Genomic DNA, 115,343 nt, shown 5'->3' with positions numbered 1-115,343 from the left:
GATCCTCGCCCGCGTGCTCCGCGACTCGAACGCGGACATGGCCGCGATGGAGACCCTGATCCGGGCGAGCGGGCTGGACTGGACGATCCTGCGCCCGCCCAGGCTCACCGACGGCGCGGGCTCGGGCCGGTACCGCTCCCGGCGTGACGGCAACGTGCGGTGGGGCTTTAGCATCGCGCGCGCCGACCTCGCCCACGCGGTGCTCGACGCCCTGGAGGACCGGACCGCCGTCGGGCAGACGATCTCCGTCGCCGGCGGGGGAAGCCGTGCGACGGGCCCGGTGGAGTAGCACCCGGCTGGACGCGCGACGACGGGGGCGCGCAGGCTGTCGAGGACGCCACCGCGTCGACGGCCTGACAGGGAGTCGCCGACAAGTCGGGGAGACTGGGTCTCAGCAACGTCCTGCCTAGACGAGGAGTCAACCGTGCCCCAGGGAACAGTCCGCTGGTTCGACGTCGACAAGGGGTTCGGCTTCCTCGACCTCGGGGAAGGGAACGACGACCTGTTCGTGCATGCGTCCGAGATCGTCGGCTTCGACGGGATCCGGGTGCTCCGCGAGGGGCAGGAGGTCGAGTTCGAGGTCGGTGAGGGCGACCGCGGCCCCCAGGCGCGCCGGGTCCGGGTGACGGGCGACCACGCCGCCGACGCACCCGTGGGCGTGCTCGGGACCGTCGCCTGGTACGAGCCGACCAAGGGGTACGGCTTCGTCAAGCCCGACGGCGGCCGACCCCAGATCTTCGTGCACAGCTCGGCCATCGTGGGCGGCGGCGTGATCTCCGACGGCCAGCGGGTGGCGTTCCTCGTCGTCGACGGGGAGAAGGGGCCGCAGGCCGACCACCTGCTGCCGCTCGGCCCCGAGGCCGCCCAGCCGGCGGCCGACGGAGCCGACGGCACCGTGTCCTGGTACGACACGGGCAAGGGCTTCGGGTTCGTCAGGCCCGACAACGGCGGTGAGGACGTCTTCGTGCACGTCCGCGAGCTGGCCCGGGGGCTGACCGAGCTGTACGAGGGCGACCGCGTGACCTACCGGCTCTCCGCCGGCGAGAAGGGCCCGCAGGGCAGCGACGTCAGGCTCGTCGGTGGCTCGGAGCCGGCGCCCCCCGTCCGCGGTCGCTCGGGACGCCCGACGGCTTCCGGGGCAGACGTGAGCGGCGGGGAGGGCGAGGTCGCGCGCTACGACGCGGAGCGCGGCTTCGGCTTCATCACCCCGGACGCGGGCGGCGACGACCTGTTCGTGCACGTGTCGGTCGTGCGGGGCGCCGAGACGCTCCAGGAGGGTGACCGGGTCCGGTTCAAGGTCCGGCAGAGCGACCGGGGACCGCAGGCCGACGGCGTCGAGCGGATCTGAGCGGGACGGGTCACCCCGGACGTCGAGCAAGCCCCGAGTGACGCGACGAGCAAACGTCACGTCACTCAGGGCTTGCTGGGCGGCCTGGTGACCTGTCCCGCTCAGGAGACCACCGTCACCGACCCATGATCGCGTCGATGATGCCCTGCTGCGTCACGGTCGCGGAGCTCCGGTCGAACAGCCCGAACCCGTACTGGCCGTTGTAGCCGTTGTCCCAGTAGGCGGTGGCTGCGCCGTACTTCTTCGCGGTCGCGACGAGGGTGCGCGCGTAGTCGGCGCGGTACCTGTTGTTCGACGAGTCGAAGGTGGACTTGTCGATCGAGCCGTACTCGCCGATGAACACCGGGTACCCGTTGACGACGAACTTGTCGTACATCTTCTTCAGCTGGGAGTCCATGAAGTCCTGCTGACCCCACACCGACTTCTTCGACGCATTGGTCGCGTTGGGGCCCCACTGCGTGATGGTGCCGTCCTCGGTCCCGGTGAAGTCCCACGGGTCGTAGTAGTGCGCGGAGATCATGAGGCGCTTCTCGCTGCTGGGGATGGCCGACGACCGGTACTGGTCGCTCGGCACGACGAACCCGTAGCTGCCGGTGGTGTAGTCGATGTTGGTGTTCCAGCCCGGCACGAGCAGCCAGCGGGAGGTGTTGTTCCCGCCGGTCTGGCGCACGGTGTCGACGAAGACCTGGTTGTACGCGTTGATGTTGGAGTAGCACGGCTGGGTGGGGGCGCCGTACTGGCCGTCGAAGTTCTCGTTCATCGACTCGAGGATCAGGCGTCCGCCGTAGCCCTGGAAGGTCGACGCCACCTGCTGCCAGACCTTCTGGTACTTGGCCTTGATCGTGTCCTGCCCGGACGCGTCGCAGATGAGCCAGGAGCCGCCGACGCTCTTGTAGCCGTCGCCGTGCATGTTGATGATGACGTGCAGCCCGCGGTCGTAGGCCAGGTCCACCACCTGCTTGATCCGACTGAGCCAGGCGGCGTCCACGGTGTAGCTCGGGCCGGAGCCGATCTTGCTGAGGTAGGACACCGGGATCCGGATCGTCGTGAAGCCGGACGCCTTGACCCGGTCGATGAGGGCGCCGGTGATGACCGGGTTGCCCCACGCCGTCTCGCTGGGCACGCCGTTGACGTTGGCCTCCAGCTGGTTGCCGAGGTTCCAGCCCTTGCCCAGGTCGGCGACGAGCTGGGCGGCGCTGCCCGTGATCGGTCCGGTGGTCGGCGTGGGAGTCGGCGTCGGCGTGGTCGTCGGCCGCGGGGTCTGGGTCGGTGTGGTCGTCGGCGACGTCGTGGGGGAGCTGGTCGGGGTGACCGGGCTACCGGTGCACGCGACACCGTTGAGCGTGAACGCGCTCGGCGCAGGGTTGCTCCCCGCCCACGCACCGTTGAAGCCGAACGACGCGGTGCCGTTGGTGGCGATGTTCCCGTTCCACCCGGCGTTGCGGACCGACACGGCGGCCCCGGACTGCGTGACGGAGCCGTTCCAGAGCTGGCCGACGGTCTGGCCGGCGCCGAAGGAGAAGCGCAGGTCCCATCCGGTGATCGGGTCGCCCAGGTTGGTGACCTTGACGTCGGCGCCGAAGCCGCTCGGCCACTGGTTGGTCACGGTGTAGTCGACGCGGCAGCCGGCAGCGGCGTTCGCCTGGCTGGTGACGGCGATCGAGCCGGCGACGGCGACCGCGGCCGCCGTGGCGAGGGACAGGACCTTGCGAAGTGGGTGCACGGGAGGGATCCCTCTCAGGAAACGGGACCGCGCACGGATCGCGGCGACGTCGGAAGCGAAGGGCAAGCGCACCAGACGGAGGTCGTTCGCGCAGCCGTGTGAAGCGATTCACGCAAGCGGTTCCCTGGCCTGTCACCCGCAGGAACACGTTCGGGGTGCATCGGCGGCGCTCCGTCGTCGAGTTCGGCCGGTGCGCGTCCGTGCGGGGTGGCGCCGCGCGCAGGAGGCGGGGCCGTCAGGCGCCGGCGTCCGAGCGTGACGCTCGCGCCAGCCGCCCGACGAGGTCGTCCGGGACGGGTCGGCGCGGTGTGAAGGTGATGCCGGTCTTGGTCGCCCTCAGGCCCGCGGCGGCGATCTCGTCGGCGTGCTCGGAGATGGCGGCCGAACGGACGTACAGGCCGCACTGCTTGCTGAACGCCGCGTAGCTCGCGACGACCGCGTCACCGATCCGGAACCCGGGCATGTCGTACGCGACGATCTCCTCCGCCTCCGGCAGGGTGCGGGCCAGGATCGCGCGCAACCGTTCCAGCGAGGGCCGGAAGGGCTCGGGCGCCGCGGCGATGTAGGCGTCGTGGTCAGTGACCGTCGTCATGTCGCGTCTCCTCCTGAAGGCGTGGCGAGGATACCCGCGAGGGCCGCCGGTCGGATGACCGGCGGCCCTCGCCGCACTGCAGGAGCGAGCGGTTCAGGCGCAGGGCGCCCCGTTCACGGTGAAGCCCGTCGGCGCGGTGTTCGTGCCGCTGTACGAGCCGTTGAAGCCGATGCTCGTCGACCCGCCGGCGGGCACGTTCCCGTTCCACGCCGCATTCGTCACCGTCACCGCCGAGCCCGTCTGGCTGTACGTGGCGCTCCAGCCCTGGGTGACCGACTGGTTGCCCGGGAAGGTGAACGCCAGCTTCCACGACGTCCACGCCGTCGACCCCGTGTTGGTGACCGTGACGTTCGCGGTGAACCCGTTGCCCCACGAGTTCGCCGAGTAGGTCACCTTGCACCCGCCGGGCGGCGTGGTGACGGTGGGCAGGGTGCGGAAGGCGACGGAGGTCGACACCGACGAGACCTGTCCGGCGGAGTCCTTGGCCCGGATCACGATCACGTGGTCCGTGTCGGGGGTCAGCCCGGTGAGCGTCGCCGAGGTGGTGGTCGACGTCGCCACCACCGTGGACGTGCCGTTCTGGAGCCGGAGGACGTCGTACCCCGCGACGCCCTTGTCGTCGGTCGAGGCCGACCACGACAGCGTCGCGCCCGTCTGCGTGATGCCCGACGCGACCGGCGTGCCGGGTGCGGTGGGCGGCTGGTCAGTGGTGCCGCCCGTCGTCGTCACGGTCATCGACGGGGACGTCGCGCTCAGCCGCACGCCGTTGTGCGCCATGACGACGAACATGTACGACGTGGCGGCACGCAGGCCCGTGACCGTCGCGGACGTCGTCGACGTCGTCGCCACGACCTCGAGCGAGTCCCCGGCGACGCGCACGACGTCGTACCGAACGATCCCGCTCTCCGCGTCCGTGGACGGCGACCAGGTGAGCGTCACGGACGTGTCGCCCACCGCGCTCGCGGTCGGCGTGCCCGGCACGCTCGGCGGCGTGGTGTCGACGGGAGGCGTCCCGCCCGCGTGCTCGGCCGCCCAGCTCGCGAGCCAGGCCAGCGCCGAGTTCCAGTTGATCGCGACCTCGTTGACCGAGTACGCCTCGATGTGGTCGACGAAGCACTTCTGGGCGGCGCACCCCGCGAGCTGCGCCGCGGCGATCGGGTCCTGGAGCTCGCTGTTCGGGCCGCCGGAGAACGAGCCGGGCGGCGCGATGGGCAGGGACGCGTTCGCCTGCTTCGCCCAGAACCGGTGGTGCACGTTCTGGACCGCCTTCTCGCCGTACCCCGCGATGTAGGACTGGTTGAGCGGGTTGCGGCCCTGGAAGTAGTCGAGCGCCGCGTACACGCCGGTGCGGTACCTCGCCTGACCGGTGAAGTCGAACGCGAGCGCGAGGGCGTTCGCGTTGTTGGCGACCTGGCCGTTCGACCCCCAGTAGTAGACGCTCCCGGCGTTGTTGGGTGCCGGGTACGCCTGGTTCGTCGCGCGGGTCAGCGCGGCGTCGGCGAACGTCACGATGGCCGCGCGGGTGGCGGCCACGTCGGCGGACGGGAGCCCGGTCGGGACCAGCGCGAGCGTCGTGTCGCCGAGGCCACCGGTCCAGCCCCAGTCGTAGCCGCGCTGCGCGAAGCTGCCGCCCCGGTACAGCGACGACCCGGTGACGTCGGCGCGGTACGTGTCGGAGCCGGTCGTCGCGTAGAGCTCGGCGGCCGCCCAGTAGAACTCGTCCGTCACCGAGGTGTCGCCGTACGCGCCACCGCCGGTGCCGTCGGTCGCGGACGCGATGCGGTTCGGGTTCGCCTTGGCGGCGGTGTACGCGGTCTGCGCTGCCGCGAGGGCCTTGGCGGAGAACGTCGGGTCGAGCGTCTTCCACAGTCGCGACGTCTGCGCGGCCACCGCCGCCATGTTGAGCGTCGCCGCGGTGCTCACCGGCGACAGCAGCCGGCGCTGGCTGTCCTGCGCGGGGATCGTCGGCAGCGCGGTCCAGTTCTCGTCGTGGATCTTGTGGTGCACCATCCCGGCGTCCGTGCGGCCGGAAGGCACCTGCATCCGGAGCAGGAACTCGACCTCCCACCGTGCCTCGTCGAGGATGTCGGGGGCTCCGTTGGAGCGCTCCGGGATGGCCATCGTGCCGTCGCCCAGCGCCGCCTTGTCGGCACCTGCCACGTACAGGGTCCGCTCGTACGCGTTCTGCAGCTGCCACGTCGCGATGCCGCCGTTGACGACGTACTTGCCGTGGTCGCCCGCGTCGTACCAGCCGCCGCGCACGTCGAGGTTGTAGCCGCACGACTGGCGGCACGGGACGCTCGTGTCGCCCTGGTTCGGCGCGACGCCCAGGTGGCCGGCGGCACGCGCGTAGGTGCTGCCGACGTACTGCGCCTCGATCGCGATCCCGGTGCGCTGGTGGTAGAAGAACGCCAACGAGTCGTACCGGAGCTTCTTCACCGGGTCCGCGGAGATGTCGAACGGATAGCTGCTGGCGTTCGCGGCGGACAGCACGTACCCGGAGCCCGGCGTGTCGAACGTCGAGAAGTCGATGACGTGGGTCGAGTCGCCGGACAGCGCGTCGGCGCCCCTGACCGTCGACTGGCCCGACGCGACGGTCGTGCCTGCCGCGTTCCGCAGCGTCCAGGCCACCGGGGCCGAGGACGTGCTGACGAGCGTCGCCAGCTTGGCGACCCCGGGCACGTAGGCGACCTGGTTGACCTTGACGGGGGAGCCGGGGTCCGGCGCTGCGACGGCGACCTGCGGCGCGGCGACGAGACCGGAGAGGGCCAGCGCGGCGGCGACCGCCAGCCCGGCGGTGCGGCGCCGGGGCAGCCCGCCGCGACGGTGAGTAGTCGGTGACATGGCAGTCCTCTGGTGAGCGGGCGACGTGGTGGACGGCGATCACCACGCACGGCAGCTGCCCAGCGCTGGGACACGGCCGTCGTGGGAGCGCTCGGGCCACGGTAGGGCTGCGCGCAGGTCCGTCCGCCCGGCGACGGAAGGCGGAATCGATTAGGCGGCTCGTCGCCGGGCAGCGTCGCGCCGAGACAGGGCCGACCAGACGGGCCCTCGCTGTACGAGGTGGTTCACGCCGCCACCGGGGAGGGCGACGGATAGCGTGAGTGCATGACCGAGAGGGCGTCCTGGGCCGTGAGCACGCACGACTGGTCGACCGATCTCGACCTCGTGCACCTTGCCCGGATCCGATCGCGCCCGACCCTCTACGGGGCCGGCGGTCGACGCCACCTCCTCCTCGAGGTGCTCGCGTACGCGAACGAGGAGGCCGAGTCGCTGGGACGCCCAGGGCACGCCGTCGTGACTCTCCGTGCGGACGGGACGGTGACCGTCGCCGACGACGGGCGCGGCACCGACACCCGGCTCGACGGGAACGGGGACGTGATCCGCAAACCGGTGATGTCGACCCGGGACGTCCGGTTCTTCGATGCGGTGGACGGCCCGCGGCTCCCCGACGGGTTGCCGCGACGGGGGATCTCCGTCGTGTCGGCGCTGAGCCCGCTGCTGGTCCACGAGAACCACCGTGCGAATGGGGCGTGGTCGCAGACGTACCGGCACGGCGTCCCGGACGACGAGCTCCGTGCCGTCACCCGACCGGCAGCCACCGGCACGTCCGTGACGTTCCAGGTCGGCAGCGAGGTCCACGGGCCCGAGTCGCTCGTCGACGAGGACCTCTCGGGGTTCCCCGCGTTGCGGATCGAGCTGCGCCAGGCAGACTGACCGACACCGGTCGGACGACTCACTGCCGGAGGAAGATGGCGTCCGCCTTCTTCAGCACCCGCTCCGTCTCCACCTCCTGGATCTTCGCGTCGGCCGGATCCCAGATCCGCATCATGCGGTGGCCAGGATCGGTGGAGATCGCGTAGATCAGCATCACGTGCGCGGGGTCCTGGATTCCCAGGATCACCGGCGCACCGTGGTTGACCGACGCGTACATGGCCCCGATGTCGTCCTTGGGGACCTTGACCACCTGGCACTCGACCATCTGCGAGAACTCGACCAGGTCCTTCGCGGAGATGCCGTAGAACGACTCGTTCGGCCAGCCCAGGCCCTCCTGGATGTCCTTCTGCGACCGGCCGGCCAGGACGGACATCGTCGCCAACCAGCAGCCCTTCGGGAAGATCTGCTTCTGCCAGCCACTGACATTCGTGTACCCGACGTAGCTGGGCTGTGGCAGCTCCGGTGGCACGTCGACGAGGTCGAAGCCGCCGTCCATGTCCCGGCCGAGCAGGTAGGTCATCCCGGCCTGACCACCCTGCAGGATGACGTTGCCGTCGAAGTCGAACCCGGTGACCCGGAAGTGGTAGCCGCTCCCCCCGGCGAGCGTCTCCCGGCCCCACTCCTTCTTCGAGTTCTCCGGGTCCACCAGGGGTACGTCGGCTATGTCGACGCGTGGCGTGTAGGTCTTCGTCAGCACGAAGGTTCGCCGGATCACCGTCGGGACCGACTGCCGGTGGACCAGGCCGGCGACCGCAACGGGGCTGTACCGCTGCTGGACCGCCGGCTCGGCGCCGACCGGTGGCACCGGACCCGGCCTCATCGTCCGGCGACGCTCCGAGTGCAGCATGGGCAGGGCCATCTCCCCAGCGTGGCAGGTCGAGCTCAGCGCGACAACGCGTCGCGCACGGACGAGCGCGGCACCCGCCACAGGTGTCAGGAAGCGCTACGCACGGCGTAGCGCACGTAGATCACACCGTTGCCGAACCGTCGGTGGTCCAGCAGCTCCAGGTCGAGCCGGACGTCCCGCGGCAGGGCCGGCTTGCCACCGCCCACGAGCACCGGGCACAGCAGCAGCACGCACTCGTCGACGAGCCCGTGCCGGAACGCCTCCGCCCCGAGGGTGGCTCCGCCGACGCTCAGGTCCGACCCGGACGCCTCCTTGAGCCGTCGTACCGCCTCAGGGTCGAACTGCCGCTCGATCCTCGTCCGCGCCGTCGACACCTCGTCGAGCGTCGTGGAGTAGACGACCTTGTCCGCGTCGCGCCAGATCCCCGCGTACTCGCGGACGACGGCCGGTTCGTTCCTCAGCCAGTCGTCGTCCTCCCAGACGCGCATCGTCTCGTACATGCGGCGGCCGTAGAGCGACGTGCCGATGTGCCGCTCGTGCTCGTTCCAGAACGCGTGCACCTCGTCGTCGGGTACCGACCAGTCGAAGGAGCCGTCCTCGTCCTCCAGGTAGCCGTCGAGCGAGGTGTTGGCTGCGTAGATGAGCTTGCCCATGACATGCCTCCGGCGAACGGGGACTCAAGGTTTGCAGGACACGGAGGCACCGGCAAGAGACAGGGACGCGGGAGCGCGCACCGACAGTCCGGGTCCACGACCTAGTCGTCAGGCGGCCGATGTGCAGGCCGCGGCCGCGCCGAGCTCGGACCTGATCGCGGTGGACCTGGCCAGCGCGCTGGCCGCATGTCGCGGCGCGGTCTGACCGCCGCGCGAGTAGCCTCCCGCGAGTGGAGATCCTGCACCTGGCCCACCGCACGGACTGGGACGAGGCTCTGGTCACGGGGGAGTACCGCACGTCGACCCGTGGCGCGTCGTTGGACGACGTCGGCTTCATCCACGCCTCGCGCCGTGAGCAGCTGCCCGCTGTGGCGCGCTTCGTCCACGCCGGCGACACGGAGGAGCTCTGTGTGCTGGTGCTGGACTCGGAGACCATCGAGGCCGCCGGCACGGACGTCCGCCTCGAGGACGGGGGAGACGGGCAGCTGTTCCCGCACGTGTTCGGGCCGATCCGGCCGGAGTGGGTGCACGACGTGCTGCCGGCGGTGATCGGGGCGGACGGCGAGCTGAGGTTCTGAGCGGGCGGTGGCACGGACGACAGCGGAGCCGACGACCTACGGTCGGTCGTGGAGGAACCAGGTGTCGCTGCGGGCGAGAACCAGTGCGAGCTCCCACTGGGACAGCTGGAGGCTGCCGGCCCAGGCCAGCAGCTGGCCGGCAAGCTCCCACGCCTCGTCACCCTGCCGGGGGCGGCGGGTCACGGTGAACTGCAGCATCGTCCCCCAGGCGGCAACGAGCTCGGCGCCCCAGGTGCTGTGCCACCGCTTGAGCGCCGCGACAAACGCCGGCTGGTCGTGGTCGGCGCCGAAGTAGCCCACCCACTCGATCGCCAGCCACGGTGACGTGGTCGGCAGGAACGCCAGCTCGACCGAGTCCGGCTCGAACCACGCCCGGGTCCCGACATGGTGCTGCAGTCGATCTTCGACCAGTGCCACCAGCGACGGATCAGCCATCAGGCAGTCGTGGATCCACCGGTCGACCTCGTGGTCGAGGACCGGGTCCGGTAGCTCGGCCGCCATCCGGGCCGCCAAGCCCGCTCCAGGGAAGACGTGGTCCAAGCCGTCACGCCAGTCCTGCTGCGCAGTAGGCACGTCGAACACGAAGCGGTGGAACATCCGCGAGTCGTCCATGCCGACGATGGCGCCCTCGAGCTCAGCCAGCCTGTCCTCGGGCACCTTCCAGAACCCGCCGTTCCACCCGGGTGCGACCGCGATCGGCCAGCGCGACGTGCTCGGCAGCACGTCGCGGGCTGTGCGCCAGTGCTCCAGGACGCGGCTCGGCTCCACCCCGTCGATCACGAGCACGTCACTGTCAGGCGGGGTGAACGGGAAGCCCTCCGGGTGATCGTTCCGGGACGGCCTGACCGGCATGCCCTCCAGAGCCGTCCCGCGGAGTGCTCTGCCGATCTCGTCCGCGCCGCTCGCCACGACGGCATCCTCCAGTGATCCACCCGACGCCACAAGGGACGACCCAGGCGCTTGCGTAGCGATTGCTGATGTGCGCCGGTCGGTGACCCGACCAAGGTCGAGGAACGGACATCTCGGGCGGGGGCCCGGGTGCGACGTGCGGGCCGGGGGGCACATGCGTGAGGCGCAGCGGGTCGAGACCTCGGTCGCCGTGCTCACCGTCCGGTCGACGAACCCTCCTGCACAGACGCCGCACCGCCGCGTCTGTGCAGGGGGTCGGATCCGCCGGGGGAGCTCGTCCGACGTCGTTCGACGTTCTGCATCGAGGGGGACATGGTCATGAGTGCTCCGCAGTACCGAGTCGGGGAATGGCTTCCGTCGGACCAACGAGTGCTCGACGACTGGTTGGCGGACCTCCTCGCCCAGGTCGACCTCGCCGCTCCGCTGCTGCCCGTGGTGGAGGAGTTCCGCCAGGTCATCCTGCGTGACCCTGAGATCTACATGCTCTTCACGGCGATGCTGGTCCAGGTCCCGTACGACAAGGACCCCACCGGGCAGCCGCAGGTCCGCACGATCGACGCGATGCTGGCGCTCTTCAACCACGTCATGACCCACGCGCCCGGATACAACGACACCGGTCTCGTCGGCTTCCCGATCAACGCGATCCTCGACTGGGCGATGGGCACCCCCGCCGGGTACGCGGCCTTCCTGAACGACCAGGCGAACGAGCAGTTCGCGAAGATGCTCGACGAGTGGGCGACATTCCTCCGGTCGGCCGACTCCACCGCGGTGCTCAACAGCTCCGCCACCGGTTGGCTCGGGCCGGCGGCACTGAAGAAGCTGGGCGACGTCGCCAAGACGTACGTGTGCGATCCGAGCGCCCCGCACTGGGGATTCACGTCCTGGGACGACTTCTTCACCCGGCAGTTCCGTCCGGGCGTCCGCCCGATCGCCTCGCCGACGGACGCCGGCGTCCTCGTCAACGCGTGCGAGTCCGCGCCGTACCGGGTGGCCTCGAACGTCGCGGAGCGCGAGCAGTTCTGGCTCAAGGGCCAGCCGTACTCCTTGGCGCACATGCTCGCCGAGGATCCGCTGACGCCGCAGTTCGTCGGCGGCACGGTCTACCAGGCGTTCCTGAGCGCCTTGAGCTACCACCGGTGGCACAGCCCGGTCGACGGCGTGATCGTCAAGACCCAGGTGGTGCCCGGCACGTACTACTCCGAGACGCCGGCCGAGGGGTACGACCCTTCCGGCCCCAACGACTCGCAGGCCTACATCACCGAGGTCGCGACCCGCGCGTTGATCTTCATCGAGGCCGACAACCCGGCCATCGGACTCATGTGCTTCATGCCCGTGGGGATGGCCGAGGTCTCCACCTGCGACATCACGGTCTACGAGGGACAACGGGTCCGCAAGGGCGACCAGCTCGGCATGTTCCATTTCGGTGGCTCGACGCACTGCCTGATCTTCCGGCCGGGCGTCCGCCTGCAGTTCGACCTGCACGGGCAGGTGCCCGGGCTCAACTCGTCCAACATCCCGATCAACTCACGCATCGCGACCGTGACCGGAGGAGACTCATGACCCCGCAGGTGCCGAACCGTCCCACGCCCGAGGGCCTGGCGAAGCTCTTCGAGCTGCAGACCGGCGTCCCTCTGACCCCGCCGCCGTCGAAGATCTACACCAACCCCACACCGTCCGCGGCCCTTGCGCTGCCCGAGTACTCTCCCGCCGGTGGGGTCGCCATCAGCTACCCCGGCACGGTCGTCGACACGGGAGAGGTCCAGCTCCCGCCGAGCGGACCGCGGAACTTCGGCATCCCCGACGAGCTGATCATCCGCATGCAGCAGGCGGACTCGAGCGCGCCCGTCCACATCTTCATCTTCTGCGACGACGCGAGCCAGCTCGACGTCCTCCTGGCACGTTTCGCCGCAGCCGCTCAGACGCTGAACCTGACGTTCCTGCCCGACTTCGTCCACCTCGTCCCGTGGGACACCGACACCTACTGGACGCGCGACTACAGCCCCTGGTGGATGCAGTACCAGCAGCCTGGCAGGTACGCGATCGCGAAGCACGTCTACACCACGCTCGGCGGAGGCTCCGTCGGTCTGGTGGCGGGCGCCGAGCACGTCGATCCTCGTGAGGGACTCGGCATCTTCCGCCCCAACGACGACTCCGCCGCCGTCAAGCTGTCCGACTACCTCAACGCTCCGGTCCGCGCCTGGAACGAAGCCGCCTGGAACACCAAGAAGCTGCCCCAGATCGCGCCGCACGACTGGTTCTTCACCGGGTTGCTCGAGGTGGGCGGCAACTACATGGTCACCGGCAAGGGGGTGCTCGCCTCCAGCTACCTCGTCGCGACGCAGAACGCGCTCCCCGTGCCCGGCGGGGGCTCGGGCGGCGACCCGTCCGACCCGGTGATCGACCAGCGGATGGAGTACATCCTGGGTCAGTTCAACCGCTTCATGGGAGTGAACACCTATCACGTGCTCTCGGACCCGACCGGCACCTACATCGGCCACATCGACTGCTGGGGCAAGTTCCTGGCCGATGACAAGGTGCTGATCGCCGACTCGATGGACCCGAAGGTGAGCGCCGCGCTCACGGCCATCGCGTCGACGTTCGCCGCCCAGGGCTTCCAGGTGTTCCGGGTCATGTGTCAGGACATGTACATCCCCGACGCGACGCCACCCACCGCGACGACGGCTGCGTACACGAACAGCCTGATCCTCAACGACCACGTCTACGTGCCCGTCGCGGGTGCGCCCTACGAGCAGCGGGACGCCGCGGCCCTGGCGGTCTACCAGCAGGCCCTGCCCGGCTACACCATCGTCGGGATCCCGCCGAAGCCCGACACCCCGTGGCTGGGCACCGACGCCCTGCACTGCCGCACCCACATGGTGCCGCGGGCCGTGGTCGACAGCTGGGTCGCGAGCCAGCAGCCGCCGCTCGTCGCCGGCTGAGCACCGCACTCGTCGGCAGGGAGGGGTACGGGATGTGCACGAGCGTCGCCTGCGGCACGGGCGCCACCCAGGGCGGGGTGGTGCTCCTGGCCCGGAACGAGGACTTCACCAGGATGAACTGGAACAAGATGCTCACCTACCGCGAGGTGCCCGAGTACCTCGTCCCGGGCAGCCCTGTCGTCGACGCGGGTGTGTGGACGCTCGGCAACGGGCTGCGGGTCCCGGTGCCGACGAACGGCTTCGCGTACAGCGCGATGCCCGACGCCGCCGGCGCCACGGAGGCGGGTGCCGGGATCGGCGACCACTTCTTCTTCGAGGAGCGCGGCATCAACGCGCGCAACGTCGCGATGTCCGCGACGAACTCGATGGCGACGAACGCGGCCGCCATGGCCGCCGACCCCTACCCGGCGACGGGGGTGGCGGAGTCGATCATGACGACGCTGATCCTGCCGCAGGCCGAGTCGGCGCGGCACGGCGTGCTCCTGCTCGGCTCGTACGTCCAGGAGCTCGGGGCCAGCGAGCCGAACGGTGTGCTGATCGCCGACGCGTCCGAGTGCTGGTACGTCGAGATCGGGACGGCGCACCACTGGCTCGCAGCCCGGATCCCGGACGACTGCTACGTGGCGGTCGCCAACGGGCTGCGCATCCACGACGTCGACCTGGACGGCCCGGGTGTGCTCTCGTCGCCCGGGTTGTTCGAGTTCGTCGTCGACCACGGTCTGCTCGCCGCGCCGGACCGCCACCGCTTCGACTTCGCGCGGGCTGTCGGCGTGCTCGGCGTGCCGTACAACACCGACCGGGTCTGGCTCGCGCAGCTCCGGCTCAGCCCGTCCCTGCACCAGCCGCCCCGCCTGCCCCAGTACCCGCTCTTCCTGCGACCCGACGCCCCGATCTCCGCCGAGCAGGTGATGTCGGTGCTGCGCGCCACCTACGTCGGCACGGTGCTGGAGGGCAAGGCGGACCGGCCGATCGGGTACGAGAAGACGGCCGAGAGCCACATCATCACGATGGACCCCCATCAGCCGCCCGCCCTGACCGGCAGCATCTGGCAGGCGATCAGCACGCCGCTCGGTGCTCCCTACCTGCCGCTGCACAACGTCCCGGCCCTGATCCCCGCGGCCTACACCCGGGGGGCCAACGAGTTCAGTCACTCGTCGGCCTACTGGGCGTTCCACGGCGCCCATGCCCTGGAGAGGCTCGACGCGCAGGTGAACCCGGGTCTTCGCGCCCCGTGGTGGCCGGCCGTCGAGCAGGAGTTCCTGCGGGAGGCGCCGCTGATCAGCGCACTGCTGCGGACCGCCCACGCGCAGTCGCCCGAGACGGCCGTCGAGCTGGCGGCGCGGCTCGACGCGGGGACCCTCGGCCAGGGTGTCGAGCTCGCCCACCGCGCCACCGCCGCGCTCCTGACGGAGATGGCCGCCTCCGACGCCACCCTGCACGCGCTGGCGATCACGGGGGCACAGGCCGTGCCGTCGACGGATCTCCCGGATCCGTCGACCGTCGAGTGAGTCGATCGTCGGCTCGTGACGGAGGGCTACCGGACGAGGAGGAGCTCCGTCGCGGTCCGGAAGACCTCCGTCGACCGCGTCGTGCCGTCAGCGGCGGATGCTGATGATGTCGGTGTTCAGCGTGATGTTCATCTTGCGCTTCGTGACCATCTGATCCCAGACGTCCTCCCAGCCCTTCTGCCAGGCCGTGACGCCGCTCGTCTCGCCGAACGGCCACGCCATGTCCGGCATGACCCACACGAGACCGTAGTACGCGGGGATCTTGTCGAGATCGCCATAGCCCTGCACTTGGTAGGCATACATCAGATAGCCCTTCAGCGCCCCCATCCTGTTGTCATCGAGATACTGCGCGAAGGTCTTCGAGAAGACGCCGTACGGGTCGCCGACCGGCCTCGAGACAGGCATGGCGCCGTCGACGCTGCCGAAGATCTCGAAGCGCAGGCCGACGTAGATCCCGGCGGCCGCCACGAGCTCGAGGTACGCCAGATCCTGTTTCGCCCTGCTGCAGGGCCACCCGAAACCGAGATACTGACAGGCAGCCATGAGCCCGTAGTCGCTGAAGGACATGACCGTCTCGTTCGGCGGCGTGCCGACGACGATGCCTCGCCCGGACCCGTGCGCGACGGCCACGCGTTCGTTCCCGACCGTGAACTCGGAGAGTGCATCCACCATGTCGTCGTACGCCGGCGACAGATAGCACGTGCCGAGCTCGGCGATCGATGTGCCGCCCTGATCCGGCACCTGCAACGAATGCGTCTTGCCGGCGAATCGATCCGTCTTCTCCAGCAGCGTGATGTTGGTGAAGCCCAGGTCGATGAAACGCTGCGCGAAGAGCAGCCCGCTGACGCCCGCACCGATGACGACGATGGCACTGTCCCTGGCTGCGGAAAGCAGTGCCGGCTTCGCGTCGAGCAGGATGTTCAGATACGACCAGCAGTGCAGGACGGACTCGAAGCACGTCGACGCGTGGACGTACACCGTGTCGTTCGCGCCCTGCATGTCGAGCCAGCGCCACGGAGCTCCGCCCTCGAGGGCGCCGAAGGTGAACTGGTTGAAATACGGTGTCAGCAACGGGTTCACGGCCGGGTGGATCGCGCCGTTCTGATTCTCGTCGACCTGCACGATCTCGTACCGGCCGGGTTGGAACGGCCACCACGACGGCGGACTGTCCAGGAATGCTTTCCGCTGTGCGGCGAGGACACCGGGATTGGACGCACCGTCGACCCCGACCATCTGATACGTCGTGACCACGTTGGTCTCGGCGCGGCTCGCCGCCGAAAGGCCCCACTCTTTTGCCGTCTCGTTGCGATACCCCTGCACGAGGCCCGTCTGAGACTCGACGATGTCGGGAGCGAGGATGACGACCCGATCCTGCACCCTGCGCGGATAGACCCGCAGACACGTCGTGTAAAAGGTGAAGTTGCGGAGCGAGCTCAGCAGCACCCGCTCTTGAGGTGTGTATTCCATCACCGGCTCGAGCGCACGCGGGTCGCACGCGACCACGAGGAGCGCCGGATTGACAACGACGCGGGTTCCGCCGGTCTGATAGACAACTTCCATTCCTGCGACCTCCTCGGCCATTCATCGGGTGTCCGTGCTCGTGCCGCGGGCAGAGTTGCGGCCGGAAGGCGCATTCATTCGTTCGTCACGACCAAAATAGGGTCCGAATAGTTGCTTGAACAGCGCCGGGGGATGCGATTGCCCGTTCGTGCTGAAATGCCCGCGCCCACGAGTTCGTGCCACTCGACGTGGTGGAACCCGTCGGTGAGCCACTCCGCCCCTGGGGGTCTCAGGGGTGGCGATCGGTCTCGACGATGACGCCGGGCATGGCGAGGGCCCCCCAGCGTTTCCAGGTCAGGCTCGGTGCCGGTGAGCTCGGCAGCGAGCAGGGTCCAGGCGGTCCCGTGACCGACGAGCACCACGTCCCGCCCGGGGTGGGCGGCGACGATCTCGCGGACCGCCCCCCGGCGTGCCGGGGACGACGACAGGCCGACCTGCCGGGCGGTCGGTACGGCGCGCTGACGTGTGACGCGCCTCCTCAGTCCTCGTCGGCGACCCAGAGCACCCCGGCCCGCTCCTGGCTGACGACGATCACGCCGGCGTCGAACGTGAAGGACGTCACGCCGTTCCAGGCGGACTCGAACTGCCCGTCATGCACGAGCCGGTTGGTCGCGATGCGGCACTCCGCCGGACCGAACGACCCGACGAACCCCTCGGCGAGCTCGCGTGCTCGCGGCGCCGGGACGACGACGCCGTCGTACGCAAGGTCCCGGTGGAGCAGGAGCGTCAGCAGGTCGACGGCGGCGTCGCGGCCGATCACCTCCCACCGGTCACCGAGCAGCTCCAGGCCTGCGCGGCGGGCGACGTCGTCGAACGACGTCCCGGGCGGCGTCGACCACGCGTCGACCCAGACCCGGTGCGCTTCGCGGGCGCGCAAGATCTCGAGGTGTAGGGGGTCCCGCTTCGGGTGCTCGGTCACGGTGCGAGCGTCCCACGTCGCCCTCTGCCGGATCCCGAGAATTGCGATCTCATCGAGCCACTCGACGCCCGGCTCCTGGACGCGCCCGTCGCGTCGGGCATCCCGCTTGGCCAACTCGGTGAGACTCCGCGTGAACCTCCACCTGCCAGTTGGCAAGACCCTTGAGCGAAGGCCCTGAGCCGACCCCGCTCAGTGCACACCGTGTTCCGCACCGTCGGCGAGCACGGTGAGGCCCAGCCGCGCCGCGACCCCGCTGGCGAGCCAGGCGAAGACGTGGCTGGTCGGGTCGAGGTCGGCGCGGACCGCGTCACGCCAGTCGGGTCGGAGGAGTACGGCGAGGTACGGCGGGGCGAGCGTGGCCCGCTGCTCGGTCCAGCTGTTGCTTCCGCCTCGGGGCTCGGCGGCCAGGTGGTCGGCGATCGCCGCGGCGTCGACGTACCGGTCCACGGAGGGTGTCTGGTGCGCGAGGTGAGCGGCGTGCGCGGCCAGGACGAGGGGAGCCGGTGGGTAGTGCTCCAGGGTCATGCCCCTGCCCTCACGGCCGGCCATGCTGCTCAGGAGCCGACCGGTGTGGTCGATCAGGGCGTCGTCGACGTCCGCTCCGGTGATTGCCTCGTGCAGGTGCGCAGCGGTGGCGACCTGGCCGGCGAAGTAGCCGTTCAGGAAGTCGCCGTCACACGCGTGGCGCAGCAACCACGCCCGGGCGGCGGGGGAGAGGCCCCAGCGGCACAGCGCCTCGACGACGTAGACCCGACCCCAACCAGCAACCCGCTCGGCCAACCACAGCAGCGCGTCGCCAGCTCCTCGGCGTCGCAGCGCCTCTGCGGCCAACGGCCCGAACCACGTCGAGAGCAGACCGATGGTCGTGATGAGGGGGATGTCGTCGTCGGACCAGTCCGTCGCCAGCAGGGCAAGCCCCACCACGGCCGCACCTCGGTCGGTACTGTGCCGCACCAGCCACCGGCCCGTCTCCCGTACCCGCTCACGGTCCGCCCGCAACGCCGCCGCGGCGACATGGTCATTGCGGTGGATGGGAACGTCGAGGCTACGGAACGCGTCGAGGAGCTCGCTCGCGTGCGCGTCCGGTCGACCGAAGTGGGCATCGAGAACTGCTGCGACCTCGGAACCGCGAGCGCGACTGTCGCCCGCCGGCCGCGGCCGTCGCTTCCCCCCGCGGCGCTCGTCGTCCGGGAACGGCTGGCCTTCGCGCGGGAGAGGGCGGTCCGGGTTCTGCTCGTGCAGCCGTCGTGCGTGCTCGTACAGGGTGATCGGGGGTCCGAGCGGCGGGGGCTCGGTCGGTGCGCTCACCGGCGGGCGTAGGACTCGATTCTGCGGGTCATGGCCGTGATGGTGTCAGTCGCGCAGACGCCCCGGCAAGACGACATGAAGCACAGGTGGTGGATCTCGCTCACCAGCGTGAGTCGTTCTCGTCACCCATCTCTTCCAGCACTGTCTCCGGATGACGGGCTGTGGCCTGGTTGCCCGTCGCGGACATGCGGCGGACCGGTAGGTGGGATGGGGGCATGGAGATCGGGATCCCACAGATCGCGGTGGTCGGTGTAGGAACTCACCGGACTTGTCCAGCGGTGACGCTCCGACCTGCCGCGGGACAACTAGTTGGGACGACCGTTGTCTCACGTAGTTGTCCGAATCCTCGGGATGGCCGCCGGAAGGCTGTCCCCGGGGGCGCTAGCTCGTCAGGCTGAGGTCGATGCGGACGGCGTCGGGATTCACGTCGTCGACCGGCACGTCCGCACCGACTGTGGCGAGAATGCCAGTCGTCGAACAGCTCGGGGCGTGGGCCGCTCAGGTTCAGGCGGGTGGGTCGTCGAGCTCGGCGGGCAGCGACGGCGCCAGCCGGCGCAGCGAGGTGAAGGCCGGCACGAGGGCGTCGTAGAGCTCGGTGAAGACCGGCAGCAGCGTGGTGTAGACCGCAGCGGCCGCTGGGCGGGGCCGCACGACCTCCTCGATCTCGATCATGTCCGCGACGACGTCGATGGACGGGATGAGACCGAGCGCCTCCATCCCGAGCAGGGCTGCGCCGAAGCTCGACCCCTCGTGCCCCTCGGCGAAGGCGATGTCCATGTCGAGGGTGTCGGCGAGCATCTGGCGCCAGAACGGACTGCGCATGACGCCGCCCGTCGCACGGATCTCGGTGACCTCCAGGCCCGCGGCGCGCATCGAGCCGAGCACCAGCGCCAGCTGCAGGCAGACGCCCTCGATCGCCGCCCGGACGAGGTGCTCGCGCCGGTGCGCGCGCGTCAGGCCGACGTACGCGCCGCGGGGGAGTGAGCTCCAGTGCGGCGCCCGCTCGCTGAGCAGGTAAGGGAGCATGAGCAGCCCGCCGGACCCCGGCGCCGCGCGTGCGGCGAGCGCCAGCAGCTCGGGCTCGGGCGGGTCGGTGAACTCGGGCGCGAGGGCGTCGTGCGCCCATCCGAGGACCAGCCCGCCGTTGTTGATGGCGCCTCCGACGACCCACCGGGTGGCTGTCAGGGCGTAGCAGAACACGCCGCCGAGGGGGTCGACCGCCGGCTTCTCGACGGCGACCCTGAGCGCTCCGCTGGTGCCGATGGAGCACGCTGCCACGCCGGGCCGGACGGCGCCGACCCCGAGATTGGCCAGCGGTCCGTCCGCGCCCCCGACGACGACCGGCGTGCTCTGCGGCAGGCCGGTCGCAGCGGCTGCGTCGGCTGTCAGCCCGGGCAGGACCGTGGTGGTGGAGACGATCTCGGGCAGCTGGTCGGCGGTGATGCCGGCGAGGGTGAGCGCCTCGTCGTCCCAGGCGAGGGTCGCCATGGTCATCAGGCCGGTCGCGGAGGCGATCGAGTGGTCGGTCACCAGGGCACCGCACATGCGCAGGAGCACGAACTCCTTGATGCCGACCCAGAAGCCGACACCCTCGCACAGCTTCGGCTCCTGCTCTCGGAACCAGATGAGCTTGGGCAGCGGCGACATGGGGTGGAGCGGGGTCCCGGTGCGGCGGTGCAAGGCGAGGCCTCCCGGAGAGGCGCGGAGCCGTTCTGCCTGCGCACGGGACCGGGTGTCGGCCCACGTGACGACCTCGGTGAGCGGGTCGCCGGTGGGGGACAGCCCGATGACGCTGTGCATCGCCGCGCTGAACGACAGGCCTGCGACCCGTGCGGCGCCGACCTCCGCGACCACGGTGCGCACCGCCTCCAGCACCGCGTCCAGGATGCGCGAGGAGTCCTGGACGGCGTGACCGGGGTGGGGCTCCTCGAGCGGGTACCCGGCGGAGTGTGAGGCGACCGGCGTCCCGTCGGTGGCGAAGGCGACGGCCTTGGTGCTCGTGGTGCCCAGGTCGACGCCGATGACGACCATCCCGGGCGACGCCGCTGTGTGCTGCTCCGCGCTCCTGCCGACCTGGCGCTGGCCGTCCTCGATCGTTCCGCTCATGCCGTGCCCTCCGTCCGTCCCTGCTCCGCGACGGGTGCGGACCCCTGGTCACCCCGGCGGTCGCCCACGAGCTCGCCGTCGTGCCAGAGCCGGATCAGCACCTTGCCGGACGCCTCGGAGTCCTGCGCGGTGTGGAACGCCTGCTCGGCTTGGTCCGCCGGCAGCTCGTGGGTGATGACCGCCTCCAGGCCGACACCTTCCGTCAGCATCCGGATCGCCTCGTCGATCTCGTCGTGGAACCGGAACGTCCCGCGCAGCTGGAGCTCGCGCGAGACGAGCGCGGCGAGGTTCACCGGTCGCGGCTCGTCCGGCACCATGCCCACCTGGACGACCACGCCGCGACGTCGTGCACCGCGCAGCGCCGGCCCGATCGCGGCCGGGACCCCGGAGCACTCCAGCACGACGTCGAACACCCCGTCCGGCAGGGCCTCGGCGCCCGCCTGAACGGTGGCGTCCGCACCCACTGCCACCGCCCGGGACAGCGGGCCGGCGAGCACGTCGACCGCCACGATCTCGGCGGCCCCGCGCCGCCGGGCGGCCGCGACCGCGAGCAGGCCAATCGGTCCGCACCCCGACACGAGCACCCGAGCGCCGGCGACGTCGCCCGCGACCGTCATCGCGTGCAGCGCGACGGCGAGAGGCTCCGCCAGGGCGGCCCGCCGCAGCGGCAGCTCCGCGGGGAGCGGACGCACCATGTCCTGCCGCACGACGAGGTACTCGCTCATCCCGCCCTGGGTGTGCGGCCAGGTCGCCGCGCTGCCCAGGTAGGAGCCGCCGGGCCACAGGTGCGGAGAGTCTTCCAGGCCGGCCTGAGGGAGCCCGAACCGCGCCGGGTGCACCACCACCGGGGTACCGACCGCAAGGTCGCCGCGCGGGTCGAGGTCGACCGTGCCGGAGACCTCGTGGCCGGGCACCAGGGGTTCCCGCAGCACGTACTCCCCGTTCGCGCCGTGCGCCCAGTAGTGCAGGTCCGATCCGCAGATGCCGCCGTAGGCCATCCGCAGGCGGACCTCACCGGGACCGGGCTCGGGCGTCGGCAGCTCGGCGTCGACGAGGTCGAGCTTCCCCCTGATGACCAGTGCCCTCATGTCGACCTCCTGGTCAGACGACAGCCGTCATGCCGCCGTCGACGAAGATGTTCTGCCCCGAGACGAAGCTCGACGCGTCGGAGCACAGGTAGAGCAGGGTCCCGACCAGCTCCTCGGCCCGGCCCCAGCGGCGCGCCGGGGTGCGCTGCACGACCCACGCGTCGAACGCCTCGTCCTCGACGAGCGCCCGGTTCATCTCGGTGGCGAAGTAGCCCGGTGAGATGGCGTTCACCTGCACCCCCGAGGACGCGAGGTCCGCGGCCATGCCCTTGGTCAGCATGACCAGGCCGCCCTTGCTGGCGGCATAGGGGGCGATGGTCTGCCGGGCGAGCTGGGACTGCACCGACGCGATGTTGACGATCTTCCCCGAGCCGCGCTCGGCCATGCCGCGGGCGATGGTGCGTGAGACGTAGAACGCGCTCGACAGGTTGCCCGCGACGACGTCGTCCCAGTCGCGCACGGTGAAGTCGACGAACGTCGCCCTGCGCTGGATGCCGGCGTTGTTGACCAGGATGTCCGGCACCCCGTGCTCCGCGACCAGCTCGGACAGCGCGGCGTCCACAGCGGCGGGGTCGGTCACGTCGAAGGCGACGGTCGCCGGGGCGGTGCCGGTCCTGGCAACGAGCTCGGCCTGCGCCGCGGCGAGCGCGTCCGGGTCCCGTCCGTGCAGGACGACGCGTGCTCCGGCATCTGCGAGGCCGGTCGCCAAGGATCGGCCGAGGCCGCGTGAGGACCCGGTCACCAGGGCCAGCCGACCGCTGACGTCGAAGGGATCGCGCACGGTCTAGACGATCACGAAGATGACCGAGATGAGCACGAAGGCGAGCACGGACTCCAGGGCCTGCTGGACCGTCCAGGTCTTCAGGGTCGTCTTCACGTCCATCCCCATCAGTCGGCCGACGAGCCAGAAGCCGGAGTCGTTGACGTGGCCCGCGAACACCGAGCCGGCCGCCGTAGCGAGGACGATGCAGGCGATCTGCAACGCGCTGAAGTCCCCGGCGGCGACGGCGGGTGCCATCAGACCGGCGGCCGTGACGAGGGCGACGGTGGCCGAGCCCTGTGCCAGGCGGAGCACCACCGCGATGAGGTACGCCGCCGCAATGACGGGCAGCCCGATGTCCTCCAGCGACGTGGCGAGGGCGTCGCCGATGCCCGATGCCCGCAGGACGCCGCCGAACATGCCGCCGGCGCCGGTGATGAGGATCACGGAGGCCACCGGACCGAGCGAGGAGTCGAGGACCTTCTCGAGCGCAGTGCCCGACTCGCCGCGTCGCGTGCCGAGCACGATCGCGGCGACCAGCACCGAGATCAGCAGTGCGATGCCGGACGTGCCGATGAGAGTGAGCCCCTGCACCCAGAGCGCGGAGCCGTCGACGGCTCCCGCCGCCTCCGCCGCGTCGAGGCCGGTGTTCATGAAGATGAGGACCAGCGGGAGCAGGAGGACCAGGATCACCGTGCGGACCGACGGAGGATTGCTCGGCTGGTCCTGGTCGACCTCGCCGAACAACGCAGGGACCGGGAGCGGGTACTTCTTCCCCACCCGCTTCCCCCACAGGTAGCCGGACAGATACCAGACCGGCAGCGCGATGGCGAGGCCGATGAGGAGCACCAGACCGAGGTTGGCGTCGTACAGCTCCGTCGCTGCGACGGGGCCGGGGTGCGGCGGCAGGAACACGTGCATGACGGAGAATGCGGCCGCGGCCGGGATGCCGTACAGCAGCACGTTGTTCCCGCCCAGCCGCCGAGCCACCGCGAAGATGATCGGCAGCATCACGACGAGCCCGGCGTCGAAGAAGATCGGGAACCCGAGCATCAGGGATGCCACGCCGAGCGCGAACGCGGCCCGCTCCTCACCGAAGACGGAGACGAGCTTCTCAGCGAGCACCCGCGCGCCGCCGCTGTGCTCGATCAGCTTGCCGAGCATCGCGCCCAGCCCGATGAGCAGCGCAACCGGTCCGAGCGTGTTGCCGAAGCTCGTGACCAGCGTCGGCACGATCTGGTCCAGCGGTATCCCCGTCGCGAGCGCTGTGAGCAGCGACACGATGATCAGGGTCAGGAACGCGTGCAGCTTGAACTTGATGACCAGCACGAGGATCAGGGCGATCGCGGCGGCGGCGATGCCGAGCAGCGGACCGGCGCCCAGCGTCTGGGTGAAGTCTTCCATCGGAGCTCCAAGTCAGATTGAAGCCGGTGCTTCTGACGAGCTGCTGGCCCTGCTTGCCGAGCCTCGCACACTTCTTGTCGCCTGACATTCCGGGCAGGGAGTCGTCGGCTGCCCCTGCGCACCCCTGCCGGTGAGGACCCTATTGAGTGGTTCGCCCGCCGGAAGTGACCCACAGATCGCGGCGTCTCACGCTGGGGTGCACTCACATTTCGGTTGAGGTACGGCTCTCGGCTCTCGGCGTGGGGATCTAGCACCCTTGCGGTCCACGAAAGAGAATCGCGCACGCGCGACGCGCTGTCCTCCTGGGACAACCCGGTGAGAAGGGGCCACGCCGTGGGCAGCTCAGGAGCAGCTGTCCACACGTGGGCGGAGTTGTAGGAACTCACCCGGGCTGTCCGGAGCCCAATACCCTCACCTGCGATCGGACAAGTAGGTGAGACGGCATTCGTCTCAGCAAGGTGTCCGAATCCTCAGCCGCGGTGCCCCGCGGTACGTACATCATCCTCGGCAGCCGTGACGGTCGTGGAGCTGACGCCTCGAGCATCAGCGCTGGTGTCCTCGAACTTCCGGTAGCCCAAGCGGCCGATCAGTTCCCGACCTTCGGACCAGGGAATCAGAAGCGCGGCCCGTCGAGGAGCTCGTCGAGACTCACCCGGTACCGATTCCTGTCGCCGTCGACGACGGCCAGCTCCGCGCCGCGCGACGTGAGACGGAGCCTCGCGCAGTCGCGCCCGTCGGGCAGCACCAGACGACCGACCGGCGCGCCGACGTCGACCCCTCCGCCCGGGCGCAGCGCGAAGGGCGTGACGAGGTCGTGCTCGACGCCCCAGCCGCCGACGAACGCGCCTCGAGCACCGTCGACGACGACGGCATGGGCGCCCCGGACGCCCGGCGGCCCGAGATCGGTGACCGAGTCGGAGTGCACCCGCACGAAGCCCGTGTAGGCGTAGCAGAGCGCGGTCTCTTCGTGGACGTTGAGCGCCATGACGTCGAAGACGTTCGGAAGGTCGGCACGCGCCGAGGGGTACGGGTACCACCACTGGGGGCACAGGGTGCCGTCGAACCGGACGAGTTGGCGCATGCCGATCTCGTCGCGCGCCTCGTCGAAGTACCCGACCCAGATCGACCCTGCTGGCGTTGTCAGCACATCCTCGATCGCGTCTCCGACGAACGCGGAAGCCACCAGGTGCCCAGCGCTGTCCCACACCTGGGCGTTGTCCGTCCCCGCCTCGCCGCGGGCGGCCACGAGCAGGACCCGGCCACCCGGCAGCGGCTGCACGAAGCTCGCCGGCACGGTGCCCTCGAGCACGACGGCCGGGGCGGCGCCACCGACGCGGTGCACCAGCACCCGATCCTCACGGTCACGACCTCTCACCAGCACGAGGGCCTCGTCGCCCGGGCCGGTTCCGATCACGAGCGGTCTGTAGTCCCACGTCCCCTGGTCCGGCCGCGTGGCGCTCTCGGCGAGCCAGCCTCGGGTCGCACGCAACGGGATCATCGGGAGCGGGAGCAGCTCACGTCGACGCACCAGCGACTTTCGGTCGCGCTCGTCTCTCGTCACGACGTCATCATGCCGCCGGAGGCCGGAACTCAGCCGACTCGTCCGACGGGCGACGCGTTACGGCCACAGCGGATGAGATCAGGTTCACGCGAAAGTGACAAGTCTGGTGCGAAGCCACACGAGCGAGACCGTCGTTGTAGGAACTCAGCGGAGCTGTCCGGTGCTCGGCCTTGTGACCTGCGGGTGGACAGGTAGGTGAGACGGACCGCGTCTCACCTACCTGTCCGAATCCTCAGATGCGAGACCCGAGCGTGCTGGTTCGGCCGGCCTCAGGAAGCGGTTCAGCCGGTCGGGCTGATCGGCGCCGTGCGCAACCGATCGACGTACGCCACGGTCTCGTCCGCGTCGAGCGGCCGGTACATCCGGATGCCGTAGTAGAACCGCTGACCCTCGGTCGCCTCGATCACGTTCGGCTTGCCGGCGCAGCGCTCGTCGCCGAACCAGATGCTGATGGTCCCGTCGTCGTTGGGCACGAGCTCGTTGTGGGACCGGCCCGGTCGCGCCACGTCGAGCCAGCCGAGCTCGTGTACCTGATCACCGAGTAGTACCCGAACACGGCGGCTGCGCATCCGACTCAAGCTCACGGGCACCACCTCCACTCGGGATGACCCGTGGCGAGCGTGCAGCGCCGTGACCAGTGGCGGCCCTACCGCCCCGTCGCGCGCCTGGGCACCAGCCGTGTCGATACGCTCACGGTGCCGGCGTCAACGCGTCCGTTCGCCGCGCTCCGGAACCGAGGTCGGGGGAGTGTTCTTGTGGGTGCAGCAGTAGGTCAGTCCCTCCCGATCGCCGTGGGCGTCCTGATCAGCCCGCTGCCGATCGTTGCCGTCGTGCTGATGCTGCTCAGCAAGTCCGCCAAGGTGAACGCGACGGCGTTCGTGCTCGGCTGGCTGCTCTCCGTCGCTGTCGTCGTGGGTGTGGTCGCGCTGTTGGCCGGGGCGGCCACGCCCGACGGCGACGCGACGCCGACGTGGGCCGCGGTCCTCAAGCTCGTCCTGGGGCTCGCGCTCCTGCTCGTTGCGGTGCGGCAATGGCGCGGGCGGCCCAAAGACGGTTTCGAGCCGGCGACGCCGAAATGGATGCAGGCCATCGACACGTTCACCGCGCCGCGGGCGTTCGGGCTGGCGGTGCTGCTTTCGGCGGTGAACCCGAAGAACCTGCTGCTGCTTGTCTCCGGTGGCGCGACGATCGCGGCCGCGACCACAGAGACCAGCGCCACGACGGGTGCGGTCCTGGTGTTCGCGGTCGTCGCCAGCCTCGGGGTCGCGGCCCCGCTGGTCCTGTACCTGGTGATGGGAACCCGGGCCGCGCGGATGCTGGAGGAGCTCAAAACCTGGATGGTGCGCGACAACGCGATCATCATGGCCGTCCTGCTCGCCGTCATCGGCGCCAAACTGATCGGCGACGCCATCACTGCATTCTGAGGATCGGGCACGCTGCACGGACCGCGACCCGTGGCCGGTTGCTCAGCCGCCGATCGTGCCGGCGTCCACACGTTCACCCAGGCTGGTCTCGACGATCACCGGGGTCCCGTCGGGAATCGTGCCCACCAGGGCGTCCATGAGCGCGTCGGTGTCCGGCAGGTCGCCCGGCGTGCGGATGTCGATCTCCAGCGTCGAACCGCTGTAGGAGACGTGAGTGACGGTCGCGCCGGGGACCACAGCCAGCCACGCGTCCGTGGCCTGTTCGACCCGCTCGGCCCGGCGAGCAACCGCGTACGTGAACGCAGTGTTCCCCGCCAGCGGGATCGCGATGATCGCCAGCACGACGGTGATCGTCACGTAGGTGCGGCGCCGCGACCGACCGTCCGGGGCTGCCGATGCGACGCCGTACCCCGTGGTCGCGTACACGAGCGTGCCCGCCAGTACCAGAGCGACCACGTTCGAGACGAACAGCAGCATCGCGCCACCGGCCAGGCTCGGTGCGCCGTCCCCCAGGCAGACGCCCGCGACCGCCAGCGGCGGGACCAACGAGATCGCGATCGCGACCCCGGGCAGCACGGCCGCGACGTCGCGCCGGGCGAGCGCGATCGCGCCCGCGAACCCCGTGGCCACCGCCGCGACCAGGTCCAACAGCCCCGGTGAGGTGCGTGACGCGATCTGGCTGTTCGCCAGCAGGTCGAAGGTCGTGGGCACCAGCAGCGAGAAGAGCGCGCCGACCGCGACGACGAGCACGACGCCGCGCACGACGAACCAGACGGACTGGAGTGCTGCGCGCGGCCGACCCTTCGCCAGACCGAGTGCCAGGCCCATGATCGGGGTGGCCAGCGGCGCGATGATCATCGCGCCGATGACCGTCGCCGTGGAGTCGGACAGCACACCCGCGGTCGCGATGACCGCGCTCAGCGCGAGCATGATCCAGAACGCCGACCGCTTCGCCGACACGTCGCCCGCCGACAGGTCGAGATCGGCAGTCAGGTCCTGCACGCTCCGGCGCTGGGAGTCGGGAAGCACGGTGCGGATCAGGTTCGAGGCCATGCCTGGCATCGTGGCAGCAGCACGTCCGCGGCGCCGCAGGTCGGCCTATGTCGGAGTTCTCATCCGACGCGTTCGATCCGTGGCGGGAGCCAGGTTCCGTCGAGGATGGTCTGCTGGGGCCAGTACGCGCGGATGTAGAGCGAGAACTTGTCCGGCGGTGCCGGCAGCCAGTTGCTCGCGGGTGCCCCCTCGGGCTTGGCGTTGCCGACGAAGAACGTCAGGGAACCGTCCGCGCCGCGCTGCAGGTCCGGGTTCTTGGTGCCCAGGGAGTATCGGCCGAGGTCGTTCTCGAAGTAGAAGTGGTGCTCGTTGTAGAGGGTCACGGAGAAGAACCCGTTCACCGGGGGCAGCTCGCCGGCGGCGAACGTGACGGTGTAGGCGTGCGACCCGTCGAGCTGGGTTCCCTCGACGTCCGTGTCGGTGAACAGGTACTTCGTCTCGTGCGGCGCGTTCTCGAACATGTTCGAGCGGGCCAGCGCCGTGCGGGTCAGGTAGTCGGTGCCGAACTGGGAGTTGTTCTTCGGGGAGTACCAACCGTTGCCGGCGGCGGGGCCGTTGAACTCCCAGCGCAGCAGGGGCGTGATGATCTCCTGCTCGGCCTCCACGGCGACCGCCACGAGCGCGTCCTTGACCGCCGGGTTCTCCTGCGCGGCCTGCAGCACGGCCCGGAACTGCTGGTACAGCGCCTCCTCGCCCGGCAGCGGCGGGACCGTGTCGAGGACCGCCGGGAGCTGGTCGAAGAACGCCGTCGGATCCACCCAGCGGATCTCCGCGGAGCCCGTCGCTTCAGGCACGGGGAAGGTGGGCACGTTGGCCCAGTCGTCGGACTTCATCGTCCCGTCGAACTGGTCGAGCGGGTAGATCGTCACCTGCGGCAGCAGCTCCATCACCGCGGCACGGTCCTCGGCCGTGTCCTCGATGAACACCCGCGGGCAGAACGCCGCCAGCGCAGTCGACGACCGGAACGAACCCGTGATGCCCTCGGGCAGCTCGCCATCCCAGTTCGGGCCGACCACCGCGTAGAAGCCGGGCTTCGTCCCGTACTGCTTGCCCAGCTGCGCGAACGAGTCCGTCCGCTGGTCCCACGCCGCAGCCACCCAGAACCGGTCGCCGAAGTCGGGGATCTGGAACACGGCAGGCTGCTCGTCCAGGGACCCGAACCCGAACCCGTACAGCACATCCTGGTTGGTGCACGCCACGAACCGCTGACCGGCCGGGATGTAGTCGGTCATCATGCACACCCGCCCCAGCGGGGCGTTCGGCAGCACCCCGCCGCGCAATCCCGGCTCGTCCACCGACGTCAATGCCGTGCGCCGATTCATCATCGACACCATCGGCCAGCCCCACACGTACGCGAAACGACCGACCGCTCGCACGTACGCCTCCGGGTACGACGTCCCAGCGACCGGTCCAGCAACCACGTCCGACATGCGCTTCCCCCACTCAGATCGACTTGCATTGACGACGTCTCCACTCTGTCCGAGAACCAGCGGGGATGCACGGGGCCGCGCGTGACACTCGGCTGCCAGCGAGTGCTGGTCACCGCGACGGAGGGTCGCGTCGTGGGTCGTTGTGCGGGTCCGGGCCCTGGGGCACTATCCGGTGAACGATTGATCCGGGGGTGTGGCCTCCGGGCAACCTCGCCCAGGGACAGGAGCATTGATGCCTCCCGCCGTCCTCGCCGCGATCCTTGTGGCCGGCATCGTCGCCCTGACGCCGGCGGCAAACCGGCTCCGCATCCCCTATCCGGTCCTGCTCACGCTCTTCGGCCTGGCCGTCCCGCTGTTTCCCGGGGTGCCGGCGGTCTCGGTCGAACCGGACCTGATCCTGCCGCTGGTGCTGCCGCCGTTGCTGTTCGCCGCGACCCAACGCTCGACCGCCCGGGAGTTCCGCGAGAGCGCACGCCCGATCGCCCTGCTCGCGGTCGGTCTGACCCTGGCGAGCGCGTTCGCGGTCGCCGTGCTCGCCCATGCCGCGGGCCTTGGCTGGGGGCCGGCCGTGGTCCTCGGTGCCGTCGTGGCACCGCCCGACCCGGTCGCCGCGACCGCGGTGGCCCGGCGCATGCGGCTCCCCGGGCGCCTGGTGACCATCCTCGAGGGCGAGGGGATGTTCAACGACGCCACGGCGCTCGTGCTGTACAACGTGGCCGTCGCGGGCGTCGTCGCCGGGCACGTCACCGCCGGGCAGATCGGGGTCAGCCTCGTGCTGGCGCTCGGGGTGGGCGTCGGTCTCGGTCTGGTCGTGGCGGTCGCGACGCGGTGGATCCTGGCCCGGCTGCACTCCGCGACGGCCGAGACGACCGTGACGATCGCGATGCCGTTCGCGGTATACCTCGCGGCCGACCAGCTGCACGGTTCGGGTGTCCTGGCGGTCCTCACCCTCGGCCTGTACCTGCGCACCTTCGCGTTCCGGTCCCTGACCTCCGAGGGGTGGCTGCTCGGGCGAGCGGTCTGGCAGTACGCGGACGACTTCATCACCAGTCTCGTCTTCGTGTTCATCGGGTTCGAGCTGACCGAGATCCTGCGGACGAACCCCGACCGCGGCACGGCGCTGGCCCTGGCGGGCTGGACCTGCGTCGTCCTCGTCCTGGTCCGGTTCGGCTGGGTGCTCGTCTCGACCTGGTTGTTCGGACGGCGGCGGCGTCGAGAGGGTGTCCCCGCGGGTCCTCGAGAAGGTGTGGTGGTCTCGTGGGCAGGGATGCGCGGGGTGGTGACGGTCGCCACCGCACTCGCCCTGGGAGCATCCTTCCCGCACCGTGACTCGATCGTCGTGGTCGCCTTGGTGACCGTGCTGGTCACCCTGGTGCTGCAGGGACTGACGCTGGCGCCACTCGTGCGCTGGCTGGGCGTCGCGGTCGAGGGCGACGACGATCAACGTCGGGACCTGCGACGTGAGGCGACGTCCGCCGTCCTGGCTGCCCTGGACGGGTCGCTCGGCGACGACCTGCCCGACCGCGTGCAGTGGGCGGTGCGGCTGCAGTACCAGGGCTATCTCGCGGCGCAGGACGCGATCGGGACGGCACGTCGCGGCAGCGACCGCGACGAGCAGGACACCGGCGACGACGACGAGGTGGAGACGCTGCTGCGTCGGGCGAGCGAGGTCGAGCGTGCCGTCGTCCTCGAGGCACGCGCAGCCGGACGGGTCAGCCCGGACGTGGCCGACGACGTGCTCGCCGAGGTCGAGCGCCGGGCCCTCGGCCAGCTCGAGTAGGCGTGTGCTCAGCTGTCGGCGCGGGTGCGTGCTCGGCCGCGCAGCAGCATCGCCGTGACGACAGCCATGACCGTGAAGAACACCGCGAACGTCAGCGTCGTCGTGCGGTACGCGTGCACGTAGGACTCCTGCGCGGCACCGACGACCTGGTGGAACAGATCCGTCCCCTTCGCCCACTCCGGGACGGTGCCGCCGGAGAACCAGCCCATGACCTGCGCCTGCTGCGAGGGGGTCACACCGAGCGCGTCGAGCTGGGCCCCCAGGCCCCGGCCGAACCCGGAGTAGAGCAGGGTCGAGCTCAGGGACAGGCCGAGGGCGAAGGAGGCCTGCCCGATCGCGGGTTTGCTCGCGACCGTCGCGCCGACCAGGTCCGGCGGCGGGATCTCGACGAAGAACTCACCGGCCGAGGTCTCGGTCAGCATCCGGGAGAACCCGCCGAGCACCAGCCCGACCGCGAACACCCAGTAGGGCGTGGAAGCACCACCGATCGCAAAGACGTACATGGCCGTCGCGACACCCGCGAGCCCAACGACGACCAGGGTCTGCGGGCGCTGCCCGCGCGCGGCGAGGCGTCCGGCGGCGAACGCACCGACGGCCATGGCGATCGTGGCGGGAAGCTGCCCCACGGTCACCTGGAGCGGGGTGAACCCGTACACGTACTGCCAGAGCAGCGAGAGCTGCAGGACCATGACGGCCTGCCACATGTTGAACGAGACGTCCGCCGACAGGGCGCCGGCCAGGTTCCGGTCCGCGAACAGGCGCACGGGCAACGCGGGTTCGGCGTGGTGCATCTCCCACCGGATGAACGCGATCAGCGCGGCGATGCCGATCAGGAGCGGGACCAGGACGCGTGGCGTCCACCACCCGCCGCTGGCCTGGCTCACACCCCAGATGACGCCGACGAGACCGACCGCGACGAGGACGAGTCCGACGGGGTCGGACTGTCTGCGGTGCACGGCCTTCGACTTCGGGGTGTACATCTTGTTCAAGATGGCGGCAGCCGTCCCCACGAGGGGCAGAATCAGGTAGCCGAGCCTCCACGACTCGTTGATCAGGGCCCCGCCCAGGATCGTCAGCGGCAGCGCGAAGCCGACCTGGCCGGTGAAGTACAACGACATCGCGCGGGGCACGCGGTCAGGGGCGACCGTGCGGATGAGCGCCATGGACAGCCCGAGAGTGCCGGCAAGGCCGATGCCGGTGATGACCCGGCCCAGGACGAAGACCGCGTACCCGCCCGCTGTCGCCGTGACGAGTCCGCCCAGCACGAGAGCGGCCGCGCACCAGATCAACGTCAGCCGCCTGCCGTGGCGGTCGCCTATCGTGCCGACGGTCAGGATCGACGCGGCCATCGCGAGCGTCGCGGCTGATGCGGCGAAGGACCGTTGTGAGGCGGACATGCCAAGCTCCGCAGCAGCCGACGCGATCGCGGTGTTGTGGATCGACACGTCGGCAGCCTGGGCGACGCCGGCGATGGTCAGCGCGAAGATCGCGGCTCCGGGCCGTCGGGCGACGCCGTCGGGTGTGCTCGGCGCGGCGGTCTGGGACGTGCTCATCGTGCCGCGTACACGGTCACGCCCCGCTTGATGGTCCGCTCCACGACGACGTCGCGGATCTCGTCGACCGGCACCTCCAGCGGGTTGCGGTCCAGCACGACGAGATCGGCGAGCTTGCCGACCTCGATCGACCCCCGGTCGTGCTCGGTGCGCTGCTCGTACGCGGCGTCGATCGTCAGCGCCCGCAGTCCCTGGGCAGCGGTGATGCGCTCCTGCTCGCCGAGCACGACCCCGGTCAACGACGTGCGCGCGACGGAGGACCACAGCAGACCCAGCGGGTTGATCGGCGTGATCGGGTAGTCCGAGTGGTTGGTCGGCCGCAGTCCCTTGGCCAGCGCGCTGCGCATCGGTGAGATGCCGAACGCGCGCTCCGGGCCGAAGTTCGCGATGTGGATGTCACCGAACAGGTAGGTGTGGATCGTGAACATCGACGGCTCGAAACCCTCGGCGACGTAGTCGTCGAGCTGGTCGAGCCGCATCACCTGGGAGTGGATCGCGATCGTGCGGCCCGTCGGGGTGACGCCCGAGGCGACAGCCGCCCGATGTGCGTCGAGCAGCTGGTCGATTGCCGCGTCGCCGTTGACGTGCGCGAAGACCTGGACGCCATGGCCGTAGGCGGTCGCGACGACCGTGTTGGTCGTCTCGACGTCGGTGGACGCGATGCCGTGCCAGTGCTGCTCGCCACCCGGGCCGCCCGTCACGTACTCCTTCGTCACATGCGCCGTCCGGCCCTGGGGCGAGCCGTCCAGGATAAGCTTGACGCCCTGCACCGTGTGGCCACCGACGGTCGTGTCCGCCAGGCCGGCGTCGATGACCTGGTCGAGGTCGCTGTAGATGACCAGCGAGCGGACGTCGACCGGCAACGGTGCCTGTGCGGCGTAGCCGCGGATCTGCTGGATCTGCGCCCACGTCGCCGCGCCGTCCTGGACCGTCGTCACGCCCCAGCGCGCGTACTCGGCGAGCATCGCGTCGAACTCCGCGCGCCCGTAGTGCAGGAGGTTGAGCACGAACGGCATCCACGCCTGCTCCCACAGCTCGCCCGAGGGGATGTCCGTGCCGGGCAGGCGGACCACGGTGCCTCCTTCGGGGTTCGCGCAGCCAGGCGTGTAGCCGAGGTCGTCGAGGACCGGTCCGTTGACGTATCCGCCGTGCCCACTGACGTGCACGATCACCACGCGGTGGTCGGGGAACTCCTGGTCGAGCAGGTCGGCGGTCAGCACTCCGCCGTCGTCCATCTCGTCGGGAAAGTAGCCCCAACCGACCACGTACTCACCGGGCGCGGGCGCGTTGCGGTCCTTGGCCTCGTGCAGCCGGCCCAGCGCGTCCGCGACCGTGCGCGTCACACCCACGGGCGGCGTCTGCAGGTCGGCGTGCTTCACGTACGGCGCACCCATCGAGACGTGGCTGTGGGCGTCGACGAACCCCGGCACGACGGTCCGGCCGGCGAGGTCGACGACCTCGGTTCCCGCACCGGCCAGGGCGACCACGTCAGCAGTGGTGCCGGCGGCCGTGATCAGGCCGTCCGTGACGGCGACTGCCTGCGCGACCGAATCGGCACGGTCGACGGTCAGCACGGTCGCGTTGGTCAGGATCAGGTCGGGCGCGCTCATCTCGGACTCCGGTCTCAGAAGTGGGTGCTCAGTTCGTGCCGGGCTGTGCCGCCGGCTCGTCGACCGCGATCGGACCGTCGACGAGGAGTCCGGCCTTGCGCAGCTTGGTGGCGCGCGCGAAGAACAGTGTGCTGATCACGGCGAACACCGCCAGGAAGCCCGCGATCACGAACATCGTCGAGTTGAACGAGTCGACGAACGCGCCCGAAGCTGTGTCGATCACCTTCTGCACGAGCGCCGGGTCGTAGTCGGACAGATCGCCGCCGGACACGTACGTCTGGATAATCCCGGTGTAGATCCCCTGCTGGGCAGGCTCCACGTTGGCTTGCGTGAACGCGGCGGCGATCCCGCGGCCGTAGGCACCAAACAACAGCGTCGAGGACAGCGCCGTACCGAGAGCGAAGCTCGTCTGCCCGATGGCGGTCTTCGAGGAGGCCATCGCCCCGGTCAGCGACGGCGGTGGCTTGGAGACGAAGAACTGGCCCATGGTCGTCTCGTTGAGCATCCGGGCGAACCCGCCGACGATCATCGGCAGGGCGAAGAAGATGTACGGCGACGTCGTCGTCGAGAAGCCGAACATGACCATCGTGCCGATCAGCAGGACGTGACCGACGATGAGGTTCGTCGCCGCCGAGACACCCTTGGACAGCAGCCGGCCGGCGATCGTCGCGCCGACGACCATCGCCAGGCTCATCGGCAGCTGGCCGAGGCTGACCTCCAGCGGGGTGTACCGGTAGACGTACTGCCAGAGCATCGACAGCTGGATCATCACGACGGCCTGCCACATGTTGAACGAGAAGCCGGTGGCGACCGAACCCGCCAGCTCCGGGTCCTTGAACAACTTGACCGGGAACGCCGGGAACGCGATCCGCGCCTCCCACCAGATGAACACGACGAAGGCGACGACCCCGACGGCGGCCGGAGCGAGCACCTGCGTCGAGCCCCAGCCGTAGGTGGAGGCGTTGCTCAGGCCGTAGATGATCCCGATCAGCGCGACCGCGACCGAACTGAGGCCCAGATAGTCGAACGGCCCGACCGTGTCCGCCTTGGCCTCGGGCAGGCCGCGCATGCACATGAGGAACGCGATGACCGCGACGATCGGCATGGTCAGGTACCCGTACCGCCACCCGAATCCCGCCATCCAGCCCGCGACCACTCCCAGGACGAGCGCCGCCGCCGTCTGGCCGGCCAGCCAGAAGGCGACCGCCTTGGGGATCTTGTCCGGGAGCACCTCACGCAGGAGCGCGAAGCTCAACCCGAAGGAGGCCGCGATCCCGATCCCGGTGACCGCCCGGCCGAGCATGAAGAACCCCGTCGTGGGTGCCAGGGCCGTCAGGAGCCCACCGGCGACGGCCACGAGGAGACCGGCCAGCATCACCTTGCGGCGCCCGAGACGGTCACCGAGGGCGCCGGTAGTCAGGATGAACGCCGCCAGCGACAGCGTCCCGACGCTCGCGGCGAACGCCCGCTGCGAGCTCGACATGCCCAGATCGACGCTGGCACCGACGATCGCGATGTTGTTGGCCGTGGGGTCGACCACCTGGAGACAGGACGCCGCAGTCAGGGCCACGAGGGCCGCTGTCGTGCCCTTGCGCACCACTTCGGATCGTGCGGGGGCGGTGCTCATGGCGAACTCCCTCGTCAGGCCCATGTAACGGCAACGTGCGCACTTCGGAACCTAGGCGAAACGGACGCATCGGGCCAGTGCGGCCCCGTTTCAGGGCGTGGGCGTGGGCGTGGAGATCCCGTCGTAGAGATCCGGGCCGAAGATCCTCCGCCGTTGCTGGTTCACTCTCTGTACCCAGATGCCCGAGTGCGGAAGAGGAAGCCGTAGCGACGAACAACGAGGCGGCGCCCGTCTCGACGCCGCGTTCCCGGAGTTGTGTGCGACGTGCTCCACCGGGTCATTCGATCTAGGCAATAACGCTCTCTCATACCGTCTTGGGCATTCCGATATACGCCCATAGAGAGGCTTATCGATGGATGCCAGCCGCTCCCGGACGGTCTGGAGCTGGTCAGCGCCTCGATCCAGAGCGGTCCCGCCGGCGGGGCCATCGATGCCGACACCGAGAGCGACACGGTCACGGCGACGTGGCCGACCGTGCCGAGCGGTGGCCAGGCGCAGGTGCTCGTGACCGCCGAGGTCGATCCGGATCTCCCGTACGCCGCGGACGGCGTCCCGATGACCAACACCGCGACCGTCGTCGCCGACAACGCGCCGCTCGCGCCGGCGGACGCGACCATGGACCCACCGAGGCCGTAGGCCCCGTCGGGGTCTACCAGGTCGAGACCCGCACGTTCGAAACCGACACTGACCTCGGCCTGAGCCCGCGAAGGTCGAGAGTTCGACGCGCGAGTCCGTCGTGTTGGCCGACTGACCGCCCGGTCCGCTGGACCGGGCGAACCGCCACGCGAGGGCCGCGTCGGGCACGACGACACCCTCGCGCAGGGTGAGTGGAGCCGTCATCAGGTCCGTCGTCGGGCGTGCCGGATGGATGCCGGGGTATGCCGTCGCGTTGCGAGCACCAGCGCCGCACCGACGAGGAGCGCCACCGCTGCCGCAACGGCAGTGGCCTGCGCCCCGTCCGCCCCGGTGACGGCGAGCTCGGAGTCGTCCGGTGCGGGTGTCGGCCTGGGCGTCGGCGGGGCTGGGTACGTGTTGGTGACCGTCACGAGGCCCGCGACCGTCGGGTCGCCCGCGGCGACGACGACGGTGCCGTCGGCCGGCACGAGCGTGGCGGTGAACGTCCCGCCCGGCTGGGTGGCGTCCTCCGCGACGACGCAGGTGGTGCCTACGGGAAAGCCGGCGACGACGGCGGTGGCGCCGGCGGCGACCGACCAGGTTCCCGAGGTCGTGCCCGCGGCACCGGCGGCGTCGCAGGTCCAGGTCCCGGTGAAGACGGCGCCCGGCGGCACCACGCTCACGGCTCCGGCGACGACCTTCTGGACCGCGAAGCCGCCGGTGACGGGCACCGGGTCGGGCTCGACGACGTTGGTGACGGTCACCGCGCTCACGGCGCTGCCTCGGCCGACCGTGAACGCGAAGCCGCCGTGCTGCGGGGTGGCGGGCGTGCCGCCGACGACGTCGAAGGTCGGCGCCGTCCACGTGCCGCCGGCCGGGTCGGCCGGGGCGACCTCGAGGAGCTCGATGACGCTGTCCGGGGCGACGTCGATCGGTCCGAGGACGGTCCCGTCGGCGGCGACCACGAGGTCGGGGGTCTGCGCGACGTCGTTCACCCACCACTGGAACGTGAAGGTGTCCGGGGAGCCGAGGCCGGCGTCGTCGAGGGACTTGGCGATGCTGAACCGGCCCTGCCCCGCGAGCGTGTCCGTCAGGGAGACCGCCACCTGGGCGTCCTCCTCGACGACGAACGCGACCTGCGCGCCGGGCTGCGTCGGAGTGGTCGTGGTCGCTCCGGTCACCGCCCAGACCGGCGTCTGCCACACGCCCCCCGGGACCGCGGGCGGTGTCGGTTCGCCCAGCTCGATGAGCTCCCCCGACGGGACTGTGACCGGGCCGAGCAGCGTGCCGTCGACCGCGACGGACAGGTCGGGGAGCTGCCGGACGCCGTCGACCCAGTACTGCACGGTGACGTCGATCGGCAGGGTGTCGAACGTGCCGTCCACGACCAGCGTCTTGCTCAGCGCGACCGTGCCCGTCGTTGTGTCGTCGTCCGGGACGCACGCGGCGAACGCGTAGTGGTGGATCTCGCCGGTGCCGCCCGGCTTGACCAGCGACGCCGCGATCAGCTGGCCCTCGAGCGGGCTGCTGTTCTCGAGCGTCACGTCGGCGCGCGGCGCCAGCACCGTCCCGGTGATGAGGCCCTGGCTGCTGATCGTGAGAGGGCCGGCGTCGGCATAGCTCCACAGGACGTAGGGCGCGAAGAGGTTGTTGGTGCCGGAGTCGTTGGCGCCGTTCATCCGCGGGATGTTAAAGGCGGTCCCGCCGCTCATCCGGATGACCAGCGGCGTGTCCAGCGACGGCACGGCTCCCGTGAACGACAGGGCAGTCACCCCGTCGAGCGCCTCGGGCGTCACCGACAGGACGTTGATGTCGCCCGCGACCAGCTCGAGCTGCTTCTCCGACGGACCGCCGGCCAGCGACACCTCGGAGATGCCGTCGGTCGTCCCGGTGACGTCGGTGATGGCGTCGGCCAGGGTGTCGAGGTCACCGAACCCGGCGGTCACCGGCGTGACGTCGACCGGGCCGATGTTCGCCGGCACCCACGTGGCGAGATCTCCCTCCGAGGCCGGCGGGTTCGGCGGCAGCACGCGCGCCTGCCCGGGCCCCCCGTCGTCGATGAACACCTGCTCGCCTGACAAGGACGTCGTCGTCCACGTCGACGAGCCGGCGAACATCTCGCCGCGCGGCCAGGCAGGGTCGTCCGACTCCGCACCGACCTGCAGGACGCCCTGCGAGCCCGCCAGGTCGTAGGCGCCGGCAGCCACACGCACGGGCACGTCCGCCCCCCCGACCGGGATCGTCGGCAGCGGGTAGTCCGGCGGCGTCAGACCTGTCGAGTGCCGCACGTCGAACGTCGACGCCCAGGACAGCGAGCCGCCGACCCCGAGCGTGCCCTCGACCTCAGACCCGCTCATCGATGCGTCACCCTCGACGAGGACGGTGAAACCCAGGGTCGGGTCCTCGTCGAGGCCGCACACGTTGACGGCCGAGGCCGTCGTGGCGGCGCCGACCGCCACGGCGGCGGCGAGGACGGGGATCAGGAGAGCGCCGGCGGCGACCGACGCGACGATGCCCTTCGCACCGGGTCGCGCAACATGCACGGGACGTCCTTCCGACGAGCATGAGAGGCATCTCACCTTGCAGGCTAGCCGATTCGTACGATTCGGCCTTGTCGCACGTCGACCTCACCCGGATGCACGCCGGGTACGGCGGCCCTGCTCAGACGGCGTCGTGCTGCCACGAGCGCCACAGCACGGCGTAGTCGCCACCCGCGCCCACCAGCTCGTCGTGCGGGCCGATCTCGGTGATTCGGCCATGAGTCGCGCCTGAGAGGTCACCGCCGCGCCGGTCCTTCGTTCATAGGAGCGCGTCTCACGCGGGCGGCGGTCTCAGACGACAAGCCCACCGCCCTGCACGAGCAGATCACCGACGGTGTGGCCGCGCTGGTGTCCTCCGACGCCTGGCGCGCGATGCTCGCCACCGCCGCCTGGCGCGCGATGCTCGCCACCGCCGCCCGGTTCCACACCTACAGCCCGGGCTACCTTCTGCTCATCGCCGCGCAGCGCCGACGCCACCCGGGTGGCCGGGTTCCGCACCTGGCAGAGCCTGGGACGGCAGGTCCGCAAGGTAGAGAAAGAGATCGCGATCCTCGCCCCCTGCGCGTACCGCCCGTGGGCGGTCGAGACCGCGCCCAGCGCCAGGAGCAACGGGGCGACGAGGTTGACCGCCGCCATCGCGGTCGTCCCGACGCCGCGGGCGACGAACCAGGCGTTGGTCAGCGCGTAGATCCCGTAGACCCCGACCGCGATGGTGGTCTGGGTGCAGGCGTGCCAGAGCAGCCGCCCGACCGGCCGTTCGCCCAGGGCGGCGGCGTCGAGCGTGCGCCCGGTGCTCACGGCTCGGTGAGCAGGCGCATCATCGTGTCGATCTGCTTGCGTGCCCAGTCGTACTGGGTGGTGTCGTGTGTCCGCGGTACACGGTCTCGATCGCCATGATCACGACCAGGTGCAGGCAGTACAGGCCACGGCGCGTCTGCTCCCTCGGGGTGAGCTGCTCCTGGCCGTAGCCGCGCATGAAGGCGGTCGGGTCACCGAAGTCGGAGAGGTAGGTGCCCGCGAAGCCGGCCTCCATCAGCGGGTCCCCGTACAGGGCGCTCTCGTGGTCGATGATGGTGACGATGTGGCCGTCGCGGACCATGACGTTGGAGTCCCAGAGGTCCCACTCGACGAACCTGGGCTCGATGACGTCGTCGAGGACGTCGGCGTGCAGGGCGACGACCTTGCGGATCTCGTCATAGTCCCGGCCGTTGTCGACGTTGCGGGCCTCGCCGTCGGCCAGGGTGGCCTCGACGATGCCGGTGAAGACGGTCCGCCACGACGGGTCACCGGGGCCGGCGAGAGGTCGAACCAGTCCCCGCGGATCGAGTTCAGCTCGCGGTTGGTGGCGCCGAGCGCCTCGTTGTACGCGTCGCGCTGCTCGGTGCTCAGGCTGTCGATGATGATGCCGAAGTTGTCGGCGTCGACGAACGGCATGAAGAAGTAGTCGGCGTCGACGAGCTCGTGGCTCAGGTCGGCGTGGTCGACCTGCGGGACCGGGACATGGGTGCGTGCCGTGACCAGCGCCATCGCGTCGCCCGGCTCTCGCGCTCCGGATCTGGTGGAGGACCTGGTGTGCCGGCTCGCGAGGCTGTTCGGCCGACAGCGCCGAGCAGGTGCACCGGCGCCCGCCGGCCGGCTGGCGCTGCTGACGCTGGTGACGCCCGAGTTCATCGACTCCCGGATACTCCTCCGGTGTCGGTGGTCAGGTCTAGCCTGCGACCACGGCCATCGTCGGCCCGCGCGCACTCCGAGAGGAACGTTGATGCAGGCCTTGCGAGCTGGGTACGGCAAGGATCCGCGGCGCCGCCTGTCCCGCGCCGAGGCCGTCGACCTGTTCGCACGTGCGGGCGGTAGGTGCCAGCGGTGCGGCGTCCCTCTGGGGGTCGAGTGGCAGCAGGCGCACCTCGTCGCGCACACCAACGGTGGCGCCACGAGCCTGGCCCAGATGCAGGCCTGGTGCCGCGAATGCAACCTGCGCCAGGGCAGAACCGACGCTGTCGACCCGAGCCTGCCCTCGCCGCGGGAATGGCAGGCCCAGGCGCTCGACGTGATCCTCGAGCGAATCTGGCAGTCGGGCCGTGCCACCGTGCACGCCGCGCCTGGCGCCGGCAAGACCTTCTTCGCCGGCCTGGTCTTCCGCCAGCTGATGGACTCCGGGCTTGCCCAGCGCATGGTGGTCGTCGTGCCGAACCGGGCGCTGCAGAAGCAGTGGGCCGACGCCCTGGCCGCCTGGCGGATCTACCTGGACTGGGACCCTCGCGACGGCTTCCTGCAGCACCCCGACACGGTTGGGACCGTGGTCACCTACCAGGGTCTGACTGGGTCCGCGGCCGGCCAGATCCAGCAGATGCGGGCAGCCTCAACCCTGCTGGTACTCGACGAGGTGCACCACGTAGGCGACCAAAAGGCGTGGGGCAACGCGGTCGCCAGCATCGTCGGCTCGGAGGAGACCGACGACGGCATGCACGCAGCTGGCGTCTTGAACATGACGGGGACCCTGTTCCGCTCCAGCGGCAACCAGAAGATCAGCACCGTGCGCTACGACAGGGTGCTGGTCGACGGCGTGGAGAAGTACCAAGCCGTGGCCGACTACTCAGTGCACGCATCGACACTGATCGGTGTCGAGCTGCGTCGTCCCGATTTGTACGCCTACGACGGTCAGGTCCGGCTCATCGACGTCCGCGAGGAGACGGTGCTCGAGGGCGAGATCGCCGACCTCACCCGTGGTCCGCAGGTCAACACCGCAATCCGGCAGGGCTTCATGGACCGGGGCCTGGTCCATGCTTTCGCGAACGAGGCCGTCAAGCTCCTCGGCCAACAGCTGGCGACGATCGAGGACAAGGCGCCCCTGAAGATGCTGTGGGTCGCAGATGACCAGGCCGCGGCCAAGCTGGCGGCCGAGGAGATCGACAAGGTCGTCGGGCGCCCGTTCGCCAAGCTGGTGATCTCCGAGGACTCCAACGCGCTCAAGACGCTGCGAGACGCGGCCACATCCCCGCACTCCTGCGCGATCGTGGCTGTGCGGATGGTGACCGAGGGGTTCGACTGTCCCGAGGTCTCGGTCATCGCCTACGCCTCGGCGACCACCGCGGTGCTCACCCTCGCCCAGACCATGGCGCGGGCCATGCGCGTCACAGCTGTGGAGCGCGCTGACAGGCGACTGCTACCCGCGCAGATCCTCATCCCGAACAACCCCTCCCTGCGCACCGCGTTCGCCGAGGCGCTCGTGGCCCAATTCCACATCCTCGACGTCCCGGACGAGTCGACCGCCGACGACGAGGGGCGTCCCGGATCGGGCTCGGGGCTGCGGATGCCGCGCTACCAGCTGGTCGACATGAGCACCCTGGACCTGCATAGCGCGACCGTCTTGGGCGAGTTCGACGGCACCGTCATGGCCGATGAGCTCCGCGAGGTCATCGCGTTGTGCCTGGAGCTGTCGATCCCCGAGGTCTACGCTCCCCGGGTCGCCGTGGCGGCCCGTCGGGCGACCCCGAAGCTGCCGCTGTACACCCAAGCCGTGCCCAAGCCGCCCGGACTGACCACAACCCAGGCAGACCCCCGCAGCCTGAACAAGGCGCGGCGCAGCCGGATCACGGCGGTCTCCAACTGGATGACCAACCACCTGGATCACGACAGCAGGTACTCGACGATCGGAACATTCCAGTACCAGGCCAACAACGCGGCCGGCATCCGTCAGGGGGAGCGTGGCGACGCCGGATCCAAGGAGTTGGCCGAGGTCGAGGTGTGGATGCTCGCGCGGGTGCGCGAGCACTGCAACACCCACGGTTGCGCATTGCCCACGGCCGCCCGAGAGGAGAACCGGTGAGCGCGTTCACCGACACCAACGCCGATCACGTCCACACGTTCGCGTTGCAGATGGGCAACCTCGGGCTCTCGCGCGTGACGGACCTGCTGCTGGCCATGTTCGAGTCCGGGGCGTGGCGTGAGTTCACGGACGGCACGGGCGCTCACCGCTTCCTGCCGGGGGAGTACGACTACTTCTTGACCCAACAAGGTGTCACCCGTGACCACGTCATGCACGGAGTGCGTGACGTGGAGGTCAAGGCGCGCCTCGAAGAAGCGATGGACGAACGGCGTACCGGTGAGGACGGCTACCGGCGACGCCTGGAAGACGTTCGTCGGGCAGTGCCGGAACGCCCTGGCAATCCGATCGAGCCGTTCGGCTGCTCACGGTCGGAGGGCACGTTGGTCGGTGTCGGTGCTCGTCCCGCTCTGGGCCGCGCACCGCGGACGTACCGGTTGACCGGTGGCGCCACAACCAAACGTCCAAACGAACGGCTCGATCGCACGCAGCGCATGAGCGCGCTCATCCGAAGGCTCTCCGATCTGGAACTCGAGCAGCTAGTCACGGACATCGCCGCGGAACAGGCTCTGCGCTCGAGAACGCGCGCCGAGGCCGATGCCGCACCGGCGCACATCGCAGCGAACTGATCGCTGACCGCGGCGAGGCAGATGGGCGCGCGGCCGCAGATGGTCTCGTTTGATGGGTGTTAACCTCAGCCAAATGAGAACTCCGGCACCTGCGCTGTTGCCTATTCTGCGGTCGCAGCTGCAAGGGCTGGTGCTGTACGAGGTACTCACGAAAGACATCGGCTGGACCGCTGCAGAACTAGCCCGAGCCCTGGCAGAGCCTGAGGCGACGGTGCATCGAGAGACGCGACGGTTGCTCGAGACCGGGCTCCTCACGGCGACTCGACTCGGGCGTGCAGTCGTCCTGCGCGGCAACGATGCGAACCCGGTGCTGGAGCCGCTGCGCCAACTGCTGATCATCAGTTTCGGCCCGCGCAGGGAACTGCGGCTAGCGCTGAGCGGCGTCGCGCGGATCGACCGCGCTTACATCTTCGGCTCATGGGCCGCACGGTTCGTCGGACTACCCGGGCCGGCGCCCGCAGACATCGATCTCCTCGTGGTCGGCGATCCGGACCGAGGGGCCGTCGACTCAGCGCTCGACGGACTCGAGGCAAAGCTCCGCCGGGAGATCAACGTCACCTTCATCTCCGCCGACGCTTGGGAGCAGGCCAGCGACCCGTTCGTCAGGGGCGTCCGGGATCACGCACTCGTGCCGCTTGACGTCGTTGATGACGGCATCTGACCCTAGTGCAGGGACATGCGGGTCGCGGGGGCGCGCCGTCATGTCCCAGCCAACCTGCAGAGTCCCGTTCCAGTCGGACACGCCGTTTGCTGCCAATACCGAGAACGTCAGCCACGCGCCAAGAGGATTGCGTTCGGAGAGCGCACCGACGCCTGCCCCGCACATCACGCGCCGCACCTCCTCCGCCGTGGTCGAGACCGGCCTGAAGCAGCCAGGTTCGTCCTCCACTCGATATGAGCCCTCCATGTAGTCGGTGTGCCGTGGTTGCAGGCTCGTCGACCACTGCAGGTCTGTGACCGCCCGCTCGAACTCCTGCCTCTGGAACTGATCGGACGCCGAGGTTCGGCCCGTCGCTGCTGTCACCGGCTGGACGCAGCTCAGGGCGTGCCTGGTCCCGCTTCAAGGAGGTGTCCACACCATCGGCTCGTGTGAGTGATGAGGCAACTCGACGTACGCCTGAGCGAGGAGATTTGCTCGGTCGACGAACCAGGGCAGTTCCGGGACGACATCCCGCTCCGCCCACGGGCAGTACGCGGGAGTGGATCCGGTATAAGCCGCCCAGAGTTCGATCGCGGCGGCGTGACGGGCCGTGGCGTCGATCTCCTCGCCCCGCGCCGTGAGTGCGGCGTCCACGGCGGATGCGAACTGCGTCGGATCGCGTCCGACCATGACCCGGTCGGCGTAGTCGATCGGTGGGTGGTTGGCTTCGAGCCGTGCGAACAGGTCCTCGAGCGACCTGCACACCGCGTCGATGGGTAGGTCACGGAGGACCCGCGCCACGTGGTCGGCAATCCAGCCCGGCAGCCCTAGCGAGACGGCGATCGCGCGGAGTGGCGTGTTGGAGCCGACCTTCGAGAGCGCGATCGACAAAGCGGCGCCGGCATGTGGTCGTGCGGTCACGCCGAGGTCGTCCAGCACGCCGGGCCACAGCACCGGCGGCACCCAGCCGTACGCCGGCCAGCGCCCGGTCAGGTGCATTCGACCGTCGGGCGCGCGCTCTTCATCGACTGCGAGCCGCGGCATCTTGGAGCCGGTGCGGAATTCCAGGCGACTGGCCAGGGGCAGGCTCGGGGCTAGCGACTGCAGGCGCAGGGCCATCAGTAGTCGGCTGCGAGGGTGCAGGAGGCGGATGGGGCGCAGCGGCGTGTGTCGGCCAGCGGGGTCCAGGACGCCGTGCTGGTCGCACAGCGTGGTGATGTCTGTGGGACTCGCGTCGTTCACGATCGTCGTCGCTACGTGCAGCGCCGACAGGATCGTCCGTCGTTCGACGCTCGGCCAGAGGGTCGCGGGAATCTGCTCGTCAAGAAGTTCAAGCAGTGCGTCGAGGTACTCGATCCGAGTCGGCAGCCACCCGCGAGTAGAGGTCTCGACGAGCTCGCGCCCGCGTCGCGCCGACAGGTTGATCGCGTCGTTCAGGCTCGTGGCAGCGTCGAGCTCGTTGAGACTCGCGTCAGGGGTCGAGACCTGCCGAAGATCCGTACCGCACCAGCCTCGACGTACTCGGGGGGCGCGGTCGATGTCGTTGCGTCGGGCCGGACACACCCACGGCGGCGTCGGACGCTGCGTGCCGTAGAGCGCGCTGTGCGGACGACTGCCGCAGCCAGGGCATCGAACGACCAGGAGGCACCCGTGCGTTGAGCACACGAACGACAGTGGGTGCGCCCAGTCCTGCCGCCAGTACGGATCCGGCCCTGCGAGGCATGCAGGGCAGAACGATGGGCCCGTCGTTTGCGAGATCCGCCGCCCGTACGAGCGAGCCCACCTGCCCACCTCCAGCTCGACCAGGCTTCGCCGTTGCGGAGCGTGGGTGCGAGTCGCAGCGGCGAGACCTTCCATCAAGAAGTCGAAGTGTCTGACGGAGAACTGTTGGATGCGCGGCTGGAGCGTTCGAAACAGGGCCGTGGGCGCCATGCCGTACCGCCATGCGACCCGCGCCAACCACGACTGTGGAAGTTCGTCGTCATAGGGAGGCACAGAGATCGGCCATTGAGTGACGTCGTATCCCGCGGCGGCGACACGCAGTCGCGGACGGCCACCGGATCGCGCACCGAGGTCAGCGTGCGGCGCTGCGCGTGGCGGCATTGTCCGTGACGACGGCGGCCAGGATGTCCGCGTTGATGGTCTCGGTGCCCGTGACCATCGCCCTGAGGCAGGCGCCGTCGATGAGGTTGGTCAGCGAGCCGATATTGCCCTGAGTGCGGCGAAAAATCTCCCGGGCGTGGTCAGTGAGCATCCCCGGACGAGCGTCGGCTAGCACGATGCCACCCTCAAGAGCCCGCAGCGTCTTGATCCACATCGCGTGCCCTGCGTCGCTGTCGAGGCTGAAGGCAGACAGAGTGCAGCGCGTGGCCCGCCTGCTCGTCTGTGCGTAGATGGCCTGCTCGCCGGCGAGCCCGTCGTCGAAGAACCCCCTCTCGGCGAGATTGATCCCTACATACATGAACGTCACCGGCATCTCGTTGGCCAGCCACTTCAGGTGGTTGGACACCTCGATCCCATGCCGATGTTTGAAGTCGATGAAGTGCAGCTCGTCGATCACGATCAATCGGGTCTGGCACGACAGAACGCAGTCAACCGCCAACGACCCCAGCGACGTCGTCGATGACCTAGCCGCGGCAGGGTGCCCGTAGAACTCGAGGATCTTCTGGTTCAGGCCCTTGAGGGTCATCCCGGCAGACAGAGGGATGAAGGCGACTGGCCATCGCTGGTGGCCCTCCGCCGTCAGCGCGCCCTCGCGCCGCTGAATGCGCCGATGCAGATCCCGCCCGAATTGTTGGGCGGTCGTGGACTTGCCACGACCGGCGTCGGCACTGACTACGACGGATCCGCGCTGACGGTCGCCGTCACGACGTCCCGAGGCCAGAACCTGCTCGAACACGGCGAACGCGGCGAGCAGCTGCGGTGTGTGCACGGTGGGAAGGTTCGCGTTCCACACCAACCGCGCCTCGTTGTAGTCCTCAAGCTCCTCTGCGTCGAGCGCCGCGATCTCGCGGCGGTCCAGGCGCTCCAAAGGCTCGCGCGGTGCCGCGTTCACGAACGCGTCCCAACCCGCCTTGCGAGCCATGTCGAACCGCGTCGTGCCGTTGCGCCTGAGCCACTCCGCCCAACGGTTCGTCACTGGTCGAACACCTCCAACGACTCGAGGTAGGCGTACCGCTCGAACACGTCCAGATCGTCGGGCGGCGTTTGACGAGCGGCACGACGCTCCAGCAGGTCAATGACGCCGGGAAGGGCTGCCACCTGGCGCGCGTCACCCTCGGAAGTGTGGGCCGGCTGCGAAGCGAGACGTCGAGCCAGGCTCTGCTGGCGACGGTTCGTCACCTCGCCCCGCTGCCATGATGCAAGCAGCTCGTGGACGGCTGCCGAGGGGTTGTCGACGTGTATGCCGTTGAGCGCGACCTTCTTTGCGTACTCGACCGCGTCCAGGCTGAACGGCGCCGCAAGAGAAGGTGCGTGCTCCCACGTCAGTTCATGCCATGAGTCGTCGCAGGGGTCGCGGAACCAGACGTGCCGCACGTCGTGAACGTCGACGTGCAGCGGCCACTTGCCGGCGTAAGCGCCGCCGTAGGTTGATTTGAGGTTGCGGTAGGGGTTGAGCGCCTCGCCGTCGTAGCGCAGCCCGTTCACTTCGACGCCGTAGTGCTGGATCGTTCGCCACTTCACGTCGAGGAACTCGAACGCGAGGTCGCGCGCGGCGGGCAGGATCAGCCCGCCCGTTCTGGCCAGCCCGAGCTCGAACATCTGCGACGGCGTGAACCGCGCCCTGGGCAGTTCCGGTTCCGCGAGTCCGTCGTGCTGGCTCTGGTGGTACACGGTCGTCACCCACTCCCGAATGATCTGCTCCAGCTCGGCGACGTAGTAGAACGCACCCTGCTCTACGTCCTTGCCGCGCGAGTAGACGTCCGGCCCCTTGTAGCCCGTCAGGTGCTGCAACAGGGACTGTCGCAGCGTTCCGAAGAACCGCTCGATCGTCGGCTTGTCCGTCGGCTTGTGCGGAATCGCCGGCTGCACGCAGATTCCCAGCCGAGCGCACACCCCGATCACGTGCGCCGACATGTACTGCTTGCCATGGTCCGTGACGATCGTGTCCGGGATCACCGCGGGTAGCCCACCGCGCCGCTCCTGGTGAACCCCGTCAGGCTCCTCGGTCCCGACGAGAACGTTCGACGGCACCCCGTGATAGGGCCAGTCCTTGCCGCTCTCGCTCTGCGGCAGGAGGCACTGGAACAACACGTTCGCGACGTCGACCGCCTTTGTCGATACCGCCGTCAGTCGAAGTCCGAGGATGCATCGCGAGAACAGGTCCATCGCCACCGTTAGCTGGACCGGCACCCATCGACCGGTCACCGGTTCCATTGCGAAGACATCCAGCGAGTTCGTGTCAAGGACGATGTACTCGCCCGGCCGATCTGGACGTAGCCGGCCGAAGACTCCGTCGGGCCGGTTGGCTACGGACCGTCGGGACTTGGCGGAACCGAACGTGTGGCGACCCTTGCTCAGCGCATCGACCCGACGGTATGCCGTCGCGCGAGCCGGGAGCTCGACGTCGGTACCGTGCGTCGCAACGATTTGCCGGTTGGTCTCGTCGATGACGGCGAGCACGGATGGCGTCGAGGCGTCTGTGTAGCTCTTGAGCACCGCGATCAACGTCGCGTCCCACCGTGGATCGACACTGGTGTTTTGGCTCGGGGCCATGCGCCGATCGAGCAGCCCATCGATGCCAGCGCGACGGTAGGCGTCGATCCGGCGCCTGACAGTTCGTTCGCTCATCCCGAGCTCTGCCGCAACCCACCGGACGCGCTGCGCGTATGTGCCTTCTCGATCGAGAACGCGAGCGATCGTGCGAGCCTCGGTCTCGACGATGGACCTCGTCCGGGCTGGGAGCTGGGCTAGCTGAACGGACGCGAGATCGGCTGGTTTTGTATCTCGTTGGTCGAGTGAACGCACGCCGTCGATCAGTTCGTGTGGTGCGACTCGTACGACCTCGAGATCGCGCCGAAGCACGACGTCGCTCACGGCCACGGCATCGACGCGCCAGAGGGCGCCGCTCCACCACACTCGCGCGCCCGGCCGAATCGCCACCGTGCTTGGAGGGTTCACACCGGCACCACCTGCGTGAGCGTGGAGAGTGGGTGCGTCATGTCGCACCGAAGGCGGGACTTCCACAACGCCGCGAAGATCGCGGCGCGAGGAGGAACATCTGCCGTTGCTGCGAGCCGGGCCTCGAGTTCACCGATGGAGGACCCTGTGATCGGGCAGATCTCGGCAGCCGCGCGAATCGCATGCTCCGGAACCATGCCGGGTCGCCTTACCGAGGCCAGGAGCCGGACATTGCGTAGGACGACATCAGGCGCGCCGGTCCACACTGCGTAAGCGAGCCCGGCGTCACCCATGGTCCGCGAAGTCCACGCCAAAGATGCCTGCACGGCGGGATCGGCGAGCATCGCCTCCGGCTTGACGTCGACGACCAGCCCTCGACCGTCGGCATCGACCGCTAGGAAGTCGGGGTATCGAACTCGCTCGCGTGGTCCGTCACGCCCGACGATCCTGAGCGGTTGCGCGGCCAGCCGCACGATCGTCGGATCGAAGTCGGCGAGCCAGAGCCACTCGAGCTCCAGTCGGCTCTCGTAGACGACATGGTCGCGGTTGGTCGCCGACCAGAAGAGCCCTGGATAGTTGCGCTGGCCAGCGTAGGAGGGCGGGACCCGTACCGGAGCGCCCCACGCCACTTCTCGCAGGTCGATCGCGGAGAGCTCGGCGGTCTGCTCAAGCCCCTCGGCTGTCGCGTACGCGGCGCGAACCGCGATCGGTTCCACCCGCTCAGCATCCCGCGTGGCCACGTAGGTGAGATTTGTGACACGCCGTGGCCAACTAGATGAGATTTGGCCAACTCAGATGAGATCCCACAGTCGTCGGGTTGCGGTGTCGTCGCTGTCCTCGGGAATGCCCCGCAGGCCCTCAGGGTTGAGCCCAACAGACTCAAGTTCAGCGCTTCCGAGTTTGCGCCGAGCGACAAGCCGACGCAGACTTGAGCCAGCCGGACTCAAGAGCGAGACGTACACCCCACGCATCACACGAAAGAAGGCACACACATGGCACGAGCAGTCGGCATCGACCTCGGTACCACCAACTCGGTGGTCTCGGTCCTCGAGGGCGGCGAGCCCACGGTCATCGCCAACGCCGAGGGGTCGCGCACGACGCCGTCGGTCGTGGCGTTCTCCAAGACGGGCGAGGTGCTGGTCGGCGAGATCGCCAAGCGCCAGGCCGTCACCAACGTCGACCGCACCATCACGTCGGTCAAGCGCCACATGGGCACGGACTGGTCGCAGGCGGTCGACGACAAGAAGTACACCGCGCAGGAGATCAGCGCGCGGGTGCTCTCCAAGCTCAAGCGTGACGCGGAGGCCTACCTGGGCGAGCCCGTCACCGAGGCCGTCATCACGGTCCCGGCGTACTTCAACGACGCCGAGCGCCAGGCCACCAAGGACGCGGGCGCCATCGCGGGCCTGAACGTCCTGCGCATCATCAACGAGCCCACCGCTGCCGCCCTCGCCTACGGCCTGGAGCGCGGCAAGGAGGACGAGCTCATCCTCGTCTTCGACCTCGGTGGCGGCACGTTCGATGTGTCCCTCCTCGAGGTGGGCAAGGACGACGACGGCTTCTCGACGATCGAGGTCCGCGCGACGTCCGGTGACAACCGGCTCGGCGGCGACGACTGGGACCAGCGCATCGTCGAGTTCCTCATCTCCGAGGTGAAGAACTCCACGGGCGTCGACCTGGGCAAGGACAAGATCGCCGTGCAGCGTCTGCGCGAGGCGGCGGAGCAGGCCAAGAAGGAGCTGTCGTCCGCGACGAGCACCAACATCTCGCTGCAGTACCTGTCGATGAGCGAGAACGGCCCGGTCCACCTGGACACCAAGCTGACGCGCGCGCAGTTCCAGCAGATGACGCAGGACCTGCTCGACCGCACCAAGGCCCCGTTCCAGTCGGTCATCCGCGACGCGGGCATCAAGCTGTCGGAGATCGACCACATCGTGCTCGTCGGCGGCTCCACCCGCATGCCTGCGGTCACCGAGGTCGTCAAGGAGCTCACGGGCGGCAAGGAGCCCAACAAGGGCGTCAACCCGGACGAGGTCGTCGCCGTCGGTGCCGCGCTGCAGGCCGGCGTCATGAAGGGCGACCGCAAGGACGTCCTGCTCATCGACGTCACGCCGCTGAGCCTCGGCATCGAGACCAAGGGCGGCGTGATGACCAAGCTCATCGAGCGCAACACGGCCATCCCCACCAAGCGGTCGGAGATCTTCTCGACGGCCGAGGACAACCAGCCGTCGGTGCTGATCCAGGTGTTCCAGGGCGAGCGTGAGTTCGCGCGGGACAACAAGCCGCTGGGCACGTTCGAGCTGACCGGCATCGCGCCGGCGCCGCGTGGTGTGCCGCAGATCGAGGTCACGTTCGACATCGACGCGAACGGCATCGTGCACGTGTCCGCCAAGGACCGTGGCACCAACAAGGAGCAGTCGATGACGATCACCGGCGGCTCGGCCCTCCCCAAGGAGGACATCGAGCGGATGGTGCGCGAGGCCGAGGAGCACGCAGCCGAGGACAAGGCGCGTCGCGAGGAGGCCGAGACCCGCAACACCGCGGAGCAGCTGGCCTACTCGACGGACAAGCTGCTGGCCGACAACGCCGACAAGCTCCCCGAGGACGTCACGACCGAGGTCAAGACGGCCGTCACCGAGCTGAAGACGGCGCTCGCGGGCACCGACCTCGACGAGGTCAAGGCCAAGCACTCGGCCCTGCTCGCGGTGAGCCAGAAGATCGGCGAGGCGATCTACTCGGCGGACAACATGGCGGCGAACGCGCCGGCCGACGAGCAGCCCGCGGCTGACACGACGGCCGACGAGGACGTCGTGGACGCCGAGATCGTCGACGACGAGGACGAGGCGCGCAAGTGACGACGACTCCCGACGAGCCCGGTGACGAGCTGACGCCCGAGGAGCAGATCCTGGCCGACGCCGAGTCCATCGCGGCCTCGGCCGAGGAGGAGGTCGTCCTCGAGGGCCTCGTCGCCGTCGAGAAGCTGGCGGCCGAGCGGCTCGAGGAGCTGCAGAGGTCGCAGGCGGCCTACTACAACCTCGAGCAGCAGTACTCGGGGTTCGTGAAGCGGTCGAAGGCCGACGCCCTCGCCGCCCACGACCGTGGGGTGCAGACCATCGTCGAGGCGCTCATCCCGGTGCTGGACGACATCGAGCTGGCCCGCCAGCACGGTGACCTCACCGGACCGTTCGTCTCCATCGCGGAGAAGCTCGAGGGCACCCTCGGCCGGTTCGGCGTGGTCCGCTACGGCGAGGCCGGCGAGGTGTTCGACCCCGCGGTGCACGAGGCGCTCATGCACTCGCACTCCGCGGACGTCACGGAGTCGACCGTGCAGATGGTGCTCCAGCCGGGGTACCGCACGCCCGACCGGGTCATCCGGGCGGCCCGCGTCGCGGTCGTGGACCCCGAGGCGTAAGAAGCGCAGTAGCGTCCGAGGTCCCGCGGGTTCTCCCGTGGGACCTCGGACGACCAGATCAAGGAAGGAGCGGCGTGACCGGTCAGGACTGGCTCGAGAAGGACTTCTACTCGGTCCTCGGCGTCCCCAAGGATGCCGACGCCGCCACCATCAAGAAGGCGTACCGCAAGCTCGCGCGCCAGGAGCACCCGGACCACAACCCGGGGGACGCCAAGGCGGAGGCGCGCTTCAAGGACGTCGGCGAGGCCTACGCGGTCCTGTCCGACCCGGAGCAGCGCGGCCAGTACGACCAGCTGCGCGCCATGGCGGGCGGGCCGCGCTTCACGGCGGGCGGGCGCGGCGGCGCGGGGTTCGAGGACGTCTTCGGCGGCATGTTCGGCGGAGGCGCCGGGCAGCCCGGCGGTCGTGTCCGGTACACCAACGCCCCCGGCGGTGCGGCCGGCTTCGAGGACCTCCTCGGCGGGCTGTTCGGCAACGGCGGCGGCGCCGGTGGGTTCGGTCCGCAGCAGGGCGCCGACCTGGCCACCAGCGCGACCCTGCCCTTCCGGCAGGCGGTCGAGGGGTCGACGGTGTCGCTCAGCGTGGAGGGCCGCACGGTCAACGCCCGCATCCCTGCGGGCGTCCGCGACGGGCAGAAGATCCGGCTGCGGGGCAAGGGCCGCCCCGGTGCCGGGGGCGGACCCGCGGGCGACCTCGTCATCACCGTCCGTGTCACCCCGCACCCCGTCTTCTCGATCGACGGCGAGAACCTGCGGATCACCGTGCCGGTCGCGTTCGACGAGGCCGCGCTGGGCGCGACCATCGAGGTGCCGACGCTCGACGGCTCCACCGTCCGCGTCAAGGTGCCCGAGGGCACCCCGTCGGGCCGCGTCCTGCGCGTCAAGGGCAAGGGCATCCCCGGCAGCAAGGGCGACCTGCTCATCACCGTGCAGGTCGTCGTCCCGCAGCGCCTCAGCGCCGCCGCCCGGGAGGCCGTCCAGGCGTTCGGCATCGCGACGTCCGGACAGGACGTGCGCGCAGACCTGCTCGACGCGGCGAAGAAGTAGCGATGCCCACCGAGGACGCCAAGGTCTACGTCATCTCGGTCGCCGCCGAGCTGGCCGGCATGCACCCGCAGACCCTGCGCCAGTACGACCGCCTCGGCCTGGTCACCCCCAGCCGCGCGAGCGGCCGCGGCCGGCGGTACTCGCTGCGGGACATCGCGACGCTGCGCGAGGTGCAGCGGCTGTCCCAGGACGAGGGCGTGAACCTGGCCGGCATCAAGCGGATCCTCGAGCTCGAGGCGGAGCTGGAGCAGCTGAAGCGGCAGGTCGAGTACCTGCGCGCGTTCGTCGACCCAGGCCGCCGCATCTTCACGGCCGACCCCCGCGGCGACGTCGTCGCGGTCAACCGCACGGCGAGCCGCAGCCGCCGCCCGACGACGACGACCGACCGCGCCGCAGTGGTCCTGTGGCGCCCGTCGCGCTGACCGCTGCACCGTTCGGGTGAACCGGACCGGCGCCCGGTCGCCGGGCGCTATCGTCGCCCCGACCAACCGACCTCCACAGTCCACGGGCCGCCCGTGCGGCGTCGACCGACGAAGGGCCGCACCGTGCGCCGATCCGCCTGGGCCACCGCCCTCCTGTCCGCCCTGCTGACGGTGACCGCCGTGCCGCTGGCCACCGCCGCGCAGGCTGCCGCGTCGTGCGGGACCGTGCACGGGACCGTGGCCGACGAGTTCACGCACGAGAACCTCGAGGGCATCGTCGTCGACGTGATCGGCACCTACTACTACGCGGACCGGGGAGTCGTCGCGACGGGGACGACAGCGGCGGACGGCTCGTTCTCGATCCCGGTGAGCTGCTGGGAGATCAGCGCCACGACGCGGACGACCGACCCGACGGGCTTCTACGGCACGCGCTTCGGGCTCGCGGGCACGGACGTCGAGTCCGGTACCGGGTTCTGGATCGGCGGCGCGGGCGAGGACGTCGCCGGGGACCGGAGCGTCCGGCTGACTCCTCCCGGTCGGCTCGTGCCCGTCGAGCCGACGCGGGTCATCGACACGCGTGAGGACGAGGCGGGTCCGCTCGCCCCGGGAGAACGTGCACGGTTCCTGATGAGCGACCTCCCGGAGCACACGGTGGCGGTCGTCCTCAACCTGACCGCGACGCAGGGCACCGCATCGACCAGCTACATCTCGTCGCTTCCCCACGAGAACGCCGAGGTGCGGTCGAGCGTGATCAACTCCTCGGCCGGTCGTGACGTGGCCAACCTCGTGACCATCCCGGTGAGCCGGTGGACGGAGTCGGGGGAGCCGGAGGTGATCCTCTACAACAACGCCGGCTACACGCACGTCGTCGCGGACCTGCAGGGCTACTACTCGGCCGACGAGGGCGCCGGCTTCGAGCCGATCGCTCCGACGCGGGTGCTGGACACCCGTGGGTCCGCACCGCTCGGACCGCACGGCACGCGTCCGCTCGTGCTCGCGGGCCCCGGCAAGGTCGCGCCGGCCGACGCCGTCGCGGCCGCGGTGACGATCACCGCGACGGAGGGCACCGCCCGTACCTCGTACCTGTCGGCGTACCCGTCGGACGCGGTCGACGGGTCCTCGACGAGCGTGCTCAACGCCTACCAGGGTGACGATGTGCCGAACCTCGCCATCGTGCCGCTCGGCCCGGACGGCGCGCTGACCCTGTACAACGACCAGGGCTCGACGCACGTCGTCGTGGACGTCGTCGGCTGGTTCGTGGAGTCGCGCGGCGCCGACTTCTACCCGCTCCAGCCCCAGCGTGCGGTCGGGTCGGGCAAGGTCGACACGGGGAGCGTGCTGGCGTTCACCGCGCAGAGCGCGGGCGTCGAGATGCGGGACGACGCCGTCGCCCTGTCGCTCAACCTCACGACCGCGTCGGCGTCGAAGCTGTCCTACCTCACCGTGTACCCGACCGGCACGACGCGACCGTTCGCGAGCAACGCCAACGCCCGTCCGGGGTCGGACATCGCCACCGGAGTGATCACCCGGCTCGGCCCGGGACCGGCGTTCTCGGTCTACAACAACAGCGGCGACGTGCTCGCGCTCGTCGACGTGTCGGGCTACTACGCGCGCAACGACTGAGAGGCGTTCAGAGGGGGAGGCTCGCGACGGGGCTACTCCGTCGGCATGCTCGACGTCACCGGCTACGTCGCCGTCCCAGGGTCGACCGCGTTGGAGACGCCGGAGGCGCCTCTCTGACAGGGAGAACGGGGCGGACAGCGGACGGTGGACGGCCGGCGGCGGGTCCTGCCTAGACTCGGCGGCGATGACGATCGACCTCGACCGCGCCCGCCGTGACACGCCCGGCGTCGACCACGTGACCCACCTGAACAACGCCGGCGGAGCCCTGCGCCCGAGCGTGGTCACGGACACCGTCGTGGCGCACCTGCGCCGGGAGGCGGAGATCGGCCCGTACGAGGCCGAGGCCGAGGCCGGGGCGCGGGTCGCGGACGTGTACGGGTCGGTCGCGCGGCTGATCGGGGCGCAGCCGGACGAGATCGCGCTGGTGCAGAGCGCGACCGCCGCGTGGAACGTCGCGTTCTCGTCGATCCCCCTGGGACCGGGTCAGCGCATCCTCACCGCGCGCACCGAGTACGTCAGCAATGCGATCGCCCTCCTGCAGGCGTGCGAGCGCACCGGCGCCACCCTGGAGATCGTCGAGGACGACGAGCACGGCCAGGTCGACCTCGCCCAGCTGGAACGCCGCCTCGACACCGACGTCGCGCTCGTCGCGCTGACGCACGTCCCGACCGGGGGAGGCGTCGTCAACCCGGCGCAGGCCGTGGGCGCCCTCACGACGAAGGCAGGGGTCCCGTTCCTGCTCGACGCGTGCCAGTCGGTGGGCCAGCTGGACGTGGACGTCGAGGACCTGGGCTGCGACCTGCTCGCGGCGACGGGTCGCAAGTTCCTCCGCGGCCCCCGGGGTACCGGCTTCCTGTACGCCCGCCGCGAGATCACCGACAGCCTCGTCCCGCCGGTCCTGGGCCTCGGCGCGGCGACGTGGACGTCGGCGAGCACCTACGAGGTCGTCCCCGGCGCGCTCCGGTTCGAGACGTGGGAGCGGTCGGTCGCCGACAACCTCGGCCTCGGCGCGGCCGTCGACTACGCGCTGTCGTTCGGCCTGCCGCAGATCGAGGAGCGCGTCACGACGCTCGCCGCGCGGCTGCGCGAGGACCTGTCGCAGACCCTCGGCGTCACGGTGCGCGACACGGGCGTCCGGAAGTCCGGCATCGTCACGTTCACGGTCGACGGGATGCGTGCCGACGAGGTCCGCGCCCGGGTCGCCGCCGCGGGCGTCAACGTCAGCGTCACGCGTCTCTCGTCGGCCCAGCTCGACTTCGGTTCCCGCGGCCTGACGGAGGTCGTCCGCGCGAGCCCGCACTACTACACGTCCGACGAGGAGCTGGACCGCCTGCTGTCGGCGCTGCGCTAGACGCTCAGTGCTCGGTCCGGGGCATCGGGTACCAGGAGTCCCCGACGGGCTCGCCGACCAGGTTCCAGGTCCACGACACGGTCGGCGTGATGCGCACGTACCACCCTGGACCCACCAGGCCGATGCGCTCGACGGGGTCGTCGGCGGTGCCGTAGATGCGGATGCCCCGCGCGGCGAACGGGTCGAGGGACACCAGGTCGTCGACCACGAGAGCGACCTCGCGGTGCCCGGTCCCGATGTTCTGGACCTTGCGCGTCCGGAGGAACGACTCGCCCCCGCCCACCCACAGGACTGCGTCGTCGACCTCGAGCGCGACCGGGACGACGTCCGGCTGCCAGTCGGGTCCGACGGTGGCGAGCCGCGCGAGCGGCTGGGACGACAGGTACGCGAGCTCCTCGTCGGTGAAGGCCATCGACCCAGCCAACCATGACGTCCGCGGCGTCGGTCGTCCTGACGCTCGAACGCGCGGACCTCCGGCGCTGACACGGGTCGTGTCAGCCTCGTGTCGGTGGGCTGTCAGGCGACCTCCTCACGCTGGAGCCATGACACACGACCTGGTGATCGAGGCGCACGGCCTCGTCAAGCACTTCGGCGAGACGAAGGCCCTGCAGGGCGTCGACCTCGCCGTCGCCCGCGGCACCGTCCTCGGTGTGCTCGGCCCCAACGGTGCCGGCAAGACGACGGCGGTCCGCATCCTGTCCACCCTGCTCGTCCCCGACGCCGGTCACGCCCGCATCGGCGGGTTCGACGTGGTCAAGGACGCCGAGCGCGTCCGCCAGTCGATCGGCCTCACGGGCCAGTACGCGTCCGTCGACGAGGACCTCTCCGGCCGGCAGAACCTCGTGCTGTTCGGCACGCTGCTGGACCTCGGCCGCGCCGGCGCCCGCGCCCGCGCCGCCGAGCTGCTGGAGTGGTTCGACCTGACCGCGGCCGCAGACCGCCCCGCCAAGACGTACTCGGGGGGCATGCGACGCAGGCTCGACCTCGCGGCGAGCCTCGTCGGTCGCCCCGACGTGATCTTCCTCGACGAGCCGACGACCGGCCTCGACCCCGCCAAGCGCGAGGACATGTGGGACGTCGTCCGCTCGCTGGTCACGGACGGTTCGACGGTCCTGCTGACGACGCAGTACCTGGAGGAGGCGGACGCGCTCGCCGACGAGATCACGGTCATCGACCACGGTCGCGTCATCGCGCACGACACCCCCGAGGGTCTCAAGCGCGTGGTCGGCGGCCAGACGCTCGAGGTGCGCCCGTCGGACCTGTCGCGCATGCAGGAGACGGCGACCCTGCTCGGTCAGGTGTCCTCCGGCACGGCCGCCGAGGAGATCCGCAAGGGCGTCCTGGCGGTCCCGGTCCACGACGACTCCGCCCTGACCGCCACGGTGTCCCGCCTGGCGAGCGCCGGCATCGGCGTCACCGAGCTGTCCCTGCACCTGCCCAGCCTGGACGAGGTGTTCTTCTCCCTCACGGGCCGCACGGCCTCCGAGGACGACACGACAGAGAGCAAGGAGGTGGCCTGATGACCACGCTCACCGAGCAGCGGTCCCCCCGAGCAGTCCCGACGTCGGCCGCCGCGGCCACCCGCAAGCCCTTCCCGCTGGTCCGGCACTCGTTGTCGCTGGCCAAGCGCAGCCTGATCAAGACGTGGCGGACGCCCGAGGCGCTCATCGACGTCACGCTGCAGCCGGCGATCTTCCTGGTGATCTTCGTCTACATCTTCGGCGGTGCCGTCGCGGGCAGCACTCACGACTACCTGCAGTTCCTGCTGCCCGGCATCCTGGCGCAGACCATCGCGCAGGGCGCGATCGCCATCGGCGTGAACCTCAACACCGACCTGGGCAAGGGCATCTTCGACCGCTTCAAGTCGCTGCCCATCCCGCGCGCCGCCCCCCTGGTGGGCGCGGTGCTCGGTGATGTGGTGCGCTACGTGATCGTCATCCTGTCGACGTTCGTCGTCGGCTACCTGATGGGCTTCCGCATCCTCACCGACCCGCTCAGCGCGGTGGCGGGCTGCCTGCTCGCCGTCCTGTTCGCGCTCTGCCTGAGCTGGGTGTCCGTCTTCGTGGGCATGAAGGTCCGGACCTCGGGCGCCGTGCAGGGGATCATGTTCCTGATCATCATGCCGCTGAGCTTCGCGTCGAACGTGTTCGTCCCCGCGGCGACGCTGCCCAGCTGGATGCAGTCCTTCGTCGAGTGGAACCCGCTGACCCACCTGGTCGCCGCGATGCGCGGGCTGTTCCTGGGCACGCCGATGGGGGACAGCGTCTACTGGACGCTCGCGTGGTGCGTCGGGCTGGTCGCGGTGTTCCTGCCGCTGGCCATGCGGGCGTACCGCCGCAAGGTCTGACGACACCGCCGCCGGCTGGGACGGGGGACCGTCTCAGCCGGCGTCTGCCGTCAGCTCCCGCACCCGTGCGGCGGCCTGCGCCGGGCGCACGGCCCGCCACCGCGCCAGCAGCGCCCGTGCGGTCTCGCCGTCCTGCGGCTCGGCCATCGACCCGCCCACCTGGAAGTACGGCACGAGGTTGGCGCCCAGCCGCGTGCCGAGCGCCCACAGCTCGTTCGCGCGGTCGACCTGGTCCCGGGACGCGGCCAGCTCCGCGAAGCCGAGCGCGTAGGTGCCGAGCACGGGCATGTCGCTGGTCGCGGCGGCGTCGGCGGCCGCCGCCCGGAGCAGCTCGACCGCACGGTCCGCCGACGCGGTGGTGCGGGTGCCGGGCAGCGCCGCGACGCGCAGGTGGGTGACGGCGACGGCCACGAGGAACACGACGCGCGCCTGGTGCATGGGGACCCGCGTGGCGGTGACCAGCGCGGCCGCCGCCTCTGCGTGGTCGACCGCCTCCTGCACCCGTCCCGCCTGCGACGCCACCTGCGCCAGGCCGAGGTGGGCCTGCGCGGCGTCGACGTCGTCCGCCTGCGTGGAGGTCGTCACCTCCCGCAGCTGCGCCGTGGCCTGCTCGTCGCCCGCGAGCGCGCGCTGCATGTCCAGCTGGACCCGCAGGCTGCGCACGTCCTGCATGGCACCGACCAGCTCGAGGTGCTCCAGGCTCTCCCGCAGCCACCTCTCGGAGTCGCCGCCGCTGCGCACGCTCTCCCACTGGCCGATGCCCTGCGCGGCCATCCCCATGCCCCAGTGGTCGCCGATCGCCTGGAAGCGGCGGTACGCCTCGCGTGCGTCGGAGCTCGACATCGACGGGTCGCCGGCGTTCTCCCGGACGGCGGCCCGCATGAACAGCCCGAGGCCCTGCAGGAAGTCGTCGTCCGCCTCGACCATCCGCTCCGCCGCGGCCAGGCTCTCGTCGACGTCGGGGGAGCCGAGCGCGGGGAGCGTCGCAGCGAGCGCACGCATCCGCGGGGACACCTCCGACGGTCGGTCGGCGAGCACGCGCCGGATCGCGCGCCAGGCGAGCGCGACGGGGCGCTGCGAGGTGGCGACTCCGGCGTTGACGGCCGCGAAGACGCACGCGGTGGTCAGGCGGTCGGCGTCGGGGAGCGCCCGCCCGGTGTCGGAGTCGTGGAACAGGGTCGACGCGCGTCGTGCGGCCGGGTCGTCGGCGTGCAGGAGCCGCATCGCCCACTCGACGCACTCGACGTGCAGGCCGCGGATGCTCCAGAGGTGGAACAGGGCGCTCGCGACGTCGACGGCACCCGCCTCGTCCCCGTGGTCGACGGCCCACCGCAGGGCGGCGACGAAGCTCTCCTGCTCCGCGACGCAGCGGTCGAACGCAGCCAGCTGTCCGGCGCCGACGAAGTCCGCGCCGACCCGGACGGCGGTCGCCGCGGCCCAGCGGACCAGCCCGGTCATGGCGGCCGGTCGCTCGCCGGCGACGTCGAGCCGCACCTCGCCGTACTCCCGGACCGTCTCGAGCATCCGGTAGCGCGCCAGCCCGCCGTCGTCGTCGTCGAGCGTGAGCAGCGACTGCTCGACGAGGGTGGCCAGTCCCCGCCGGACGTCGGCGGGGTGGGCGCCCGACACCGCGACCGCCGTCTCGGCCGTGAACGGCCCCGGCACGACGGACAGCCGCTGGACCAAGGCACGCTCGGACGGGTCCAGGAGCTCGCGGCTCCAGTCGACCATCGCCCACAGGCTCGCGTGCCGCTCGGGCAGCCCGCGCAGGGCGTCGTCGAGCAGCGCGAACCGGTCGGTCAGCCCGTCGAGCACGTCCTGGACGGTCATGGACCGCAGCCGTGCGGCGGCGAGCTCGAGGGCGAGCGGGAGGTTGTCCAGCCGGTGGCACAGCTCGAGGGCCCGGTCGGTCTGCCAGCCCAGGCCCGCCCGCCCGGCGCGGGCCCGCGTCTCGAGCAGCTCGAGGGCGTCGGCGTCGGGGAGCGCCCGCAGGCGGTGCACGGACTCGCCGACCAGTCCCAGGGGAGCGCGGCTCGTCGCCAGCACGGCCACGTCGGAGGACGCGACGGACAGCAGGTCGCCGACGACGACGGCGGCGGCGTCGAGCACGTGCTCGCAGTTGTCGAGGACCAGGAGCCCGTCGAGGTCCTGCGCGGCGAGCCGCAACCGGTCCTCGGGGGTCAGCAGGCGACGTTCGGTCGTCAGGTCCGCGCGTGCGGCGGTCACGTCCGACCCGCCGATCGCGGCGAGCACGGTGGGCAGCACCTCGGCGGGTGAGCGCAGACCGGCCAGCTCGACGACCCGCACGGACCGGCCCGCCGCGACCGCGCGCCGCGCGACCTCGCCGGCCAGCCGCGTCTTGCCGGCACCTCCCGTCGCGACGATCGTCACGAGCGCGTCCTGCCCGAGGGTCGTCTCGACCTGCGCGATGTCGTCGTCGCGACCGACCAGCGCGGTCGCGGGCCGCCGCCAGGGGGCGGGCAGGGCGACGACGGCGCGGCCGGGGGCGGCGGCGGGTTCGGTCGCGAGCTCCCCGCGCAGCAGCGCGAGGTGGGCCTGGGCGACGACGGGCGACGGGTCGGTGCCGTACCGGTCGGCCAGCTCGGTGCGCAGCCGCTCGACGACCTCGAGCGCCTCGGCGTCCCGGCCCTGTGCGGCGAGCACGCGCACGAGGAGCGCGACGAGGGGTTCGTCGGGCGGGGTGCGCAGCGCGCACCGGCGGAGGTCCTCGACGAGGTCCTCGACGTGGCCGAGCGCGAGCCCGGCCTCGGCCTGCAGCGTGACGACCTCGGTCAGCAGGTGTGCCGTGGTCGCGTCGTCCAGGTCGGGCACGGCGGGAACCAGGCCGCGCGCGTCGCGGGCGAGGTCGCGGGCGCTGGCGGCGTCACCCGTGCGCAGCGCCTGCCGACCGGTGGAGAGCAGCGCCTCGGCCTCGACGACGTCGATCCGCAGCCCGTCCGTCGGGAGCCGGTAGCCACCCGGGGCGGCCTCGATGGTGAACCCGAGGCGTCGCGCGCGCGAGACCAGGGCCTGCACGGCGCCGGGCGCGTCGTCGGGCGGGATGCCCTCCCACACGTCCTCGACGAGGGTCGACGACGAGACCGCGCGGCCGCGTGCGTCGAGGAGCGCACCGACGAGCGCCACCAGGCGGTCCCCACGGACGGGGCGACCGTCGACGGCGAGCGCCCCGAGCGTCGTGATGTGCACCGGGACAGCATCGCGCACGGCGCCGACGTTCGACGGGCGCCCCACCCGGTCAGCCGTTCGGGTGCATCTCCGGCGTGTCCTCGGGCATGTCGCAGAACTGGTCCTGGCGTGTCGTGCCGGGCGTTCCGGGCGAATCGGACGGCCCGGGTGTGGACTGCCTGTGGAGCATGTTGTGGGCGCCGGTCGGCCCCCTGTGGATGCCTGTGCACGGCCACGCATCGTCGCTGGTCCGGGCCTCTGTCAGTGGTGCGCGGTAGCCTGGAACTTCTCCACAGGGTGAAGAATGACACGCTTGTCACTACAACCCCTAGTGGTCCATTGCGAGCCGGACCCCTAGGTGTAGTGTCTAGTCACGACGCAGTGCAGAGAGCAGAACAACGGTCTCAGCGCAGTCGCAGCGTGAACCAGGCCCGGAGGACGGGCCCTTCAGCTTCAGAGAACACAGCTTCGCGAACGCTCCGGGGGGAGCGTGCCGCAGACAGGAACACGGGGAGCCACCATGACGATCACGGTCTACAGCAAGCCGGCGTGCGTGCAGTGCACAGCGACCTACCGCGCGCTCGACAAGCTCGACACCGACTACACGGTGGTGGACATCAGCGAGGACGCCGACGCGCGCGACTACGTCATGTCGCTCGGCCACCTCCAGGCCCCCGTCGTGATCGTCGACGGCGAGCACTGGTCGGGCTACCGCCCCGACCGCATCAAGGCGCTGGCCGACCGACTGGCCACGGCAGTCGCCTGACCAAGACTCCCCGGATCGGCGCTGGTCTCGACACCGCGCCGATTCGGCGGGCCTTTCCGCGCCCGCGAGGCGTCTGATGTGAGCACGACCCGAGGTGAGGGGATCCGGCCGATGAGCTCCCTGGTCTACTTCTCCTCCGCCTCGGACAACACCCACCGTTTCGTGCAGAAACTGCAGCTGCCGGCGCAAGGCGTGAATGTGTACCGCATCCCGCTGCGCCCGACAGACCCGTTCCTGCATGCCTCCGAGCCGTACGTGCTGATCCTGCCGACGTACGGCGGGGGCAACGAGGGTGGCGCAGTACCGAAGCAGGTCATCAAGTTCCTCAACGACGAGGACAACCGTGCGCTGATCCGCGGAGTCATCGCGGCAGGCAACACGAACTTCGGCGAGGCCTACTGCATCGCAGGGGACATCATCGCGACCAAGTGTCGCGTCCCCTACCTGTACGGGTTCGAGCTCATGGGTACGACCGAGGACGTCCACAACGTCCGTGAGGGATTGGGAAGATTTTGGCAACGACAGTCGCAGATACCCGCGTAGAGACGTCGGGCCTGGATTACCACGCCCTCAACGCCATGCTGAACCTGTATGGCGCGGACGGGGAGATCCAGTTCGACAAGGACCGTGAGGCGGCGCGCGCGTACTTCCTGCAGCACGTCAACCAGAACACGGTCTTCTTCCACGACCTCAACGAGAAGCTCGACTACCTGGTCGAGAACAAGTACTACGACCCCGAGGTGCTGGGGCAGTACGACCGCGCGTTCATCAAGACGCTCTTCGAGTACGCGTACTCGAAGAAGTTCCGCTTCCAGACGTTCCTCGGCGCATTCAAGTACTACACGTCGTACACGCTGAAGACGTTCGACGGGAAGCGGTACCTGGAGCGCTTCGAGGACCGCGTCTGCATGGTCGCCCTCGCGCTGGCGGAGGGGAACCAGGACTTCGCGATCTCCCTGGTCGACGAGATCGTGTCCGGTCGCTTCCAGCCGGCGACGCCCACGTTCCTCAACCTCGGCAAGGCGCAGCGCGGTGAGCCCGTCTCCTGCTTCCTGCTGCGCATCGAGGACAACATGGAGTCGATCGCGCGTGGCATCAACTCCGCCCTGCAGCTGTCCAAGCGCGGCGGCGGCGTGGCGCTCCTGCTCAGCAACATCCGCGAGCACGGTGCCCCGATCAAGCACATCGAGAACCAGAGCTCCGGCGTCATCCCCGTGATGAAGCTGCTCGAGGACTCGTTCTCGTACGCCAACCAGCTGGGTGCCCGCCAGGGCGCCGGAGCGGTGTACCTGCACGCGCACCACCCGGACATCTACCGGTTCCTCGACACCAAGCGCGAGAACGCCGACGAGAAGATCCGCATCAAGACCCTCTCGCTGGGCGTCGTCATCCCGGACATCACGTTCGAGCTGGCCAAGAAGAACGAGCCGATGTACCTGTTCTCGCCGTACGACGTCGAGCGCGTGTACGGGATGCCGTTCGCGGACATCAACGTCACCGAGAAGTACTACGAGATGGTCGACGACGCGCGGATCAAGAAGACCAAGATCAGCGCCCGCGAGTTCTTCCAGACGCTGGCGGAGCTGCAGTTCGAGTCCGGCTACCCGTACGTCATGTTCGAGGACACGGTGAACCGGGCCAACCCGATCGCCGGCAAGATCACGCACTCGAACCTGTGCTCGGAGATCCTGCAGGTCTCGACGCCGTCGACGTACAACGAGGACCTCTCCTACAAGGAGGTCGGCCGCGACATCTCCTGCAACCTCGGCTCGATGAACATCGCGCTGTCGATGGACTCGCCCGACTTCGGCAAGTCCGTCGAGACCGCGATCCGCGCCCTGACCGGCGTCTCCGACCAGACGGACATCGAGTCGGTCCCGTCGATCAAGCGCGCGAACGCCGGCGGCCACGCCATCGGCCTCGGGCAGATGAACCTGCACGGCTACCTGGCCCGCGAGCGCATCTTCTACGGGTCCGACGAGGGCCTCGACTTCACCAACATCTACTTCTACACGGTGGCGTACCACGCGATCCGTGCCTCGAACCTGCTCGCACAGGAGCGGAAGCAGAAGTTCTACGGCTTCGAGGACTCCACGTACGCGACGGGCGAGTACTTCGAGAAGTACATCGCCAAGGAGTGGAAGCCGAGGACGGCCCGCATCGAGGCGCTGTTCGTCGAGGCCGGCGTGCACATCCCGACGCAGCAGGACTGGGCGGACCTGGCGGAGCTCGTCAAGGAGCACGGCATCTACAACCAGAACCTCCAGGCCGTCCCGCCGACGGGTTCGATCTCGTACATCAACCACTCGACGAGCTCGATCCACCCGATCGCGTCGAAGATCGAGATCCGCAAGGAAGGCAAGATCGGCCGCGTCTACTACCCGGCGCCGTTCATGACGAACGACAACCTGGAGTACTACCAGGACGCGTACGAGATCGGCTACGAGAAGGTCATCGACACCTACGCCGAGGCCACGCAGCACGTCGACCAGGGCCTCTCGCTGACCCTCTTCTTCAAGGACACGGCGACCACCCGTGACCTGAACAAGGCGCAGATCTACGCATGGCGCAAGGGCATCAAGACGATCTACTACATCCGCCTGCGCCAGCTCGCGTTGGAGGGTACGGAGGTGGAGGGTTGCGTCAGCTGCATGTTGTGACCCCTCTGAACTGCGCTTTTATCCAAATCTTGACGAGATGCGAGTACTGACATGACCCCCACCGGCAAGCTCAAGCTGGTCAGCCGCGTCTCGGCGATCAACTGGAACCGGCTCGAGGACGACAAGGACGCGGACGTCTGGGACCGCCTCGTCGGCAACTTCTGGCTGCCGGAGAAGGTGCCGGTGTCCAACGACGTGCAGTCGTGGGCGACGCTGACGGAGCAGGAGAAGACGCTCACGATGCGCGTCTTCACCGGCCTGACGCTGCTGGACACCATCCAGGGCACGGTCGGCGCGGTCTCGCTGATCCCGGACGCGATCACGCCGCACGAGGAGGCCGTCTACACCAACATCGCGTTCATGGAGTCGGTGCACGCCAAGTCGTACAGCTCGATCTTCTCGACGCTGTGCTCCACCAAGGAGATCGACGAGGCGTTCCGCTGGTCGGAGGAGAACCCGAACCTGCAGCGCAAGGCCGAGATCGTCATGGACTACTACCGCGGCGACTCACCCCTGAAGCGGAAGGTCGCCAGCACCCTGCTGGAGTCGTTCCTGTTCTACTCGGGCTTCTACCTGCCGATGTACTGGTCCAGCCGCGCCAAGCTCACCAACACGGCCGACCTGATCCGCCTGATCATCCGCGACGAGGCCGTGCACGGCTACTACATCGGCTACAAGTACCAGAAGGGCCTGGAGAAGCTGTCGGCGGCCGAGAAGGCGGAGCTCAAGGACTACACGTTCGAGCTCCTCTTCGAGCTGTACGACAACGAGGTCGAGTACACGCAGGACCTCTACGACGGTGTCGGTCTGACCGAGGACGTCAAGAAGTTCCTGCGCTACAACGCCAACAAGGCCCTCATGAACCTCGGCTACGAGTCGCTCTTCCCGCGCGACGAGACCGACGTCAACCCGGCGATCCTGTCGGCCCTGTCCCCGAACGCCGACGAGAACCACGACTTCTTCTCCGGGTCGGGCTCGTCGTACGTGATCGGCAAGGCAGTGAACACCGAGGACGACGACTGGGACTTCTGACCCGTCGCCCAGCACACGAGAACGGCCGGCCTCATTCGGGGTCGGCCGTTCTCGCGTTCTCCACGCGTCGGCTCAACTCGGCAGGCTGATCGGTCGATCCCCCTCTCGGACGAGTCGAGTCCGCCCCTCGCCGTCGTACGACTGGAGTCGACGTGACCACACCGCCTGGCCGGTACCCGGACCTCGATCTCACCGGCATGCGTCGCGGGCGGGACCGGAGTGGCGCCGCCGCGCGCAACGGCATCGCGATGACCTTGCTCGGGATCTTCTTCCTGCTGAGCCTCGTCGTGGTCGTCCCCGAGATCATGGCTGACCGCGTCGGCGCGGGGGAGGCGACGACGCACGGCACGGTGGTCGACCTCCACGTGACGACGGGGAGATCGGGGTCACGACTGTGCGTGCCAGTAGCGAGGTTCGAGGTGGACGCGACGACGTACACGACGCGGACGGGACGTTCGTCGAGCAGCTGCCCGTCGATCGGCTCGTCGGTCACGGTCGTCTACCCGACGGCGGACCCGAGCGGCGCACGGGTACCGCCGCCCGCCGGGACGCGGCTGCTGCTGGGCGTCGTGCCGGTCGTCGGGCTCGTCCTGGTCGTCCTCGGGATCCGCGCGTTCGTCGTGAGGCTGCGGCGACCAATCGCGTGAGGCACGGCCGTTCGGTCGTTCTGGGTCCCGACCGCTCAACTTCCGGTCCGCCCGGACCGATCACGCTCGGGTGGCCGGCGCAACCGTGCCGGACAGGCGCCGAGGGAGTGGACGTGCCCAGACCACCTGCTGGGTGGTACCCGAGCCCGAACGCGGTCGGGACGCTCCGCTGGTGGGACGGTCGGGTGTGGACCGAGCACGCGCGCCCGACGGTCGAGGACGCGCCGGCGACACCTGAGTCGTGGTTCCCGGAGCCCAGGGCCAGCCTCGAGGCCCTGCCGCTGCTGTCCGGCGCTCCGGGCACACCGACGTACGGGGCCGAGCCGTGGGCGGACCTCGTGCCACCGGACCGCCGCACCCGGGTGCGGCGGCGGCGCGACCGCGCGCGACTGCGCCGGGCCGCCCGGACGCCGCCGAACGGCACGGTCACTGCCGCCAGGGCGGAGGAGATTCGGCGCGCCGCGCATGCCTACGAGGAGTTGAACGGCCAGCGCATGCAGGTCAACGGCGGCCTGGCCGGCGCCGTCGCGCAGCTCGTGATCGGGCTCGTTCTCGTCGTGATCTGCGTGCTCGGCGCCCCGAGCTTCCTCTCCGCGTTCGTGGGTCCGGGAGAGACCTCGGCGCACGGCATCGTGGTCGACCTCCATCTCTCGACGAGCACCGACGGCGGCCGGATGTGCTCGGCGGAGGCGGTGTTCGTCGTCGACGGCGAGATCTACCCGGCGCGGTCCGGCTCCGCCTCCAGCACGTGCCCGCCCGTCGGCTCGTCCACGGCCGTCATCTACACGACGGCGAGCCCCGGCGACGGTGAGGCTCGGGTGCCGGAGCCGAAGAGCGCCGTGCTCCCCTTCCTGGGGATGCCGATGCTGGGGCTCGCTTTCGCCGGCACCGGGGTCGTCGCCCTCGTGATGGAGACGAGGAAGCTCGTCTCGAGGAGGCGGAAGGCGCATCCCTGAGCCGTCGGGGTGCGCAGTCAAGTTCTGACGACGAACGGCCGATTTCCCTGCGTAGCCGGCCGTTCGCCGTCGGACCCCTGAGCCTTGGAGCCGTCGTGGATGCAGTCGCACCGAACTGGTACCCGGACCCGCAGCGGGACGGGATGCTCCGCTGGTGGGACGGGACGCGCTGGACGGAGCACGTGCAGCCGGCACGGGCCGCGGGCAAGCCGGTGCTCGGCCAGGAGGTCACCGGCGGGATCGGACCGGTCACCTGGTACGGCCCGAACGAGCCCGTCACCCACGCGTTCGCGCCGATCACGGACGAGCGGTACGCCGGCTCGCCGCTCGCTGAGCTGCTGGCCGAGCAGTCACGCTCGGCGAGCGGGGACGTCCAGGTGTCGGCCGAGCACCACGCGGCTGTCGAGGCCGCCTACCAGCTGCGCAAGAAGGGCGGGGTGCTCGGGTCGATCGCCGGGCTCGGCGAGCAGCTGCTCGTCGACGCGATCAACGGCGCCGTCCCGGCGCGCGCCACCACCTCGGCCTCCACACCCGGGCCGGACGGGGTCGTCGCGTACGGCGCCGGGCCGCCGGTGACCTGGTCCCCGACCGGACCGGCGCCCGAGTCCGACGCGGGACTGGTCGCGCCACGACCGCCGGTGGAGAGCCCGTGGATGCAGCCCGAGGTGCCCCAGGCGCAGTTCCAGGCGGCGAGCGTGGCCATCCGGGGTGCGGCGACGGTCGTCGGGATGGTGGGCCTGATCGGCAGCCTCGTCGGAGCGGTCGTGGTCGTGCTGGTCGGGCTGGTCGCCGCCATCGCCGTCCCGGTGGGGGAGGGACCCGGCTGGCTCCTGTGGACGTTCCCCCTGCTCGGTGCCGTCGGCGTCGTGCTGGCGGTGAAGGCGATCGTCGACCGGCTCCGCACGTCCCGTTTGTGAGGACAGCCTCACCTGAATTGTGCCGCTGACCTGCGGGTAAGCCAGGCCTTCCTTGCTAGGCAGGGTGCGCGGAACGGGTCTACCGTCGAGAGAAGCACGCACGTCCCGCCCCACGGAGGTCGACATGAGCACCCTGATGGACATGCCCGCAGTCGCCGAGTGTTCGGTCGCCGGCTGCTCGTACAACGACCACTCCCACTGCCACGCCGCCGCCGTGAACATCGGCGGCACCACGGGCGACGCGCAGTGCACCACGTTCTTCCCGCTCGGTACCAAGGGCGGCCTCGACAAGGTGATCACGCACGTCGGTGCCTGCCAGCGTGCCGAGTGCGTCCACAACACGTCGCTCGAGTGCACCGCGGACTCGATCCGCGTGGGCGCCGGTCACGAAGAGGCGGACTGCCTCACGTTCAGCCCGCGCTGACCCCGACACGACGACGGCCGCCCCGCTGACCGGGGCGGCCGTCGTCGTGTCGGCAGGTCAGGGGTGCGCCGCCACCTGGACGAGGTCCCGGACGAGGACCGCGGCCGCGGGCACCAGCTCACGTTCACCAGGGACCAGCGAGGGGTCCTGAGCGCGCAGGGCGGCCGCCACGTCGAGCTCGGCGAGCGGGTCCACGTCAGTGGCAGCGAGGAACGCCGCGAGCAGCGCCCGGGCTGCCTGGGAGTACACCCCGCCGGCGTCGACGGCGACCTCGGCGATGATCAGGGCGGTCAGGGAGACGTCGAGCTCCGGTGTGCCGGTTCGGGCGTTGGCCCAGTCGACCAGCGCCGGGCCGTGGGTCTCGGTGAGGAACACGTTGCCGGGGTGCAGGTCGAGGTGGACGACCACCGACCCGGACGTGACCTGAGGCCACGCCTCGGCGTGGTCCGGTCCCCACCCGGCCGGCGCCGGGATCGCGTGCAGGCGGGTGTGGAGGTCGTGCAGGATGCCGGCCGCGTCGGACAGGGAGACCTCACCGGCGGCGAGCGCCTGCAGGAGGGTCGGGCCGTGCAGGCGCTCCATGACCAGGTCGGGGCCGCTGGCCTCGAGGACGGCGGGGGCGGGGAAGCCGTGCGCGACGACGTGCCGCAGCAGGTGGACCTCGGAGCAGGCGTCGGTGCCGGAGCGGTAGCGGCGCAGGACGTGCACGTCGTCGAGGGCGAACACGTCGGCGGTCGCGCCGGAGGCGAGGATCGGGCCGGGTTCGGCGGAGGCGGCGAGCGCCTCGTCGACGGGAGGGAGCGGCTGGTCGACAGGAACGGTCGACCGACGGTCGGGCTGGGTGGGGAGGTCGGGCGGGTACGACTCAGCGACCTCTGCGGCCCTTCGTTCTGAAGGCGTCGTGGGGTCGCTCGGAGCAAGTCCAGCGGAGTTCATGGATCGACGGTAGACGCATTCGTCCGAGATGTCCCCCGTCGGCTACCAAGAAGTCCCTGACCTGCGCTTTACCTCCCGGACACCTGTCGAGAAGACGGGATCAGGGCCGGGCGACGCGGTCGAGCATCCGCACCGCCTGCTCGTGGGTGGACGGCAGCGGCTCGATCCAGACGCGGACCGGCTGCCGCGTGGACGCGCGGACCTCGAGCAGCTCGCACCGCCGGGCGATCTCCGCGTGGAGCGCCTCGAGCGGCGGGTGCGGGTCCTCGTCGGCACGCGCGAGGACGGCGAAGACGCCGCCGCCGAGCGTCGCCATCGGGTGGCCGTCGCCGTAGGTGACGGTCATCGCGGCGCCCACCGCGGCGGACCGTGCGGCCCGGGTGAACGGGTCGACGTCGCCGGTGGCCACGTCGATGAGCACGAGGTGGTGCCCCAGGTCGGCCACGGTGCGGGCGCGCTGGGTGGGCAGGCTGGCGTCGCGGTAGGTCTCCCCGAGCCGGAGCGCCAGGTACTGCTTGCTCGGCAGCCCGGACTCGGGATCCAGAGCGGCACCCACGACGATGGCGCCCGCCTGGGCGTCGGCCCAGCCCTCGCACAGTGCGCGCAGGACGGCCAGCGGCGGCTCGGCGGCGCCGAGAGTCCGGTACAGGCAGGCCAGGTCGTCGAGTGTCTCGCCGATCCCGACGCCGTCGTAGCCGCGGGCATGGCCCAGCTCCGTGGCGGCGCCCGCGGGGTCGCCCGACGTGAGCAGCGCGAGCGCGAGGGCGTCGACGGCCGGGTGGTACCAGTCGGACGGTCGCAGCCACACGGAGCCGACGCTCTCGTCGCGCCACCGCTCCCGGAGCGTCGCGGGCAAGGCGTCCGTCGGGACAGCTCCCGAGAGGGCGTTGTTGGACCCTGAGTTCGTCGTCACGCTGGATGAGAGGCCAACACCTGTCGGGTGTGACGCCACTCGGGTGCCTTTTCACCCGGCGAACTTTCACCCTGCTTATGGAGAAACGTCGTATATGGCAGGCTGTGCCGTCGGACGAGGTATGCCGACGGGAGCCGTTCGTGTCAGCAAGCACGCAGCTGGACAGCGGTGTCACGGGAGACGCGGAGCTGATCGCCTCCGCGCGCTCCGGCGACACTGCTGCCATCGGCGCGCTCTACGAGCGGCACGCGGGCGCGGCCTGGGTGGTCGCCCGGCAGTACTCGGACTCCCCGGAGGACGCCGACGACGTCGTCGCCGACTCGTTCACCGCCGTCTTCGGCGCCATCGAGCGGGGCAACGGGCCTGAGGCGGCGTTCCGCGCGTACCTCTTCACCGTCGTGCGTCGCGTGGCCGGGCTGCGTCGGGAGAAGAACCGTCGCGTCCAGCCGACCGACGACATCGCCGTGCTCGAGGCGGGCACCGCGCTGGCCGGCACCGCGGAGGAGCCTGCGCTCGCGGGCTTCGAGCGGGGCGTCGTCGCCCGGGCGTTCCACTCGTTGCCCGAACGGTGGCAGGCCGTGCTGTGGCACACCGAGGTCGAAGGGCTGACGCCGGCGGAGATCGCGCCGATCCTCGGGCTCACGGCCAACGGCACCGCCGCGCTGGCGTACCGGGCGCGCGAGGGCCTCCGGCAGGCCTACCTCCAGCAGCACCTGCAGGACCCCCTCGACGACGGGTGCCGGACGGTCGCCGGCAAGCTCGGTTCCTACGTCCGTGGCGGCCTGGGCACGCGCGAGACCGGGCAGGTCGAGGCGCACCTCGAGGACTGCGGCACCTGTCGCGGTCTCCTGCTCGAGCTGGGTGACGTCAACCACGGCATGCGCGCCGTCATCGCGCCCCTCGTGCTCGGACTGGTCGGTCTCGGTGCCCTCGGTGTCGCTCTGCCGGTGGGCGGCGGTCTCGCGGCCGGTGCCGCGGCAGCCGCCGCGGCCGGCGCGGGTGGCGCCGGTGCGGGCGCCGGAGCCGGTGGTGTGGCGGCCGGCGGCACGACGGCGGGCGCCGCGGCCGCGACCGGGGCGGTCACCGCGGTCGGCGCAGGTGCGGCGAGCGGTGCGGCCGCGACCGGCGGGGTGGCAGCGTTCCTGGCGGCGATCCCGCTCGGCGTCGCGGCGGCGGTCGTGGGGAGCGTCGCGCTCGCCGCGGTGGCCGCGGTCGCCATCGCCAACCTGCTGAGCTCGCCGGAGGACCCGGTCGTCGCCGCGCCGGAACCGACCTCCAGCGAGTCCGCCCGCAGCACCCCCGAGCCGACGCCGAACGCCAGCGGGGCAGCGACGCCGCAGCCGACGGACCTCCCGACGCCCGAGCCCACCGACGCACCGGCCGACGACACCGACGACACCGACGTCATCGTGGACGACGACGAGGACACCCCGGACGCCGGTGACGTGACGGCCGACGACCCCGCGGTCACGGTGCCCCCGACGGCCCCCGTCGTCCCCGTGGTCCCACCGGCACCCGCCCCCGCGTCCGTGTCGATCGACGTGCCGTCCGGTGGGCTCGCCCTCGAAGCGGGCCTCGGCGGTCAGGAGCTCATGGTCGGGCTCATCAACAGCGGTGGCACGGTGGCGACGAACCTGGTCGCCGAGGTCACGCTTCCCGACGGTGTCACGCTCGACGGGATCGCGGCAGCCGCCATCGACGGTCTCGTCGGCGGGCGCTTCGCGGTGATGGGTGCCGCCGGCTGGGTGTGCGTCGTCGGCGACGGCGCGAACGTGGCCCGCTGCACGCTCGACCGCCTGCCGCCCCTGTCGACGTCGACGCTGGCGCTGAGTGTCTCGATCGACGAGTCCTTCGACCGGGCGGACGGTGAGATCGGTCTGCGCGTCCGCGGAGCCGGCATCGACTACGTCGCCCCGCCCATCCGGGTCGCCATCGCACCGTCGCCGGCCCGTCTCACGCTGCGCAGCGTGCCCACCACCGTCGCGCTGGTGAACGGGCGGACCCGCCAGCTGGACCTCCCGGTGGCGAACATGGGCGGCTCCGGCATCCCGGCCGGGGCGGGCACCGTGACCGTGCACCTGCCGGCGAACGTCACCGGGGCGGTCGCGCCGGGGTCGGCTGCGTGGGTCTGCACCGGGACGAGTCCGCTGACCTGCCACCCGGGTGCTGTGGGCGCCCGCGCGGACGTCCCGCTCTCCCTGCTGCTGTCGTCGGCGCCGGCCGGGGTCCCGACCAGCGGGCTGCTCGCCGTCGAGCTCTCGCCGAGCGGGCGGCTGACCTCGGAGACCGTCACTTCACCGTTCACCGTGCAGCGGCCCGCCGCGCTGGCGGTCTCCGGCCCCGCCGCCGCGACCGTCGCCGTCGGGTCGGACGCGACCGTCCCGCTGCGCGTCTCGAACACCGGTGACCTGCCGGCCCAGGGCGTCACCGTCACGCTCACCAGACCCGAGGGTGTCGCCTTCGGGAAGGCCGCCGTCGTGCCCGGCGTGTGGACCTGCTCCGCGGGCGCGGCGCCGACCGTCCAGTGCACCACCGGGGTGATCGACCCGGGTGCCACGCTGGACCTGCCCGTCACGCTCGAGGCCGTCTCCGGATCATTTGGCGCGATCGGCCCGGTGACCGCGTCCGCGCAGGCACCGGACGCCGATGCCGCCGCCGCGATCGAGGTCGCCGTCGACGCGACCGCCCCCGTGCTCAGCCTCGACGAGGGCGACCCTCAGGTCTGGATCGGCAGCGGCGGCACGGGCACCGCGTCGTTCACGGTGCGCGCGAGCGGTGCCGACGCGGAGAGCACGCACGCCACGCTGCGCCTGCCGCTCAACCTGCGGGCGGACCTCGACGTCGTCGCGTCGCCGCCGGGCGCGTGCACCGAGTCGTCGGACGAGCGCACGGTGACGTGCGACCTGCAGACGATGACGTCGGGCTCCACCGTGCAGGTCCTGGTCGGCGTCCGGTCGGCCGGCAGCGCGAGGGGCATCGCGTCCGTCGCCGTGGCGGCCCTCGGCGCGTCGGCGACGAGCCAGAGCTCGGTGCAGACGTCGTCGGCCGGGATGGACGTGCGCGACAGCTTCACGCGCGCGGACGTCACCGAGATCGGCGCCCCGCTCCTGTCCTGCTCCTTGACCGTCACCACGTGCGCCTCGGCCATCGAGAAGGGCGACCGGGACAACAACGCGTTCGCGATGGTGCCGCTCGACGAGGCCAAGATCGTCCCGAAGGCGCCGCGCACCTCCGTCCCGGTGTCGTCGACCGCGCGGCTCGCCGTCCCCGCCGGCCGCGAGATCCTGTTCGCCGGGCTGTACTGGTCGGCGAACGCGGGTCCGAAGGACACGTGGAGCGGACCCTTCACCACGGCTCAGGTGCGTGGACCCGGTGGCACGTACACCCAGGTCACCGGCACCACGCTGGCGCAGCCGACCGACAACGCCAACCGGCGGTACTACCAGTCGTTCGCGGACGTCACCGCCCTCGTGGCGGCCGGCGGTGCGGGGGACTGGTCCGTCGCGGACATCGCGGTGAGCGCCACCGGCACGGACACGGACAGGACCTACTACGCCGGTTGGTCGCTGGTCGTCGTGTTCTCCGACCCCACGTCGGACGCGTCCGTCACGGTGTACGACGGCGGGCAGTGGATCGGGAGTGCGGCGGTGCCGCTCGCCTTCGAGTTCGCCGCCGACGCGGGCACGCTCGCCCGGATCGGCGTCGTGGCCTGGGAGGGCGACCGCACCGGGACCGGGGACAGCCTCACGCTGGGCGACACCTGCCTGGGCACCCCGACCGCTCCTGTCCAGCGCTCCCTGGTGCCGACCCGGTGGGGAGGGTCCGACGGCTCCGCGACGAACGCCTTCGACTCCACCGCGACCGGCTGGCGGGCCACCAACTCGCTCGGCACCGACGCGAAGGGCTTCCGCCCGGTCACGCTCGCGTGCGACGTGAGCTCGCTGACCGCGCGGACCGCCGGTGACCAGTTCCTCATCGGCGCCATCACGCTCCGGTCCGAGCCGGTCCCCCCGGTCGAGTCGCAGGCCCGCGGCTGAGCGGACTGCTCAGTCCGCCCGTTCCGTGACGGCGGCGACCGCTGCGTCGGTGGGCACGACCCCACTGACCAGCTCGAGGGCCAGCCCAGCTGTGCGCGGCTCGTGCAGCAGCGCGACGAGGACCGCGGCGACGTCGGCCCGGGGCACCGAGCCGCGCGGCACCGAGTCGTCCAGCCGAACCCTCCCGGTCGCCGGGTCGTCGGTGAGGCCACCGGGGCGCAGGATCGTCCAGTCGAGGTCACGCGTCCGCAGGTCGAGCTCTGCGGCACGCTTGGCGACGAGGTACGCGGCGAACACGTCGTCGGTCCCCGGCGGCGGGGGAGCGCCCGCGCCCATCGACGACACGAGAACGTACCGCCGCACCCCGGCCCGCTCGGCGCCGTCGGCCAGCAGGCCCGCTGCCGCGCGGTCGACGGAGTCCTTGCGGGCGATGCCGCTGCCCGGTCCGGCCCCGGCGGCGAACACGACGGCGTCGGCACCGGCGATCGCCTCGGCCACGTCCCGCGCGTTCGCGCGCTCCAGGTCCAGGACCACCGCCTCGGCACCGTCGGAGACGACGTCGTCGACGTGCTGGAGCTGGCGGACGAGCGCGACGGGGACGTCGCCTCGGGCGGACAGGGCGCGGGACAGGTGTCGTGCGACCTGACCGTGGCCTCCGGCGATCGCGATGCGCATGGCACCCACGGTAAGCACGACGACGAGGACCTGCGAGCGGGGGCGCTGCTCAGCCGGTGTCGCCCGGGTCGGCGAGGACGTCGAGGAGCCGCAGGTGGCTCATGCGGTCACCGAGGCGGTGCACGTCGTCGGACCCCGCCGGGGCGAGGGACAGCGCCGTGTACGTCTCGGCGCCGGGGAGCATCTCCGTGGCGAACTCCCGCAGCACCTCGGCGACCTCGGCCAGGTCGCCGGGCGCGCGGGCGGTGCCCTCGGGCAGGCTCACGTACAGGAGCAGCCCCGGCTGGGGGGCGGGAAGCTGTGCAGGAAGTGCCATGACGTCTCCGGGTGCGCGGTCCGCGGGCCCGGTGGACGGGCGGCGGGGGTGGTCGGGGCCTGGTGGATCAGGACCGATGACACGCGCACGGATACGCGGCGGCGAGGCGCAGCGCAGACGTGGACATGAGGCGACTGTTGCACGAGGGTGCGCCATCACCAAGGGCGATCTGCCCGTGTCCCAGGGGGTGGGACAGGTCAGACGACCCCGTACAGCCGGTCCCCGGCGTCCCCGAGCCCCGGGACGATGTACGCCTTGTCGTTGAGGCGCTCGTCCACGGCGGCGACGACGACGGACACGTCGGCCCGGTCGCCCACAGCCTGCTCGACGACCGCGAGCCCCTCGGGGGCGGCCAGCAGGCAGACGGCCGTGACGTCGCGGGCGCCGCGGGCCAGGAGGAAGTCGATCGCGGCGACCAGCGTGCCGCCCGTCGCGAGCATCGGATCCAGCAGGAAGCACTGGCGGCCCGACAGGTCGTCGGGGAGCCGGTTCGCGTACGTGATCGCCTCGAGGGTCTCCTCGTCACGCTGCATCCCCAGGAAGCCGACCTCCGCCGTGGGCAGCAGGCGCGTCATCCCGTCCAGCATGCCGAGGCCCGCACGCAGGATCGGCACGACGAGCGGGCGCGGGTCGGCCAGCTTGACGCCGGTCGTCGCGGTCACGGGGGTGACGATGTCGACGGACTCGACGTGGACGTGCCGGGTCGCCTCGTAGGCGAGCAGCGTGACCAGCTCGTCGACCAGGAGGCGGAACGTGGGCGACGCAGTGGTCTCGTCGCGCAGGACGGTGAGCTTGTGGGCGACCAGGGGGTGGTCCGCGACGTGCAGGCGCATGGCCTCAACCTACCCGGCGCCGTACGCGATGATGCCCTCATGACTGACCTCCTCCGCCCGTGGCAGGCGGCCGACGCCTGGGCGATGGGGCTCGCGCTCGACGAGGCCCGCCGCGCGGCGCTCACCGGGGACGTCCCGGTGGGTGCGGTGGTCGTCAGCCCTGCCGGTGACGTCGTCGGTCGGGGCCGCAACCGTCGGGAAGCCGACGCCGACCCCACCGGACACGCGGAGATCCTCGCGCTGCGGTCCGCGGCGGACAGGCTCGGACGCTGGCGGCTCGACGACTGCACGCTCGTCGTGACCCTGGAGCCGTGCCTCATGTGCGCCGGCGCCACCGTGCTCGCCCGCATCCCGCGCCTCGTGCTCGGCGCGTGGGACCCGAAGGCGGGGGCGTGCGGGTCGCAGTGGGACGTCGTACGGGACCGGCGGCTGAACCACCGTGTCGAGGTGGTCGGGGGGGTGCGCGCCGAGGAGTGCGGGTTGCTCCTGCAACGGTTCTTCGAGGCTCAGCGCGGTGCCGGCAACGCCTGAGCCAGCTCCGCCAGCGTCTCCGAGGTCCCCGCATCGAGCGTCACGGCCGCGTACTTGTCGCCGCGCGTGGCGCCCCGGTTCACGACGACCACCGGCTTGCCCGTCTGCGCCGCGTGCCGCACGAACCGCAAACCCGACTGCACGGTCAGCGACGACCCCGCGACCAGCAACGCGTCCGCGGCGTCGACCATCGCGTACGCCCGCTCCACCCGTTCACGTGGCACGTTCTCGCCGAAGTACACGATGTCCGGCTTGAGCATCCCTCCGCACGCGCTGCAGTCCGCGACGACGAAGTGGCTGGTCTGCTCGATCACCGCGTCCGCGTCCGGGGCGATCTCGATGTCCGCGACCGCTCTGGTGAACCCCGGGTTGAGTGCGTCGAGCCGTTCCGCCAGCTCAGCGCGCGAGATCACGATGCCGCAGGACAGGCACCGCACCCGGTCGTACCGTCCGTGCAGGTCGATGACGTGCCGCGAGCCCGCCGCCTCGTGCAGGAGGTCCACGTTCTGCGTGATCAGGCCGGTCACCACGCCGCGGTCCTCCAGCGCCGCCAGCGCCCGGTGGCCCGCGTTCGGCATCGTCCGGTGCACGTGCCGCCAGCCCACGTGGTTCCGCGCCCAGTAATGACGACGAAACCCCTCGTCGCCCGTGAACTGCTGGAACGTCATCGGCGTCCGTGGCGGAGAGTCCGGGCCGCGGTAGTCGGGGATGCCGGAGTCCGTCGAGACACCCGCCCCCGTGAGCGCCGCAAGCCGGTGCCCGGCAAGCACCTCGACGACGTCCGCCAGCGAACCTGCGATCATCGGGAGCGCCTCCATCGGTCCACCGTACGACGGTGTGCGGACCGATTCGTGGGACGGGCTCCCGACCAGGTACCCTTCTCGCCGAGGTAGCGTGTCCGAGCGGCCTAAGGAGCACGCCTCGAAAGCGTGTGTGGGTGAAAGTCCACCGTGGGTTCAAATCCCACCGCTACCGCCAGTCGAAGGGCCCCACCCGCGTGATCATGCGGCTGTGGGGTCCTTCGTCGTTCCCGCTGCTCCGCTTTGGCTCCACATTGCCTCAAATCGAGGCCTCATCCGACGCCTGAGCGACGAGCTGGTCGATCACCACGCGCAGGTCTGGGGCGACGTGGATTCGCTGCACGTAGTGCCGTGCTGTGGTGCTCTCGTCGGCATGCCCGAGCAGTGCCGTCGCGTGCGCGAGCGTGCTGCCCCTCGCTACTTGGGTCGCCACCGTCCGCCGGAAGTCGTGCGGTGTGACGTCGATGCTGGTGCCCTCCTGCGCCGCACGCAGCTGGTCGCGCACCCGACCCGGCGACCGTGGCGAGCCCTTCGTTGACGGAAAGACCAGGTCGTCCGGACCGCCATCGAGCCCGAGATCCAGCGCGGTCCGGATCGCCGCGACCACGAACGTCGGCAGCGTGATCGTCCGCCGGGAGGAGTCTGACTTGGGCTTGGGTTGTCGCATCAGCCGGCCGTCCGCCCTGACCACCGTGCCAGTGACGGTGAGCGTCGGGATCTCGGCTTCCAGGTCGAGGTCTTCCACGCGCAGCGCCAGGCACTCACCGATCCGCAGACCGGTGCCCAGCATCGTGTCGACGATCTGCGGCAGGAGCGTGATGTTCCGCCGGCCACGGAGAAGCGCCGGCCGGTCCTCCCACTCTCGAACAGCCTTGCGCAGCAGGGCAATGTCCTCGAGGGAGATCGTCCGGACCCCGTCGCGCCTCGGCTTGCGAACCGTCACGGCATCGCGGACCGGGTTGACCGGGGCCGCGCCGTACCGGACGCACATCATCATGACCTGCGACATCACGTTGCGGACTTGGCGGGCAGTGTCGAACTTCTGCGCTCCGCCCAACGCCATGAGCACGCGGTTGACTGCGACGGGCGTCACCTCCCGGACGCGCAGCGCTCCGAACGCCGGCCGCAAGTCCCGCTCGAGCACACCCAGATAGGTGGTCAGCGACTGCGGACTGATCTGGCCCTCGACGCGCTTCTCGGCGATCCACTGGTCGAAGACGACACCCATGCGGGTGTCAGGTTGGATCGTGGCGCTGCCGTCGACCACGCCCTCGGTATTGGCTCGAATCAGCCTGTCTTGGAGTCGCGACTCCGCCGCGGATGCAGACGGACCTCGTGCTCCGACCTTGTGCAGCACACCCGCGAAGTCTCGATAGCGCGCGTGCGCACGCCAGACGCCTGGGGAGACCTCTCTACGGGAGATCCGACCCCAGCGGCCCGGCTGGATGGCTTCCCGCGCCACGTTTCACCCCTCCTCCCGGCCGTCGGTGACGCGGTCGAGCCATTCGTCGACGTCTTCCGGCCGGTAGCGCAGCCGACCACCGACGTGGAGCACCTTCGGCCCGTCGCCTCGGCTCGACCACGCGTAGATGCAGTGCAGGGTCACGCCCAGGTACTCAGCCAGCTCGTCCGGCGTCCACAGGCGCCTTCGGGCGGTCGATCTGTCAGTCGTTCCCGTGCTCGTTGTGCTCATCTCATATCCCCCTGATCTCGTTTCCCGTCACTCGTCCTGTCAGTTGTCGCTGGGCGGTTGCGGCGTTGTTCGGCTCGCCACTTGGCATACTTCCGGGCCTGTGAGGCAGCGGCATCGGCGAGTGCCTTGTCCCCGGCGCGTGGCCATCCCGAGCCGTCGTAGGCCCACGAGCCGACGACCAACGTGGTCTCCTCGTCGTCTGCCATGAGCTGCCGTTCGAGCTCGCGGGTGTCGAGGGGAGTCGCACGGCGTCTGGCTTCTGCGGTCAGACCCTGAAAACGTCGGCGAGCGCGGCGTAGGGCTCCGAGAGTGACCGAGTAGCGGCGGGACTTGGTCGAGAAGTGGCCACGGAAGCCCAGCATGGCCGCCCATCGGCCGAGCAGCGCGTAGGGGTTCTGGGCGCAGTCTCCGCACAGTCGTGGGTGTCGGTCGCCGGTCCGCTCCTCGCACGCGAACGGGCACCCAGCGAGGGCACGAGAGGACAGCGCGCGGCAGAACTCGGTGAGCCTCGCCAGGTGGGGGAGAGGGTGCCTCGGGTCGGCACCGGCCGCCTTGGTCGAGTACTTCGCCAGGTACGCGGCGACCTGTTCCGTTGTGATCCCGTCGCCGGCGACGGAGCCTGCGCGGACGATCCTGACGTGCGTCTGCGCTCCGAAACGGAGGACCCGTTCGACGTCGGCGTCATCGACGGGAGGGGCGGTGCACCGCACAGCATCTGCGGCGTCGCGCAGAGCGTCTTCGAGCCTGGCCGCGGGGATCGGTGCAGGAGACCCGGGCCCGTCAGGCCCATCAATGCGCACGAGAGCGTGGAAGTGGACCAAGCCGCGTGCCTGGAACTCGGCCACCTTCGCGTACTCAAGGCGTGCACGGTGCTTCAGGTCGCGGTCCCGTACACCGAGATCGGCGGCCAGCTGACGGCCCAGCGCGATGGTGAAGCGGCGCCACAGCTCGGGCGCATGCCACTGCCAGATGGTCGCCGACTCGGTGTCGTAGCAATCGCCGCACAGCGGCGCGCCCACCCGGGGATCGTCGGAGTCGTGGCGGGCCCAACACGTCAGCCGGCGACCGTGCGGGCACATCGCCAGCCTGGTGCGCGGGTAGCAAGGATGCTTCCCCTCACGTACTCCGTGGACAGGACCGAACGACGGAGCGGTCAAGGTAACGAACAGCAGCGGGTTAGCTCTGACCGCCGTAGGGACACCCTTGCCACCGTGGAGGCCGGTGGAGATCAGCTCGAAGGTGTCACGCGCATAGAGGCGCGAACACGACGGACACACCACCTCCCGGCGATTGCCGCATGGCTTGTAGAGCAAGCCCATCGGCTCATCGGCGGAGCGGAAGGTGTCGACGATCTCGCCTGTACGCAGATCGACGGTCTCCGACCGGCCGACCAACCGAACCGGGTGGGCGCAGTTACCGGTCTTGGTGAGTGTCTCGGCGAGGGCCGGCATCGTGGCGTCACCGAGTCGCTCCACGATGGACTGCACCTCGGACTGGGAGAGGTCCCCCAGTTCCAGGGGAGCGTCCGGGCCGTGTCCCCAGAAGTTGTCACGAGTTGCCGTCGTCATCACGCCACCTCGGAGTCCTTTGGCTTTCGAGGGGTGCGGGGAGTCCGTCTGCGCGGAGCTGGAGGAGCATCAGCGTCGGGAGGAGCGACAAAGAGCGGCTCACTCACGGGACGGTCCTCATCAACGTCGACCGAGGGCACCGGTGCCGGGTAGATCTCGGCGACCATCCGGATGACGTCATCCGGCCAGAAGTCAGCCCGGACCCGCTCAACCGCGCCGTCGTCCCGCACGACGTACCCCGCGCCGGGCATCGTCCGGTCAATGCGATGCGCCGGAGCCAAGTCGCCGTAGCCGTCACCCAGGACCATGCGCGTCTCGGACGACGAGGCGAGCCGCAGAGCGATTGTCTGGGTGAACAGCTCCCGCATGCCCACGGTCTCCTTGCGCGGGTCCTGCACGAACGCCACCACCATCACGCCGAGCGCGCGCCCCTGGGTGAGGATCCGCTTCAGCAGCGTGGATGCCTCGTTGACGACGTCGCGCGAGGCGTACGCGGTCAGGACAGCGAGCTCGTCGATCAAGAGCACGTGTGACGGGTCGCCCGGGGACGGCTCGAACAGGCGCGAACGACCCCGCATGACCGCCTGCCGCTCAACGATTACCTGATGGAGCGATTTCAACAGGCGCAGCGCGGAGTGCTCATCCATCGCGACTGCCGAGAACATGCCCGCGCCCACCGCGACCTCGACGCCACCCTTGAGGTCAATCCCCCACAGCCGAACCAGGCCGGCATGGGCGGCCGGTGCCAGGTTGCCGGCGATGCCCCAGAAGATCGATCCCTTGCCAGCGCCGGACCGTCCTACGACGAGCGTGTGCCGGCCGTTCAACTCGAGCCGCCATGGCGAGCCGTCTGAGCGACGGCCGAGGTCGACGGCCTCCGTCTCGAGATCGTGAGGGACTGGTGGCGTCGTCGGCTCGTGCAGCAGCTCGCGCATCGTGAGGTTCATCTCGACCATGCCCGGGCCGACGCGACGACACTCCGCGGACTGTGCGCCGAACGCCGTCGCAATGGCCTCGACCGCGCGATCCAGATCGTCAACGGTCTGACCGACCGCAGCACGAACACGCAGCGTCAGGATGTTTCCGCTCGTCTGAATGCCTGAGAGTCGGGCGATGGTCTGCCGCTCGTCCTTCTCCCGGGGCGATGCCAGTCCACACCGCTGAGCGACCCGGGCCCACTCCTTGCGGACCCGGCGCCGCCACGCGCGACGGCGCAACCGGCCCCCGAGCACCACTTCGTAGGTCAGTGGACTCGCGGTGTTCCAGACGGCTCGCACGAGACTCCAGGCGGGGACGAGCCACTGCACCGCGACGCCCGCCGCCTCGTGATCGGCGATCACCAACAGGTTGCCGATCACGAGGCAGACGAGGATCGCCCGCCACGACCGAACGGTCCAGGAGGCGAAGAGCCAGATAGCGCTGCCGAGCCGGCTCAGCACGAGGCGGACGGTCCTCACCACTACGCGGCCTCAGCCACGATGGTGGTGTCCCGAACCCCCTGGAGTTCCCGGCAGGGGAACGTTCGCAGCGGTGGCACGAGATCGCCCCGGCAGAAGACTTTGAACCCCGCCTCTGGCCACGCCCCACCGCTCCAGACCGCGAACCCCAGGCACGTCCTGGTGGGCTCGTAGACCGTGACCTGGTCCAGCGCGAGCCGCCAGGCCAGGTACTCGGCGGCGGCCTGACAGGTCACGTGGACAGATACGATGCCGTGACCGACATCGGTCGACCGCACATGACCGTCGACCATTGCCACCACGTCGGCCGCCATGGTCAGCAGCTCAGGGATCGTCGGGCCAGGCTCGGTCGACGCGTCCTCGATCCGGTCGGCAGAGAGCGCGGACATCACGCCGCCGCCTTCGGCTCCCCGGCCTTGACCGACTGGCCCGGCGTGGCGAAGCCCTGCGCGCGGAACGACCACGCGATACGAGGCCGCTTGCCCGAGTCGTCGACGTAGGGCAGCGCAGTCAGACCGATGAACTCCACAGGCGTCCACGGCAGCGACGAGGTGTTTTTCGGCGGCACCGGCTGGACTTCTCCGGCGAACTTCACGGTCACGCCGATCTCGCGACGGCCGGCCTCGTCGTCGCCGTCGATGACGGTGCACTGCCACAGTCGCAGGCCCGTCTCCTTGTCGTGCTGCTGGGGTCGCGAGCCGTCCGGGCGCTGCTCGGCCTGGAAGTCCGCGACGGGTTCCACGAGCCCTCGCAGGTAGGCCCCCTTGGGGAACACCGTCTCGTGGGCGATCTCGAAACGCTTGGCAATGGCCACGGCGATCACTCCTTCACTCGACTAGAGCAGCTCTCTGCTCGGAACCAGAGAACCACTCATCTAGAGGAGTGGCAAGGGGTTGGGATCATTCAGCGGGGAACCGGTACTCCAAGACGTAGGCCGGAGCGGCCTTGACGGTGTCCGTCGTCTCTACGGGCACTCCGTCCTTGCGGAAGGCGATCCGCCGGACAGTGAGTACCGGCGTGCCCTCGGATAGCCGCAGACGTTGGCGCTCCTCGGGCGTCGGCATCCGTGCGGCTACCTCCTCGGTGAACTCTGCGAGGTGGTGCCCGTTCTCCTCCAGACGCGCATACACGCCGCCGGGGCCCGTGTGGCGCTCCTCAATCGGCGTCCCCTTGGCCAGGTCAGCCGGCACGAAGGTCTGCGCCAGTTCGACGGGCTCACCGTCGAGCAAGTACCGCCGGCGGCGGGCGAGCACCTTGGCTCGCGCACCGAGAGCCAGCGCCTCGCGGACATGGGGGAGGGCGGTCTCGTACCCCACTTCGAGCTCGTCGACGCTCGGAGCCGCCACGCCCTGTGCCTCAGCGATGAACGCCGCCTGACCGGCCTCGCGGTGGCGACGGGCGAAACGGTCGGATGCAACACGCCGAACGACGGGGCGCGCGCGAACGAATACGCCGCGGCCGTGTTCGGCCACCAACAGTCCTTCGGCCTTCAGCAGCGCGAGCGCCTGCCGAACCGTCATGCGCGCAACGTGGTACGTCTCCATCAGCTGCGTCTCGGAGGCCACTCTGTCGCCGGGCCCGAGTTCTCCCGCGATGATCTGCGCGCGTAGGGAGTCGGCGATCTGCTTGAACAGAGGGCGGTCGGAGTCCTTGTCGAGCGCTGTGCCAGGGGCACCGACGAGGTGCAGGCGCGCCGCACGGTCCTCTTGGCTGGTCACTCAGACTCCTGTAAACGTGTGTGATTCCTACACTGTCACAGACGGGAGGTGGGCCACAGATGCCGACACCACAGCACTCAGTCAGCGCAGCGGGGATCGTGCTCGACGCCACCGGCAAGCGTGTCCTGCTGATCCACCGCCGCGACAACGGGCGGTGGGAGCCGCCTGGGGGCGTGCTCGAACTCGGCGAGACAATCGAGGACGCAGTCATGCGCGAAGTCGAGGAAGAGACTGGCGCACGAGTCGAGGTCGAGCGACTGACAGGCGTCTACAAGAACATGCGACGGGGGATCGTCGCACTCGTGTTCCGCTGCCGGCTGCTGTCCGAGCCGCTGCCCCAGACCGAGGAAGCGATCACCGTCGCGTGGCGCAACATCCAAGAAGTGCCCAGTCTCATGAAGCCCGCCTACGCCGCTCGGGTCCTCGACGCCCTCGACAACGGCGTGCATGTCCGAGCTCATGATGGTGTGGTCGTCCTTCCAAATACTGCGGTCACTGCTTGATCGAATCCCTCCTCACGAGGCGTCAGCGAACGTTGGGTGGTTCCTGTTCACCACCGTCCATCTCAGGGGGCATCGTGGATAGCGCGAGAAGCACCACGGAGCGCCGGACGGTCGATTCCATGGCCGTTCCGCCGCATCCAGGTGCATCGTCCGAAGGCGCATCACGGCGCATGCGTGTCGCCCGGCGGAGGGACACGGCGGCCGAACTCACGCTTCGACGAGAGCTTCACGCACTTGGCCTGAGGTATCGAGTTGCGTATCCAGTCCCAGGGAACCGTCGTCGAACGGTGGACATAGCATTTCCCAGAACCAAGGTCGCGGTGTTCGTCGACGGCTGCTTCTGGCACAGTTGCCCTGTGCACGGCACTTCGCCACGGGCCAACAGCGAATGGTGGGCTGTGAAACTTGCCGCCAACAGAGCGCGCGATCGAGACACCGACAGCTATCTGGCCAGGCTCGGTTGGTGTGTCATTCGAGTATGGGAGCACGAGGTAGGAGCGGACGCCGCGGCTCGTGTCCGGGCTGTCATCGTCAGTTTACCGTGACCTCAGCGTGTTTCGGTTGCTGGCCATCGCAGGTCCTGTATAAACGCGCGAGTTGATCACGGAACACAGGAGTCAGCGCATGCCGCTCGTATTCGTATCCGAAGCCCCGACTGCTTCCGGACTGACCTATGACGACGTACTCGGTCTCCAGTACGAGTTCCCAGTGCGATATCGCGGACTAGTCGAATGCGGCGAACCGTTCGTATATTACAAAGGAAGCAGGGGCGTCGACGACGGCCGACCAGTATACTTCGGAGTCGGCGTAGTAGGCGATGTACGGCCTAGCAGGCGCGACGGTAAGTCTGTTGCAGACGTAGCGGACGTCGAGTTCTTCGAACATCCAGTCCCGGCCAGGCATAGCGACGGGAAATATATCGAGACGGGTTCCACAAAGAGGACGAATTGGCAGAACGGTGTGCGCAGGATCTCGGACCAAATTCTCGCAAATATAGTTGAACTGGCATCTGCCGGAGTACCCACCAAGACAAAGGGCGAGAGCACAGGACGGAAAGGCTTCGCGTCTGCGGAACATGCCAGTCTGCTTGAACGCTATTCGGTTGCTGTTGCCATGAACCTGCTCGCTGATGAGTTTGGATCGGAAGCGGTAACCGAGATGCCCCCTGGAAATCCCGGCTACGACATCATGGTCGCGCGCTCACCGGGCGACCTTCACGTTGAAGTGAAAGGTACGGTTCTCCAAGACCCGGTCTTCCACCTCTCGGAGGGCCAGCGACTCCACGCTGAGGCCCGGGGCGAGGACTTCCGGCTGATCGTCGTGTACAACGTGGACCGTGTGACGCGAACCCACCTCGTGGCCACGCTGCTCGGACCGCTTGACCCGTCGAAGGTCGACCTCAAGCCAGAAGCTTGGGCCGGCCGTGTCCAGCCCGCCAGGGTGTCGGCCGACACCGCCAGCCAGCCAGGCTAGACTCCGCGCGGGCGTGCTCCATGGCCAGGAGGCGTCTCCGTCCGTGCTGCCAAAGGAACTTAATGTGGACAAGTCCGTTCTGTCGTGCTTCAGCGGAGCCGGCGGCATGGACCTCGGACTTGAGGCCGCTGGCTTCACCTCGGTCGGCTGCATCGAGCTTGAGGAACTCCCGCGCAACACATTGATCAAGAATCGCCCTGAATGGCCCATATTGGAGCCGCACGATGTCGTGGCGGCCGGGGCAACGCTGCGCCCGCAAGACCTCGACCTCGAGCCCCGAGAACTTACGCTTCTCGCGGGTGGACCCCCATGCCAACCGTTTAGCATGGCAGCCCAGTGGCAGAAGCCAAAGCCAGGAACGGACGACGACCGAGGGAAGACTGTACTCGGGATGCTGAATCTAGTCGACAGATTCCTTCCATCCGCGATCTTGATCGAAAACGTCGCCGGGTTCCTACAAGGGCGGAACTCTGCTGTTGAGTTGATCTCCCATAAACTTGGCCAGATTAACGATAAACACCAGACGTCATACCGCCTCGAACACTGGATTCTGAACGCCGCCGACTATGGCGTACCTCAGAACCGCCGTCGCGCCATTGGTATCGCATTTAGGGACGGGGCACCGGCCGAGGGGCTCGCGCGACCGGCGCCTTCCCACTCTGGAAATCCGGTGACTGCCTGGGACGCCATCTCGGATCTCACGATCGCGTCCGTCCCTCGAGCAGAGGGCGGCTACGCCGATTTACTGCCGAGCATCCCCGAGGGGGGCAACTATCTCCACCTGACTGCGCGTGGCGGCGGCCCAAGTGTGGAGCTATTCGGGTATCGGACCAGATATTGGTCGTTCCTGCTGAAACTGCGGCGTGACGCCCCTGCATGGACCCTTCCGGCCAGCCCCGGGCCATCGACTGGCCCGTTCCATTGGGACAATAGGCCGCTTGCGATCGAGGAGCGACTAGCACTCCAGGGATTCCCGAGCAGTTGGGAGCTTGCGGGTAGCCCGCGCGACGCGGTTCGACTTGTCGGCAACGCAACTCCTCCGCCGCTCGCAGAAGCCATGGGCCGCTACATTTCGACGACCCTCCTTAGCTCCGAAGTTCCGACGGCCGAGCAGTTACGGCCCACGATCGCGGTTCGTCGCAAGGAAGCGCCGCCCAACCCGATTCCGCCGGTAGCGCTCCCCGAGCGCTGGAAGGCGCGCGTGTACAGCCGCGATGCGCATCCGGGAGCCGGGGCTGGCCCTGCTGGCCACCCAACCGAGCAGAACACGAGGCCGTCATGAACCACGTCCACCGGAGAATCGGCCGCGCCGGACGTGCGGCAGCCGAGGAGGCGTTCCGTGACCGATGAAACTCCGTTGATCAAGTCACAACTTCGCTATATCCCCGTCGAGAGACTTCTGCTCGACCCCGAAAATCCGAGACTTGTGATCAGCGGCGAGGCCACCCAAGAGAAGCTCATCAGGCAGCTCTATGAGCAGGAGGGCCTGGACGAGCTTGCTCCCTCATTCGCTGACAACGGGTATTTCGCCGAAGAGCCGCTTGTTGTGGTTAGAGACAGAGGTGCTACGACCGATCAGTGGATCGTAGTTGAGGGCAACAGGCGACTGGCAACTCTCAAGCTTCTACTCGACGAGGCACTCCGGGCAAGGCTTCGAGTCACTGGTTGGCCGAGCGTCCAAGGTGAGACGCGGGATCGGCTTCTGGAGGTCCCGTGCGTGGAGTACGGCAACCGTGAGGATGTGTTTCCATTTCTCGGCTTTCGCCACATCACTGGCGCAAAGAAGTGGGCACCGTTCCAGAAGGCGCGATTCGTTGCACAGCTCATCGAGTCGGGTCGATCGCTCGATCAGGTCGAAGATCTGATCGGCGACACCACTCAAACCGTCAAGAAGCTCTATCAGGACTTCATCGTCTTTCAACAAATGACGCGCGACGTCGGAATACCCGACAAACCCATCCGCGACCGCTTTTCGTTGCTTGAAGTCACTCTTGGACAGCGACCGATCAAGGAGTTCCTTGGTCTTCCTAGACGGCTGCCGAGTGCAACCGTCGAAGAACTCGTTCCGAACGACAAGCTCGATGCGCTAGAAGACGTGGCCCGGTGGGTATTTGGTACAACCGACAGAGCGCCCGTGATCATCGACTCTCGCGCCATCGCGAATCGCCTAGCACCAGTTCTGGCTAGTGAAGAAGCGACAGCACACCTGCGCCGCACAAACGACCTCGAGGGGGCGTACGAGTACAGTGCCGGGGAGAAGGAGTATCTGCTTGGAAAGATCAACTCTGCTGAGCGCGCCCTGCGTGAAGTGTCCGGAATCGTTGCCGTATACACCGACGATCCCGAGGTCCGCGCCGGTCTAGAACGGATTCGACAATTGTCGGACGGATTGCGTCGCATCGTCGGAGGGGAGTAGTGGAGAAGCCGCTGTTTCCAACCGGGGACAGGCCGGAGGTATCGGAGGTCGCGGACTGGTGTGAATGCGTTGTCTTGGCCGAGGCTTCCGAGTTCAAGCGGGGTGATTTGAAGTCCGCGATTTCGCAGGAGGACGTTCAGAACCCCGACATGCTAGAGCAGCAGGTTTGGACCGAACTGGAGGCACGTTCTGAACTGTTTGGTGACCGCTGGCCGCTGGTTCTAGAACAGAACCGGCTTCGGTTGCGGTCAGCAGACGCGAGTGACCCGATCAACTTTTATAAGTATCTTTGCCTGTTGGGGTTGGGCCAGGCTGAGAGCGCGGACCGAATCCTCTTCGAGGAACTGGTTTGCGACGTTGTCGCCTCGCGAGTCGGCCCGACAGCGGTTCGAGTCGGCCATCCCGCTAGCCATGGCTCAGACCCGTCGTTTCGTGAGCGCATCAGCAAATATGCGGCACAGTCTGGGATGAAGCAAATAGAGGTGCCGTCCGCGCCCTTCCCAAATGACAAGGACCTTGGCCTGGATGTGGTGTTTTGGCTTCCTTTCCCCGACAGGCGCGGGGCGGACTTGCATTTTCTAATCCAGTGTGCGACTGGCCGGAACTGGGGAAGCAAGTTCGATGATATCAACATTGATGAATGGAGACTTCATCTAAATTGGGCCGTGCCCCCCGTTCGGATGTTTTGCGTTCCGAACGTCATTAGACTCGCCGAAGAGCAATGGATTCGCGCGTCGAAGCGGGCGGGTTGGATCGTTGATCGGCCACGCCTGCTCGAATTTGCGCAGACCGTCACCTTTACTGACGACGTGCGAGCTAGAGTTTCGGACCGGGTAAGCGAACTGAGCGTCGCGTAGCGGCACGGAATTGGCTCGCCGGGGAGCCAGCCTGGCAGCGAAGGTCTCACGTCCTGCCCTACGCTCGCGCCGTGAGCCACACCGAGCGCAGTACCACCCCGGTCGAGCTGATCAAGCAGGCCCAGTCGACGCTCCATCGGTTGAGCACGAACCTGGACGCTGTAGACCAGGGTGACCCTCACGCGTCGGAGACGGTCTCGTCGCTGCTGCGGACGCTGATCTCAGATGGTAGGGGAAACAGTGTGTGCCGGCGCCTCGAAAAGATTGGCATTTCGTTCCCAACTGTCACGGTTTCAAGGGCGCCGCAGAATCAACCGAAGACAGTCCTGTCGTTCGGGAACTTGCCCGACTACGACGGGTTAGGCGAAGACCAGCGCGGCGGCGAGGGATGGCGGAGGGAGGAACCTTTCCTGCGCTGGCTTGGGCTGACCTCGCTGCGGATGCCCATCGCCTCCCAGCGCACGACGTACTCCTACGCGTACCTCATTACGACGATCGCGAACACCTATGGGGCTCACGTGAGCCACACCGTTCCGGATCTACTGGATCGAGCCACGCTCTTCGGCGTAGGCGGCCTTCCGCTTAGTGCCTACCTTGTACGGCAAGTGGCGTGGGCTGTTGAGCGTTCGTACGAGCGTGCGTTCACGGAGGCTGGATACGAGGTTGGCGACCACTCGACTCGCCCGGTCCACACAGGCGACTCCTTCGTCACCGGTATCGAGGTTGCAGAGGACTACGTCGGCTTTGAGGCAACCGTACGTCAGTGGCCGGCAGAGGTCCTCTCTCTAGACGCTGGGCCGATCTCGAGCCTCGAAGTCGACGGGGCCGGTCTGATCCGCGCGCACTACACCGACGGCACCGTCCAGATGTTTGGGCATGCTCGGGGCCCGTGGGCACGCTGAGACAGAGATCTCGGCGGAAGGTCTGCGACGCACGATCTTGCTGAATCCCGAGATCGACCTGGCGCTCCGTGTTCGGCCGCGCCAGGCAAGTCGCAGAGCATTTGCCCCAGCGCGTTCCTGCGGCGGTTGAATCTGTCAAGATTGCTGACGATCCCAAGGGCAAGTTGGCGGCGGCGAATCTCCGGTCAACCACTGCCTGAAGGCCGAAATGAGTCGCGCTGGGTTGCTTGGAGGCTCCTGACCTTGGAAACGAGGATGGAGTCACGCCGAGAGATCTGTCGAAGGGGAAGCCGACCACGCGCCGGTACTCCGAGGAGGAGAAGGCCGCAGCGGTGCGGATGGTCCGGACGTTGCGGGCCGAGCTCGGGACCGATCACGGGACGGTCCAGCGGGTCGCGACCCAGCTGGGCTATGGGACCGAGTCGGTGCGGCTGTGGGTGCGTCAAGCCGAGATTGACGACGGGCGAGCGTCGGGGGTCAGCTCGTCGGAGTCGGCTCGGATGCGTGAGCTCGAGCAGGAGAACCGCGAGCTGCGTCGGGCCAATGAGATCCTCAAGCGAGCGGCGAGTTTCTTCGGGGCGGAGCTCGACCGCCAACACAAGAGGTAGTCGCGTTCATCGACGCGAATCGTGGCGAGCTCGGGGTCGAGCCCATCTGCGAGGTCCTGCAGGTGGCGCCGAGCACGTACTACGCGGCCAAGTCCCGCCGGCCGTGCCCGCGGGTGATCCGCGACGGCGTCCTGCGCCCGGCCCTGCGAGACCTGTGGGAGGCGAACTACCGTGTCTACGGGGCGCGCAAGCTGTGGAAGGCCGCTCGCCGGGCCGGCTGGGACGTGGGCCGTGATCAGGTCGGGCGGCTGATGCGAGCCGAGCAGATTGCCGGTGCCCGGCGGACCAAACGGGTCCGCACGACCCGGCCCGACCCTGCGGCGCTCCGGCACGCGGACCTGGTCAACCCCGACTTCACCGCGACCGCACCCAACCGGCTGTGGGTCACCGACCTGTCCTACGTCCCGACGTGGGCCGGGGTCGCCTACGTGTGCTTCATCATCGACGTCTTCTCCCGCAAGATCGTCGGCTGGCGGGTCGCGTCCCACATGCGCACCGAGATGGTCCTGGACGCGATCGAGATGGCCCGCTGGTCACGTGGCACTCGCATCGACGGGCTGCGGTGTCACAGCGATGCGGGCGCCCAGTTCACGTCCATCCGCTAAGGCGAACGCCTCGCCGAGATCGGTGTGTGGTTCCCTCGATCGGGACCGTCGCCGATTCCTATGACAACGCCCTGGCCGAGACCGTCAACGGCTACTACAAGGCCGAGCTCATCCGCGGACCGGCCCGCACAGGACCCTGGAGATCCGTCGAGGACGTCGAGCTGGCGACCCTCGGCTGGGTCCACTGGCACAACACCGAACGCCTGCACGGCTACCTCGGCGACATCCCGCCCGCCGAGTTCGAGGCCGCGTTCTACGCTTCCCACGGGAACGACCAGCACCTGGTCGAAATCCCATAGCCCGAGCCTCCATCAGACCCAGTGCGACTCAGTACGCGCCCCCCTGCCCGCGCCGGGGCCGATAGTACTTGCCGTGCGTGCCAAAGCCCTCGACGTCGCAGTCTTGGCCGCACTCGGCGCCGGGCTCGCCCTCTTGGCCGGAATCCTGCCCCGTTAGGGATCCCGCAAGTTGCTTGCGCGGCGCTTGTAGGGTCCCGCCCGGGCCTGGCCCCGGCTCTGGCTCCGACACATTCGTTCCCGGGTTGGCTCCAATCCCACCGGGCCATCACACGGCCGGAGCGAGCACGTCCAAGGTGCGGCAGAGCCGGAATTGCATGCGGCATCACGGGAGACGGCGAGTCCCGGCATCACCCGTGCGACGCACGCCTGCGTGGCACGGCGCGCTAGTCTGGCCGCAGCGCTTGCGACGGCGCCGCCCCAGGACGCTTCTGAAGCCCAGGAGGAACGGTTGACGCTCTCGGTGGGCACCCTCGACGCTGCGGGGCACCGCGACCTCGGCCCTAGTCTCCTGCGCGTCGAGGAGTACGTCGAGCGATGGTGGGCGGACAACCCGATGCCATGGTTCACGGATCATGGGCCGGGACATTCCCGACGCGTCGCTGACTACGCGCTAGAGATTGCTTCGATTCCAGGCTTGCCGCAACAGTTCGCACTATCGCCGCTCGAGCGGTATGTGCTATGGGTCAGCGCCTGGCTACACGATCTGGGAATGCAGTCTCTCGGTCAGCCTCTGGGGCCGATAACGCCACAGCATCAGGCGACAATTCGCCACCGCCACCCGGACGAGTCGGCCTCAGTGATCCTTGAGGGCGCCCAAGCCATTGGGCTGCCCGCTGACAATGCGCTCATCCAGGTCGTCGCATATGTTGCAAGGGCGCACGGCACGGAGTTTTTTGAGTCGTCCTGCACTTTCCTGCGATCTATGTCAGACGTGCGGAATGAGAGGGTTCGAGGCCCCCTCTTGGGATCGATACTGTTAATTGCCGATGAACTGGATTTGCACTATGAGCGGGCGCGCCCTTCGTTAGCGCATCCTACGCTCAATCATGTATCGGAAGCCCACGCGATTAAGCATCGGCACGTGCTCGCTTGCAGAGTCCAACATCGCCCGGGGGGCTCGGTCGGATTTGCGCTGACTACCCAGGCGCTCAAGGGGTTCCCCGAACTCGACGCTCTCGCCGTCGAACAATGGATCGTCGACAAGCTGCGACGCCAGGTGGCCATGGTCGAAGTCGAGTTCTCGGGCGGGTTTGGATCCCACGCGAGTCTGTCTCGAGCCATTACCGTGTCTCGCGTGCCGGCCGTTCTGCAGGGCGCGGCACCCGATCCCCTGGCCATGGCGGTAATACGGGCCGATAATGCGCGGGATCGCATGCTCGATCACGTAAGAGAACTGGCTGATGTCCTTGGAGCTATCTCGGCGCGACAGCCCATCGCAATCATCGGACCGCTCGACGACTCGTTTGTCGACTTATCCGGCCGTGAGGACCTGCTCGACGCCGCGGAGGCTCGACTCGCGGGCGAGGGGACTCGCGTAATTGCGAGCCGCTCGATCTACAACTCGCTTGGTGCGGCGACAATAGCCGACATAATCAGCGAGTGGGAACGAGCGGCAGGTGTCGACCCTAGAAGTATTGCCGCAGTCGCCAATTCGAACGATCGCCTCGACAACATCATTCACAAACTGTCCGAGTCGACGGCCGCCGCTATTGTCACTGTCTCGAGTTGCGATCGCCTCGACGGCCGGGAATTTGAATGGCTATTGCAGACAGCGCTTAGGAGAATGAGGGATGAGCTTGATGCCTCAATTGTAATAAGCGTCGAACCGGGTGCGCGGCAACGCGTGGAGCAGTTCGGATTCGCCTCCGCATCAACGATTGCCCTCGATCAGGACGAAGTGAGCCGCGATCTTGTCCGATACATGGACGCAGATTCGGCGGAATCGGCTGCTGAAGCCCAACTTGGCTACGCGGCGCTTAAGCGACTGCGCGATCAGTATCTGTTGCGTCTTTCAGGCGTGCCGTCGTGAGCGCGATCGACCTCCTCAGCGCCGTGCCGTGGTTCGACGACGCTCTAGCGTCGGAGTTGCTGGGACCCGAAGGTGTCGAAGATGCGGGTGGGCTTCTCGCCTCCATCAAGCAATCCGGCGTACTCGTTGAGCGCGACGGCTTATGGAGGATCCCCGAGCCGATGCGATCGGACCTGCGAGGACGGCTGTTAACCCAAGACCGTCCGACCTACGTAGCGGCGCTTGAATTGTTCTCTTCGCACGCACGTAATGGAATGGGCGGCTCACTAGAATTGGTCATGGGTCGCCATGGCGCGTACGTAAATACCGAGGTCATCGCATACCTCGTGGGCGAGGCGAGTGGCGAAGGCGGCGCTGGGCTGAAGCGGCTCGTCGCAGTGGTTCGCGAGGACGGCGAGAGGTATAAGTCGGCAGCCTCTCGCGACGTATCGCGATTGCTTTCTGTCTACGGCGCCCATCGAGGTCGCGCGGCGACCTTCTTTATGGCACTTTCTTTGTGGGCGCGCGGAAGACGCGTGGAGGCAGTGGCGAACTTTCAGACCGTACTCGACGAGCCAACGCGCGACATAGCGGCCGCCATCTCGGCGCATCTCGTCGCGGTGGCTCTGTACGGGGACGGAGCGCTCGACGAGGCCAAGAACCGCGTTGAGCTGTCTGTGTCAATAGGCCGTGAAATTGAGGACGAGAGAGGGCTTGCTTTCACCTTGAGCACTCTTGGGCGCGTCGAACTCGCACTGAGTAATCGGACAGGAAGTGTCGAAGCGGCTCGGCGAGCGATTACCGCATTGGACGAAGCTACGAAGTACGCGGAGAACTACGACGTCCTAGGGCGAACGCTTCAGTACCTGGCGGAAGCGCAACTCAAGATTGGGCATGGCGAAGATGCCCAACGTTTGGGTTACGAAGCGATAGAGATCTCGCAGTACGGTGAGCGTGCGGTGGAAGCGCGTACGGCCGCCGCCTTGATTGAGCGCGAGCTCGGAAACGAGTCCTCTTACCAGGCACTGCTAAGCGATGCGGAGGAGATTGCAGCTCGCGACGGTGTAGGCGGCCGGAGTCTCGCAAAGCTGTTGAATATGGAGGCGTCGAGTCGTCGTCGCTCTGGAGATATGTCTGGTGCTCTAGCACTCGCCAAGCGCAGCCTTGCGCTTGGCAGGCGTTTGAATGACCGGCGTCACGTTGCGCACGCCGCGCACACTCTCGCAGCGATCACGATTGACCTTCTTCCCGTCTCGTCCGACATCCCTGCAGATCTCGACGAGGCGCGCAAGTTGTTGGAGGAGTCGCGCACGGCCCTCGTTCGATTGAGGGACGCGCGAGGAATCCAGCTTGTGGACGCGAGCCTACGACGGCTGAGCAGCGCTGCGGCTCTGGCAGAATTCACGACAGACGAGTCCTGACCTCGTCGTTAGTCCCCAGCCCACGTCCTACCTCGACGATGCAACGCTCGCCGAGCCTCGTCGACGTCGCCGCGGCCTATTCGGTCCGGACCCGCTTCGTGAGAACTTTCCTTACTGACTCAAGCGCGCGGCTCCGCCGCGCGGGTCGGCCTCCGGGGCGGGGCCCCGCGCTCCGCTCGCAAGCTCGCTGCGCGCACCCCACCCCTCCAGCCGACCTCGAGCATGCCGAAGGCGGTCCCGAATCTTCCCCGGAACCGCCTGCTTGCACCGCGCTCTTGCACTGTCCTGACGCCCGGCCCCGCACCGACCGCCGAGCATCCGGCCGTCTCCACTCCGCGTCAAGGGCGCCTACGGCGTCACTGCGTGATGGCTGGCGCCACCCCTGACCCGGACCTCCGACAGCCTCTTGTGCTCCGCTATCGGTTCAGCGCCTCTAAGTGTTCCCACCGCTAGAAGGTCGCCGGTTGCCCTCCTCTTTGACGTCCAATCAGGTCCGAGAACGTACAACGCGTTACACGATCCGAGGTCATGTCCGACCAGGTCAGATGCGAGATCGTCGGACCGAGCCAACCTCGTCTAAGACAAGCGACCCAAGCCCACCGCTACCGCCAGTCGAAGGGCCCCACCCGCATGAACATGCGGCTGTGGGGTCCTTCGTCGTTCCCGCCACTCCCTTTTCACTCCCTACCTGACCTCCTCGAGGTCTCTCCGACGGTGTAGGCCATCAGTCCGCGCAATCACACTTGACCTGGAGCGCACTACAGGGAGTTCACTCCTGAACATGACGACACCACTCGTTCTGGGGACCATGTACTTCGGCACCCGTCTCGACGACGAGCACGCCTTTGCACTGCTGGATCGATTCGTCGAGCTGGGCGGCACCTGGCTCGACACCTCGGACAACTACTCGTTCTGGGAGGACCCGTCCGGGCTCGGGGGGCAGAGCGAGGCGGCGCTGGGCCGCTGGCTGGAGGTGAACGCAGGCGCGCCGGTGAGGCTGAGCACCAAGGTCGGTGCCCAACCGAATCGCCCAGGCGGGTTTCCCGACGACCTCGAGGGCTTGTCGGAGCGGGCCGTCCGCACGGGCATCAGCGGAAGTCTGGATCGCTTGGGCGTCGACCGCGTCGACCTGCTCTGGGCGCACGTCGAGGACCGCATGACGCCTCTGGACGAGACGGTAGGCGTCTTCGGGTCGTTGGTGAGTGAGGGGGTGGTGGGCGCGTACGGCGTCTCGAACCACCCGTCGTTCGCGGTCGAGGAGATCTGCTGGCGCGCCGCCCGCACGGGGCTGCCCGCGCCCACGGCGTATCAGCAGCGCTACTCGTACCTGCAGGCACTCCCCGGCGCCGACGTCGTCGGCCAGCCGATGCCGCTGGGCATGCTCTCCGTCGACGGGCTCGAGCTCCTCCTCCGCCGGCCGGAGATCACCGGGTGGGTCTACACCGCGCTGTTGCTCGGCGCCTACGACCGCCCGGACCGGACCTGGGGGCCCGAGTACGACCACCCCGGCAACGCCAGGCGGCTTGCCGCTCTCGACGAGGTGGCCGCCGCCCGGGGACTCACACGCGGACAGGTGGTGCTGTCGTGGCTGACGGGTGGTTCACCCCACCTGGTACCCATCATCGGCGGAAGCACGGTCGGGCAGCTGGAGCTCGCGTGGGAGGGTGCGACCACAGAGCTCACCAGTGAGGAACGAGCCCGTCTGGACGCGGCTCACTGACGCTGTCCCAGGAGCATCAAGCGGACCCCCGTGGACCACCAGCCACCTCGACGTCGGCCAGCGCGCGGACGAGGGGTGCTCACCGAAGGAAGAGAGAAGTGCTCTACGTACGTATAGCAGCAGGGATGTTCGGCCTGGCTCTCGTGGCACTGGGCGCGCTGTGGTTCCTGCAGGGCTCCGGTCTGGTCCGGATCGAACCCGTGGCGTGTGTCGGGAACTGCGCTCCCATCACCGGGCACCGTCCCGGCTGGCAGGTCGCGGGAGCTCTCACCGCGGCGGTCGGTCTGCTGATCATCGGCGTGGCAGCTCGCTGGCGTCGTCGCCCGAACGGGCGGTAACGGACGGACGGCCTCAGCTGGGAGAGCGAGACGACGCCGGCGAGCGTCAGGGGCGCGGGCCGACGAGCGTCTGGATCTCCGCGACCGGCACCGCCGCCTCCTGCCAAGGGCTGGTGAGGGTGTCGGGTGCGGCGGTGATCGTCATCGGGGCGCCGTTGAAGGCGTAGGTGACGGCGTAGACCAGGCGGGCGCGGGCCGTGTAGACGGGGAGGTCGTCGACGATGCGCGTCTGCCGCGCGGAGGACCGCTCGTAGGTGGACGCGCAGGTGTCGCTCTGCACGGTCGAGAAGGGGCACGACTGGGTACCGCTCCCGTCGCCGGGGTCGATCTCGAGGTGCAGGGGTCGGCCGCTCGCGACCATGCCCGCCGCGGAGCTGCCGGTGATGGTTCCCGCCGTCGCGCCCTCCGCCCAGAACCACGTCGGGATGTCGACGACGGCGAGGCGTGGCGGGTTGAACGCGAGCGAGAACGGCGGGGTGGCGAGGTTCCCGTAGGCGACGGTCGCCTCGACCTCGAGGTCGACCACGTCGCCGGGCTCCACCCAGAGGTACTCGTTGCTGACCAGGGCCTCGGCGGGCGGCTGCGAGAAGCAGGCCTGGTTGGACCAGATCGCGTCGGGGGAGACAGCGGGGTCCTTGGCGGGCCAGGTGCTCGGGTCGGACGCCGAGGGCGCCGGAACGTACTGGTAGCAGGACAGGGCGCCGTCGCAGAAGCCCCGCTGGTAGTTCATCGCTTCCTTGCGCCCCAGGTAGCACGACGGGCCTTCGCCGCCCCCGCCTCCTCCGCCCGGGTTGGTGGTCCCGCCGTCGGAACCGCACTCGACCGTCTCGTAGCGGATCGCTCCGTTCGCCATCTCGACGGCCACCGTGCAGGTCGCCGCGGCGGCGGGCGTCGCAATCAGGAGTGGCGCGACGGCGACGGCCAGGAGCAGCAGCACAGCCCGGACGCGCGTCAGCATGTGATGCCCTCGGGAAGGTCGACCGCGTAGGTGAGGAGCCAGGCGTCGTCGGTGCGTTGGAGGCCGAACGACTGCGCGTGGACGGGGTTGTTCCGCGCAGGGAGCGCCGCGCCGTTCTGGGTCCCTGTCCATCCCGACTCGTCGACGCAGCCCACCAGGACCGGTGTGTCCCCGTCGGAGATGACCCGGACGTCCCACGTGCGCACGTCGCCGGTGAAGACGATGCCGTTGTCGAGGTAGTCCTGGGCGGCGGCCGTCTCGCTCCCGATGATCTCGTCGCCGGCGAAGCCCGCCCAGAGCGCAGGGTCCGGGTTCGGGCCGTTGAAGGCCGCGACGCGTGCGTCCCAGTACTTCTCCCACGCCTCGGCCACCTCGGCCTCGTCGGCCGCGGTCAGGCCGGTCGACGACGTGGGGCTGGGCGACGGGGCTTCGGCCGACGTCGCAGGGGCCGACGGGGTGGCGGGCGTGGTGTCGTCGGGGCCGCTGCAGGATGCGACGACCCCCGCGACCAGGAGGATGCAGGTCGGCAGGAGGGCGCGTCGGGAGGCAAGCACACAGCGACTCTAGTTGAACGAACCGGGCGGGCACTCAGCTCACGTCCGCGCCAGGATGTCCGCGTGATCCTCTACGCGCAGACTCCGTGGCGACGTGCCCGCCAGATCGTCGCCGACCTGATCGTCGTCGGCTGGGTGGTCCTGTGGGTCCGTGCCGGTCGGGAGGTCTACGACGTCGTCGGCCAGCTCGCCGCGCCCGGGCGCACGCTGGAGGCGGCCGGGTCGTCGCTCTCGGAGAGCCTGACCTCCGCCGGCGACACGGTCGCCCGCGTCCCGCTGGTCGGCGATGACGTGCGCGCGCCGTTCACCGCGGCCGGCGGTGCGGCGGACTCGATCGCGGACGCGGGTGTGGAGGTGCAGGAGGGGGCGCACCAGATCGCGTTGGTGCTGGGGCTGACGGTCGCCGCGGTCCCGATCCTGTTGGTCGTGGGCGTCTGGTTGCTGGTCCGGCTCCGTTTCGTCGGACGCGCCCGGGCAGCTGGGCGGATCCTTGACTCCGCGGCCGACCTGGACCTGTTCGCCCTCCGGGCCCTCGCGACGCAGCCGGTCCGAGCGCTTGCCAGGGTGAGCGAGGACCCGGCGAACGCCTGGCGCAGGAGAGATCCGGACGTCGTCCGGGCGCTGGCGACCCTCGAGCTGGGCTCTCTGGGACTACGAGCGCCCGACTGACCTCAGGCTGCGCTTCGCCGACGACACTGCAGCGCCCGCCGACGACGTGTCCCGACGCAGGTAGTTCCAGGCGAGGAACGCGCAGACCAGGCCGTTGAGCAGGCCCATCGTCACGTCGGACAGGCTGTGCATGCCGCGGTAGAGGCGGGCGGTGCCGACGGCGAGGGGCACGAGCAGGCAGACGACGGTGACGACGATGCGCAGGGCTCGGTGCTCGATGCGCTGGGCGAGCATCGCGAGGACGACGTAGAACGCGGTCGACGCGCCGGTGTGGCCGCTGGGGTAGGAGGACGTGGGCGGCGACTCGTCGAGCTTCTCGACGTCGGGGCGTTCGCGGCCGACGACGAGGGCGGCGGTCATGAACACGATGGCCTGCACGGCGATGGCCTGCGGCGGCACGATCGCGAGCCACCACTGCTTGGTGCGCCACCAGAAGAGCGCGACGAACAGGACGCACGCGCCGATGATGAACTCGGTGGTGCCGATGGCGGACAGCACCGCGGTGACCGCGTCGAGCGTGGAGGTGCGCTGCTCGACGAACCACTCGTTGACGGCGGCCTCGCCGGGCAGGTTGTCCAGGGGGCCGGTGATGAGGAACCCGACGCCGACGATGACCGCCCAGAGGGCGACCGCGGGCAGGAGGACGCGGACGGCGAAGTCCCGCCAGGCCTCCTTGCGGGTGGGGGCCGACGTGTCCAGCTCGTAGCGGTGCAGGAAGGTGTGCATCACTTCTCCTGGTCGGGGGCCGTCGCGGACCAGCCGCTGTAGCCGAGGTAGGACGCACCCGCGAGGGCGGTCCCGAGGGCGATCCCTGCGACGACGTCGGAGGGGTAGTGCACGCCGAGCATCACGCGGTCGACGGCGGTCAGGATCGTGCAGGTAGCGGCCACGAGCGGGACGACGACGCGGCCGCGGGGTCCGAGCAGGGGCCAGAGCAGCAGCGTCAGGGTGAGGGCGACGGCTGCGGTGTTCGTCGCGTGGCCCGACGGGAAGCTGGAACCGGGGGCGTGCGCGAGGGCGTCGTCGACGACGGGGCGGGCCCGCTGGACCAGCCCCTTGGCGCCGAGCTGGAGCGCCCACGCGGCCATGATCGTGAGGAACGCCCACAGCGCCCGGGTGGTCAGCCCGTGCCGGCGCCACACCCACACGCAGACCAGCGTCGCGGCGAGGTTGACCCACCTCGCCTGGAACAGCTCCTGCCAGACGAGCAGCGCCTGGTGCACGCCCGGGTGGTCGCGCGTGTACTCGGTGGCGGCCTGGATGGACCGCTGATCGAAGGTGATGACGCTGTCGACCTCGGCTCGCACGAGGTACGCGAGCACGGCGACGGGGACGGTGAACGCGAACCCGAACGCGGCCGCGCGCAGGAGCGCGCGGCGGCGGAGCGGCAGGGGTCGCATCCCCGGAGGCTAGGTGCGGGCGTGCGGGAGCGCTCGTCGAACGGTCAGCCGACGGTCGTGACGACCGTCCCGGCGGGCGCCTGCCAGACCAGGTCGAGCACGTCGTCACCCACCCGGACGCAGCCGTTCGACACGGCGCCCACGCCACGCAGGGTCGTCGTGTGGATGGCGGTCACGGCGGTGCCGGTCGGCTTGTCGTAGTGGTCGATCGTCTCGCTCTGCGTCGAGAGCAGGAGCACGCGCGGCGTCGTCGTACCGGGCTGCAGCCAGCGGGTGCCCACCAGGAACGCGGGGACGTGCGGAGTGGGTGTGCCCGGGGCGCCGGTGGCCTTCACGGGCAGGACGTGGGCGGTCGTGCCGTCGTCGACGGTGATCGTCTGCGCGGCGACGTCCACCTGGATCGACCAGTCGGTACCGGCCGCCTCGGTGTCGGCGGAGTCGATCCACACGCTGCGGCCGTTGGTCTGCGCGACGTCCTGGCTGGGCAGGGCGCCGCGGGTGGCGACCATGACGCGCAGCCACCGGCCGCGCTGGTCGATGACGGGCAGAGTGGTCCGCACCTCGAGCGTCAGGGGTGGGACGACGCCGACGGCCGCCCCGGCGGGGGCCACGCGGCCCGCGGTCTCGCGCACCACGACGACGGTCTGCCAGCGGCCGAGCGCAGGGTCGGGGTTCTCCCGCTGCGTGAGGCCGTCGAGACCAGGCAGGCCGGGGACGACGTGCAGGAGGTCGATGACCGGCAGCGCGCTCAGGTCCGCGGCGGGGGGCGGGGGGACGGCCGGTGCGGCGAGCTTCTCGACGGCCACGGGCGCGGCGACGAGGACCGGGGCCGCCGGGGTCGCGGGCCCCTGCGCGCAGGCTCCCGCGAGGACGGCCACCAGCACGGCCGTCGTCGTCGCGCGCACCACGCGTGTCCTTGTCATCGCTGCCATGGTGCGCCCGCGTGCCCGCCGGAGCCAAACCTCACCTGTCGTCGTCGGCAGATTGCCGACAGGATGCGTGTCGAGAACCTGCGCGCGGCTCCGACCACCGGACGAGAGCAGCCCCGAGGGACGGAGTGCACGGTGAAGTACATGCTGATGATGAAGTACTACGTCGAGGGGGTCCCCCCGATCGACGAGTGGGCACCGGAGGACATCCGGCGCCACATCCAGTTCCAGCAGGACCTCGGGGCGGAGCTGGTGGCCAACGGCGAGCTCGTCGACGGGCAGGGGCTCGCGTGGCCGGACACCGCGAAGTTCGTCACGAGCGACGGGGTGTCCGCCCCCGTGGTGACCGACGGGCCGTTCGCGGAGTCGAAGGAGTTCCTCGCGGGGTACTGGATGGTCGACGTCGAGGACGAGGCCCGCGCCATCGCGATCGCCGCCCGGGCGTCGGCGGCACCCGGGCCCGACGGCGCCCCGATGCGTCAGGAGTTCGAGGTCCGTGCCCTGATGGAGGCCCCCGCTCCTGCCGAGTGACCCGGTCCCCGAGGACCTGCTGCGCGAGCTCGCGCCGCAGGTCCTCGGCGTGCTGGTCCGCCGGTGCGGCGACCTCGCGGACGCGCAGGACGCCCTCCAGGACGCGCTGCTCGCGGCTGCCACCCAGTGGCCCGAGCAGGGGGTGCCGGACAACCCCCGCGCCTGGCTGATCGTCGTCGGGCAGCACAAGCTGGTCGACCGGTACCGCAGCGAGGACGCGCGACGACGCCGCGAGGAGGTGCTCGCCGCGATGGAGACCGTCGAGACGGCGGCCTCCGGTCACGACGACTCCCTGCTCCTGCTGTTCGGCTGCTGCCACCCGGCGCTCAGCCCGGCGTCGGCCGTCGCGCTCACGCTGCGCTCCGTCGGCGGCCTGACGACGGCGGAGATCGCCCGCGCGTTCCTGGTCCCGGAGCCGACGATGGCGCAGCGCCTGAGCCGCGCGCGCCGGACGCTGCGCGAGCTCGACGGGCCGTTCCGGATGCCGTCGGCGGACGAGTACGCCGAGCGGCTCCGCGCCGTCCTGCGCGTCCTGTACCTGATGTTCAACGAGGGCTACGCCAGCACCACCGGTCCGACGGTGGCCCGCGCCGACCTGGCCGTGGAGGCCCTGCGCCTGACCCGGAGCCTGCACGCGAGCCTGCCCGACGACCCCGAGGTCACCGGTCTGCTCGCCCTCGTCCTGCTCACCGACGCCCGCCGGCCCGCCCGCACGGGCCCGCACGGCGAGCTGGTCTCGCTGGCCGACCAGGACCGCGCGCTGTGGGACCGGGTGATGGTCGACGAGGGCGTCGCGCTCGTCGAGGACGCGCTCGCGCGCGGCGCCGTGGGGGAGTACCAGCTGCAAGCCGCGATCGCCGCCGTGCACGACGAGGCGCCGAGCACCGACGCGACGGACTGGCCGCAGCTGCTCGCGCTGTACGGCCTGCTGGAACGGATGACCGGCAACCCGATGGTCACCCTCAACCGCGCGGTGGCGCTGGCGATGGTCGATGGCCCCGACGCCGGCCTGGCGCTGCTGGCGACCCTCGACGACCGGCTCCCCGGTCATCACCGTCTCGCCGCCGTGCGAGGGCACCTGCTGGAGCGGGCCGGCCGGCCGCAGGAGGCCGCCGAGCAGCTCCTGCAGGCGTCGCACGGGACCACGAGCCTCGCGGAGCGCGACTACCTCCGGGTGCAGGTGGCGCGGCTGCGGCGCGGGCTGGCACCCTGACCCGGGTGACCGTCGACCCGCACATCCTCCAGTCCCCCGCCGTCACCAACCTCCGGGACCTGGGAGGCCGGGCCACCGCCGACGGTGGCAGGGTCGCGACGGGCGTCGCCTACCGGTCGGCCGAGCTGTCGGACGCCTCCGTCCTCACGGATGCCGCGCTCGCGGACCTCGGCATCCGGACCGTCGTCGACCTGCGCACCGACGCCGAGCGGGACCCGCGCCCCGACCAGGTGCCCGCCGGTGCACAGCTGCTGGTGCTCGACGCGCTCGCGGACCTGCCGGGCGGGGCCGCCGCGCAGCTGCCGACGCTGCTCGCGGGCGGCGACGTGCACGTGCTGGCGGACCTCGACCTGGCGGGGGAGATGCTCACGGTCTACCGCCGGCTCGTCGTCGGCGAGGCCGCCCGGACGGCCTATGCGGCGTTCGCGCGGACCGTCGTCGACCCCGAGCGGACACCGGTGCTCTTCCACTGCACGGCCGGCAAGGACCGCACGGGGTGGGCGGCGACGATCCTGCTGCTGGCCGCCGGCGTGGACGAGGCGGGTGCCCTGGAGGAGTTCCTCGCGGTGAACCCCGCGGTCCGGGCGACGTTCGCGCCGCTCCTGCAGCAGCTCGCCGCCATGGGCGGGGACCCGGAGCTCCTGCGGCCGCTGCTGGAGGTCCGCGCGGAGTACCTGCAGGCCGCACTGAGCACCCTGCACGAGGAGTTCGGCTCGTTCCAGGGCTACCTGACCGACGGCCTGGGGCTGAGCACGATCGAGGTCGAGACCCTCCGGAGGACCCTGCGCACCGACGGATGAACGTTGGACCGTTCGGGTGGTCCGGTATGTCCGATATTGCCGACGCACCCGGCCGGACCCACGATGGGCTGATCGCACCTCCCGCGACGCAGCGTCGTCTGAACCCAGGCGCCGAGGGAAAGGCATGCCTGTGGCCGACGAGATCCTGTCCCCCATCCGACGGGGCGCGCACGACATCGCCGTCGAGCGCGACCGGGTCCGCCGCAAGCGGGTCTACCGCGCAGCGGCGTTGGTGATCGCGATCGAGACCTGGGTCATCGTCAACGCCCTGCTCGACCGCCCGATCGTCCCGCCCGTGCCGACGATCGACCCGTTGATCCTCGTGCCGGTGCTCTTCTTCGCGGCTCTGCTGGTGCTGCTGGTCGGCATGCAGGTCGGCACCGCGCGCTCCCCTCACGTGGTCTACCGGCCGGAGCAGGTGGACGTGCGGCTCGACGACGTCATCGGGATCGACCCCGTCAAGGAGGACGTGCGTCGCTCGATCGACCTGTTCCAGACGCACAAGCAGTTCGCCGAGCAGATGGGCGGCACACCCCGCCGCGGGCTGCTGTTCGAGGGCCTGCCCGGCACGGGCAAGACGATGACCGCGAAGGCCATGGCGGCCGAGGCGGGGGTGCCGTTCCTGTTCGTGTCCGCGACGTCGTTCCAGTCGATGTACTACGGCGCCACCGCCAAGAAGATCCGCGCGTACTTCAAGGCGCTGCGCAAGGCGGCCCGGACCGAGGGCGGCGCGATCGGCTTCATCGAGGAGATCGACGCCATCGCCATCCGGCGCGGTGGCATGGCGTCCGCCGCGGTCGCGTCCAGCCCGTTCGACGCGTTCCGGGTCCCGCAGGTGGTCACCAACGCGGTGGTCAGTGAGGGCACCGGGGGCGTCGTGAACGAGCTGCTGGTGCAGATGCAGTCGTTCGACCAGCCGACCGGGTCCGACAAGTTCGTCAACTGGTTCGTCGCGCGGATCAACCTGCTGCTGCCGGCCTCGCGTCAGCTGCAGCAGCGCAAGCCGGTCAAGGCGCCGATCCTCCTGATCGCCGCCACCAACCGCGCCGACTCGCTCGACCCGGCACTGCTGCGGCCCGGTCGCTTCGACCGCCGGCTGACGTTCGCGACGCCGGACGCCGTCGGCCGACGGGCGCTCGTCGACCACTTCCTGGCGCGACGCTCCACCGACTCCGAGCTGGACGACCCGGCGCTGCGCGACCGCCTCGCCGCGGCGACGAACGGCTGGACCCCGGTCATGATCGAGCACCTGCTGGACGAGGCGCTGGTCAACGCGCTGCGCCGCGGCTCGATGGCGATGACCTACGCAGACGTCGAGCACGCCCGGATCACCGAGATGGTCGGCATCGGCCAGCCCGTCCGGTATACCGACGCCGAGCAGCGCCTCATCGCCACCCACGAAGCCGGCCATGCCGTCACCGCGTGGCTCGCCGCACCCAACCGGACGCTCGAGGTGCTCACGATCATCCGCCGTGGTGACGCGCTCGGGCTGCTCGCGCACGGGGACTGCGAGGAGGTCTGGACCCACTCGCACTACGACCTGCGCGCGCTCGTGCAGATCGCGATGGGCGGGTGGGTGGCCGAGGAGCTGTTCTTCGGGCAGACCAGCACCGGCCCCGCCGGTGACCTCGCCTCGGCGACGCGGACCGCCGCGCAGATGGTCGGCGCGGCCGGCATGACGGGCTCGCTCATCTCGTTCGCCGCCACGCCGCACGACCTGGTCTCCGCGGTGCTCAGCGACGCGCAGGCCCGCGCGCAGCTGGAGGCCGTCCTCGACGACGCCCGGACCACCGTGCGGCGGATGCTCTCGCGGCACCGCCACCTCGTCGAGGCGTTGCGTGACGCGCTGCTCGAGCGGCACGAGCTCATCGGCGAGGAGATCACCGACGTCCTCGAGGCCGCGACCCTGGCGCAGGAGCAGCTGCTGGCGCGCGAGGAGAGCGACCGCAGCGCGGCGACGGCGGCCGGAGCTGCGGCGGCCGCGGGCGCGGCGGCGGAGCGGCTGCGCGTGGCCTAGCCTTCGGGACGTGCCCGAGGGTCATACCGTCCACCGCATCGCCCGCCAGCTCACCCAGGACCTCGTCGGTCGACGGCTCGCCGTCAGCTCCCCGCAGGGGAGGTTCGCCGCCGGTGCGGCGCGCGTCGACGGTCAGGCCCTCGTGGCGGCGGACGCCGTCGGCAAGCAGCTGTTCTGCACGTTCGAGTCGGGCGACGTCCTGCGCGTGCACCTGGGTCTGTACGGCGCGTGGGACTTCTACGGGTCGCTCACGCCGCTGGTGCCGGGCGGGTTCGCGGCCGGTTCGATGGGCGCGCCGCGGCTGCGCAGGGCGGTCCGGATGGGCGAGGGCGAGCGGGAGGTCCCGGTCGGCGAGGTGTTCCCGCCCGAGCCCGTCGGGCAGGTCCGGGTCCGCCTGGCGTCGGACGCCACCGTCGCCGACCTGCGCGGTCCGTCGGCGTGCGAGGTCCTCGATCCCGCGGGCGCCGCTGCGGCGATCGCGCGGCTCGGACCGGACCCGGCGTCGACCGACGACGTCGCCGCGGCCGGCGAGGTGATGGTGGACCGGCTGACCTCCCGGAACGTCGCCGTCGGGCAGCTCCTCATGGACCAGACGGTGGTCGCGGGCATCGGCAACATCTATCGCGCGGAGCTGCTGTTCCGGGCGCGCCTCGACCCGCACACCCCGGGTCGTCGGGTCCCGCGCGCGGTCGCCCGGGCGCTGTGGGACGACTGGGCGGTGCTCCTCGCCGACGGCATCGAGGAGGGCTTCATCCTCACGCGGGAGGACCTCTCCGACGCGCAGTGGGCCGAGGCGGTCACGGACCCCGCGCTGCGGAACTGGGTCTACCACCGCGCAGGGGAGCCGTGCCTGGTCAGCGGCACCCCGGTGGTCGTCGAGGAGATGGCCACCCGCAAGCTGTACTGGTGCCCGACCTGCCAGGTCTGACGCGCGACCATCGCATCGGACCACCCGCCGAACTCGTCGGTCCCGGCCGAGCTCGTCGGTTGCAGCCGACGAGTTCGGCTGTACCCGACGAGCTCGGCGCGGACGTCAGTCCAGGCCCAGCAGCGCGCGCCACGTGCGGTGGTGCTCGACCGTGACGCCCTCGTAGCCGGGGAGCGTGCCGAACGCGTCCGCGACGAGCGCGGTCTCCTGCTCCAGGACCAGCGGGCCCTCGTCGATGAACGTGAACTGGGCACCGCCCGCGACCTCCGCGGTGTCCGTCTCGACTCCCACCGTGAACGGCAGACCCGCCGCCGACGCCGCCACGACGGCGGGACCGGCCAGCGCGACGATCCCGTCGGGTCCCTGCGCGTGGTCGCTGAACGCGACGACACCGACCCGCCCGACCCGGTCGAGGATCGCGTCGAGCAGGGTGCCGCCCTCCCACGCCTCGTGCGCGAGCCACCACGGGGTGTCGACCCCCAGCGAGACGCCGGCCGGCAGCGCCGCGAGGACGCCGTCCAGCAGGGTCAGCCACTGCGCGCAGAGCTGGTCCCGGTTCGCCGGCCACCCGGAGGTCGCCCAGGGTTCGACGTCGAGCTGGATGCTGTCGCTCGGGCCGGAGCGCAGGGCGGTCAGGGCCCAGGTGACCGCGAGCGACGGCTGGCCGAGCCACCCCGGGTCGCCGCCGAGGGGGCCGACCGCGACGCCGGCGGTCTGCAGCGCGGTGGTCGCCGCACCGAACCAGTCACCGACCGGCCCTTCGTCGGCGGCCCACGGTGCCGAGAGGAAGACGCGCTGGAGGGCGCGGTCCTGGCAGAACGCGACGAGGTCGGCGGGCTCGGCGGGTGCGTAGTCCCGGCCGCGGGCGTCGACGGTGCGCGCGACGGGGTTGTCCCACGCCCACATCGAGGTCAGGGCGCTCACGGCCTCATCCGTTCGCCCACGGGCACGTCGACACCGAGCGTGTTGGCCCGGGTGGCCAACGGGCAGGTCCACGCCGGGTCGTACGCGCACGACGGGTTGTACGCGAAGTTGAGATCGATGACGAGCTTGTCCTGTGCCATGCCGAGATCCGCCCCCTTGATGGTGTCCAGCAGGTACCGCCCACCGCCGTACGTGCCGCCGGGTGCCCCCGCCAGCGCGTCCTTCAGCGGGACGAACAGGCCGCCCCCGTACCCGCGGATCACCCACACGGCGAGCGTGCCCAGGTCGCCCAGCACGACGGTCCCGATGCGCTCGAACGGCACCACGCCGTCGGCACCGGTGCTCACGTCGAGCCGCTGGGCGGTCGCGGGCAGGACGTCGCACTCGAACCGGTAGGCCGGGTCGTGGTGCGGGACGTCGAGGCCCTCGAACGCCGACTTGGCCGCCGCGTCCAGCGGTGACGCCGGGTGCTCGGCGAGCAGCTCGTCGCGACGCTGGACCCAGACGGCGTGCGCGGACGCCGGGTCGTCGGCACCGATCCGGCGGACGTCCGCGTAGATCCCGGCGACCCGACGCCGCCAGTCGGCGACCGCGAACGGCTCGTCGGCAGGATGGCGGCCGGTCACGATGGCGGGGATCACGTCCCCACCGTCGCACGGTGCGCCGTCCCGGGTCGACCTGTGTGAGGGTGGTCGCCATGGATCTGCGCATCTTCACCGAGCCCCAGCAGGGGGCCACGTACGACGACCTGCTCGCCGTCGCCAAGGCCACGGAGGACCTCGGCTTCGACGCCTTCTTCCGGTCCGACCACTACCTGAGCATGGGCTCCGGTGACGGTCTGCCGGGTCCCACCGACGCGTGGACGACGCTCGCTGGCCTGGCGCGCGAGACCAGCCGCATCCGGCTGGGCACCCTGGTCTCGTCGGCCACGTTCCGGCACCCGGGCGTGCTGGCCATCCAGGTGGCGCAGGTGGACCAGATGTCGGGCGGCCGCGTCGAGCTGGGGCTCGGTGCCGGGTGGTTCGCGCAGGAGCACGCGGCGTACGGGATCCCGTTCCCGGAGAAGCGGTTCGGCCTGCTCACCGAGCAGCTCGAGCTGATCACCGGCCTGTGGGGGACACCGGTGGGGGAGCACTACGACTTCGCGGGTGAGCACTACCAGCTCAAGCACTCGCCGGCGCTGCCCAAGCCCGTGCAGTCCCGCGTGCCGATCATCGTCGGGGGCAGCGGCCCGAAGCGCACCCCCGCCCTCGCCGCGAGGTACGCCGCCGAGTTCAACCAGTCGTTCCCCGCGCCGGCGGACGTCCAGGGCCGCGTCGCGACCGTCCGGGCCGCGTGCGAGGAGGCCGGCCGGGACCCGTCGACCCTCACGTTCTCCGTCGCGCAGGTGCTGTGCGCGGGGCGCGACGACGCCGAGGTGGCCCGTCGGGCGGACGCCATCGGGCGCGACGTCGGCGAGGTGCGCGCGGTCGGGTTCGCCGGGACGCCGACCGCCGTCGTCGACCGGATCGGCTCCTACCGGGAGCTCGGCATCACGCGCGTGTACCTCCAGGTGCTCGACCTGCACGACCTGGATCACCTGGAGCTGGTGGCGTCGGAGGTCGCGACGCAGCTGGGGTGACCTGTGGGTGAGAGTGCACGGGCGCCCCGCAGAACTCGCTAGGGTCCCGGCATGCGCGGCCTGTATGCACTCAAACCCTGGTACACCCGACAGCTCGACGGCGTCGTCCGGTGGGCCGTCCTCCGGTCGGTGTCCCCGGACGTGTTCACGTGGCTCGGTGTGCTCAGCGCCGCCGCTGCGGGCGTCGCGATCGCGGTCGGCTGGTGGTTCCTCGTCCTGGTCCTCCTGGCGGGACGCCTGGCCGGTGCCAACCTCGACGGGGCGGTCGCCCGGGCCCGCGGGGTGTCACGACCGTGGGGCTTCGTGGTCAACGAGGTCGGGGACCGGCTCAGCGACCTGCTGATGTTCGCCGGCCTGGCCGTCCTCCTGGGGCGTGTGCAGGGCACGGCTGGCCTCGTGTTCGTGCTGGTCGCCGCGGTCTGCGCGACGCTGCCGACGGTCGCGTCGCTGGCCGGTGCCGGGGCGGGCGCCCCCCGGCTCAACGGGGGACCGTTCGGCAAGACGGAGCGCTGCCTCGCCGTGGTCCTCCTGGTGGCCGCGCCGGGGCTGTCGCCGATCCTGCTGCCCATCATGATCGGGATGTCGCTCGCGACGGCCGGCACGCGGCTGCGCGAGCTGCGCCGTCTGCTCGCGTGAACCTCGTGCCGGACCTCGAGGTCCACCTCCGGCTGCTCGGGTGGCACCTCGACCTCGAGGGCCGGGCCGTCTGGCTGCTGGCCGTCAGCGTGACGATCCTGGCGCTCGCGGCCGTCCCGGTGTTCCTCTCGGGCAAGCCGGAGCTCCGCCGCCGCTGGACCACCTGGGCGCTGATCCTGCCCGTCATCGGTATCCCCATGTGGCTCGGCCCGGGTCCGACGGCGGCGCTCGCGGCGCTGCTCGCGCTCCAGGCGGTGCGCGAGTTCGCCGCGATGATGCGGCTGCCCCGCGCCGAGACGACGCTCCTCCTGGTGCTCGCGGTGGCGTACCCGCTGGCGGCCTGGCTGGCCCCGGACCTGCTCGCCCTGGTGCCTCTGGTGGCGCTGCTCTGCGCGGTCCCCGCCCTGGTCGCCGGCGACTCCGAGCGAGGACTCGAACGGGCCACCTTGACGGCCTTCGGGTCGATCTGGCTGTGCTGGTCGCTGGCCAACCTGGTCCTCGTCGGCAGTGACGCGTACCTGCTGTGCTTCGCGGCCGCCGCGACCGACATCGCGGCCTGGTGCGGCGGGACGGGCCTGCGCCGGTTCGCGTGGGCGCGACGACCACTCTCCCGGCTCAGTCCGAACAAGACCGTCGGCGGTATGGTCGGAGCCGCCGTCGGGGCCGCGATCGTGCTGGTCGTGCTGGACTCCGCCTCGCCGGGCCTGTACGTCGCCGTGCTGCTCGGAAGCGTCGGAGGGGACCTGTTGGAGTCGATGGTGAAGCGCCGGGCGGGGGTCAAGGACGCCGGGGCGTGGCTGCCCGGCTTCGGTGGTCTGCTGGACCGCGTGGACTCCTTGCTGCTCGTCCTGCCGCTCGCGGCGGTGCTCGCGTGACGTCGCGCCGCCGGGTGGGCCTGCCGCCCGGGTTCAACCTGGCCGGTGCCGTGCGGCACACGCTCTGGCGCAACGTGTTCCACCTGGTGGGTGGGTACAAGGTGCGCGGGTCGGCGCCGTACGAGGCGATGGTCATCGTCGCCAACCACAGCTCGCACGCGGACACGCCGGCGCTCATCGCGGCCTTCCCCGCGCCGTACAAGCCCGTGGTCGTGGCGGCGGAGGACTACTGGTTCGAGAAGGCGTGGATGCGGCTGGGCCTCAAGCTCGCCATCGGTGCGGTCCCGGTGCACCGCACCGGCGGGGGCTACTCCGGGCTGGTGGACGGCGCCCAGACGGTGCTGGGCGCAGGGTCCAGCCTGCTCGTGTTCCCGGAGGGCACCCGCAGCACCGACGGCCGGCTGGGGGAGCTGCGCAGCGGGGCAGTCCGGATCGCCCGCGAGTTCGACGTCCCGATCCTGCCCGTCGCCATCGTCGGCACCCGCGACCTGCTGCCCAAGGGCGGCGGTCTGCACCCCGGGCCCGTCGAGGTCCGGCTCGGCCACCCCATCCAGCCGGAGGACCTCGTCGACGACGACATGTCCCCGGTCGCCCACCAGCTCGAGGCCCTGCTCGCCGAGGGCCCCGCGACGGCGTCGCAGTCGCGCACGTGGAGCTTGCTGCACCGCGCCATGGACGGGAGGGCCGGGATGGCGGGCGCCGCCGCGTGGGGGTTCGCGGAGGCCGTCAGCTGGCCGGTGACGATGGAGATGTACCTGGCCGTCGTCGGGGTCGCCAACCCGCGGCGGATCCTGCCCGCGGCCGCGTGGCTCACCGCCGGCTCGGTCGCGGGCGTGCTGGTCACCTCGGAGCTGACCAGACGCGGCCTGCGGCCACCGGCCCCGCTGACCACGGCCACGATGCGTGACGCCGCGGCCCAGCACATGGCTGCCGGGGCGCGGGGTGTGTGGAGGCAGGCGGCGAACGGTGTCCCGGTCAAGCTCTACGCCGCCGCGGCCGGAGACGCGCGCATCCCGCGGATCCCGCTCGCGGTGCACACGGCCGGTGCCCGCGGTGCCCGGGCCGCGGCGATGGGTGCGGCGATCGGAGGCGCGGCCGTGGTCGGGCACCCGGTGCTGCGACGGTTCTACGTGCCCTATCTCGGCGTGCTCGGGGTGACCTACGCGGCCGGGCTCGCGCTGGTGATCCGGTCCTGGCGGCGCAAGGCGTCGGGCTGATCGTCGCCGGGCACGGGCCTGACCAGCGCGATCACGGTGTGCACCAGCAGGACGACGAGCGCGACGTTCCGCGCGGCGAGCGTCAGGGTGACAGCGGGCCCGCCGGAGACCACCTCGGTGTAGAACCAGGGGAACACCACCTGCGTCGCCGCCGCGGTGCCCAGCACGAGCCACGCGGTGGTCCGCCAGCCGGGCAGCGCCAGCGCGAGGGCGACCGCCACGGGCGGCGCCAGCCAGCCGATGTACTGCGGTGATCCCACCTTGTTGAACACCAGCATCGCCAGCGTCAGGAGCATCGCGCCCCGGACCAGCAGCTCCGTGCGCGCGATCCCGCCGGACCACATCCGGGCACCGAGCTGCTCGCGCCGCCACCACAGCAGCAGCGCCGCCGCACCGAGCGCGACGAAGAAGAGCGCACCCAGCACGTCCGCTGCGCCCTGCGTGCCGGGTCCCGTGATCTCCCACGTGACGATGGGCTCGTTCAGGTACCGGGTGATGGAGGCGGAGAAGAGCCCGGCGACCAGCCACGGGGTGGCTCCGGGCGACTCGATCTGCAGCCCGCGCTCCTCCTGCTCGGTCAGGAACGACGCCACGTGCGGAAGCCCACCGAGCGCGGCGACGGTGCCGACGACGACGACGCTGACGATCGCCGCGGGCACCACCACGCTGCGCCACGGCCGGCGGACCGCCACGAAGAGCGCGATCAGCAGGGCGCCGGGGGCGACCTTGACCCAGGCTGCGGCGGTCAGGAGCGCGGAGGTGATCCGCGGGTGGTTCAGGGCGATCGACAGCGCCACGACGACGACGGGAGCGATCACCGCGTCGAGGCGGCCCATCGCGACCGGGCCCAGCAGCACCAGGAACGCGAGCCACCACCACGCGCCGACCGGGGTCGGTGGCTCCTGCGGACGGTCGGGCCTGCGGGTGTGCAGCAGGAACGCGAGCGCGACCGCGTCGAGCACGGTGATCATCAGCGCCCACACCGTCGCGTACGCGGAGCCACCGCCCGCACCGCCGACCGCGGCGGCGAGCATCGGGACGATCGCACCCGCGGGGTACACCCAGGAGCCCGAGAGCACGGGCCACTGCCCGTCGTTGAGCCCCAGCCACATCCAGTAGCGGTAGAGGTCGAGGTCCCAGAACGCCTCCTGGGGGATCAGGACCAGGCCGACGAGCGCGAGCCAGCCGTGCACGAGGACGAACGCGACCCAGACGGCCGTGGTGGAGTGCAGCAGGCGGCGGAGCAGTGCGACCTCCGAGGCAGTGGCCGGACGGGGCCGACGAGCGGGC

The 115,343-nt window shown here is 70.0% G+C and carries 103 protein-coding genes, 1 tRNA gene, 2 pseudogenes and 1 other annotated feature (1 of these 107 running past the window's edge); of the genes and pseudogenes, 55 read left to right on the top strand and 51 right to left on the bottom strand.

What is annotated here, in order from left to right; genetic code table 11:
- Both ASF78_RS20445 and ASF78_RS20440 read left to right on the top strand, forming a co-directional pair.
- On the top strand, positions 1-289 hold the end of the coding sequence (locus ASF78_RS20445) for an NAD(P)H-binding protein (RefSeq protein WP_082495236.1). 368 nt of this gene lie to the left of the window's left edge; the window shows 289 of its 657 coding nt (coding positions 369-657); its start codon lies beyond the left edge, outside the window; the stop codon is at positions 287-289.
- Between the two features lie 135 nt (positions 290-424).
- Positions 425-1,348, top strand: coding sequence for a cold-shock protein (locus ASF78_RS20440; protein ID WP_056593912.1), 924 nt, complete (start codon positions 425-427; stop codon positions 1,346-1,348).
- Between the two features lie 115 nt (positions 1,349-1,463).
- Here ASF78_RS20440 and ASF78_RS20435 read toward each other — a convergent pair whose 3' ends face one another.
- The 3 genes from ASF78_RS20435 to ASF78_RS20425 form a co-directional block, all read right to left on the bottom strand.
- Positions 1,464-3,071 (bottom strand): cellulase family glycosylhydrolase, encoded by a 1,608-nt coding sequence (locus ASF78_RS20435; protein WP_200940667.1) that lies wholly within the window; start codon positions 3,069-3,071, stop codon positions 1,464-1,466.
- 235 nt (positions 3,072-3,306) lie between these two features.
- Complete coding sequence (locus ASF78_RS20430) at positions 3,307-3,663, bottom strand: iron chaperone (RefSeq protein ID WP_056593908.1); 357 nt, start codon at positions 3,661-3,663, stop codon at positions 3,307-3,309.
- Positions 3,664-3,756: 93 nt separating this feature from the next.
- A complete protein-coding gene (locus ASF78_RS20425; RefSeq protein WP_056593905.1) occupies positions 3,757-6,507 on the bottom strand; it encodes a glycoside hydrolase family 9 protein in 2,751 nt (916 codons plus the stop codon).
- Positions 6,508-6,771: 264 nt separating this feature from the next.
- On the opposite strand from ASF78_RS20425, the gene ASF78_RS20420 reads away from it, so the two are divergent.
- Positions 6,772-7,380, top strand: coding sequence for a hypothetical protein (locus ASF78_RS20420; protein WP_056593902.1), 609 nt, complete (start codon positions 6,772-6,774; stop codon positions 7,378-7,380).
- Positions 7,381-7,399: 19 nt separating this feature from the next.
- Here the strand turns inward: ASF78_RS20420 and ASF78_RS20415 are convergent, their stop codons facing one another.
- Together ASF78_RS20415 and ASF78_RS20410 are read right to left on the bottom strand one after the other, a co-directional pair.
- Complete coding sequence (locus tag ASF78_RS20415) at positions 7,400-8,239, bottom strand: papain-like cysteine protease family protein (RefSeq protein WP_056593900.1); 840 nt, start codon at positions 8,237-8,239, stop codon at positions 7,400-7,402.
- Positions 8,240-8,313: 74 nt separating this feature from the next.
- Positions 8,314-8,880 (bottom strand): dihydrofolate reductase family protein, encoded by a 567-nt coding sequence (locus tag ASF78_RS20410; protein WP_056593897.1) that lies wholly within the window; start codon positions 8,878-8,880, stop codon positions 8,314-8,316.
- 230 nt (positions 8,881-9,110) lie between these two features.
- Here ASF78_RS20410 and ASF78_RS20405 point away from each other — a divergent pair, with 230 nt between their 5' ends.
- Entirely contained in the window at positions 9,111-9,458 is a 348-nt protein-coding gene (locus ASF78_RS20405) for a DUF952 domain-containing protein (RefSeq protein WP_082495235.1), read from the top strand.
- Between the two features lie 36 nt (positions 9,459-9,494).
- Here ASF78_RS20405 and ASF78_RS20400 read toward each other — a convergent pair whose 3' ends face one another.
- Positions 9,495-10,367 (bottom strand): DUF4253 domain-containing protein, encoded by an 873-nt coding sequence (locus ASF78_RS20400; protein ID WP_056593895.1) that lies wholly within the window; start codon positions 10,365-10,367, stop codon positions 9,495-9,497.
- A 369-nt stretch (positions 10,368-10,736) separates the two neighbouring features.
- Here ASF78_RS20400 and ASF78_RS20395 point away from each other — a divergent pair, with 369 nt between their 5' ends.
- From ASF78_RS20395 to ASF78_RS20385, 3 genes are read left to right on the top strand one after another with little or no spacing between them, the layout of a single operon-like run.
- The gene (locus ASF78_RS20395; protein ID WP_200940666.1) at positions 10,737-11,927 is read left to right on the top strand and encodes a phosphatidylserine decarboxylase family protein; all 1,191 of its coding nucleotides are present in this window, start codon (positions 10,737-10,739) and stop codon (positions 11,925-11,927) included.
- Positions 11,924-13,306, top strand: a complete 1,383-nt coding sequence (locus ASF78_RS20390) for an agmatine deiminase family protein (RefSeq protein WP_056593892.1) — start codon at positions 11,924-11,926, stop codon at positions 13,304-13,306. Before ASF78_RS20395 ends, ASF78_RS20390 begins: the two co-directional genes overlap by 4 nt.
- A 32-nt stretch (positions 13,307-13,338) precedes the next feature.
- Positions 13,339-14,814, top strand: coding sequence for a C69 family dipeptidase (locus ASF78_RS20385; protein WP_056593890.1), 1,476 nt, complete (start codon positions 13,339-13,341; stop codon positions 14,812-14,814).
- 87 nt (positions 14,815-14,901) lie between these two features.
- On the opposite strand, the gene ASF78_RS20380 is transcribed toward ASF78_RS20385, so the two are convergent.
- The 9 genes from ASF78_RS20380 to ASF78_RS20340 all read right to left on the bottom strand — a co-directional run bounded on the left by ASF78_RS20380 (position 14,902) and on the right by ASF78_RS20340 (position 25,993).
- Positions 14,902-16,395: an NAD(P)-binding protein gene (locus tag ASF78_RS20380; protein WP_056593887.1), complete on the bottom strand. Its 1,494-nt coding sequence runs from the start codon at positions 16,393-16,395 to the stop codon at positions 14,902-14,904.
- A 457-nt stretch (positions 16,396-16,852) separates the two neighbouring features.
- The gene (locus tag ASF78_RS20375; protein WP_056593884.1) at positions 16,853-17,293 is read right to left on the bottom strand and encodes a hypothetical protein; all 441 of its coding nucleotides are present in this window, start codon (positions 17,291-17,293) and stop codon (positions 16,853-16,855) included.
- A 189-nt stretch (positions 17,294-17,482) separates the two neighbouring features.
- Positions 17,483-18,601 (bottom strand): hypothetical protein, encoded by a 1,119-nt coding sequence (locus tag ASF78_RS20370; RefSeq protein ID WP_156374262.1) that lies wholly within the window; start codon positions 18,599-18,601, stop codon positions 17,483-17,485.
- Positions 18,602-19,105: 504 nt separating this feature from the next.
- Positions 19,106-20,707 carry a gluconokinase gene (locus ASF78_RS20365; protein WP_082495233.1) on the bottom strand — a complete coding sequence of 534 codons (1,602 nt, stop codon included), beginning with the start codon at positions 20,705-20,707 and terminating at the stop codon, positions 19,106-19,108.
- Positions 20,704-21,795 (bottom strand): L-idonate 5-dehydrogenase, encoded by a 1,092-nt coding sequence (locus ASF78_RS20360; RefSeq protein ID WP_082495232.1) that lies wholly within the window; start codon positions 21,793-21,795, stop codon positions 20,704-20,706. The genes ASF78_RS20365 and ASF78_RS20360 overlap by 4 nt, the downstream gene beginning before the upstream one ends.
- A 13-nt stretch (positions 21,796-21,808) precedes the next feature.
- Positions 21,809-22,576 (bottom strand): glucose 1-dehydrogenase, encoded by a 768-nt coding sequence (locus tag ASF78_RS20355; RefSeq protein WP_056593881.1) that lies wholly within the window; start codon positions 22,574-22,576, stop codon positions 21,809-21,811.
- A 3-nt stretch (positions 22,577-22,579) separates the two neighbouring features.
- Entirely contained in the window at positions 22,580-23,959 is a 1,380-nt protein-coding gene (locus ASF78_RS20350) for a GntP family permease (protein ID WP_056593879.1), read from the bottom strand.
- Between the two features lie 613 nt (positions 23,960-24,572).
- Positions 24,573-25,520 (bottom strand): hypothetical protein, encoded by a 948-nt coding sequence (locus ASF78_RS20345; protein WP_156374261.1) that lies wholly within the window; start codon positions 25,518-25,520, stop codon positions 24,573-24,575.
- A gap of 281 nt (positions 25,521-25,801) precedes the next feature.
- Positions 25,802-25,993, bottom strand: coding sequence for a hypothetical protein (locus ASF78_RS20340; protein WP_156374260.1), 192 nt, complete (start codon positions 25,991-25,993; stop codon positions 25,802-25,804).
- A gap of 138 nt (positions 25,994-26,131) precedes the next feature.
- Here ASF78_RS20340 and ASF78_RS20335 point away from each other — a divergent pair, with 138 nt between their 5' ends.
- A complete protein-coding gene (locus ASF78_RS20335) occupies positions 26,132-26,944 on the top strand; it encodes a GAP family protein (RefSeq protein ID WP_235518730.1) in 813 nt (270 codons plus the stop codon).
- A gap of 42 nt (positions 26,945-26,986) precedes the next feature.
- On the opposite strand, the gene ASF78_RS20330 is transcribed toward ASF78_RS20335, so the two are convergent.
- Together ASF78_RS20330 and ASF78_RS20325 are read right to left on the bottom strand one after the other, a co-directional pair.
- Complete coding sequence (locus tag ASF78_RS20330; protein WP_056593866.1) at positions 26,987-27,997, bottom strand: TIGR00341 family protein; 1,011 nt, start codon at positions 27,995-27,997, stop codon at positions 26,987-26,989.
- A gap of 59 nt (positions 27,998-28,056) precedes the next feature.
- Positions 28,057-29,319 (bottom strand): DUF1214 domain-containing protein, encoded by a 1,263-nt coding sequence (locus ASF78_RS20325; protein WP_200940665.1) that lies wholly within the window; start codon positions 29,317-29,319, stop codon positions 28,057-28,059.
- Positions 29,320-29,659: 340 nt separating this feature from the next.
- Between ASF78_RS20325 and ASF78_RS20320 the strand changes: the two genes are divergently transcribed.
- Positions 29,660-31,207, top strand: coding sequence for a sodium:proton antiporter (locus ASF78_RS20320; RefSeq protein WP_056593863.1), 1,548 nt, complete (start codon positions 29,660-29,662; stop codon positions 31,205-31,207).
- A gap of 8 nt (positions 31,208-31,215) precedes the next feature.
- On the opposite strand, the gene ASF78_RS20315 is transcribed toward ASF78_RS20320, so the two are convergent.
- Genes ASF78_RS20315 through ASF78_RS20305 form a run of 3 tightly spaced genes read right to left on the bottom strand, consistent with a single transcriptional unit; the run spans position 31,216 to position 35,997 of the window.
- On the bottom strand, positions 31,216-32,760 hold the full coding sequence (locus ASF78_RS20315) for an MFS transporter (protein ID WP_056593860.1): 1,545 nt from the start codon (positions 32,758-32,760) through the stop codon (positions 31,216-31,218).
- The gene (locus ASF78_RS20310; RefSeq protein WP_056593857.1) at positions 32,757-34,370 is read right to left on the bottom strand and encodes an amidohydrolase; all 1,614 of its coding nucleotides are present in this window, start codon (positions 34,368-34,370) and stop codon (positions 32,757-32,759) included. The genes ASF78_RS20315 and ASF78_RS20310 overlap by 4 nt, the downstream gene beginning before the upstream one ends.
- A gap of 28 nt (positions 34,371-34,398) precedes the next feature.
- Positions 34,399-35,997: an MFS transporter gene (locus ASF78_RS20305; RefSeq protein WP_162243385.1), complete on the bottom strand. Its 1,599-nt coding sequence runs from the start codon at positions 35,995-35,997 to the stop codon at positions 34,399-34,401.
- A 306-nt stretch (positions 35,998-36,303) separates the two neighbouring features.
- Between ASF78_RS20305 and ASF78_RS23170 the strand changes: the two genes are divergently transcribed.
- Positions 36,304-36,633, top strand: a complete 330-nt coding sequence (locus ASF78_RS23170; RefSeq protein WP_369816354.1) for a hypothetical protein — start codon at positions 36,304-36,306, stop codon at positions 36,631-36,633.
- 203 nt (positions 36,634-36,836) lie between these two features.
- Here ASF78_RS23170 and ASF78_RS20300 read toward each other — a convergent pair whose 3' ends face one another.
- The 3 genes from ASF78_RS20300 to ASF78_RS20290 all read right to left on the bottom strand — a co-directional run bounded on the left by ASF78_RS20300 (position 36,837) and on the right by ASF78_RS20290 (position 40,251).
- Complete coding sequence (locus tag ASF78_RS20300; RefSeq protein WP_056593851.1) at positions 36,837-39,155, bottom strand: collagen-binding domain-containing protein; 2,319 nt, start codon at positions 39,153-39,155, stop codon at positions 36,837-36,839.
- 288 nt (positions 39,156-39,443) lie between these two features.
- Positions 39,444-39,950, bottom strand: a complete 507-nt coding sequence (locus ASF78_RS22870) for a hypothetical protein (RefSeq protein WP_056593848.1) — start codon at positions 39,948-39,950, stop codon at positions 39,444-39,446.
- Positions 39,951-39,969: 19 nt separating this feature from the next.
- Positions 39,970-40,251: a hypothetical protein gene (locus ASF78_RS20290; protein WP_056593846.1), complete on the bottom strand. Its 282-nt coding sequence runs from the start codon at positions 40,249-40,251 to the stop codon at positions 39,970-39,972.
- On the opposite strand from ASF78_RS20290, the gene ASF78_RS20285 reads away from it, so the two are divergent.
- From ASF78_RS20285 to ASF78_RS22530, 4 genes are all read left to right on the top strand, one after another.
- The gene (locus ASF78_RS20285; protein WP_156374259.1) at positions 40,234-40,596 is read left to right on the top strand and encodes a hypothetical protein; all 363 of its coding nucleotides are present in this window, start codon (positions 40,234-40,236) and stop codon (positions 40,594-40,596) included. The genes ASF78_RS20290 and ASF78_RS20285 overlap by 18 nt on opposite strands.
- A 69-nt stretch (positions 40,597-40,665) precedes the next feature.
- Positions 40,666-42,978 (top strand): DEAD/DEAH box helicase family protein, encoded by a 2,313-nt coding sequence (locus ASF78_RS20280; RefSeq protein WP_156374258.1) that lies wholly within the window; start codon positions 40,666-40,668, stop codon positions 42,976-42,978.
- Positions 42,975-43,604 carry a hypothetical protein gene (locus ASF78_RS20275; protein WP_056593839.1) on the top strand — a complete coding sequence of 210 codons (630 nt, stop codon included), beginning with the start codon at positions 42,975-42,977 and terminating at the stop codon, positions 43,602-43,604. Before ASF78_RS20280 ends, ASF78_RS20275 begins: the two co-directional genes overlap by 4 nt.
- 73 nt (positions 43,605-43,677) lie before the next feature.
- The gene (locus ASF78_RS22530) at positions 43,678-44,265 is read left to right on the top strand and encodes an ArsR family transcriptional regulator (protein ID WP_156374257.1); all 588 of its coding nucleotides are present in this window, start codon (positions 43,678-43,680) and stop codon (positions 44,263-44,265) included.
- Between the two features lie 399 nt (positions 44,266-44,664).
- On the opposite strand, the gene ASF78_RS20265 is transcribed toward ASF78_RS22530, so the two are convergent.
- From ASF78_RS20265 to ASF78_RS20250, 5 genes and pseudogenes are all read right to left on the bottom strand, one after another.
- Entirely contained in the window at positions 44,665-45,807 is a 1,143-nt protein-coding gene (locus ASF78_RS20265; protein WP_056593833.1) for a hypothetical protein, read from the bottom strand.
- Between the two features lie 87 nt (positions 45,808-45,894).
- Positions 45,895-46,347, bottom strand: a pseudogene (locus tag ASF78_RS23465) (TniQ family protein); the annotation flags it as partial.
- A complete protein-coding gene (locus ASF78_RS20260) occupies positions 46,319-47,383 on the bottom strand; it encodes a TniB family NTP-binding protein (protein ID WP_056593830.1) in 1,065 nt (354 codons plus the stop codon). The gene ASF78_RS20260 and the pseudogene ASF78_RS23465, both read right to left, overlap by 29 nt.
- Entirely contained in the window at positions 47,380-49,281 is a 1,902-nt protein-coding gene (locus ASF78_RS20255; RefSeq protein ID WP_235518729.1) for a helix-turn-helix domain-containing protein, read from the bottom strand. Before ASF78_RS20255 ends, ASF78_RS20260 begins: the two co-directional genes overlap by 4 nt.
- A gap of 80 nt (positions 49,282-49,361) precedes the next feature.
- Entirely contained in the window at positions 49,362-50,081 is a 720-nt protein-coding gene (locus ASF78_RS20250; RefSeq protein WP_056593825.1) for a TnsA-like heteromeric transposase endonuclease subunit, read from the bottom strand.
- A 276-nt stretch (positions 50,082-50,357) separates the two neighbouring features.
- Here ASF78_RS20250 and dnaK point away from each other — a divergent pair, with 276 nt between their 5' ends.
- From dnaK to ASF78_RS20220, 6 genes are all read left to right on the top strand, one after another.
- A complete protein-coding gene (gene dnaK / locus ASF78_RS20245) occupies positions 50,358-52,220 on the top strand; it encodes a molecular chaperone DnaK (protein WP_056593822.1) in 1,863 nt (620 codons plus the stop codon).
- Positions 52,217-52,777, top strand: coding sequence for a nucleotide exchange factor GrpE (gene grpE, locus ASF78_RS20240; RefSeq protein WP_082495226.1), 561 nt, complete (start codon positions 52,217-52,219; stop codon positions 52,775-52,777). Before dnaK ends, grpE begins: the two co-directional genes overlap by 4 nt.
- A gap of 74 nt (positions 52,778-52,851) precedes the next feature.
- Positions 52,852-53,823 carry a DnaJ C-terminal domain-containing protein gene (locus ASF78_RS20235; RefSeq protein WP_056593820.1) on the top strand — a complete coding sequence of 324 codons (972 nt, stop codon included), beginning with the start codon at positions 52,852-52,854 and terminating at the stop codon, positions 53,821-53,823.
- A 2-nt stretch (positions 53,824-53,825) separates the two neighbouring features.
- Positions 53,826-54,245, top strand: coding sequence for a heat shock protein transcriptional repressor HspR (locus ASF78_RS20230; RefSeq protein ID WP_056593816.1), 420 nt, complete (start codon positions 53,826-53,828; stop codon positions 54,243-54,245).
- A 123-nt stretch (positions 54,246-54,368) separates the two neighbouring features.
- A complete protein-coding gene (locus ASF78_RS20225) occupies positions 54,369-55,868 on the top strand; it encodes a hypothetical protein (RefSeq protein WP_156374256.1) in 1,500 nt (499 codons plus the stop codon).
- Positions 55,869-56,052: 184 nt separating this feature from the next.
- Positions 56,053-57,219 (top strand): aminotransferase class V-fold PLP-dependent enzyme, encoded by a 1,167-nt coding sequence (locus ASF78_RS20220; protein ID WP_056593810.1) that lies wholly within the window; start codon positions 56,053-56,055, stop codon positions 57,217-57,219.
- 4 nt (positions 57,220-57,223) lie between these two features.
- On the opposite strand, the gene ASF78_RS20215 is transcribed toward ASF78_RS20220, so the two are convergent.
- Positions 57,224-57,631, bottom strand: a complete 408-nt coding sequence (locus tag ASF78_RS20215; protein WP_056593806.1) for a PPOX class F420-dependent oxidoreductase — start codon at positions 57,629-57,631, stop codon at positions 57,224-57,226.
- Positions 57,632-57,761: 130 nt separating this feature from the next.
- Between ASF78_RS20215 and ASF78_RS20210 the strand changes: the two genes are divergently transcribed.
- Entirely contained in the window at positions 57,762-58,739 is a 978-nt protein-coding gene (locus ASF78_RS20210) for an ATP-binding cassette domain-containing protein (RefSeq protein WP_056593803.1), read from the top strand.
- Complete coding sequence (locus tag ASF78_RS20205; RefSeq protein WP_056593800.1) at positions 58,739-59,566, top strand: ABC transporter permease; 828 nt, start codon at positions 58,739-58,741, stop codon at positions 59,564-59,566. Before ASF78_RS20210 ends, ASF78_RS20205 begins: the two co-directional genes overlap by 1 nt.
- 33 nt (positions 59,567-59,599) lie before the next feature.
- Here the strand turns inward: ASF78_RS20205 and ASF78_RS20200 are convergent, their stop codons facing one another.
- On the bottom strand, positions 59,600-62,791 hold the full coding sequence (locus ASF78_RS20200) for a BTAD domain-containing putative transcriptional regulator (protein WP_235518728.1): 3,192 nt from the start codon (positions 62,789-62,791) through the stop codon (positions 59,600-59,602).
- Positions 62,792-63,272: 481 nt separating this feature from the next.
- On the opposite strand from ASF78_RS20200, the gene nrdH reads away from it, so the two are divergent.
- The 8 genes from nrdH (at position 63,273) to ASF78_RS20160 (ending at position 70,154) form a co-directional block, all read left to right on the top strand.
- Complete coding sequence (gene nrdH / locus ASF78_RS20195; RefSeq protein WP_056593797.1) at positions 63,273-63,518, top strand: glutaredoxin-like protein NrdH; 246 nt, start codon at positions 63,273-63,275, stop codon at positions 63,516-63,518.
- A gap of 111 nt (positions 63,519-63,629) precedes the next feature.
- A complete protein-coding gene (gene nrdI, locus ASF78_RS20190) occupies positions 63,630-64,061 on the top strand; it encodes a class Ib ribonucleoside-diphosphate reductase assembly flavoprotein NrdI (RefSeq protein ID WP_056593795.1) in 432 nt (143 codons plus the stop codon).
- Positions 64,031-66,178 (top strand): class 1b ribonucleoside-diphosphate reductase subunit alpha, encoded by a 2,148-nt coding sequence (nrdE, locus tag ASF78_RS20185; protein ID WP_056593792.1) that lies wholly within the window; start codon positions 64,031-64,033, stop codon positions 66,176-66,178. Before nrdI ends, nrdE begins: the two co-directional genes overlap by 31 nt.
- 51 nt (positions 66,179-66,229) lie before the next feature.
- Positions 66,230-67,210: a class 1b ribonucleoside-diphosphate reductase subunit beta gene (gene nrdF, locus ASF78_RS20180; protein WP_056593789.1), complete on the top strand. Its 981-nt coding sequence runs from the start codon at positions 66,230-66,232 to the stop codon at positions 67,208-67,210.
- Between the two features lie 152 nt (positions 67,211-67,362).
- Positions 67,363-67,857 carry a DUF3592 domain-containing protein gene (locus ASF78_RS20175; RefSeq protein ID WP_056593786.1) on the top strand — a complete coding sequence of 165 codons (495 nt, stop codon included), beginning with the start codon at positions 67,363-67,365 and terminating at the stop codon, positions 67,855-67,857.
- Positions 67,858-67,970: 113 nt separating this feature from the next.
- A complete protein-coding gene (locus ASF78_RS22865) occupies positions 67,971-68,813 on the top strand; it encodes a DUF2510 domain-containing protein (RefSeq protein ID WP_200940664.1) in 843 nt (280 codons plus the stop codon).
- A 95-nt stretch (positions 68,814-68,908) separates the two neighbouring features.
- Positions 68,909-69,730 (top strand): DUF2510 domain-containing protein, encoded by an 822-nt coding sequence (locus ASF78_RS22860; protein WP_056593782.1) that lies wholly within the window; start codon positions 68,909-68,911, stop codon positions 69,728-69,730.
- Between the two features lie 124 nt (positions 69,731-69,854).
- Positions 69,855-70,154, top strand: coding sequence for a DUF1540 domain-containing protein (locus ASF78_RS20160; protein WP_056593779.1), 300 nt, complete (start codon positions 69,855-69,857; stop codon positions 70,152-70,154).
- Between the two features lie 57 nt (positions 70,155-70,211).
- Here ASF78_RS20160 and ASF78_RS20155 read toward each other — a convergent pair whose 3' ends face one another.
- Entirely contained in the window at positions 70,212-71,090 is an 879-nt protein-coding gene (locus tag ASF78_RS20155) for a phosphotransferase (protein WP_056593776.1), read from the bottom strand.
- Between the two features lie 100 nt (positions 71,091-71,190).
- The gene (locus ASF78_RS20150; RefSeq protein WP_235518725.1) at positions 71,191-72,003 is read right to left on the bottom strand and encodes a hypothetical protein; all 813 of its coding nucleotides are present in this window, start codon (positions 72,001-72,003) and stop codon (positions 71,191-71,193) included.
- 140 nt (positions 72,004-72,143) lie between these two features.
- Here ASF78_RS20150 and ASF78_RS20145 point away from each other — a divergent pair, with 140 nt between their 5' ends.
- Complete coding sequence (locus tag ASF78_RS20145) at positions 72,144-76,040, top strand: sigma-70 family RNA polymerase sigma factor (RefSeq protein WP_056593773.1); 3,897 nt, start codon at positions 72,144-72,146, stop codon at positions 76,038-76,040.
- A gap of 9 nt (positions 76,041-76,049) precedes the next feature.
- Here the strand turns inward: ASF78_RS20145 and ASF78_RS20140 are convergent, their stop codons facing one another.
- The 3 genes from ASF78_RS20140 to upp form a co-directional block, all read right to left on the bottom strand.
- On the bottom strand, positions 76,050-76,715 hold the full coding sequence (locus ASF78_RS20140; protein WP_056593770.1) for an SDR family oxidoreductase: 666 nt from the start codon (positions 76,713-76,715) through the stop codon (positions 76,050-76,052).
- Between the two features lie 49 nt (positions 76,716-76,764).
- Positions 76,765-77,031: a hypothetical protein gene (locus ASF78_RS20135; protein WP_056593767.1), complete on the bottom strand. Its 267-nt coding sequence runs from the start codon at positions 77,029-77,031 to the stop codon at positions 76,765-76,767.
- A gap of 197 nt (positions 77,032-77,228) precedes the next feature.
- Entirely contained in the window at positions 77,229-77,864 is a 636-nt protein-coding gene (gene upp, locus ASF78_RS20130) for a uracil phosphoribosyltransferase (RefSeq protein WP_056593765.1), read from the bottom strand.
- Positions 77,865-77,903: 39 nt separating this feature from the next.
- On the opposite strand from upp, the gene tadA reads away from it, so the two are divergent.
- On the top strand, positions 77,904-78,395 hold the full coding sequence (gene tadA, locus ASF78_RS20125; RefSeq protein WP_369816350.1) for a tRNA adenosine(34) deaminase TadA: 492 nt from the start codon (positions 77,904-77,906) through the stop codon (positions 78,393-78,395).
- Here tadA and ASF78_RS20120 read toward each other — a convergent pair.
- A complete protein-coding gene (locus ASF78_RS20120; RefSeq protein ID WP_056593762.1) occupies positions 78,371-79,213 on the bottom strand; it encodes an NAD-dependent protein deacetylase in 843 nt (280 codons plus the stop codon). The genes tadA and ASF78_RS20120 overlap by 25 nt on opposite strands.
- A gap of 70 nt (positions 79,214-79,283) precedes the next feature.
- Here ASF78_RS20120 and ASF78_RS20115 point away from each other — a divergent pair.
- Positions 79,284-79,373 (top strand) — tRNA-Ser (locus ASF78_RS20115).
- A gap of 81 nt (positions 79,374-79,454) precedes the next feature.
- Here the strand turns inward: ASF78_RS20115 and ASF78_RS20110 are convergent.
- The 7 genes from ASF78_RS20110 to ASF78_RS20080 form a co-directional block, all read right to left on the bottom strand.
- Positions 79,455-80,552 (bottom strand): site-specific integrase, encoded by a 1,098-nt coding sequence (locus ASF78_RS20110; protein WP_156374255.1) that lies wholly within the window; start codon positions 80,550-80,552, stop codon positions 79,455-79,457.
- Between the two features lie 108 nt (positions 80,553-80,660).
- The gene (locus ASF78_RS20105; protein WP_056593756.1) at positions 80,661-80,888 is read right to left on the bottom strand and encodes an AlpA family transcriptional regulator; all 228 of its coding nucleotides are present in this window, start codon (positions 80,886-80,888) and stop codon (positions 80,661-80,663) included.
- Positions 80,885-82,456, bottom strand: coding sequence for a replication initiator (locus tag ASF78_RS20100; protein WP_156374254.1), 1,572 nt, complete (start codon positions 82,454-82,456; stop codon positions 80,885-80,887). Before ASF78_RS20100 ends, ASF78_RS20105 begins: the two co-directional genes overlap by 4 nt.
- Positions 82,456-83,895: an FtsK/SpoIIIE domain-containing protein gene (locus ASF78_RS20095; RefSeq protein WP_200940663.1), complete on the bottom strand. Its 1,440-nt coding sequence runs from the start codon at positions 83,893-83,895 to the stop codon at positions 82,456-82,458. The genes ASF78_RS20100 and ASF78_RS20095 overlap by 1 nt, the downstream gene beginning before the upstream one ends.
- A gap of 20 nt (positions 83,896-83,915) precedes the next feature.
- On the bottom strand, positions 83,916-84,305 hold the full coding sequence (locus ASF78_RS20090; RefSeq protein ID WP_056593749.1) for a hypothetical protein: 390 nt from the start codon (positions 84,303-84,305) through the stop codon (positions 83,916-83,918).
- Positions 84,302-84,736 carry a plasmid replication, integration and excision activator gene (locus tag ASF78_RS20085; protein WP_235518723.1) on the bottom strand — a complete coding sequence of 145 codons (435 nt, stop codon included), beginning with the start codon at positions 84,734-84,736 and terminating at the stop codon, positions 84,302-84,304. The genes ASF78_RS20090 and ASF78_RS20085 overlap by 4 nt, the downstream gene beginning before the upstream one ends.
- Before the next feature lie 76 nt (positions 84,737-84,812).
- Positions 84,813-85,631: a GntR family transcriptional regulator gene (locus tag ASF78_RS20080; RefSeq protein ID WP_235518721.1), complete on the bottom strand. Its 819-nt coding sequence runs from the start codon at positions 85,629-85,631 to the stop codon at positions 84,813-84,815.
- A gap of 59 nt (positions 85,632-85,690) precedes the next feature.
- Here ASF78_RS20080 and ASF78_RS22155 point away from each other — a divergent pair, with 59 nt between their 5' ends.
- The 12 genes and pseudogenes from ASF78_RS22155 to ASF78_RS20025 all read left to right on the top strand — a co-directional run bounded on the left by ASF78_RS22155 (position 85,691) and on the right by ASF78_RS20025 (position 98,781).
- Positions 85,691-86,134: an NUDIX hydrolase gene (locus ASF78_RS22155; protein WP_082495224.1), complete on the top strand. Its 444-nt coding sequence runs from the start codon at positions 85,691-85,693 to the stop codon at positions 86,132-86,134.
- A 119-nt stretch (positions 86,135-86,253) separates the two neighbouring features.
- Positions 86,254-86,679, top strand: coding sequence for a very short patch repair endonuclease (locus ASF78_RS22150; RefSeq protein ID WP_082495223.1), 426 nt, complete (start codon positions 86,254-86,256; stop codon positions 86,677-86,679).
- A gap of 79 nt (positions 86,680-86,758) precedes the next feature.
- Positions 86,759-87,607, top strand: coding sequence for a protein NO VEIN domain-containing protein (locus ASF78_RS22145; protein ID WP_082495222.1), 849 nt, complete (start codon positions 86,759-86,761; stop codon positions 87,605-87,607).
- Positions 87,608-87,671: 64 nt separating this feature from the next.
- On the top strand, positions 87,672-88,889 hold the full coding sequence (locus ASF78_RS22140; protein WP_082495221.1) for a DNA cytosine methyltransferase: 1,218 nt from the start codon (positions 87,672-87,674) through the stop codon (positions 88,887-88,889).
- A gap of 57 nt (positions 88,890-88,946) precedes the next feature.
- The gene (locus ASF78_RS20060; RefSeq protein ID WP_156374252.1) at positions 88,947-90,023 is read left to right on the top strand and encodes a hypothetical protein; all 1,077 of its coding nucleotides are present in this window, start codon (positions 88,947-88,949) and stop codon (positions 90,021-90,023) included.
- Positions 90,023-90,880 carry a hypothetical protein gene (locus ASF78_RS22515; RefSeq protein WP_156374251.1) on the top strand — a complete coding sequence of 286 codons (858 nt, stop codon included), beginning with the start codon at positions 90,023-90,025 and terminating at the stop codon, positions 90,878-90,880. Before ASF78_RS20060 ends, ASF78_RS22515 begins: the two co-directional genes overlap by 1 nt.
- Before the next feature lie 71 nt (positions 90,881-90,951).
- Positions 90,952-91,782, top strand: coding sequence for a hypothetical protein (locus ASF78_RS20055; protein ID WP_056593734.1), 831 nt, complete (start codon positions 90,952-90,954; stop codon positions 91,780-91,782).
- Positions 91,783-92,120: 338 nt separating this feature from the next.
- A pseudogene (locus ASF78_RS20045) lies at positions 92,121-93,294 on the top strand (IS3 family transposase).
- Positions 92,345-92,461: a sequence feature (AL1L pseudoknot), on the top strand. Its footprint overlaps the pseudogene before it by 117 nt.
- 370 nt (positions 93,295-93,664) lie before the next feature.
- Entirely contained in the window at positions 93,665-95,323 is a 1,659-nt protein-coding gene (locus ASF78_RS22510; protein WP_156374250.1) for an HD domain-containing protein, read from the top strand.
- Positions 95,320-96,723: a hypothetical protein gene (locus ASF78_RS22505; RefSeq protein ID WP_156374249.1), complete on the top strand. Its 1,404-nt coding sequence runs from the start codon at positions 95,320-95,322 to the stop codon at positions 96,721-96,723. Before ASF78_RS22510 ends, ASF78_RS22505 begins: the two co-directional genes overlap by 4 nt.
- A 781-nt stretch (positions 96,724-97,504) precedes the next feature.
- Positions 97,505-98,443, top strand: a complete 939-nt coding sequence (locus ASF78_RS20030) for an aldo/keto reductase (RefSeq protein ID WP_056593722.1) — start codon at positions 97,505-97,507, stop codon at positions 98,441-98,443.
- Positions 98,444-98,568: 125 nt separating this feature from the next.
- Positions 98,569-98,781, top strand: a complete 213-nt coding sequence (locus ASF78_RS20025) for a hypothetical protein (protein ID WP_056593719.1) — start codon at positions 98,569-98,571, stop codon at positions 98,779-98,781.
- 46 nt (positions 98,782-98,827) lie between these two features.
- On the opposite strand, the gene ASF78_RS20020 is transcribed toward ASF78_RS20025, so the two are convergent.
- Together ASF78_RS20020 and ASF78_RS20015 are read right to left on the bottom strand one after the other, a co-directional pair.
- Positions 98,828-99,739 (bottom strand): hypothetical protein, encoded by a 912-nt coding sequence (locus ASF78_RS20020; protein WP_056593717.1) that lies wholly within the window; start codon positions 99,737-99,739, stop codon positions 98,828-98,830.
- Positions 99,733-100,293 (bottom strand): hypothetical protein, encoded by a 561-nt coding sequence (locus ASF78_RS20015; protein WP_056593714.1) that lies wholly within the window; start codon positions 100,291-100,293, stop codon positions 99,733-99,735. Before ASF78_RS20015 ends, ASF78_RS20020 begins: the two co-directional genes overlap by 7 nt.
- A 63-nt stretch (positions 100,294-100,356) precedes the next feature.
- On the opposite strand from ASF78_RS20015, the gene ASF78_RS20010 reads away from it, so the two are divergent.
- Positions 100,357-100,962: a hypothetical protein gene (locus ASF78_RS20010; protein ID WP_056593711.1), complete on the top strand. Its 606-nt coding sequence runs from the start codon at positions 100,357-100,359 to the stop codon at positions 100,960-100,962.
- Here ASF78_RS20010 and ASF78_RS20005 read toward each other — a convergent pair.
- The 3 genes from ASF78_RS20005 to ASF78_RS19995 are packed head-to-tail and all read right to left on the bottom strand — an operon-like array spanning position 100,945 to position 103,285.
- Complete coding sequence (locus ASF78_RS20005) at positions 100,945-101,688, bottom strand: phosphatase PAP2 family protein (RefSeq protein ID WP_056593708.1); 744 nt, start codon at positions 101,686-101,688, stop codon at positions 100,945-100,947. The two genes, ASF78_RS20010 and ASF78_RS20005, sit on opposite strands and share 18 nt — an antisense overlap.
- Positions 101,688-102,362: a phosphatase PAP2 family protein gene (locus ASF78_RS20000; RefSeq protein WP_056593705.1), complete on the bottom strand. Its 675-nt coding sequence runs from the start codon at positions 102,360-102,362 to the stop codon at positions 101,688-101,690. Before ASF78_RS20000 ends, ASF78_RS20005 begins: the two co-directional genes overlap by 1 nt.
- Before the next feature lie 44 nt (positions 102,363-102,406).
- On the bottom strand, positions 102,407-103,285 hold the full coding sequence (locus ASF78_RS19995) for a L,D-transpeptidase family protein (RefSeq protein ID WP_056594105.1): 879 nt from the start codon (positions 103,283-103,285) through the stop codon (positions 102,407-102,409).
- A gap of 150 nt (positions 103,286-103,435) precedes the next feature.
- Between ASF78_RS19995 and ASF78_RS19990 the strand changes: the two genes are divergently transcribed.
- From ASF78_RS19990 to ASF78_RS19970, 5 genes are all read left to right on the top strand, one after another.
- Positions 103,436-103,822, top strand: a complete 387-nt coding sequence (locus tag ASF78_RS19990; protein WP_056594102.1) for a YciI family protein — start codon at positions 103,436-103,438, stop codon at positions 103,820-103,822.
- Positions 103,812-105,035, top strand: coding sequence for an RNA polymerase sigma factor (locus ASF78_RS19985; RefSeq protein WP_056593702.1), 1,224 nt, complete (start codon positions 103,812-103,814; stop codon positions 105,033-105,035). The genes ASF78_RS19990 and ASF78_RS19985 overlap by 11 nt, the downstream gene beginning before the upstream one ends.
- Before the next feature lie 5 nt (positions 105,036-105,040).
- On the top strand, positions 105,041-105,835 hold the full coding sequence (locus ASF78_RS19980; RefSeq protein WP_235518717.1) for a tyrosine-protein phosphatase: 795 nt from the start codon (positions 105,041-105,043) through the stop codon (positions 105,833-105,835).
- A 124-nt stretch (positions 105,836-105,959) separates the two neighbouring features.
- Positions 105,960-107,852: an AAA family ATPase gene (locus tag ASF78_RS19975; protein WP_082495220.1), complete on the top strand. Its 1,893-nt coding sequence runs from the start codon at positions 105,960-105,962 to the stop codon at positions 107,850-107,852.
- Between the two features lie 10 nt (positions 107,853-107,862).
- Positions 107,863-108,780, top strand: a complete 918-nt coding sequence (locus ASF78_RS19970) for an Fpg/Nei family DNA glycosylase (RefSeq protein ID WP_056593696.1) — start codon at positions 107,863-107,865, stop codon at positions 108,778-108,780.
- Between the two features lie 105 nt (positions 108,781-108,885).
- Here the strand turns inward: ASF78_RS19970 and ASF78_RS19965 are convergent, their stop codons facing one another.
- Positions 108,886-109,704 carry a hypothetical protein gene (locus tag ASF78_RS19965; RefSeq protein ID WP_056593694.1) on the bottom strand — a complete coding sequence of 273 codons (819 nt, stop codon included), beginning with the start codon at positions 109,702-109,704 and terminating at the stop codon, positions 108,886-108,888.
- Entirely contained in the window at positions 109,701-110,345 is a 645-nt protein-coding gene (locus ASF78_RS19960; RefSeq protein ID WP_235518715.1) for a DUF1684 domain-containing protein, read from the bottom strand. Before ASF78_RS19960 ends, ASF78_RS19965 begins: the two co-directional genes overlap by 4 nt.
- Positions 110,346-110,401: 56 nt before the next feature.
- Between ASF78_RS19960 and ASF78_RS19955 the strand changes: the two genes are divergently transcribed.
- The 4 genes from ASF78_RS19955 to ASF78_RS19940 are packed head-to-tail and all read left to right on the top strand — an operon-like array spanning position 110,402 to position 114,053.
- The gene (locus ASF78_RS19955) at positions 110,402-111,325 is read left to right on the top strand and encodes an LLM class F420-dependent oxidoreductase (RefSeq protein ID WP_056594093.1); all 924 of its coding nucleotides are present in this window, start codon (positions 110,402-110,404) and stop codon (positions 111,323-111,325) included.
- Between the two features lie 51 nt (positions 111,326-111,376).
- Complete coding sequence (locus ASF78_RS19950; protein ID WP_056593691.1) at positions 111,377-111,961, top strand: CDP-alcohol phosphatidyltransferase family protein; 585 nt, start codon at positions 111,377-111,379, stop codon at positions 111,959-111,961.
- Positions 111,958-112,836 (top strand): phosphatidate cytidylyltransferase, encoded by an 879-nt coding sequence (locus tag ASF78_RS19945; RefSeq protein ID WP_056593688.1) that lies wholly within the window; start codon positions 111,958-111,960, stop codon positions 112,834-112,836. Before ASF78_RS19950 ends, ASF78_RS19945 begins: the two co-directional genes overlap by 4 nt.
- Positions 112,833-114,053: a 1-acyl-sn-glycerol-3-phosphate acyltransferase gene (locus ASF78_RS19940; RefSeq protein WP_056593684.1), complete on the top strand. Its 1,221-nt coding sequence runs from the start codon at positions 112,833-112,835 to the stop codon at positions 114,051-114,053. Before ASF78_RS19945 ends, ASF78_RS19940 begins: the two co-directional genes overlap by 4 nt.
- Here ASF78_RS19940 and ASF78_RS19935 read toward each other — a convergent pair.
- Complete coding sequence (locus tag ASF78_RS19935) at positions 113,996-115,246, bottom strand: glycosyltransferase 87 family protein (RefSeq protein ID WP_056593681.1); 1,251 nt, start codon at positions 115,244-115,246, stop codon at positions 113,996-113,998. The two genes, ASF78_RS19940 and ASF78_RS19935, sit on opposite strands and share 58 nt — an antisense overlap.
- Between the last annotated feature and the right edge of the window lie 97 nt (positions 115,247-115,343).

It is taken from the genome of Cellulomonas sp. Leaf334 (genome assembly GCF_001424195.1).
Taxonomy (GTDB): domain Bacteria; phylum Actinomycetota; class Actinomycetes; order Actinomycetales; family Cellulomonadaceae; genus Cellulomonas.
Note: the sequence above shows the minus strand (reverse complement) of the source record. Positions and strands in the feature narration are given on the sequence as shown.

Excerpts from the sequence above, each read along its gene's own strand:
- ASF78_RS20430 (WP_056593908.1), bottom strand. The coding sequence starts at position 3,663 with ATGACGACGGTCACTGACCACGACGCCTACATCGCCGCGGCGCCCGAG.
- ASF78_RS20425 (WP_056593905.1), bottom strand. The coding sequence starts at position 6,507 with ATGTCACCGACTACTCACCGTCGCGGCGGGCTGCCCCGGCGCCGCACC.
- ASF78_RS20420 (WP_056593902.1), top strand. The coding sequence starts at position 6,772 with ATGACCGAGAGGGCGTCCTGGGCCGTGAGCACGCACGACTGGTCGACC.
- ASF78_RS20415 (WP_056593900.1), bottom strand. The coding sequence starts at position 8,239 with ATGGCCCTGCCCATGCTGCACTCGGAGCGTCGCCGGACGATGAGGCCG.
- ASF78_RS20410 (WP_056593897.1), bottom strand. The coding sequence starts at position 8,880 with ATGGGCAAGCTCATCTACGCAGCCAACACCTCGCTCGACGGCTACCTG.
- ASF78_RS20390 (WP_056593892.1), top strand. The coding sequence starts at position 11,924 with ATGACCCCGCAGGTGCCGAACCGTCCCACGCCCGAGGGCCTGGCGAAG.
- ASF78_RS20385 (WP_056593890.1), top strand. The coding sequence starts at position 13,339 with ATGTGCACGAGCGTCGCCTGCGGCACGGGCGCCACCCAGGGCGGGGTG.
- ASF78_RS20380 (WP_056593887.1), bottom strand. The coding sequence starts at position 16,395 with ATGGCCGAGGAGGTCGCAGGAATGGAAGTTGTCTATCAGACCGGCGGA.
- ASF78_RS20365 (WP_082495233.1), bottom strand. The coding sequence starts at position 20,707 with ATGAGCGGAACGATCGAGGACGGCCAGCGCCAGGTCGGCAGGAGCGCG.
- ASF78_RS20360 (WP_082495232.1), bottom strand. The coding sequence starts at position 21,795 with ATGAGGGCACTGGTCATCAGGGGGAAGCTCGACCTCGTCGACGCCGAG.
- ASF78_RS20350 (WP_056593879.1), bottom strand. The coding sequence starts at position 23,959 with ATGGAAGACTTCACCCAGACGCTGGGCGCCGGTCCGCTGCTCGGCATC.
- ASF78_RS20330 (WP_056593866.1), bottom strand. The coding sequence starts at position 27,997 with ATGGCCTCGAACCTGATCCGCACCGTGCTTCCCGACTCCCAGCGCCGG.
- ASF78_RS20325 (WP_200940665.1), bottom strand. The coding sequence starts at position 29,319 with ATGAATCGGCGCACGGCATTGACGTCGGTGGACGAGCCGGGATTGCGC.
- ASF78_RS20320 (WP_056593863.1), top strand. The coding sequence starts at position 29,660 with ATGCCTCCCGCCGTCCTCGCCGCGATCCTTGTGGCCGGCATCGTCGCC.
- ASF78_RS20315 (WP_056593860.1), bottom strand. The coding sequence starts at position 32,760 with ATGAGCACGTCCCAGACCGCCGCGCCGAGCACACCCGACGGCGTCGCC.
- ASF78_RS20310 (WP_056593857.1), bottom strand. The coding sequence starts at position 34,370 with ATGAGCGCGCCCGACCTGATCCTGACCAACGCGACCGTGCTGACCGTC.
- ASF78_RS20305 (WP_162243385.1), bottom strand. The coding sequence starts at position 35,997 with ATGAGCACCGCCCCCGCACGATCCGAAGTGGTGCGCAAGGGCACGACA.
- ASF78_RS20290 (WP_056593846.1), bottom strand. The coding sequence starts at position 40,251 with ATGGTCCGCGACGGCCACATCGTCACCATCATCGACCACGAGAGCGCC.
- ASF78_RS22530 (WP_156374257.1), top strand. The coding sequence starts at position 43,678 with ATGAGAACTCCGGCACCTGCGCTGTTGCCTATTCTGCGGTCGCAGCTG.
- dnaK (WP_056593822.1), top strand. The coding sequence starts at position 50,358 with ATGGCACGAGCAGTCGGCATCGACCTCGGTACCACCAACTCGGTGGTC.
- ASF78_RS20230 (WP_056593816.1), top strand. The coding sequence starts at position 53,826 with ATGCCCACCGAGGACGCCAAGGTCTACGTCATCTCGGTCGCCGCCGAG.
- ASF78_RS20220 (WP_056593810.1), top strand. The coding sequence starts at position 56,053 with ATGACGATCGACCTCGACCGCGCCCGCCGTGACACGCCCGGCGTCGAC.
- ASF78_RS20215 (WP_056593806.1), bottom strand. The coding sequence starts at position 57,631 with ATGGCCTTCACCGACGAGGAGCTCGCGTACCTGTCGTCCCAGCCGCTC.
- ASF78_RS20210 (WP_056593803.1), top strand. The coding sequence starts at position 57,762 with ATGACACACGACCTGGTGATCGAGGCGCACGGCCTCGTCAAGCACTTC.
- ASF78_RS20205 (WP_056593800.1), top strand. The coding sequence starts at position 58,739 with ATGACCACGCTCACCGAGCAGCGGTCCCCCCGAGCAGTCCCGACGTCG.
- nrdH (WP_056593797.1), top strand. The coding sequence starts at position 63,273 with ATGACGATCACGGTCTACAGCAAGCCGGCGTGCGTGCAGTGCACAGCG.
- nrdI (WP_056593795.1), top strand. The coding sequence starts at position 63,630 with ATGAGCTCCCTGGTCTACTTCTCCTCCGCCTCGGACAACACCCACCGT.
- nrdF (WP_056593789.1), top strand. The coding sequence starts at position 66,230 with ATGACCCCCACCGGCAAGCTCAAGCTGGTCAGCCGCGTCTCGGCGATC.
- ASF78_RS20160 (WP_056593779.1), top strand. The coding sequence starts at position 69,855 with ATGAGCACCCTGATGGACATGCCCGCAGTCGCCGAGTGTTCGGTCGCC.
- ASF78_RS20155 (WP_056593776.1), bottom strand. The coding sequence starts at position 71,090 with ATGAACTCCGCTGGACTTGCTCCGAGCGACCCCACGACGCCTTCAGAA.
- ASF78_RS20140 (WP_056593770.1), bottom strand. The coding sequence starts at position 76,715 with ATGCGCATCGCGATCGCCGGAGGCCACGGTCAGGTCGCACGACACCTG.
- ASF78_RS20135 (WP_056593767.1), bottom strand. The coding sequence starts at position 77,031 with ATGGCACTTCCTGCACAGCTTCCCGCCCCCCAGCCGGGGCTGCTCCTG.
- upp (WP_056593765.1), bottom strand. The coding sequence starts at position 77,864 with ATGCGCCTGCACGTCGCGGACCACCCCCTGGTCGCCCACAAGCTCACC.
- tadA (WP_369816350.1), top strand. The coding sequence starts at position 77,904 with ATGACTGACCTCCTCCGCCCGTGGCAGGCGGCCGACGCCTGGGCGATG.
- ASF78_RS20120 (WP_056593762.1), bottom strand. The coding sequence starts at position 79,213 with ATGGAGGCGCTCCCGATGATCGCAGGTTCGCTGGCGGACGTCGTCGAG.
- ASF78_RS20105 (WP_056593756.1), bottom strand. The coding sequence starts at position 80,888 with ATGAGCACAACGAGCACGGGAACGACTGACAGATCGACCGCCCGAAGG.
- ASF78_RS20100 (WP_156374254.1), bottom strand. The coding sequence starts at position 82,456 with ATGACGACGGCAACTCGTGACAACTTCTGGGGACACGGCCCGGACGCT.
- ASF78_RS22155 (WP_082495224.1), top strand. The coding sequence starts at position 85,691 with ATGCCGACACCACAGCACTCAGTCAGCGCAGCGGGGATCGTGCTCGAC.
- ASF78_RS22150 (WP_082495223.1), top strand. The coding sequence starts at position 86,254 with ATGGCCGTTCCGCCGCATCCAGGTGCATCGTCCGAAGGCGCATCACGG.
- ASF78_RS22145 (WP_082495222.1), top strand. The coding sequence starts at position 86,759 with ATGCCGCTCGTATTCGTATCCGAAGCCCCGACTGCTTCCGGACTGACC.
- ASF78_RS20030 (WP_056593722.1), top strand. The coding sequence starts at position 97,505 with ATGACGACACCACTCGTTCTGGGGACCATGTACTTCGGCACCCGTCTC.
- ASF78_RS20025 (WP_056593719.1), top strand. The coding sequence starts at position 98,569 with ATGTTCGGCCTGGCTCTCGTGGCACTGGGCGCGCTGTGGTTCCTGCAG.
- ASF78_RS20020 (WP_056593717.1), bottom strand. The coding sequence starts at position 99,739 with ATGCTGACGCGCGTCCGGGCTGTGCTGCTGCTCCTGGCCGTCGCCGTC.
- ASF78_RS20005 (WP_056593708.1), bottom strand. The coding sequence starts at position 101,688 with ATGCACACCTTCCTGCACCGCTACGAGCTGGACACGTCGGCCCCCACC.
- ASF78_RS20000 (WP_056593705.1), bottom strand. The coding sequence starts at position 102,362 with ATGCGACCCCTGCCGCTCCGCCGCCGCGCGCTCCTGCGCGCGGCCGCG.
- ASF78_RS19995 (WP_056594105.1), bottom strand. The coding sequence starts at position 103,285 with ATGACAAGGACACGCGTGGTGCGCGCGACGACGACGGCCGTGCTGGTG.
- ASF78_RS19990 (WP_056594102.1), top strand. The coding sequence starts at position 103,436 with ATGCTGATGATGAAGTACTACGTCGAGGGGGTCCCCCCGATCGACGAG.
- ASF78_RS19975 (WP_082495220.1), top strand. The coding sequence starts at position 105,960 with ATGCCTGTGGCCGACGAGATCCTGTCCCCCATCCGACGGGGCGCGCAC.
- ASF78_RS19955 (WP_056594093.1), top strand. The coding sequence starts at position 110,402 with ATGGATCTGCGCATCTTCACCGAGCCCCAGCAGGGGGCCACGTACGAC.
- ASF78_RS19950 (WP_056593691.1), top strand. The coding sequence starts at position 111,377 with ATGCGCGGCCTGTATGCACTCAAACCCTGGTACACCCGACAGCTCGAC.